Annotated in this window: 92 protein-coding genes and 2 tRNA genes (2 of these 94 running past the window's edge); 51 read left to right on the top strand and 43 right to left on the bottom strand. The window is 46.7% G+C overall.

Annotated features, from left to right (window positions below):
• Positions 1-276, top strand: the 3' portion of a protein-coding gene (locus tag J7623_RS09010) for an arylsulfatase (protein WP_291919492.1). The gene continues 1,341 nt to the left of window position 1, outside the view; the window shows 276 of its 1,617 coding nt (coding positions 1,342-1,617); the start codon falls outside the window, past its left edge; the stop codon is at positions 274-276.
• A 112-nt stretch (positions 277-388) separates the two neighbouring features.
• On the opposite strand, the gene J7623_RS09015 is transcribed toward J7623_RS09010, so the two are convergent.
• Positions 389-1,174, bottom strand: a complete 786-nt coding sequence (locus J7623_RS09015) for a DeoR/GlpR family DNA-binding transcription regulator (protein ID WP_291919493.1) — start codon at positions 1,172-1,174, stop codon at positions 389-391.
• A 313-nt stretch (positions 1,175-1,487) separates the two neighbouring features.
• Between J7623_RS09015 and J7623_RS09020 the strand changes: the two genes are divergently transcribed.
• The 8 genes from J7623_RS09020 (at position 1,488) to J7623_RS09055 (ending at position 13,779) form a co-directional block, all read left to right on the top strand.
• The gene (locus tag J7623_RS09020) at positions 1,488-4,655 is read left to right on the top strand and encodes a SusC/RagA family TonB-linked outer membrane protein (RefSeq protein WP_291919494.1); all 3,168 of its coding nucleotides are present in this window, start codon (positions 1,488-1,490) and stop codon (positions 4,653-4,655) included.
• Between the two features lie 22 nt (positions 4,656-4,677).
• Positions 4,678-6,240 carry a SusD/RagB family nutrient-binding outer membrane lipoprotein gene (locus J7623_RS09025; RefSeq protein WP_291919495.1) on the top strand — a complete coding sequence of 521 codons (1,563 nt, stop codon included), beginning with the start codon at positions 4,678-4,680 and terminating at the stop codon, positions 6,238-6,240.
• Between the two features lie 53 nt (positions 6,241-6,293).
• Complete coding sequence (locus tag J7623_RS09030) at positions 6,294-8,525, top strand: family 20 glycosylhydrolase (RefSeq protein ID WP_291919496.1); 2,232 nt, start codon at positions 6,294-6,296, stop codon at positions 8,523-8,525.
• Between the two features lie 47 nt (positions 8,526-8,572).
• Positions 8,573-9,889, top strand: coding sequence for a gluconate:H+ symporter (locus J7623_RS09035; RefSeq protein ID WP_291919497.1), 1,317 nt, complete (start codon positions 8,573-8,575; stop codon positions 9,887-9,889).
• Positions 9,890-9,959: 70 nt separating this feature from the next.
• Positions 9,960-10,430 (top strand): RidA family protein, encoded by a 471-nt coding sequence (locus tag J7623_RS09040; RefSeq protein ID WP_291919498.1) that lies wholly within the window; start codon positions 9,960-9,962, stop codon positions 10,428-10,430.
• Between the two features lie 99 nt (positions 10,431-10,529).
• Positions 10,530-11,567 carry a sugar kinase gene (locus J7623_RS09045; protein WP_291919499.1) on the top strand — a complete coding sequence of 346 codons (1,038 nt, stop codon included), beginning with the start codon at positions 10,530-10,532 and terminating at the stop codon, positions 11,565-11,567.
• A gap of 14 nt (positions 11,568-11,581) precedes the next feature.
• Positions 11,582-12,655, top strand: a complete 1,074-nt coding sequence (locus J7623_RS09050; RefSeq protein ID WP_291919500.1) for a membrane dipeptidase — start codon at positions 11,582-11,584, stop codon at positions 12,653-12,655.
• A 140-nt stretch (positions 12,656-12,795) separates the two neighbouring features.
• On the top strand, positions 12,796-13,779 hold the full coding sequence (locus J7623_RS09055; protein WP_291919501.1) for an ABC transporter ATP-binding protein: 984 nt from the start codon (positions 12,796-12,798) through the stop codon (positions 13,777-13,779).
• Here J7623_RS09055 and J7623_RS09060 read toward each other — a convergent pair.
• Positions 13,776-14,183, bottom strand: coding sequence for a YrdB family protein (locus J7623_RS09060; RefSeq protein ID WP_291919502.1), 408 nt, complete (start codon positions 14,181-14,183; stop codon positions 13,776-13,778). The two genes, J7623_RS09055 and J7623_RS09060, sit on opposite strands and share 4 nt — an antisense overlap.
• 65 nt (positions 14,184-14,248) lie before the next feature.
• Here J7623_RS09060 and J7623_RS09065 point away from each other — a divergent pair, with 65 nt between their 5' ends.
• Positions 14,249-14,914 (top strand): GDSL-type esterase/lipase family protein, encoded by a 666-nt coding sequence (locus J7623_RS09065; protein WP_291919503.1) that lies wholly within the window; start codon positions 14,249-14,251, stop codon positions 14,912-14,914.
• On the opposite strand, the gene J7623_RS09070 is transcribed toward J7623_RS09065, so the two are convergent.
• The 3 genes from J7623_RS09070 to J7623_RS09080 form a co-directional block, all read right to left on the bottom strand.
• The gene (locus J7623_RS09070; RefSeq protein ID WP_291919504.1) at positions 14,915-16,420 is read right to left on the bottom strand and encodes a hypothetical protein; all 1,506 of its coding nucleotides are present in this window, start codon (positions 16,418-16,420) and stop codon (positions 14,915-14,917) included.
• Positions 16,421-16,428: 8 nt separating this feature from the next.
• Positions 16,429-16,962: a sigma-70 family RNA polymerase sigma factor gene (locus J7623_RS09075; RefSeq protein ID WP_291919505.1), complete on the bottom strand. Its 534-nt coding sequence runs from the start codon at positions 16,960-16,962 to the stop codon at positions 16,429-16,431.
• Positions 16,963-17,099: 137 nt separating this feature from the next.
• Complete coding sequence (locus tag J7623_RS09080) at positions 17,100-17,441, bottom strand: hypothetical protein (RefSeq protein ID WP_291919506.1); 342 nt, start codon at positions 17,439-17,441, stop codon at positions 17,100-17,102.
• Between the two features lie 105 nt (positions 17,442-17,546).
• Here J7623_RS09080 and J7623_RS09085 point away from each other — a divergent pair, with 105 nt between their 5' ends.
• The 11 genes from J7623_RS09085 (at position 17,547) to J7623_RS09135 (ending at position 30,558) form a co-directional block, all read left to right on the top strand.
• Complete coding sequence (locus tag J7623_RS09085; protein ID WP_291919507.1) at positions 17,547-18,002, top strand: YhcH/YjgK/YiaL family protein; 456 nt, start codon at positions 17,547-17,549, stop codon at positions 18,000-18,002.
• 79 nt (positions 18,003-18,081) lie between these two features.
• A complete protein-coding gene (locus J7623_RS09090) occupies positions 18,082-18,711 on the top strand; it encodes a sigma-70 family RNA polymerase sigma factor (protein WP_291919508.1) in 630 nt (209 codons plus the stop codon).
• A gap of 78 nt (positions 18,712-18,789) precedes the next feature.
• Positions 18,790-19,986: a FecR family protein gene (locus tag J7623_RS09095; RefSeq protein ID WP_291919509.1), complete on the top strand. Its 1,197-nt coding sequence runs from the start codon at positions 18,790-18,792 to the stop codon at positions 19,984-19,986.
• Positions 19,987-20,213: 227 nt separating this feature from the next.
• Positions 20,214-23,486, top strand: coding sequence for a TonB-dependent receptor (locus J7623_RS09100; RefSeq protein ID WP_291919510.1), 3,273 nt, complete (start codon positions 20,214-20,216; stop codon positions 23,484-23,486).
• A 20-nt stretch (positions 23,487-23,506) separates the two neighbouring features.
• Positions 23,507-25,150: a RagB/SusD family nutrient uptake outer membrane protein gene (locus J7623_RS09105; RefSeq protein ID WP_291919511.1), complete on the top strand. Its 1,644-nt coding sequence runs from the start codon at positions 23,507-23,509 to the stop codon at positions 25,148-25,150.
• 194 nt (positions 25,151-25,344) lie between these two features.
• Positions 25,345-26,478: an aryl-sulfate sulfotransferase gene (locus tag J7623_RS09110; protein WP_291919512.1), complete on the top strand. Its 1,134-nt coding sequence runs from the start codon at positions 25,345-25,347 to the stop codon at positions 26,476-26,478.
• Between the two features lie 31 nt (positions 26,479-26,509).
• Complete coding sequence (locus J7623_RS09115; protein WP_291919513.1) at positions 26,510-27,520, top strand: c-type cytochrome; 1,011 nt, start codon at positions 26,510-26,512, stop codon at positions 27,518-27,520.
• 39 nt (positions 27,521-27,559) lie between these two features.
• A complete protein-coding gene (locus J7623_RS09120) occupies positions 27,560-28,645 on the top strand; it encodes a Gfo/Idh/MocA family oxidoreductase (protein WP_291919514.1) in 1,086 nt (361 codons plus the stop codon).
• A gap of 104 nt (positions 28,646-28,749) precedes the next feature.
• Positions 28,750-28,881: a hypothetical protein gene (locus tag J7623_RS09125; protein ID WP_291919515.1), complete on the top strand. Its 132-nt coding sequence runs from the start codon at positions 28,750-28,752 to the stop codon at positions 28,879-28,881.
• Between the two features lie 146 nt (positions 28,882-29,027).
• On the top strand, positions 29,028-29,804 hold the full coding sequence (locus J7623_RS09130) for a hypothetical protein (protein ID WP_291919516.1): 777 nt from the start codon (positions 29,028-29,030) through the stop codon (positions 29,802-29,804).
• Positions 29,805-30,054: 250 nt separating this feature from the next.
• Positions 30,055-30,558 (top strand): hypothetical protein, encoded by a 504-nt coding sequence (locus J7623_RS09135; protein ID WP_291919517.1) that lies wholly within the window; start codon positions 30,055-30,057, stop codon positions 30,556-30,558.
• Between the two features lie 81 nt (positions 30,559-30,639).
• Here J7623_RS09135 and J7623_RS09140 read toward each other — a convergent pair whose 3' ends face one another.
• On the bottom strand, positions 30,640-31,056 hold the full coding sequence (locus tag J7623_RS09140) for a helix-turn-helix transcriptional regulator (protein ID WP_291919518.1): 417 nt from the start codon (positions 31,054-31,056) through the stop codon (positions 30,640-30,642).
• Between the two features lie 132 nt (positions 31,057-31,188).
• On the opposite strand from J7623_RS09140, the gene J7623_RS09145 reads away from it, so the two are divergent.
• Positions 31,189-32,130 (top strand): DUF4349 domain-containing protein, encoded by a 942-nt coding sequence (locus J7623_RS09145; protein WP_291919519.1) that lies wholly within the window; start codon positions 31,189-31,191, stop codon positions 32,128-32,130.
• Here J7623_RS09145 and J7623_RS09150 read toward each other — a convergent pair.
• The 3 genes from J7623_RS09150 to J7623_RS09160 form a co-directional block, all read right to left on the bottom strand.
• Positions 32,104-32,811, bottom strand: a complete 708-nt coding sequence (locus J7623_RS09150; protein ID WP_291919520.1) for an alpha/beta hydrolase — start codon at positions 32,809-32,811, stop codon at positions 32,104-32,106. The genes J7623_RS09145 and J7623_RS09150 overlap by 27 nt on opposite strands.
• Positions 32,812-32,863: 52 nt before the next feature.
• The gene (locus J7623_RS09155) at positions 32,864-33,472 is read right to left on the bottom strand and encodes a Crp/Fnr family transcriptional regulator (RefSeq protein WP_291919521.1); all 609 of its coding nucleotides are present in this window, start codon (positions 33,470-33,472) and stop codon (positions 32,864-32,866) included.
• 150 nt (positions 33,473-33,622) lie between these two features.
• Positions 33,623-34,084, bottom strand: coding sequence for a PA2169 family four-helix-bundle protein (locus J7623_RS09160; RefSeq protein WP_291919522.1), 462 nt, complete (start codon positions 34,082-34,084; stop codon positions 33,623-33,625).
• 94 nt (positions 34,085-34,178) lie between these two features.
• On the opposite strand from J7623_RS09160, the gene J7623_RS09165 reads away from it, so the two are divergent.
• Positions 34,179-34,748 (top strand): hypothetical protein, encoded by a 570-nt coding sequence (locus J7623_RS09165; protein ID WP_291919523.1) that lies wholly within the window; start codon positions 34,179-34,181, stop codon positions 34,746-34,748.
• Here J7623_RS09165 and J7623_RS09170 read toward each other — a convergent pair.
• Entirely contained in the window at positions 34,669-35,511 is an 843-nt protein-coding gene (locus J7623_RS09170; RefSeq protein ID WP_291919524.1) for an MBL fold metallo-hydrolase, read from the bottom strand. The two genes, J7623_RS09165 and J7623_RS09170, sit on opposite strands and share 80 nt — an antisense overlap.
• A 243-nt stretch (positions 35,512-35,754) precedes the next feature.
• Here J7623_RS09170 and J7623_RS09175 point away from each other — a divergent pair, with 243 nt between their 5' ends.
• Positions 35,755-36,543 carry a DUF4846 domain-containing protein gene (locus J7623_RS09175; protein WP_291919525.1) on the top strand — a complete coding sequence of 263 codons (789 nt, stop codon included), beginning with the start codon at positions 35,755-35,757 and terminating at the stop codon, positions 36,541-36,543.
• Between the two features lie 58 nt (positions 36,544-36,601).
• Here the strand turns inward: J7623_RS09175 and J7623_RS09180 are convergent, their stop codons facing one another.
• From J7623_RS09180 to J7623_RS09200, 5 genes are all read right to left on the bottom strand, one after another.
• Positions 36,602-37,504, bottom strand: coding sequence for a metallophosphoesterase (locus tag J7623_RS09180; RefSeq protein ID WP_291919526.1), 903 nt, complete (start codon positions 37,502-37,504; stop codon positions 36,602-36,604).
• An 8-nt stretch (positions 37,505-37,512) separates the two neighbouring features.
• Positions 37,513-39,309 (bottom strand): RagB/SusD family nutrient uptake outer membrane protein, encoded by a 1,797-nt coding sequence (locus J7623_RS09185; protein WP_291919527.1) that lies wholly within the window; start codon positions 39,307-39,309, stop codon positions 37,513-37,515.
• A 25-nt stretch (positions 39,310-39,334) separates the two neighbouring features.
• Complete coding sequence (locus tag J7623_RS09190; protein WP_291919528.1) at positions 39,335-42,865, bottom strand: SusC/RagA family TonB-linked outer membrane protein; 3,531 nt, start codon at positions 42,863-42,865, stop codon at positions 39,335-39,337.
• Positions 42,866-43,086: 221 nt separating this feature from the next.
• The gene (locus tag J7623_RS09195) at positions 43,087-44,142 is read right to left on the bottom strand and encodes a FecR domain-containing protein (protein ID WP_291919529.1); all 1,056 of its coding nucleotides are present in this window, start codon (positions 44,140-44,142) and stop codon (positions 43,087-43,089) included.
• A gap of 118 nt (positions 44,143-44,260) precedes the next feature.
• On the bottom strand, positions 44,261-44,854 hold the full coding sequence (locus J7623_RS09200; RefSeq protein ID WP_291919530.1) for an RNA polymerase sigma-70 factor: 594 nt from the start codon (positions 44,852-44,854) through the stop codon (positions 44,261-44,263).
• 173 nt (positions 44,855-45,027) lie between these two features.
• Between J7623_RS09200 and xseA the strand changes: the two genes are divergently transcribed.
• The gene (gene xseA, locus J7623_RS09205; protein WP_291919531.1) at positions 45,028-46,467 is read left to right on the top strand and encodes an exodeoxyribonuclease VII large subunit; all 1,440 of its coding nucleotides are present in this window, start codon (positions 45,028-45,030) and stop codon (positions 46,465-46,467) included.
• On the top strand, positions 46,445-46,654 hold the full coding sequence (gene xseB, locus J7623_RS09210; RefSeq protein ID WP_291919532.1) for an exodeoxyribonuclease VII small subunit: 210 nt from the start codon (positions 46,445-46,447) through the stop codon (positions 46,652-46,654). Before xseA ends, xseB begins: the two co-directional genes overlap by 23 nt.
• Before the next feature lie 4 nt (positions 46,655-46,658).
• Here xseB and J7623_RS09215 read toward each other — a convergent pair whose 3' ends face one another.
• The 5 genes from J7623_RS09215 to J7623_RS09235 all read right to left on the bottom strand — a co-directional run bounded on the left by J7623_RS09215 (position 46,659) and on the right by J7623_RS09235 (position 51,477).
• Positions 46,659-47,429: a carboxypeptidase-like regulatory domain-containing protein gene (locus J7623_RS09215; RefSeq protein WP_291919533.1), complete on the bottom strand. Its 771-nt coding sequence runs from the start codon at positions 47,427-47,429 to the stop codon at positions 46,659-46,661.
• Between the two features lie 142 nt (positions 47,430-47,571).
• Complete coding sequence (locus J7623_RS09220) at positions 47,572-48,726, bottom strand: BamA/TamA family outer membrane protein (RefSeq protein WP_291919534.1); 1,155 nt, start codon at positions 48,724-48,726, stop codon at positions 47,572-47,574.
• Positions 48,727-48,856: 130 nt separating this feature from the next.
• Positions 48,857-51,079, bottom strand: coding sequence for a hypothetical protein (locus J7623_RS09225; RefSeq protein WP_291919535.1), 2,223 nt, complete (start codon positions 51,077-51,079; stop codon positions 48,857-48,859).
• 84 nt (positions 51,080-51,163) lie between these two features.
• A tRNA-OTHER gene (locus J7623_RS09230) sits at positions 51,164-51,275 on the bottom strand.
• Positions 51,276-51,360: 85 nt separating this feature from the next.
• Positions 51,361-51,477, bottom strand: a tRNA-OTHER gene (locus tag J7623_RS09235).
• A 244-nt stretch (positions 51,478-51,721) separates the two neighbouring features.
• On the opposite strand from J7623_RS09235, the gene J7623_RS09240 reads away from it, so the two are divergent.
• Entirely contained in the window at positions 51,722-52,744 is a 1,023-nt protein-coding gene (locus J7623_RS09240) for a WYL domain-containing protein (RefSeq protein ID WP_291919536.1), read from the top strand.
• Positions 52,745-52,771: 27 nt separating this feature from the next.
• On the opposite strand, the gene J7623_RS09245 is transcribed toward J7623_RS09240, so the two are convergent.
• The 5 genes from J7623_RS09245 to J7623_RS09265 all read right to left on the bottom strand — a co-directional run bounded on the left by J7623_RS09245 (position 52,772) and on the right by J7623_RS09265 (position 60,346).
• The gene (locus J7623_RS09245; protein ID WP_291919537.1) at positions 52,772-54,217 is read right to left on the bottom strand and encodes a c-type cytochrome domain-containing protein; all 1,446 of its coding nucleotides are present in this window, start codon (positions 54,215-54,217) and stop codon (positions 52,772-52,774) included.
• Positions 54,217-55,143 carry a sugar phosphate isomerase/epimerase gene (locus J7623_RS09250; protein ID WP_291919538.1) on the bottom strand — a complete coding sequence of 309 codons (927 nt, stop codon included), beginning with the start codon at positions 55,141-55,143 and terminating at the stop codon, positions 54,217-54,219. Before J7623_RS09250 ends, J7623_RS09245 begins: the two co-directional genes overlap by 1 nt.
• Before the next feature lie 3 nt (positions 55,144-55,146).
• Complete coding sequence (locus tag J7623_RS09255; RefSeq protein WP_291919539.1) at positions 55,147-56,643, bottom strand: DUF1501 domain-containing protein; 1,497 nt, start codon at positions 56,641-56,643, stop codon at positions 55,147-55,149.
• 5 nt (positions 56,644-56,648) lie between these two features.
• Positions 56,649-59,375 carry a DUF1553 domain-containing protein gene (locus tag J7623_RS09260; RefSeq protein ID WP_291919540.1) on the bottom strand — a complete coding sequence of 909 codons (2,727 nt, stop codon included), beginning with the start codon at positions 59,373-59,375 and terminating at the stop codon, positions 56,649-56,651.
• Positions 59,376-59,464: 89 nt separating this feature from the next.
• Positions 59,465-60,346, bottom strand: a complete 882-nt coding sequence (locus tag J7623_RS09265; RefSeq protein ID WP_291919541.1) for an AraC family transcriptional regulator — start codon at positions 60,344-60,346, stop codon at positions 59,465-59,467.
• A 271-nt stretch (positions 60,347-60,617) separates the two neighbouring features.
• Between J7623_RS09265 and J7623_RS09270 the strand changes: the two genes are divergently transcribed.
• From J7623_RS09270 to J7623_RS09280, 3 genes are all read left to right on the top strand, one after another.
• Positions 60,618-60,971, top strand: a complete 354-nt coding sequence (locus J7623_RS09270; RefSeq protein ID WP_291919542.1) for a hypothetical protein — start codon at positions 60,618-60,620, stop codon at positions 60,969-60,971.
• A gap of 3 nt (positions 60,972-60,974) precedes the next feature.
• Positions 60,975-61,133: a hypothetical protein gene (locus J7623_RS09275; protein ID WP_291919543.1), complete on the top strand. Its 159-nt coding sequence runs from the start codon at positions 60,975-60,977 to the stop codon at positions 61,131-61,133.
• A gap of 431 nt (positions 61,134-61,564) precedes the next feature.
• Positions 61,565-61,804: a hypothetical protein gene (locus J7623_RS09280; protein WP_291919544.1), complete on the top strand. Its 240-nt coding sequence runs from the start codon at positions 61,565-61,567 to the stop codon at positions 61,802-61,804.
• Between the two features lie 11 nt (positions 61,805-61,815).
• Here J7623_RS09280 and J7623_RS09285 read toward each other — a convergent pair whose 3' ends face one another.
• Positions 61,816-62,400 carry a pentapeptide repeat-containing protein gene (locus J7623_RS09285; protein WP_291919545.1) on the bottom strand — a complete coding sequence of 195 codons (585 nt, stop codon included), beginning with the start codon at positions 62,398-62,400 and terminating at the stop codon, positions 61,816-61,818.
• A 32-nt stretch (positions 62,401-62,432) separates the two neighbouring features.
• Between J7623_RS09285 and dinB the strand changes: the two genes are divergently transcribed.
• Positions 62,433-63,617, top strand: coding sequence for a DNA polymerase IV (gene dinB / locus J7623_RS09290; protein WP_291919546.1), 1,185 nt, complete (start codon positions 62,433-62,435; stop codon positions 63,615-63,617).
• Positions 63,618-64,043: 426 nt separating this feature from the next.
• On the opposite strand, the gene J7623_RS09295 is transcribed toward dinB, so the two are convergent.
• The 5 genes from J7623_RS09295 to J7623_RS09315 form a co-directional block, all read right to left on the bottom strand.
• Positions 64,044-64,448, bottom strand: coding sequence for a contact-dependent growth inhibition system immunity protein (locus J7623_RS09295; RefSeq protein ID WP_291919547.1), 405 nt, complete (start codon positions 64,446-64,448; stop codon positions 64,044-64,046).
• Between the two features lie 459 nt (positions 64,449-64,907).
• Positions 64,908-65,219 (bottom strand): hypothetical protein, encoded by a 312-nt coding sequence (locus J7623_RS09300; protein WP_291919548.1) that lies wholly within the window; start codon positions 65,217-65,219, stop codon positions 64,908-64,910.
• A 93-nt stretch (positions 65,220-65,312) separates the two neighbouring features.
• Complete coding sequence (locus tag J7623_RS09305; protein WP_291919549.1) at positions 65,313-66,212, bottom strand: NAD(P)/FAD-dependent oxidoreductase; 900 nt, start codon at positions 66,210-66,212, stop codon at positions 65,313-65,315.
• An 83-nt stretch (positions 66,213-66,295) separates the two neighbouring features.
• A complete protein-coding gene (locus J7623_RS09310; protein WP_291919550.1) occupies positions 66,296-67,132 on the bottom strand; it encodes a hypothetical protein in 837 nt (278 codons plus the stop codon).
• Between the two features lie 327 nt (positions 67,133-67,459).
• Positions 67,460-69,220, bottom strand: a complete 1,761-nt coding sequence (locus J7623_RS09315) for an ABC transporter ATP-binding protein (RefSeq protein ID WP_291919551.1) — start codon at positions 69,218-69,220, stop codon at positions 67,460-67,462.
• Between the two features lie 119 nt (positions 69,221-69,339).
• Here J7623_RS09315 and J7623_RS09320 point away from each other — a divergent pair, with 119 nt between their 5' ends.
• On the top strand, positions 69,340-69,858 hold the full coding sequence (locus J7623_RS09320; RefSeq protein ID WP_291919552.1) for a DUF4251 domain-containing protein: 519 nt from the start codon (positions 69,340-69,342) through the stop codon (positions 69,856-69,858).
• A 116-nt stretch (positions 69,859-69,974) separates the two neighbouring features.
• On the opposite strand, the gene J7623_RS09325 is transcribed toward J7623_RS09320, so the two are convergent.
• Positions 69,975-70,454 (bottom strand): GNAT family N-acetyltransferase, encoded by a 480-nt coding sequence (locus J7623_RS09325; RefSeq protein ID WP_291919553.1) that lies wholly within the window; start codon positions 70,452-70,454, stop codon positions 69,975-69,977.
• Between the two features lie 59 nt (positions 70,455-70,513).
• On the opposite strand from J7623_RS09325, the gene J7623_RS09330 reads away from it, so the two are divergent.
• From J7623_RS09330 to J7623_RS09340, 3 genes are all read left to right on the top strand, one after another.
• A complete protein-coding gene (locus J7623_RS09330) occupies positions 70,514-71,134 on the top strand; it encodes an HAD family hydrolase (RefSeq protein ID WP_291919554.1) in 621 nt (206 codons plus the stop codon).
• 331 nt (positions 71,135-71,465) lie between these two features.
• Complete coding sequence (locus tag J7623_RS09335) at positions 71,466-73,325, top strand: family 16 glycoside hydrolase (RefSeq protein WP_291919555.1); 1,860 nt, start codon at positions 71,466-71,468, stop codon at positions 73,323-73,325.
• Between the two features lie 21 nt (positions 73,326-73,346).
• Positions 73,347-75,290 (top strand): hypothetical protein, encoded by a 1,944-nt coding sequence (locus J7623_RS09340; RefSeq protein WP_291919556.1) that lies wholly within the window; start codon positions 73,347-73,349, stop codon positions 75,288-75,290.
• 124 nt (positions 75,291-75,414) lie between these two features.
• Here J7623_RS09340 and J7623_RS09345 read toward each other — a convergent pair whose 3' ends face one another.
• The 5 genes from J7623_RS09345 to J7623_RS09365 all read right to left on the bottom strand — a co-directional run bounded on the left by J7623_RS09345 (position 75,415) and on the right by J7623_RS09365 (position 80,722).
• Entirely contained in the window at positions 75,415-76,671 is a 1,257-nt protein-coding gene (locus J7623_RS09345) for an aminopeptidase P N-terminal domain-containing protein (protein ID WP_291919557.1), read from the bottom strand.
• Positions 76,672-76,806: 135 nt separating this feature from the next.
• Positions 76,807-77,646, bottom strand: coding sequence for a DUF6597 domain-containing transcriptional factor (locus J7623_RS09350; protein ID WP_291919558.1), 840 nt, complete (start codon positions 77,644-77,646; stop codon positions 76,807-76,809).
• A gap of 267 nt (positions 77,647-77,913) precedes the next feature.
• Positions 77,914-78,606 carry a response regulator transcription factor gene (locus J7623_RS09355; RefSeq protein ID WP_291919559.1) on the bottom strand — a complete coding sequence of 231 codons (693 nt, stop codon included), beginning with the start codon at positions 78,604-78,606 and terminating at the stop codon, positions 77,914-77,916.
• Positions 78,575-80,041 (bottom strand): HAMP domain-containing sensor histidine kinase, encoded by a 1,467-nt coding sequence (locus J7623_RS09360; protein ID WP_291919560.1) that lies wholly within the window; start codon positions 80,039-80,041, stop codon positions 78,575-78,577. Before J7623_RS09360 ends, J7623_RS09355 begins: the two co-directional genes overlap by 32 nt.
• A 207-nt stretch (positions 80,042-80,248) precedes the next feature.
• Entirely contained in the window at positions 80,249-80,722 is a 474-nt protein-coding gene (locus tag J7623_RS09365; RefSeq protein WP_291919561.1) for a hypothetical protein, read from the bottom strand.
• 252 nt (positions 80,723-80,974) lie between these two features.
• On the opposite strand from J7623_RS09365, the gene J7623_RS09370 reads away from it, so the two are divergent.
• From J7623_RS09370 to J7623_RS09390, 5 genes are all read left to right on the top strand, one after another.
• Positions 80,975-81,607: a TetR/AcrR family transcriptional regulator gene (locus J7623_RS09370; protein WP_291919562.1), complete on the top strand. Its 633-nt coding sequence runs from the start codon at positions 80,975-80,977 to the stop codon at positions 81,605-81,607.
• Positions 81,597-82,952: a TolC family protein gene (locus J7623_RS09375; RefSeq protein ID WP_291919563.1), complete on the top strand. Its 1,356-nt coding sequence runs from the start codon at positions 81,597-81,599 to the stop codon at positions 82,950-82,952. Before J7623_RS09370 ends, J7623_RS09375 begins: the two co-directional genes overlap by 11 nt.
• Before the next feature lie 70 nt (positions 82,953-83,022).
• Positions 83,023-84,111, top strand: coding sequence for an HlyD family secretion protein (locus J7623_RS09380; RefSeq protein WP_291919564.1), 1,089 nt, complete (start codon positions 83,023-83,025; stop codon positions 84,109-84,111).
• A 171-nt stretch (positions 84,112-84,282) separates the two neighbouring features.
• The gene (locus J7623_RS09385; protein ID WP_291919565.1) at positions 84,283-85,860 is read left to right on the top strand and encodes a DHA2 family efflux MFS transporter permease subunit; all 1,578 of its coding nucleotides are present in this window, start codon (positions 84,283-84,285) and stop codon (positions 85,858-85,860) included.
• 136 nt (positions 85,861-85,996) lie between these two features.
• Positions 85,997-86,563, top strand: a complete 567-nt coding sequence (locus J7623_RS09390) for a hypothetical protein (RefSeq protein ID WP_291919566.1) — start codon at positions 85,997-85,999, stop codon at positions 86,561-86,563.
• Between the two features lie 57 nt (positions 86,564-86,620).
• Here J7623_RS09390 and J7623_RS09395 read toward each other — a convergent pair whose 3' ends face one another.
• The 3 genes from J7623_RS09395 to J7623_RS09405 all read right to left on the bottom strand — a co-directional run bounded on the left by J7623_RS09395 (position 86,621) and on the right by J7623_RS09405 (position 95,773).
• On the bottom strand, positions 86,621-89,425 hold the full coding sequence (locus J7623_RS09395; RefSeq protein WP_291919567.1) for a TonB-dependent receptor: 2,805 nt from the start codon (positions 89,423-89,425) through the stop codon (positions 86,621-86,623).
• A gap of 94 nt (positions 89,426-89,519) precedes the next feature.
• Entirely contained in the window at positions 89,520-89,981 is a 462-nt protein-coding gene (locus J7623_RS09400; RefSeq protein ID WP_291919568.1) for an Mpo1-like protein, read from the bottom strand.
• 50 nt (positions 89,982-90,031) lie between these two features.
• A complete protein-coding gene (locus J7623_RS09405) occupies positions 90,032-95,773 on the bottom strand; it encodes an alpha-2-macroglobulin family protein (protein ID WP_291919569.1) in 5,742 nt (1,913 codons plus the stop codon).
• 157 nt (positions 95,774-95,930) lie between these two features.
• On the opposite strand from J7623_RS09405, the gene J7623_RS09410 reads away from it, so the two are divergent.
• Positions 95,931-96,818: an NAD(P)-dependent oxidoreductase gene (locus J7623_RS09410; RefSeq protein WP_291919570.1), complete on the top strand. Its 888-nt coding sequence runs from the start codon at positions 95,931-95,933 to the stop codon at positions 96,816-96,818.
• A gap of 4 nt (positions 96,819-96,822) precedes the next feature.
• Here J7623_RS09410 and J7623_RS09415 read toward each other — a convergent pair whose 3' ends face one another.
• Entirely contained in the window at positions 96,823-97,227 is a 405-nt protein-coding gene (locus J7623_RS09415; protein WP_291919571.1) for a helix-turn-helix domain-containing protein, read from the bottom strand.
• Positions 97,228-97,392: 165 nt separating this feature from the next.
• Between J7623_RS09415 and J7623_RS09420 the strand changes: the two genes are divergently transcribed.
• Positions 97,393-97,782, top strand: a complete 390-nt coding sequence (locus J7623_RS09420; protein ID WP_291919572.1) for a DoxX family protein — start codon at positions 97,393-97,395, stop codon at positions 97,780-97,782.
• A gap of 751 nt (positions 97,783-98,533) precedes the next feature.
• On the opposite strand, the gene J7623_RS09425 is transcribed toward J7623_RS09420, so the two are convergent.
• On the bottom strand, positions 98,534-100,444 hold the full coding sequence (locus tag J7623_RS09425) for an SPFH domain-containing protein (protein WP_291919573.1): 1,911 nt from the start codon (positions 100,442-100,444) through the stop codon (positions 98,534-98,536).
• 48 nt (positions 100,445-100,492) lie between these two features.
• Between J7623_RS09425 and J7623_RS09430 the strand changes: the two genes are divergently transcribed.
• The 8 genes from J7623_RS09430 (at position 100,493) to J7623_RS09465 (ending at position 113,715) form a co-directional block, all read left to right on the top strand.
• Positions 100,493-100,654 (top strand): hypothetical protein, encoded by a 162-nt coding sequence (locus tag J7623_RS09430; RefSeq protein WP_291919574.1) that lies wholly within the window; start codon positions 100,493-100,495, stop codon positions 100,652-100,654.
• Positions 100,655-100,871: 217 nt separating this feature from the next.
• Positions 100,872-101,738 (top strand): ROK family protein, encoded by an 867-nt coding sequence (locus tag J7623_RS09435; protein ID WP_291919575.1) that lies wholly within the window; start codon positions 100,872-100,874, stop codon positions 101,736-101,738.
• Positions 101,739-102,054: 316 nt separating this feature from the next.
• Positions 102,055-102,663 carry an RNA polymerase sigma factor gene (locus J7623_RS09440; RefSeq protein ID WP_291919589.1) on the top strand — a complete coding sequence of 203 codons (609 nt, stop codon included), beginning with the start codon at positions 102,055-102,057 and terminating at the stop codon, positions 102,661-102,663.
• Positions 102,664-102,727: 64 nt separating this feature from the next.
• A complete protein-coding gene (locus tag J7623_RS09445; protein WP_291919576.1) occupies positions 102,728-103,846 on the top strand; it encodes a FecR domain-containing protein in 1,119 nt (372 codons plus the stop codon).
• 121 nt (positions 103,847-103,967) lie between these two features.
• Positions 103,968-107,240 (top strand): TonB-dependent receptor, encoded by a 3,273-nt coding sequence (locus J7623_RS09450; RefSeq protein ID WP_291919577.1) that lies wholly within the window; start codon positions 103,968-103,970, stop codon positions 107,238-107,240.
• Between the two features lie 17 nt (positions 107,241-107,257).
• Positions 107,258-108,853 (top strand): RagB/SusD family nutrient uptake outer membrane protein, encoded by a 1,596-nt coding sequence (locus J7623_RS09455; protein WP_291919578.1) that lies wholly within the window; start codon positions 107,258-107,260, stop codon positions 108,851-108,853.
• A gap of 186 nt (positions 108,854-109,039) precedes the next feature.
• The gene (locus J7623_RS09460; RefSeq protein ID WP_291919579.1) at positions 109,040-110,317 is read left to right on the top strand and encodes a Gfo/Idh/MocA family oxidoreductase; all 1,278 of its coding nucleotides are present in this window, start codon (positions 109,040-109,042) and stop codon (positions 110,315-110,317) included.
• 35 nt (positions 110,318-110,352) lie between these two features.
• On the top strand, positions 110,353-113,715 hold the full coding sequence (locus J7623_RS09465; protein ID WP_291919580.1) for a DUF1080 domain-containing protein: 3,363 nt from the start codon (positions 110,353-110,355) through the stop codon (positions 113,713-113,715).
• A gap of 57 nt (positions 113,716-113,772) precedes the next feature.
• On the opposite strand, the gene J7623_RS09470 is transcribed toward J7623_RS09465, so the two are convergent.
• Positions 113,773-114,117, bottom strand: a complete 345-nt coding sequence (locus tag J7623_RS09470) for a glyoxalase/bleomycin resistance/extradiol dioxygenase family protein (protein WP_291919581.1) — start codon at positions 114,115-114,117, stop codon at positions 113,773-113,775.
• A 283-nt stretch (positions 114,118-114,400) separates the two neighbouring features.
• Between J7623_RS09470 and J7623_RS09475 the strand changes: the two genes are divergently transcribed.
• A protein-coding gene (locus J7623_RS09475) for a hypothetical protein (protein WP_291919582.1) crosses the window boundary here: on the top strand, positions 114,401-115,343 show its 5' portion. The gene runs 119 nt beyond the window's last position; the window shows 943 of its 1,062 coding nt (coding positions 1-943); the start codon lies at positions 114,401-114,403; its stop codon lies off the right edge, out of view.

Here is a 115,343-nt window from a genome sequence, read left to right on the forward strand (position 1 = left end):
GCATTGAACCGCGAGGTCCCGCTGTTCTGGGAGCGTGCTGGTAACAGAGCGGTAAGAAAAGGCAAATGGAAACTGGTGTCCATTTATCCGCAGTATCGCTGGGAACTGTATGATGTAGAGCAGGATCGTGGGGAGACCAATGATGTGGCAGCTAAAAATACGCAGGTCGTAAATGAGTTGTCTGCTGCTTATTTCGAGTGGGCTAAGCAAACAGGCGTAGTAGAATATGAGAAGATAAAGCCGGCATCGCTGTTTGATAAGAAGCCGGCTAAGTAGAGCATAAAGCCGAAAGCAAAAAGCTATTTTAGCGGATGGATCAAAGCGGATAAGTTATACGCGCTGTTCACTCGCTAAAATAGCTTTTTGCTTTCGGCTTTATGCTTTCTGCTCACAAAAGAATCAGATTTTTCGCTTTGTACGCCTGTAATTCGGGGCTGTCAGCGGGGAGTTCAGTAATGAGGTAATGAATGTCCTGCAGATCGGCAATTTTCATTTTCATGGAAGAGTTCAGCTTCTCAGAAATGGCCAGTATGGCTACTTTTTCGGTTGCCTTGATCATGGCTTTCTTTACCTGTATGGTTTCCCAGTCGGCGTCGGTTAATCCGTTCACCGGATCAATGGCATTGGTACCAATGATACAGAGGTCTGCTTTGATGTTAGACAGGTATTCAAATACTTCGCCGCTCACGGTCATCTGGCTATAGGCAGAAATTTGTCCGCCGATGACAATTGTTTTTATCATAGGCTTATCAAGCAGCTCCACTGCGGAGAGTACGTTTACCGTGATAAACGTGGCGCGCAGGGTAGCGGGTATCTTTTTGATGAACTCCCGGATGGTGGTGCCGCCACCGATTAAAACGATCATATCATCGCGAAGCAGTTGCAGTGTTTTCTCTGCAATCACCAGCTTGTTATTCTGCGCATAGGTCTGTGATTCATGCCCATAATGATAGGCAATAGACATGGCGCCTCCTTTAATCTTCACTACTTCTCCGTCTTCCGCCAGTTCATTTACATCTCTCCGGATGGTGTCTTCTGATACATTGATCAGCCCCACCAGTTCGGAATAGGTGATGCGGGTATGAATATTTACCTGCTGTATAATTAACTGCTTCCTCGCTTTTTTTGTGAGGGAAGCAAAAGGAAGCTGCTCCTGCGTGTTCGGACTATCCATAGCGTTGCGACAATTCAGAGGGTGATGATAGTTAAAAATCCCAGCATTTGCAAAGTTTCGGACTGCCGGGTAAAATAATATTAGCGCAAAAATATGGGTTCAATATCGATTTTGCACTTTTGACAATAAAAATAATTTTTCTGCAAAAGTTGTAAATAATTAAAATATTAATAATCAATATATTATTGTGATGTATCCGTCTTTGTTGCGATTTATTTGCAATAATTATTTGCAAATAATTTGCAGAAATGAACGAAATACCTATTTTAGAGCAGTATTTCCGCATTATTTGAAGACTATCAACCAAACCACAATGATGAAAAATGTCATAAAGCTGGCAACTTTCACGAAACTGATGCTACCTGTACTGAGCCTCTTGTTTTGTTTCGGGAGTTATGCCCAGACACCTGCCAACAAATCCATTTCCGGTACTGTAAAGGGGCCTGATGGACAACAAATTATTGGCGCTACCATCTCCCTGCTATCCGCAAAAGGAGTGGGCGCTGTTACCGACGCCAACGGAAAATTTACTTTAAACATCCCTGCCAGTCATGCTGCCGACATCACTCTCGCTGTTAGTTATATCGGATATGAAAGGAAGGAAGTGAACGTAGCACCTGGTCAAACACAGGTGAACATCCAGCTGGAACAGGCTTCCAAAGCACTGGGAGAGCTGGTGGTAACCGCATTAGGCATCAAAAAAGACAAGAAAGCACTGGCTTACGCGGTGACAGAAGTAAAAGGCAGTGAATTTACACAAGCCCGCGAGATCAACGTGGCAGACGCGTTGACGGGTAAAATTGCCGGCGTAAATGCTTCCGGTCTCGCTGCAGGTCCTGGTAGTTCCAGCCGCGTAATCATCCGTGGCACCGGTTCATTGAATGGTGATAACCAGCCACTGTATGTAATTAACGGTATGCCCATAGATAACACCACGCAAAGCGTTCCTGCCAGCGGCAACGGTGCTATTGGTCTCAATAGCGACCGCGGTGATGGTATCGGCGGTATTAACCCGGATGATATTGAAAGCATCACCGTATTGAAAGGAGGTCCTGCTGCTGCGTTGTATGGCGCACGTGCAGCCAACGGTGTCATCCTGATCACTACCAAAAAAGGAGTAAAGCAAAAAGGAATCGGCGTGGATTATAACTCCACCCTCACTGCAGAAACACCGGCTATTATCCCGGATTGGCAGTATGAATATGGCTCCGGTGTGAATGGCGCGAAACCAACTACCCAAAGCGCCGCTATCAGCGCAGGCCGCCTCTCCTGGGGCCCAAAAATGGATGGCAGCAATGTGATACAATTTGATGGGGTAAGTCGTCCGTATTCCGCACAAAGAAATAATATCAAAAATTTTTACAGAACAGGTACCACTTTTACCAACACCGTATCTTTTGCAGGTGGAAATGATAACACCACTTATCGCGCCTCCCTGTCAGATATGAACAACCATGGCCTGGTGCCCAATCAGCACCTGAATAAGAAAATATTTTCAGCCAGCGTGAATTCCAATCTGAGCAAGAGATTGTCGGTAGAAGCTTATGCGCAGTATAATATCGAAAAAGCGCAAAACAGAAGCGGTGTATCTGATGCACCCGGCAACCTGAACTGGAGTACTTATATGCTGGCCAATACAGTGGATATCCGCAATATGAATCCAGGCTATGATAAAGATGGAAATGAAGTGAAATGGAATCCTTCTGACTTTGCAGGTAACCCTTACTTCATTCTTAACAAGTTTAAAAATGATGATAACCGTAACCGCTTTATTGGTAACGTCAGCATTAAGTATAATATCCTTGAAAACCTGTTTATCCGTGGTCGCGTAAACCACGACTATATGAACGCAGGTTATGTAGGTATTGTACCTTCCGGTACTGCCTATGCGTCTGATGGCTTCTACGCCCAGTCATCTACCGCCAGCGCTGAAACCAACGCGGAACTGACATTGAACTACCAGGCGAAATTGGGTAAAGACTTTGGCCTAACAGCAATGGCCGGCGGTAATAAGCGCAAATCAACATCCGATGCCATCGTTTTTGATGGTAAAGGATTTTTTGAGCCAGGTTTTTATGATCAGTCCAATGTAAAGAACCTGAGCATTAAAAATATTAACCAGCGCCAGGCAACCAATTCTGTATTCGGCTCACTGGACCTGTCTTTCAGAGACCTGTTATTTATCACCGCTACGGGTCGTAACGACTGGTTCTCTACTTTGTCTCCTAAAAAGAATAATATCTTTTATCCTTCCGTAGGAGCGAGCTTCCTGCTGTCAGAAGCACTCAGCATGCCATCATGGATAGACTATGCCAAAGTGAGATCTTCATGGGCTAAAGTAGGTGGTGGTGCACCACTGGCATATGCACTGAACCAAACCTATAGCATGGTTCCGGGCGGCGGTCACTTAGGACAACCATTGCAAACACCAACGCAAACCAATGGTGTAGGCTCCGGCTTACTGATTGCGCCTAACCAGGATCTGAAACCGTTTACCTCTACTACTATTGAAGCAGGTATCGAAGGCCGTTTTCTGCATAACAGGTTGTCTGCAGACATTACTGTTTACAATCGTAAAACTACCGATGATATCATGCAGGCGGCCATCTCTCCAGGATCCGGTTACAACTTCGCTTACCTGAACGTAGGTGAAATGAACAACAAAGGAGTGGAGCTGATGCTGTCCGGTACACCGGTTAAACAGAAAAATTTCTCCTGGGAGGTAAGTGTAAATGCTGCTTACAATAAAAATGAAGTACTGAAACTCAACGAAGGACTTAACAACCTGCAGTTAGATGCTGCTGTAAACAGCTATGCTTTCCTCTTCGCTGAAGTAGGTAAACCTTATAGCATCATCAAAGGATTTGCTGCGAAGAAAAATGCACAGGGACAAACCATCTACAATAAGGCAAACGGCTACGAAGTAACCGAACAGAAAGATCTGGGAACAGGGATTTCTCCATGGACCGGTGGTATTACCAATAACTTCCGTTACAAACAGTTTAACCTGAGCTTCCTCATCGATGGTAAATTTGGAGGGCATATTTATTCCGGTACCAACCTCTATGCTACCCGCTTTGGTTTGAATAAAATAACGTTGCCAGGCAGGGAAGAGGGGTTAACCGTAACCGGCGTTGACACAGATGATAAGCCTTTCACTAAAACGTTTACTTATACAAGCGGCCTGCAACAGTACTATGATAACTTCAAGAATATCTCTGAAAAGTTTGTATATGATGCGAGCTTCATCAAATTAAGACAGGTAGTATTCACCTATACCATTCCAACAAAAGCTATCGCTTTCGCAAAAGTACAGGCAGCTTCTGTTTCCTTCGTGGCCAGGAACCTGCTGATACTTTATAAAAACGCCCCCAATATTGATCCGGAGTCTACTTTCAGCAACGCCAACGCGCAAGGCTTTGAAATGTTTGGAGTGCCACGTACCAGAAGTTATGGTATAAACCTGATGGTAAAACTGTAGTTCACGTTTAAAAAAGTTTATTATGAAACGATTGGCCAGATATAAATATATATTTCTCCTGGGTACAGTACTTGGACTGTCAGCCTGTGACAAAGGATTTGAAGAACTGAATACAAATCCTAATGCTTCTACCACGCCGAATGTCAACTTTCTTTTCACCCAGAGTTTGTTGAAAGGTAACCTGGTGTATGACAGAACCTACTTTTATACGTCTTATCTCCATTGCGGTACTTATATTCAGCATTTCTCCATCGCAAAAGAAATTGGTGGTTCCGGTGCAGGCGACAAGTATGCGATGAATGATTTTTATCAAAGCTTTTATTTCCGTTACATCTATACTAACGCCATCCTTACGCTGCAGGAGATTATTACTACATTGAAAACACCTGCAAGGGCTGCAGATGTAAATAAACTATCGGCTGCACGTATCTGGAAAGTATTATTGATGCAGCGTATCACCGATCTATACGGAGATGTGCCTTATTCTGAAGCTACCCAGGGCAGAAACAGTGTATTCCTGCCTAAATATGATGCACAGGCGGATATTTATGCAGACATGCTAAAGGAGCTGGATGAAGCGATCAAAGCATTTAATCCCGATCCCAACGCTTCTTCTTTCAAAGACGCAGACCTGCTGTACAAAGGAGACGTAGCCATGTGGAAAAAGTTTGGCTACTCCCTGATGTTAAGAGTAGCCATGCGTGCTACCAAAGTAACAGATGGGAAAGTAGTGGCGAAAGATTGGGTACAAAAGGCGTTTGCCGGTGGCGTTATTCTCAAAGGTGAGGAAAGCGCGGTATTACATTATAGCAACGGTCCTCAGACATATAACAATAATCCCGTTGCTTTTGAACTTGTAGGGCAGGATTATAGTCTGAATTCCCACGGCGCCGATAACATCGAGTGGGGTAAATACAGTAAAACCTGGATCGACTTCCTGAAAAATAATAATGATCCACGTTTGGGGGTAGTATCGGTAGTATGGAATAACAATACGCCGGATACTTCCGCGGCTATTCAAAAAGGTATGCCTAATGGCTCCGATAAGAAAACAGCAGATTTTGTTACTTACTCAGAACCTAATCCTGCTACTGTTTTAAATAATGCTGCACCATTGCTGTTATTAAGCAATGCCGAAACTAACTTGTTACTTGCCGAAGCCGCTTTGCGTGGTTGGGTATCCGGTGATAAAACACAATACTATAATGATGGGGTTACTGCTGCGTTGAAGAACTGGTCGCTGTTCGGCCCTGCTGGCGTAATTGCCGGTGATAAGATCAACCAGTATGTAACGGCGCATCCATTGAATGCTGCTGGTACTTTTGATGCACAAATGAACCAGATTCATACACAGTTCTGGGCCGCCTTATTCCTGGATGAACAGGAGGCCTATGCTAACTGGAGGCGTACCGGCTATCCTGTACTGGTACCTGTAAATTATGTGGGTAATGCTACCGGTGGCACTATTCCCCGCCGTTTGCCTTATGCTATTGCAGAACAAGGTATCAATGGTGCACATTACCGCGAGGCAGTAAACAGGCAGGGACCGGATTTATTAACAACCAGAATTTGGTGGGATAAATAACCATGAAAAGAATATTGCTTTTATCAATATTAGCAGGGGTTTGTAACACAACTATGTCACAGGGGAATAAGGCTGCCGCAAAGGCAGCCTTGGTTCCTTTGCCGGTGAGCGCTACCTATAATTCAGATCACTTTCAGCTAACCCCTAACACCTTGCTGCTGGCCGATCCGAGCAATGAAGGCGCCGCATCGCTGCTACAGGAATACATTCAACAGCAAACTAAGAAAACCTTACGGCTGACTACACAACCCGGCAGCAACCGTATCATATTGCATACCGACACCATCCTCGTAAAGCAGCCTGAAGAATACCTGCTGCACATCAACAAAGAACAAGTGACTATCACTGCGTACAATGCTACCGGCATCGTACGCGGTATTGCCACACTGCAACAACTATGGCAGCAGCAAAACGCTACCACGCTGGTATTACCGGGAGCTGTGATACACGACTACCCCCGCTTCGGCTACCGGGGCATGCACCTGGATGTAAGCCGCCATTTCTTTTCGGTAGACTTTATCAAACAGTTTATTGATCAGCTGGCACGCTATAAGATCAACAACTTTCACTGGCATCTTACCGACGACCAGGCCTGGCGTATTGAAATAAAGAAGTATCCTAAGCTGCAGTCTGTTGCCGCATGGCGTGACCAGACACTGATCGGACACAAGAAAGAATTACCACATGTATTTGACGGAAAGAAATATGGCGGGTATTATACTACGGAAGAAGTAAAAGCAGTGATAGCCTATGCCACTGCCAGGCATATCACCGTGATCCCGGAAATTGAAATGCCCGGTCACGCACTGGCAGCGCTCAACGCTTATCCTGAGCTGGGCTGCACAAAGGGACCGTATAAAACTGCGCAGTTCTGGGGCGTATTTGATGATGTGTTCTGCGCGGGAAACGATAGTACCTTCACCTTCCTGCAGGATGTACTGGATGAGGTAATACAATTGTTCCCTTCTACGTATATCCATATTGGTGGGGATGAATGCCCGAAAGTAAGATGGGCGCATTGCCCTGCCTGCCAGTTGCGCATGAAACAGGAACACCTGGCAGATGAGCATGCACTGCAGAGTTATTTTATCAAAAGGATCAGTGAATATGTGCACAGCAAAGGCCGGAAAATCATCGGCTGGGATGAAATACTGGAAGGCGGACTGGCACCCGGCGCCACTGTGATGAGCTGGAGAGGCGTGGACGGTGCCATCGCTGCAGCGAAGCAACAACATCATGTGATCATGACACCGGAAGATGAATTATATTTCGATCACTACCAGTCTTTATATCCCGAAGAAAAAATAGCCGCCGGCGGATATACGCCTTTGGAAGAAGTATATCACTACGATCCGCTACATGCCGCAGGGGATACCGCATTGCTTCCTTATATTTCCGGCATGCAGGGAGAAGTCTGGAGTGAGTACCTGGATACGGAACAACAGGCGCAATACATGATATATCCACGTTTGCTGGCCGTAGCAGAAAGGGCGTGGTCGCCGCAAACCGTGAGAGACTACGCTGATTTCCGTTCCCGCCTGAAAGCACAACAGCCATTGCTGCGGGCACAGCATATCGCTGCCGCCTATAATTTTGACGAAATAAATTATAGTATAGACAGCCTCGCAAAAGGGCAGTTGTACATTGCACTGCACAGCACAGATACAACAGCTGTTATCCGCTACACTACCAACGGCAGCATGCCCGGTGCACACAGCGCGGTATATAAGCACCCGGTACGGCTCACCAAAAGCAGCACGCTCAAAGCGGCGTTGTATCAACAGCAACAACCTGTACAACGATTATTTCATCAGTCGTTTTCCATCAATAAAGCAACGGGAGCCACTATTACTTTAAAAGAGGCGCCTAACACCAAATGTAACGGCGATGCCAGTTTGCTGGTAAATGGTATTGCAGGATCTAAACGCTATAATGATCAACAGTGGCTGGGTTTCAGCAAACGGGACCTGGAGGCGGTGATTGATTTGGGCAGTGAACAATCTATTCAGCAGGTAGGGGCCAATTGCCTGAATTATCATTGGCAGAAAATGTGGCCGCCTACCTCCCTGGAGTTTTGGATCTCTGTTGATGGGGTTCACTTTACATCACTTGCTACGGCTACCGATTTCCCCGTAAATGGGATTAATGTTATACGCTTGCCGGTAAAGCCGGTGAAGGCCCGGTATGTAAAAGTGGTGGCCCGCAACAAAGGCGTGATACCTGAAGGCGAATATGGCGCAGGTGGTAACAGCCAGTTACTGATAGATGAAATTATAATTGATTAAGCAATTAGCTGTTAGCAGCTAACAGCTAATTGCTAAAAGCTACTGCTATGTCTTTTCTGATAGTAATATTTTGCATGTTGGTATTCGTTGTTTTGCTCACGTGGTGCAAACTGAATCCCTTTATTGCGTTTCTCCTGGTATCGGTGCTGGCGGCGTTACTATTGGGAATACCCCCGGATAAAATTTCCGCTTCCCTGCAAAAAGGTATAGGCGACACCATTGGCGGGTTGCTGAGCGTTATTGTACTGGGAGCCATGCTGGGCAAATTGGTGGCGGAAAGTGGTGCCGCCCGCCAAATTGCCAACACGCTGATGCAGTTGTTTGGTGAAAAATACCTGCAGTGGGCATTGATGGTAGCAGGATTTATTATCGGCATCCCACTGTTTTATACAGTAGGCTTTGTGTTGATGGTGCCGTTGATTTTCTCGGTGATATACCAGTATAAATTACCAGCGGTATATATAGGATTGCCGGCATTGGCTGCATTGTCGATTACACATGGGTTTCTGCCGCCGCATCCATCGCCGGCTGCATTGGTGGCACAGTTTAATGCCAATATGGGATTGACATTGTTGTATGGATTGGTAGTGGCCATTCCAGCCCTGATACTGGCCGGCCCCGTTTTTTCCAGGTACCTGAAGCATATACCGGCAGCGCCATCAGCTTTGTTTCAGCAACAGGAAGTAAATGATGCGCCTTTACCAGGAAAAATGAATAGTTTTATCACTGCTTTATTGCCGGTATTACTGTTGATCTTTACAACGCTGTTAGCGCACTTTTTTAACCAGGAAAACACCGGGATCCATCGTTGGATATTGTTTGCAGGAGATGCCCCTACCGTGATGTTGTTTGCTTTGCTGGTAGCTACCTTTTCATTGGGCATTTGCCAGCAAAGACCCGTAAAGGAAATCATGACGATCTATGCAGATGCGATCCGCGACATTACCATGATCATATTAATTGTTGCAGGCGCCGGCGGATTGAAACAGGTACTCGCAGATAGCGGGGTGAGTTTACAGATTGCGAATGCAATGCAATCCTGGCATATTCCCGTACTGGTATTGGGTTGGTTAACCGCTGCAATTATCAGGGCTTGTGTAGGCTCTGCCACCATTGCCGGCCTCACGGCTGCCGGCATGATAGCACCGCTGATGTTGCAGGGACATGTTAATCCCAACCTGATGGTATTATCAATAGGTGCAGGAAGCCTCATGTTTTCGCACGTGAATGACGCGGGCTTCTGGTTATTTAAGGAATATTTTAACCTGAGCATTAAGCACACCTTGTATTCCTGGTCAGTTATGGAAACCATTGTAGGTACCGTGGGCCTGGTAGGAGTGTTGATATTAGATAAGTTCGTGTAGGTATTTATCTTTCAAAAAATAATAGTACAACATCATCAAATCATATTTTTAGAAAACTAAAACAGCAACTATGGAAAACAATCATGCAGAAGAGAAATTAGCAGCGCTGGGACTGTCATTGCCTCCGGCGCCGACGCCGCTGGGAGTGTATAAACCATTTCTGATAGATGGTAAATACCTGTATCTCTCTGGTCATGGTCCGGTACAGGATGATAAATCATTGATCATTGGCCGTATAGGTGATGCACTGGATATAGAACAAGGTAAGCTGGCAGCACGCCAGGTGGGTTTAACCATGCTGTCAACCATTAAAACACATGTAGGCAGCCTGGCAAAGGTAAAGCGCGTGATCAAAGTGTTGGGTATGGTGAACTGTACACCCGACTTTGAACGCCATCCTTACGTGATCAATGGTTGCAGTGAACTGTTTGCAGCTGTATGGGGGGAAGAAAACGGAGTAGGCGTGAGAAGCGCTGTAGGCTTTGGCTCATTACCTGATAATATCCCCGTGGAAATAGAAGCACTGTTTGAATTATACTAGACAGCGGTTGATTTGTATATTTGGATATTTAGCGGAGTTTGCTTCAAAAAGAGTACTTTGAAAAATAGTTCGATATCCAGGTAACAAAATAATTTAATAATGCAGAAACCGGGTGGTAACAAGGGTCTTCGGGTAACAGCCTTCGGGGAGTTTTTGCTGCGGCTGCACAGTAGCGGTGGCAGGCGATTTCAGCAAACAGACGGATATACCGCTTATTATGCAGGGGCCGAGGCCAATGTATGTGTGCTGCTGGCCAGGTTGGGGATACCCGCCAATTATGTGAGCCGGATGCCGGATAACGACCTGGCATGGGCAGGTATTCAACAACTGAGGAGTCATGGGGTGAACACCGATCATGTATTATTCGGTGGTGATAAACTGGGCCTGTATTTTACAGAACCCGGCAACAGCATCCGGCCTACCCGCGTCATTTATGATAGAACGGGAACCTCTTATGCGGACCTGGAACCCGGGCAACTTAACTGGAAAGAGATATTGGCGCATAGCCATTGTTTTCACTGGTCCGGCGTAGCAGCTGCAGTATCTGAAAGTGCCGCTGCTGTTTGCCGGGAGGCGCTGGAAGCAGCAGTAGCGGCAGGGATTACCATCTCATCGGATTTTAACTATCGTTCCAAACTTTGGAAATATGGCCAACATCCGTCCGCTGTGATGCCGGAACTGCTGCAGCATAGCGAAGTAACAGTAGCCGACCTCGATGCGGTGAAAGTATATTTTGATATCGACACTGACACCACATTATCATTGGAGCAAAGGTTTGAACAATGCTATACCGCATTGTTGCCAAAAATGCCCCGGCTTAAAACACTGGGTATGAGCTTCCGCCGGCAAATAGATCAGCAGCTCTGGTACACCGGCGCCCTGGCACATGAAGGACGGTTTTACTATGCCAAAGGGTTTCCGCTGACAGATATCACCGACCAGATCGGCACAGGCGATGCCTTTACTGCCGGCATGCTGTATAGCCTGATGAAGGGCGAGGCACCACAACAGGTTATCGATTTTGCTACCGCCTGCGGTACCATCAAACAAAGCATTCCTGGCGACTGGGCCATTGTGAGTTACGCCGAAATAGTAGAACTGATGAAAAACGGTATGTCCGGAAGAATTGTACGCTAATTAATGAAATAACTATGTTTACGATAGATGCACACCTGGATCTCAGCATGAACGCGCTGGAATGGAACAGGGACCTGAAACAGCCTGTTGCCGCCATCCGCGCCAGAGAAGCCGGATTAACCGATAAGCCGGATCGCGCCAAAGGAGTAGTGGCGTTCCCTGAATTGAGAAAAGGAAATATTGGACTGGTAGTAGCCACACAGATAGGCCGTTATGTAGCACCGGATAATCCGTTGCCAGGCTGGCATTCACCGGAACAGGCCTGGGCCCAGACACAGGGACAACTGGCCTGGTACAAAGCCATGGAAGACGAAGGGGAGATGGTGATGATCAAAGACCGCAAAGGCCTGGAACAACACCTGGCACTGTGGAACAACGGTACGCCCAACGATCAGAAACCAATCGGCTATATACTGAGCCTTGAAGGCGCCGACTCCATCATTGACCTGAAATACCTGGAACGTGCCTATAACAAAGGATTACGTGCCATTGGCCCAGCGCACTATGGGCCCGGACGATATGCAAATGGGACAGATGCTACCGGTCATCTGAATGAAAAAGGTAAACAGCTGATCAAAGAAATGGAAAAGCTAAACATGATCCTTGATGCTACCCATCTTTGCGATGATGCTTTCTGGGATGCCATGGACCTGTTTAACGGCGCCGTTTGGGCCAGTCATAATAACTGCCGCGCCCTGGTAGATCACAACCGCCAGTTCAGCGATGACATGATCAAAGTCCTCATCCGGAAAGGCGCCGTAATAGGTGGCGCCCTCGATGCCTGGATGATGGTACCGGGCTGGGTACGCGGAAAATCCACCCCCGAAGCGATGGGATGCAACCTCGAAAAAATGATCGACCACATGGATCATATTTGCCAGATCGCTGGTAATGCCCTGCACGTGGGTATCGGTACGGACCTGGATGGCGCATTCGGTAAAGAACAATGCCCATACGACCTGGAAACTATTGCCGACATGCAAAAACTGCCGGACCTGCTGGCAAAAAGAGGCTACAGCAAAGCAGATATCGAAAATGTGATGCATGGCAACTGGCTGCGCATCCTGCGCAATGCGTGGAAAGACTAACGCTCGTAAAGGAGCAAAGCAGTAAAGAAGCGAAGATATAAGTGAATAGCCCATTAATCAGCTTATCAGTAAAAAACAATCTTTATTCCTTTGCTGCTTTGCTCCTTTGCCCCTTTGCGAGAAAAACTTAACTTGCGCGCATGAATTTTCTTGAGGTTTCCAATATCAGCAAACAACAGCACGGCGCTTATATTTTAAAGGATGTCAGCTTTACACAACAGCAATTTCAGAAAATTGTGATCGCAGGCGAAACCGGTTCCGGCAAAAGCTCCCTGATGAAAATTGTGGGTGGCATGGGACAGGCGGATTCCGGCACCGTGATGTTTGAAGGAAAAAGAGTGAAGGGTGCGCTGGAAGTATTGATACCAGGACATCCCGGCACCGCTTACTTGTCGCAGCATTTCGAACTGAGAAATAACTACCGCGTAGAAGAGATTCTCTCTTATGCCAATAAACTCACCGACGAGGAAGCCGCAGAAATCTACGATATCTGCCGCATCTCCCACCTCCTGAAAAGAAAAACAGACCAGTTATCCGGCGGGGAAAAACAGCGCATCGCCATGGCGAGGTTGCTGATATCCTCTCCCAGGCTGTTTTTGCTGGACGAACCGTACTCCAACCTGGATATGATTCATAAAAGCATCCTCAAGCAGGTGATCAGTGATATCGGAGAGCGATTAGGTATCACCTGTATGCTGATCTCGCACGACCCACAGGATATTCTTCCCTGGGCTGATGAAATCATTGTGATGAAAGATGGAGAAATTGTACAACAAGGCACTCCACAACAAATTTATAACCAGCCGGTGAATGAATATGTAGCCGGGCTATTTGGTAAATACAACCTGCTCTCTCCTGCTAAAGCAGCCATACTGGACGGATTGCCGGGTATCACCCTCAACGGTAAAAATATTTTTGTGCGCCCGGAAGATTTTAAATTGGTGCGGACAAAGAAAGATGCCGTAGGTGGTAAAATCCAGGATCTCAGTTTTTACGGCAGCTACCTTGAGGCAACCGTGGCGATAGGCACTGAATTATTGACCATCAAAACCACGGATACCCGTTTGAAAAAAGGCGCCAGCGTAAACGTAGGCGTTACACCGGAAATGGTATGGTATTTCTAAGGCTTTTGTCCCATAATGGTTTTGCCCACAAATCCGTTATAGGGCTTATTTTGCAGCATCACCCAGGTTCTGTCGTAAGAAACGGCGTAGTGGATAATCACAATGATGGCCATTCCTATGCTCAGTTGCGGGTGCCCCAGCACCTGTAAGCCATATACCGCTAACCCGAATAATACCCATTCGAGGAGGAGTCTTACTGGCCCGGGAATAGCAATGGGCGCCGGCTTGGGGTCGTTCTGGATTCGAAACTGTCCCCAGAGCAGTGCCGCTACCAGCGGGAACCCTGCTGCCAGCACATACCGCAGCCAATCAGTACCCAGGTGCCAGCCCCAGCAGCCTAATACAATCAGCATAACAATTTCAAGCAGAAAACGAACGGCAAGATTCACAGGATGGGTGTTCATCGTATTGTCTGTTTTAATTAGTTTTTTTTCGACTAATTTAACGGTTCTGCAATCATTAAATTGTTATGAAAAAATCTTTGTTACTCTTAGCATGTGCATTGTTGCATGTCGGCGGCTATTTATTGGCACAGTCGCCGGTGCGGTTTGCCAATGATATTCATACTATCCGGGAATACGATAAAATTTATGCGCCACCACCACATCCTGTTTTATTTGTGGGTAGCTCTTCTATTCGGAAATGGGACGACCTGGAGCGGAATTTTAGTCGCTATGTGGTACTGAACCGGGGCTTTGGTGGCGCAGAAACCAATGATGTCACCTTTTTTGCCAATAGCATCATTTTCCCTTATGCACCCAGGCAGATTGTAATATATGTGGGGGAAAACGATTTGCCCGCTGCTAACGTCAACGCAGATACGCTGTTACAACGGTTTACCAGGTTGTACACCCGGATCAGAGCGGAGCTACCAGGCATTCCCCTTATTTATATCTCCATAAAACCCAGTCCCTCCAGGGCTGCTTATTTCGATAAGGCCCAGCAAAGTAATGCGCTGATCAAACAATTTCTGGCCGGGGAGAAGAATACCGTATTCGTTGATATCTACTCAAAAATGCTGGATAAAAAAGGGCAGCCCCGCAAGGAATTATTCCTGGACGATATGTTGCATATGAACAAACAGGGATATGCCATATGGGAGAAAGCCATACAGCCGTACCTGTTACCTAACTGATTATTTATGCCGCCGGGGCAGCAGTTTATATCGAAGCATCAACTGTACCTGTACCGGTGTTTTGATTTTCGACGCAAGACTGTCGCTGCGGCTACTCATAACGGGTAACTCCACCCGTACTCCTGCCTGCCAGCGACGTGCATCATAGTAAACTTCCAGTGGTATTTTCAACTCCGGCCGGTGGATGCTTTCCTTTACCACGGTGATACTGGAATCTCTCGCACTGCCTATCCACGGTGGATAATAGCTGGATGCCTGATGAATGGATTGTTGCGTCCAGTAATTAAACTGGATCCCAGCAGCTATTTGCCAGTGTGATAAAATACGCCGGTGATAGAGTATGGTGGCGCCAACACCAAATTCCTTATGCAGGGTATCTGCCAGCCGGTTAACAGAACTATCCGCGTTCTTCGTTTCAGCATACCTGATCATCGGGTTGTTATAGGTTTGTGCGGTATATGGTACCAGGTCCAGTGAAATACTTTGGGCATTCCATTTCCTCACACCACGAATACCAGGTATAAGCAAGCGATAAAACTGGTTGTTACCATCCGGACCGGTTAAGTAATAAGTGCTGCCGGCAAGTGGAAACGGTAGCTGCCATTGCAGGAACAGTTGCCATTCCGGAAGTTCTTTTACCCGTGGAGCATGCCATGCGGTAGTAATAGCGCGAGGTGGTTGTTTGCTCAATAACTGCGGGCTTCCCAGTGGCAAGGACAGCAGCGTTATGTTTGAGTGGGTCGTCGTGTTTGCGGGGCGATTAATACCTGCATCAGCATATATAAGCGTATTTGTTCCGGGAGAAGTGCTATGTTGGCTGTTTGTGACGCCCGGATCATTATCGGCGGTTGTTAGATCCGTTGCCGGGTGTTTCCAGCGAAGGGACGGTGATGAAACAGTTGCCTGAGCAGTCGTATATCCGGCACCGTTAGGCGCGCTATGGAAGGCCTTACTCCCGGCAGGTTTTTGGGTATAATGGGATATTGCAGGGCCGGTATTGGAAGAGTGGCCTATGGTATTGATGCTGGTGGCAGATGTATGGCCGCCGGCATTACCGGCGATGCTATCGGCAGCATGATGGCCATTTACGCCGGTACCCTGCGTAGATGCAGCCAGCGGCTCGTTTGTAGCCGGGGAGGCGGAAGCTGGTGGCAGGCCATTGTTTTGGGAGAAGGAAGATCGCTGCAGGGTATCTGTTGTTGACATATTTTCCGTGGATGCGCTGTGGGTCGTTTGTCGCCTGTTGTCAGGTGCTATGATTTCAGGTACGGATGAATTTTTTTGCTGGGCACGGAAGATGAAATGGTAAGCAATGGCCAATGTCAGGCCGGCAATGGCAATGGTGCCGGTTATTACAGCCGCCTTGAAAAGGAGCCGGCTATGTTTTTTGGGAGGTGTAGCATTTAACCTGCGTTCCATATCCGCCCATGCGTCCTGAACGGGTGGAATTGGAATCGGTAGATGATCCTGGTTAAAAAAATCGTTGTCTATATTGTTTGCACTCACAGCTATAATTATTTATTCAGATAGTATGCTAAAAATACCGGCTTAAGCCTGGTTCTTGTTTCGCTCAGATGCCATTTTATAGTACCTGTACTGAGTTGCAGCTGTTCGCTGATTTCCTTGATGGATAAATCTTCCAGGTAATATAAAGAGCAAATGGTTCGGGTGGCAGGAGGGAGGTGGTCCAATAGTTTATAAATATCTTTCCATTCCAGCTTGCCCGGCAGGATGTCTTTTTTTTCTGGCAGATAATTATCCAGTTCCTGGTGTTCCGGCCATTTATTTTGTTTTAGCTTATCCAGTGCCGCATTTCTGACAATGGTGTAAGCCCAGTTAAAAAAAGCTCCTTTAGCCGAATCATATTTTTTGATGTGTCTGAAAACTAAAAGCATCCCATCATTCAGTGCTTCCAATGCATCATTGTTATCACTGAAAAATTTGCGACATAATAAAAAGAGAGCCGGATAAAGCTTGTGGTAGAGCTTTTCCTGGCTTAAACGATTATTGTCAGCACATGCTGCTATCAGTTGCGAAATATCTTCCAATTGATGGTTTCCTGGATGGTAAGAAATAGCAACGTTGCCTTCGCAGCTATGCGAAGGCAACGTTTGTTTAGTTAATGCTGTGAGTATAATAATTTAATGTCATGGGACCATTCTCCCGCAGGCGGAAGGAGAGTGGTTTACCGGCGACGCCAGGTAGAATCCGGGTTATGCGGAATGGTATCCCCCGGATGGTGTGGAATGGTGTCTCCGGGATGATGTGGAATGGTATCACCGGGGTGGTGTGGAATGGTATCCCCCGGATGGTGCGGAATCGTATCACCAGGGTGATGTGGAATGGTATCCCCCGGATGATGGATGGTATCATGCGGAATGGTATCTCCCGGATGGGTGGAATCCTTTTTCGCAACACTGGCGTTTAGCGATTTATCCAGCGGTTCCAGTTGCATTTGTTTCCGGCAACCGAACACAATAAAGGTCAACAGGACGAAACCCATTAAATAGAGTGGCGTATGTTTCATATAATTCAGGTTATTTAATAAAGTAAACGGGGGCTTAACAGCAAAAGGTTGGGTAAATGGAAAAAAAAGTATCTTGCTACTGGATTAATACATTTTTTACTACGCATGATACTGGACACACTGCAGAATGCACCTCTTTATTATCGCCTCGGCGTTAAATTTATAAAGGCCTTTGAATACCTGGCACAAACGGATCTGGCCTCCCTGGAGAAAGGTAAATACGAGATCGACGGCACCAACATCTTCGCGATTGTCAATGAATATGACACCGTAGACGCTTCCACAGAACAGATGGAGTCGCATAAGAAATACATCGATGTACAATATATTGTATCCGGTTCGGAGCTGATAGGACATGATTTTCTGCAAGACCAGACGCCGTCAAAAGCTTACGATGAAACGGCCGACTACCAGTTGTTTGCAGAAAACCCGGTGTTCTTTTCCCGGTTGGAGAAAGGCATGTTTGCCATCTTTTTTCCTACTGACCTGCATATGCCGAATATTAAGGTGAGCACGCCAATGCCGGTAAAAAAAGTAGTGATAAAGATAGCGGTGAACTGATAGTTGCGGCATTCGCTGTAACAGGCGCTGTTATAGCCAATGCCCCGTCCATTCCACTTTATGAAATAGCGTATGACAGATGAACAGTGAGCAACCAACACCATTTCGGGAACAATCCGCCGCCTCCCCGGTCAATGAGGCAGGCGTACACGTTAGTTTATGGAATCAGGTCCGGAATAATGAACAAAATGCACTGGTGGCCCTGTACGAACATCTGTATTTTAATCTTGTTGGTTATGGTATCCGCAGTTGTGGGGATATAGAAATTACGAAAGATGCCATTAACGACATGTTCCTCGAAATATGGGATCAGCGCCACAAGCTGCCGGACGTGAATAATGTAAAGTCCTACCTGTTTACTTACCTGCGCCGCAAAATTTTTGCCGGCATCCGCCAGTCAAAAAAGTCCAGCGAAGCTGCAGACGCCTTTGCCGATACCAACAGTCCCCATGAGCTTTCCTATGAAGAATGTATTGTAGCGATGCAAACATCAGAAGAAGTAAAACAGAAAGTAAAACGTGCATTAGCCACGCTGACACCCCGACAAAAAGAATTGGTACAACTTCGTTTTTTTGATGGCCTGAGCATGGAAGAAGTAAGCAAAAGGATAGGCATTACTACCAAAACGGCCTACAATACCCTGGGCAGTGCCCTCAAAAGCTTGTCAATAGCGTTAATGGTCCTGATCCTGGTGTGGTTATACCGCTAAAAAACTTTTTTTAAAAAAAGTTGCCATTTTCTTGGGAATAAATCCTGTTTTCTTACACTACTTATTATCAACGTAACAATGGACCAAAATTTTAACGTCGCCGAAGACTTCCTGTTAGACGATTCTTTCCTGAGTTATTGTATGGGCACCAATGAGCAGCACATGCAGTACTGGGAGAAATGGATCGCTGAAAATCCGGACAAGCGCACTGCTTTTGACCGGGCCAGGTATACATTTGAGGTGATCAATGGCCAGCAGGGCCGGTTAGACGTGGAAGTAGGCAAGTTCAAAACCCTGTTACAAGAACATATTGATCAGTCAAATACGACGAAAAATAAAGTACGCCCGTTGTATCGCTGGCGTGCAGCCGCCGCAGCGGTACTGCTGATAGGCGGTGGCGCCCTCTGGTACCAATTAGGCCAACGGCATACACCACCTGCTGCTACCACAGCGCTGGCCCAGCAGGACGTAGCGCCAGGTGCACCCAAAGCCAGGTTGCAGTTGGGGGATGGAACGGAGGTATCGCTTGATGCTATCCAGGACAATGGCCTGAAAGAAAAAGATGGTACCCGTATCAATAAAGACAATGGTAAGCTGGTGTACCACGATGCGGGCAACACCGGCAGCCAGGTAGTATTCAATACCTTATCTACCCCCAGGGGAGGAGAGTACCAGCTGGTACTGCCGGATGGCACCAAAGTATGGCTGAATGCCGCTTCCTCCCTGCGCTTCCCCACTAAGTTTGTAGAAAAAGACAGGACCGTATATCTCAGCGGAGAAGCTTATTTTGAAGTAGCAGAAAATGCTGCACACCCCTTCCAGGTACAAGTGAACAATGGACCGAAAGTGGCTGTACTGGGCACCGCTTTCAATATCATGGCCTACGACGATGAGCTGGCCGTAAACACCACCCTGGTAACAGGAAAAATTAAAGTAGCCACACCAACCGGCAACAGCGTTGTGCTGGCACCTTCCCAACAGGCCACACTGCCCAAAGGCAGTCAGCAACTGACGGTAGGCGAAGCAGACGTTGATAAAACCATCGCCTGGAAATCAGGAATGTTCGAATTTGATGACGATGATATCACCACAGTTATGAGACAGCTGGCACGCTGGTACGATGTCAAAGTAAAATTTAACGGACCAGTACCGGATAAACATTACACCGGTTCTATCCGGAAACAATCCACGTTATCCCAGGCGTTACACATTTTAAAAACAGCCGGGATACAATACACAATAGCAGGAAAAGAAATCATCGTTGAAGTAAAATAAACACACCAATTTATAAGGATGTAACAACCAGGATCTTCGTATAATAATGTTTCGGGCAAAAAAAACCGGGAACGCGGCAACGTCCCCGGCTGAAATGTCTGGTAGCATGTTATGCGCTTATTTGACCTAAACAGCTTAACGCTCACCAAAAACTTAACAAATCTATGCTATTTAGACATGCTGGCAAATACCCTACGACCAGGGTATGGGCTCAAATGCTGAAAGTTATGAAACTAGCTGCTTTTTTGCTATTTGTACTGGCAATGCAGGTAAGTGCAACCGGGTACTCGCAAAAACTAACCCTTAACATGCACAACGTGGCATTGTCGAAGGTGTTCAGGGAAATCCGGAAACAAACCGGGTATACCTTTTTCTACAATACGGAGATGCTGGAACAGGCAGACAAAGTATCTGTAGCAGTCGTACAAGCCGATCTGGAGTACGTACTGAGTAAGTGTTTAGTCAATAAAAAACTCAACTACAGCATTGTAGACAATACTATTATCCTTTCTGCCAGGCCAAACGCGCAGGCAGATGAAGCGCCGCAACCAGTGGCCAATATTTCCGTATTCGGTAAAATAACCGATGCCAATACCGGCGAGCCCCTCATCGGTGCTTCCATTAAACTGAAAGGCACCACCAAAGGAGCCAGCTCAGACGCAAAAGGTAGCTATACCCTGCAACTGCCCGACAACGGCGGCGTACTGGTGATCTCTTTCGTAGGTTATGAAACCATTGAAAGAGCGGTATCCCAGGCCGGCGCACTCGATTTTGCCCTGAAACCTAAAGCAGTGCAAACAGAAGAGCTGGTAGTAGTAGGTTATGGTACACAGAAAAGAAAAGACGTTACCGGCGCCGTTTCTTCCGTAAGAGTAGGAGCCATTAGTGCCAATGTATCTAAAAATATCAGCGCTGCTATCCAGGGCCGTGTACCTGGCGTAGCCATAGAATCTTCCAATGGTGCACCCGGTGCCGGTATGAAAATTACCATCCGCGGTATGAGTACGCTCGGTAACAACACCCCACTGTTCATTGTGGATGGCGTGTTTGTAAGCAACATCGACGGTGTAAGCCCTAACGATGTGGAATCTATCGAAGTGCTGAAAGATGCGGCTACAGCCAGCATCTACGGTGCCCGCGCTGCTAATGGTGTGGTAATCGTGACCACCAAAGGAGGCCGCAAAGAATCTGTACCAAGACTGGAAGTAGATACCTGGTTCGGCGTACAGAAAGTACAGAAAAAACTGAGCGTACTCAATAGCGAACAATGGACCAAACTGATGAGTACCAACATCTCCGGCATTCCGGCATACGATCCGAAAACAACTGCCAACTCCAACTGGCAGGATGCCATTTTCAGAAGCGCTCTGCTCACCCGTACTAACGTAAACTTCAGCGGTGGATCCCAACACTTTACCTATAACTTATCTGGTGGCTACCTGAAAGAAGATGGTACCATCAAAAATACCAGCTACAACGCCGCTAACTTCAGGATTAAATCCGAATATGAAAAAGGAAGAATACGTATAGGCGAAACCGTAATGGTGAAAAGAGGATCTAATCGCCTCAACCCAGGCGGTGGCGATGCGGTGCATGCCCTCATTGGTAGCGCTCTCATGATGCCTTCCACTGTTCCGGTATACGACGCCTCCAACCCGTTGGGTGGATACGGCAGAAGACCAACGTTCATGAAGAACCTGTCTAACCCCGTAGCCCGCCTCGATAATATCGACAACACCGACAGAGAAACCTCCCTGCTGGCTAACGCTTTCGCAGAAGTAAAACTGATAGATGGACTGAAATATAAATTAAACATAGGTCTCACAGAATTACAAGGTACCAACCGCACCTTCACCGGCTCATTCGATGATGGTAACTCTGCCAACACCTTACCAGACTTATCACAGAGCTACAGAACTGCGAACAGCTGGTTAGTGGAAAATACCCTGAACTACGACAAAAAACTGGGCAAACACAGCATCAACGCATTATTGGGTTATACTGCGCAGAAAAATACCAGCTCCGGCTTCTCTGCTTCCCGCGATAACCTGCTGGTAGGAACGTCTGTATTATCTACCGGTGCCGCCGGTTCTCAGAAAAATGACGGTAGCGCTACCGCCAGCAGCATCGTTTCCAAATTTGCGAGAGTGATGTACTCTTATGACTCCCGTTACCTGTTTTCTGCTTCCGTAAGACGCGATGGTTCTTCCCGTTTTGCAACAGATTATCAATATGGTTCATTCCCTTCCTTCTCTGCAGGATGGAATGTACACAATGAACACTTCTTCTCCGGTATCAGCCGCGTGGTAAATACCCTGAAATTCCGTGGTAGCTGGGGTAAGCTCGGTAACCAGGAAATTGGCGATTACTTAACACAAAGCACTATCATCAGTGGGCTTAACTATGTACAGGGCGGCCAGTTATGGCCAGGCGCTACCGCCAGCGGATATGCGTCTCCGTTAGACCTGTCATGGGAAGAGACCAAAATTACCAACGTGGGTATGGATGCGGGCTTCCTGGATAATAAGTTCTTCGTGATCTTTGATGTGTTCAATAAGAAAACTACCGGCGTATTGCTGAACGTGCCTTTCCCGCTTTCTGTGGGTAAAACAGGTTCTCCAACCCTGAATGCCGGTGTTATCCAGAATAAAGGATATGAAATATCTCTCGAATACACAGATAGAAAAGGAGATTTAAATTACCGCTTCGGATTCAGCCTCGGACACACTGCCAATGAAATGATGGGTATCTCCGTAGGTTCAGGCAGACAAGAGTTTGGTGGTATCTCCAGGGCAAAAGTTGGTTATCCGATCGGTGCCTTCTTCCTGGTGAAAACAGACGGTATCTTCAACTCTAAAGAAGAAGTACTGGCACATAACAAAAATGGTAAACTCATTCAGCCAAATGCGCAGCCAGGTGATGTACGTTACGTAGATTATAACAACGACGGTATCATCGATAGCCAGGACGAGCAATTCATGGGTAGTCCTTTCCCTAAATTCAACATGGGCTTATCTGCCAATCTCTCCTGGAAAAGCTTCGACATGGGCCTCTTCCTGGAAGCAGTAACCGGCAATAAAATTTATAACGGCAGAAGGATCTGGATGGATAAAATGAACGAGGTAACCAATTTCTCTACAGACGTATTGAATGCATGGACACCGGAAAATCACTCCAACTTCCCCCGCTTTGCACTGGATGATCCTAACAACAACAACATGGCTAACTCCGACAGATGGTTGGAAAATGGCTCCTACCTGCGGTTCAAACGCCTGGAATTAGGTTACAGCATGCCAAAATCCCTGACTACCAAATGGGGTATTGAAAAAGTGAGAGTATTTGCTTCCGGCGAAAACCTGTTCACCATCACCAAATACAAAGGTTATAACCCGGATTTGGGCGGTGATAATAGCAATGTGTTAAACAGAGGTATGGACAACTTATGGGATGCATATCCTTTGTCCCGCACTTTCCTCGTTGGTCTGAATCTTACATTTTAATTGATTAACCGCATTACAACATGAAAAAAGCATATAAATATATAGGGGCACTTGCGTTGGTACTGGCAACAGCAGCCGGCTGTAACGAAAAAGATTTCCTGAAACAAAAAGATCCGGGGCACGTTACTGATGATAACTTCTGGAAAACAGAATCTGATGTGAGTGCTGCACTGGGTGCCAGTTACAGTCCTATCCGCTCTTCTCTCTATGGCTACTGGGGCCCTTTCCAGGGGATAGGAGATATCAATGGTCTGGGAGATGATGTATTTACTATTCCTGGTGAAGAACCACCTACCTGGCAGGTAGTTACCTTTACCAATGATGAAAATAACGGTGACCTGAGCAGTATTTTTGGCGCTTCCTACAAATGTATTCACCGCGTGAACCTGCTGCTGCAAAAAATCGATGCCGTTAATATTGAGCAAAGCAAGAAAGCGGTATACATCGCAGAAGCTAAATTCCTGCGCGGACTGTCGTACTATATCCTGGCTTCCAACTGGGGTGGTGTTCCTATCAGGACTAAACCGATGGAAACAACCGATGATTATGCTACTCCCTGCAGCACCAAAGAAGAAGTATGGGCACAGGTAGTGAAAGACCTGAGCGATGCTGCCGCAGGCCTTCCTGCAAAACGTGATCCTAAAGAACTGGGCAGAGCCACCAGCGGCGCTGCGGTAGGTTACCTGGGTAAAGCGTATATGTTCATGGAAGACTATGCTAAAGCACAGAGCACTTTCGAACTGCTGTATAAAGCTCCTTATGCATATGACCTGGTAGATAATTATGAAGATAATTTCACGGATAAGAACGAAAATAATATTGAATCAGTTTTCGAGTGGACATTTGCACCGCTGGGTAACCAATATGGCGCGTGGAGTACAGAAGATGCCAACTCACCGATGTACAACTATGAGCCGCAATTTATTGGTACTCCTGCGGGCGGCGGATGGTTTAAATACCTGCCTTCCAACTACCTGGTAGCACAGTTTGTAAAAGAACAACGTCCGGCCGGATCTGATACCAAATTTGATAAAAGAATGTATGCTTCACTCACCTGGAGGTATAGCAGATTGGGAGAAAAAGATACCACCTTTTATAATGGATTAACAGCTGACAGCTTGTGGAATTCTGCCGCATCTAAAATAGACCGCTTAACCAAAACCACCACCAAACTGGATACCACCACCTACGGTCGCTTCCTGATCAAGAAAGGTACCAGTGCATGGCGTAATGTAGCATCAGCAGATAACTACTGGGGAGCAACTCCATCTACTGCCAATAACCGCGTATTCCGCTTTGCCGAAGTATTATTGCTGCACGCAGAAGCTGCCGCACAAAATGGCAACCTTCCTGCTGCTATCGCTGACCTGGCCCGCATCAGGCAGAGAGCCGGCCTGAAAGTGAAAACAGCGGCTGATCTTCCTGCTAAAGCAGACGTGATGGCGGAAATTGATCACCAGAAATTACTGGAATTATTCTTCGAACAAAACCGCATTTACGATCTGAAGAGATGGAATAAAGACGCAGCGCAGATGGTAACTACTTTGAAAGCGCACGAGAAACAAGGCGCAGATTTGTTTATGCCTAAACATTATTTCTTCCCGATACCGGGAGCTGAACTGAAATCAAATCCAAAAGCAACACAAAATCCACTTTGGAAATAATGCTGCGGATATTGTCTTAGTACAGGATTAAACTGAGTTTGATGATTTTCATACCTGAATCATTTACTATCCTTTTTCGGAAACCCTATTTTGATATTCGTCCTAACACCATAAAAAAGGAATAAAATCATCAAATCAGTTTAATCCTGTAAAAGACAATCACCGAAGGCGATGCCCTTCGTTATATGACAAATATGAAGAAATACTATCTCGTTTTATTCGCATTACTGATTACCTGCCTTGCCTGTCATCAACAGCGGGCAAAAGCGCCACTTCCTTACTGGGTGCAGGATGCTTTTGACCTGGACAGCCTGCAGCCGGAGAAAGTACCTACCCGCTTTAAAGAAGGGTATGTATTATTAAGTCAGCGCGATGAACCGGGCGTATTATACCTGCTGAATACCAAAGGAAAAGTAGTATGGTATCACCAGGTAAAAGGCACAGGTTTTAAAACGGCACATTTCACTGCACATCAAACACTCCTCTGCATTTTAGGCAGCAAGGAATACGCCACCAGCTACGGCAACCAGATCCTGGAGATCTCCCTGAACGGAGATACCCTACTCCACCTCCAAAAAGGACAAGGCGATTTTATCGCTAACGCGCACCATGAAGTGCTACTTACCCCAGAGAATAATATTGTATTGTTAAACACCTCCGAACGTATTTGTGACCTCAGCTCCAAAGGCGGCACTACACATGATACCGTGAGAAGCGACGGTATCCTGGTATTGGATCGCAAAGGCCACAAACAATGGGAGTGGACCGTATTTGACGCCCTGGATCCATTAACTGATAAAGATATTATGACCAGCCGCATGGACTGGATGCATGCCAACAGTCTCAGTTATGATAAAGACGGCAACTACCTCATCTCTTTCTATAACAACGGACAAATCTGGAAACTGGATGCCCACACGGGTAAAGTGATCTGGAAATTTGGCCGCAATGGCGATTTCCACATCCCCGATTCAGCGGCCTTTGATATGGGCCATTCGGTACATATCAATGCAGAAAATGACCTGATGCTGTTTGATAATGGCGTATCCCGGCAGCAGTCGCAAACATTGGCCTTTCATCTGGACGAAGGCGCTAAAACCGCCACCGTTACATTGCGTACCCCCATTCCAGGTTACCTGTTCAACGACCGGATGGGCAGCGCCTACCTGGTAGATCATCAAACCTTGCTGCAATGCTGCTCTAAAAGAAACACGATATTACTAACCACCCGCGAAGGAACACCCTTGTGGCGCCTGCGTTGCGGTTTTATCCCTTATCGCGCGGAATTTATTCCCAAAGAGCAGTTGCCTGATTTTATAGTGAATTAATTTTTTAGGAAGATAAATACCTCTGCCCGTTATGAAGCATTTACAGCAATTTATTACCGGTGCCTTCGTGATGGCCACGGCTGCTATTGTTTTTTATTCCTGCCAGTCCAATGTAAAGGCAGCGGAAGAAAAGAAGGTAGCATCCACACCCGTTGCAGCAACCTTATTGCCCACCGTGGATTCCGCTGCCATCCCGCACGATAAATATGGAGATGCCGTAAGATACGGACAGGAGCTCATGTACAATACCGCTTATTACATTGGGCCTGAAGGTATCAACGGCAAATATCTCGGTAACAAAATGAACTGTACCAATTGCCATCAGCAGGGAGGTACCAAGCCATTTTCCTTCAACCTCATGTTATCGCATGAACATTACCCGCAATACCGCGCCCGGGAAGGACATGTGCTCACGTTGGCCGAAAGGGTAAACAACTGTGTAACCCGTCCGCATAACGGCCGCCCGCTGCCCCTGGACAGCAAAGAAATGGTGGCTTTCCTGTCGTATTTCAGATGGATCAACAGCTTTGTGCCGAAAGATAAACCCTCCAAAGGAGTGAAGAACCTGGAAGTCACGTTACCGGATGTCGCCGCCAGCCCCGAACGTGGCGAAAAATTATACGTGCAGCATTGCACCCGTTGCCACGGCGCTGAAGGAGCCGGACAGCTGCGTGCGGACAACATCACCTACACTTATCCGCCTTTATGGGGCCCGTATGGTTATCAGCCTGGTTCCAGTATGCACCGCGTCATTAAACAGGCACAATGGTTAAAAGCCAATATGCCTTATGATAAAGCTACCTGGAACAAACCTTTCCTCTCTGATGCGGAGGCTATGGACATTGCCGCGTTTGTAAATGACGACAGCCGCCATCGTCGCCCGGATGTAAAGAACTTCGATTATCCGCATATCAATGAAAAAGCGATCGATTACGACAAAGGTCCTTTTGCGGATACTTTTTCTGCGGCACAACATAAGTACGGCCCCTATCTGCCAGTGATCGGTTATTGGGAAGCCAAAGGGTGGAAGCCATCTTACTAAAACACTATTAGAAACAAAACATATTTCCTAGATTTAGGAATGCGTGTTGTTTTATTTACCATCCTGCTGATGCATGCCATGGGAAGCCTCCTGGCACAGCCATTACGTGTAGCCGTAGCCGGTGTTTCTCATGGTCATGCGGCCTTCATTCTCGGTCGCCCCAACAAAGGCGACATCCTCATTGCAGGCATCTATGAGCCGGATACGGCGCTCGCGAAACTGCGTGCCCGGCAATATCATCTCCCGGAAAATATATTTTATACCCGCCTCGATCAAATGCTGGACGCCGTAAAACCTGCTGCTGTACTGGCATTTGGCTCTATTAAAGCACACCGGGACGTTGTGGCCGCTGCCGCACCCCGCCATATTCATGTGATGGTGGAGAAACCGCTGGCCACCACCGTGGCAGACGCACAATGGATGGACTCAGTCGCACGCCGCTATCAAATACACCTGCTCACCGATTATGAAACCAGTTGGTATCCCTCCGTTGCGAAAACATTCCAATTGCTGGAAGACAGCAGCTTCGCCGGGCAGGTCAGGAAAGTCACCATCAACGACGGGCACCAGGGACCAAAGGAGATAGGCTGCGGGCCTGAATTCCTGCAATGGCTCACCGATCCCGTGCTGAATGGCGGCGGCGCCCTGATGGATTTTGGCTGCTACGGCGCCAACCTCATGACCCGCCTGATGAAAAACCATATGCCCGTATCCGTTACTGCGGCAGCACGACATTACAAACCGCTGGTTTATCCCAAAGTAGAAGATGATGCCACCATCCTGGTAGATTACGGCGACGCCCAGTGCACCATTCAGGCATCGTGGAACTGGACATTCAGCCGTAAGGATATGGAGGTATACGGCGACAAAGGATACCTCATTGCCGCCGATAAAAATACACTTATACAACGGAACAACGAACGTACACCTGCTGCCACCCGGCATATCACCGCAGCAGATGTACCCGTGTATGAAGATCCTTTCCGTTACCTCATAGATGTATTGAACGGTACAGTTAAAATGCCGGATGATGGCTTATACGCGCCTGCTAACAACGTAATAGTAGTGCGTATCCTGTCGGCTGCGCGCGAGTCTGTTCGTACAGGCAAAACCGTTAGATTTTAATACATACCCATCGCCTTTTAGCAACGGGGGAGCTTTTTTTTATACCGTATCATCAGGATCAGGGGCACTGCCAGCAGCATTACCATGCCTACCGTGAGGAAACCATGATTGTAGCTGATCAACAGGGTTTATTTGGTCAGGGTACTATTGGTCAGTTGCCATGCGGGTTGCATCGATTCATCCGGGCCATAGCCCTGGCCCGCCATGCTTTGCTGAATGCTGCCAAATTAATTTAAAATGAACTGGATAAGCATTGGAATACTACTTTGCCAGTAGTGGTTTATGGGCGAAGAAAGTATATCTGACCGGAGAATGTCAACCTTTGAGACCGTTGTAAACAGGCGGTTTTACATTATCTTGTGTCCCAAAAAATTCTGTACTGATGAAATCCGTTGTTGAGTATTTTAACCTTGCCGGGCAATTTACCAATCCTGCAACCTTTATCTGGGGCGCCCTGGTAAGTGCTTTCCTGGCCTTTGTCGTGGCCGTCATTTTAGTGATTCTATTACGTAAACGGATACTCGTAGATCGTTCCCACAAGTGGCTGCGTTATATCGCTTACACTTATTTCTTCCTGTTGCCGGTATTAGCGGGCTTCTTTGCCTTCAAATGGGGCTTCTTTAACAGCGTACGTAAGGATATTCAGGCACACCGTAAGGTGTATGCGAAACATGTTCCTGCTATATTTGACGAGCAGGCAACGGCAGCTATCAATGCCCTGTTCAGTGCTAAAGAAGGGGGAGTATCCCGGCTTAGCTCCAACCAGTTGATAGACACCGTGGGCGTAGCCATCTATAACGTATACGGGCAAACGCTGACACAACAGGCTGCTGCCGCCGGTGTAAAAGGTCAGCTGGCCTCATTCATGCTGCGTACCACTAAAGGCGCCGGGCTGTCTTTTATCATCAAAAAGTATATCCGGCAACTGCTGACAGAAAAAATCGGTTTGCAGGAAGAAGTCAGTGCCGAAGTGATGCAAACAGAAATCGCTACGCTGCTGAAAGGAGGTTTGTTTGTGAATATTGCCATCATGCAGGTAGACCACTTTCTTAAAGGCTTACAGAAAAGCATATTAATCACCTTCCTGCTCATACTGGCTATTCCATGTATAGAAGTAGCCATTGCGCATTATTTGTTGAGCAGAAAGCTGAAAGCATAAAGCAAAAAGCTATTTTAGCGAATGACCAGTGCGAATTACATTATACGCTTTAATCATTCGCTAAAATAGCTTTTTGCTTTATGCTTTCAGCTTTCTGCTCAAATAATATTTACCTGCCATATACAATGAGATGCCATTCAGCCTGATCTGTTTTAACTGCGTTTTTTTAGCCGGCTGCAATCTTTTTGCCCCTAAGAAATCGTATCTTAATTAGGTAAATAGGATAGGCGTTAACGTTATTTCATGTTGTATGAAAACAGGTACTAAGAGGTTTAGCTGTTTGACCGGCTATATCGTCCCCATTCTCATTGTTTGGTTGGGTGCAGGTGCCCAGGCACAGCAGCCCACCGCTTTCAACAACACCTATCAGCAGATAAGCCGGTTCATTGATACGGCGTTGATTCCCTTGAAATCAGGCACTACCAGCCTGGCATTTTCCCTGAAAGCAGAAATAGATCACGGAGAAATCACTAAACTGGATTGTTCCACCAATGTGGCCAGCGACCTGAAACCACGCTTCTTTCGCATGCAGGAACTGGATATCCGCTGGAATAAATTTACCGGTAAAAGCGGTAAGTATTACGTGATTATTCCCGTGTATTTTATAGTAGAACATAGCACCGGGAAAATACAACTGAACTCCAAAACAGAATTTACTAACGGATTTTATTTTGATGATGGAGATTTGTTTGATAACAAACCACTGAACAATTATTTCTTTCTGAAACCAATTTATTTACAGCGTTATATATGAAAGGAGCAGAAAGCATAAAGCTATTTTCGCGAATGACCTAAGCGCATGATCTATCCGCATTCATCATTCGCGAAAATAGCTTTATGCTTTCTGCTTTACGCTTTCTGCTCCTTCCGCAAATATCGTTGTACGCTGCTGCCGGTATTGGGACGGTGTTACCCCTTCAAACCGTTTGAAAAATTTCGTGAAATTGGAATTGTCGAATGTGAGCCTCGCTGCAATGTCGGTGATGGTGAGCTGTGGGTTTTGCAACATCTTTCGGGCTTCCTCCATTAACCGCATCTCAAAAAAATAACAGGGTGCATGATTGGTATGCAGCTTAATAGTATTGCTCAGATGCACCGGGTGAATGAATAACAGACCGGCAATGTCTTTAATGTGATACATCCGGTCAACGCTGCCATCCAGTATCTGGTCTATGTGTTGATTCACCGCTTCAATAAAACTGGCGGTAATTTCTGCTTTCCTCGATTGGTATTTTTTCGGAAGTGCGGGCATGATAGTTTTGATAGATAATAAAGATACACAAATTATATAGTTGCCCATTCGCTTAAAATGTGTTAACTGATTTTAACAATTTCCACAGGTTACCTTTTGCGGCGCAAGCGTATAAAGTTTAAATTTCCTGTTATGCGCCCTTCACTGTACTATTTGCTCATCCCCGTATTGGGCTTCTGCGCCTGCAGTAGCCATTTATCAAAAGAAGAACAAGCCATGGTAGCTACTGCCGACTCTACTTCTTTCTCTAATGACATCACCAGTATTAATTCCCCATCCCGGAAAAGAGTAAAGTCGGCCGACACGCGATGCCGCGTCCCCAGCGTGTTTAAAGCCACCGCTCAGTTAGAACACCTGGTCACCAGTTTAGGTGGCGTGGTAGTGGAAAGCAGCTTATCGAACGAAAGTGTACAGCAGTACCAGTTGCCGTATAGTTCGGACTCCATCAAGCGAATGCTGATATACACACCCACCGCCAATCTTACGCTGAAAGTACCGGCAGAACGACTGGATTCCGTGGACCAGTCATTGACTGCCATTGCCAGTTATATTGAACATCGCACAATCAAAGCCGAGGACATGACGTTCAAATATCTGGCGAATGCGCTGAAGAATGAACAACATGAAAAGAAAGCGGCCAAAGAAGATGCTGCTGCCACCCGGCGCGAGAAACAAGGCAAGCCACCGGTAGAGAAAGTAGTCACCGGTGATAATGCCATAGTGGTAGCCGGTGATAACGCTGCCGCATTGAATGCAGCCACCTATAAGGATCAGAAAGATGAAGCGGTAATTGATCGCCAGATGAGTAACCTGGCCATTTTAGATGATGTAAATTATTCTACATTAACCGTGCAGCTCTATCAGCCGGAAGTTACCGATGTACAGATTGTGCTGAACCCCGCTGCCGTGAGCCGCGCAGGATTCGGCACAGAACTGCTCACTGCCCTGAAAGATGGGACAGTAGTATTGCGTAACATCTTTTTATTTTTCGTGCAGATATGGCCTTTCCTGATCGCCGCTGTACTGGCCTGGATGGGATATCGCAAATTACAGCTCCGTAGAACGCAGGAATGATGCCAGCGCTGCATTAAATGCTGCCGGACGTTCCATCATTGGTGCATGACCGCAAGCGGAAAGCATGACCAATGATACGTTCGGCAGCAAACTTTTAAAATGCAAAGCCACGTCCGGAGGAGTAACTCGATCATCTTCTCCCCAAATTAATAAAACCGGTGTAACAATAGCTGGTAGCAGATTCGCCACATAATTACGGTTGGCAGATTTTGCCATTTTGACGATATGATAACATTTGCGTGCATTGGTAGTAGTAGCAAATACTTCTGCTACCAATGTGTCTGTAGCAGTGGCAGGATCATAGAAAATATTGGCAACCCGCCCCTTGATATAATCGTAGTTGCTTCGCTTAGGATAGCTACCCATACTGGTATTTTCATACAAGCCGGAACTGCCCGTAAGAATTAAACGACTCACCTTTTCCGGATGTTGATGTGTGTACAGGATGGCTACATGGCCGCCCAGTGAATTGCCCACCAGGATTACATTTTCCAGTTGAGCCGTTTCGATGTAGCCGGCGAGATATTTCACCAGGTAAGCAAGATTATCTTCACTGTGCTGATCATAAATGGGAAGTGGCGGAATATGAATATCGTAATCTGCTTTAAAATGAGCTATTACTTCCGTCCAGTTACTCAACCCTCCAAAAAGACCGTGCAGTAAAATCATGCTTTGTTTCATCGTATATTTTTTGATACAAAGCTATTATACTGTCAACAGGGAGGTTGTGATCTCAATCACAAAAGTTCCGGTGCTTGTCCAGCAGGAACAAACGCGCTCTGCTAAGGGCTTCCCGGCTGGTATACAGGTAGCGGGCAATATTAGTGAGCGATATTTTCTGGATAATAAATGGGCGGCGTTCCAATAAAAATTTGTAACGCTGCAAAGGGCTTTTTAACGAAAGAATATATTGATGTTCGGATTGTTGTTCCAGTATTTCCTGGTAAAGCTGCAAATTTACATGCAGTAAATTCATGTGCAGGTCGTATAACGGCTGCAATTTTTTGATATTGATTCTCAGCACAACAGCGTCTTCCACGGCGATAATACTCACTGCAGAAGGCGCCTTTTTATTATAGCTTTCACAATTGGCGAGGAAGTCGTCAATGAAACTGAATTTTACAATTTTTTCGCTGCCCTCTTCGTCCAGGATGGAGAATTTAAACATGCCGGATATCACGAAGGCCGCATACCTGGCTACTTTTCCATAGCGCAGAAAGGGTTCTCCTTTCCTGATATGCTTTACGGTAGCAATGGTATCCAGCAGCTGCCATTCTTCCTCGGTTACTACCGGGTATTTCTTCCTGAGGCGATGGTAGAAGGCTGGCAATTCATATGTCATGCTTGGCAGCTTTCTATGCAAGATAGATTTTTTGAGGCAAAAAGCAGAAAGCTGAAAGCAAAAAGCTATTGTAGCGAAAGACCATTGCGGGTTTAAATATGCATTGATCGTTCGCTACAATAGCTTTTTGCTTTCAGCTTTCTGCTCTCCTTATCTTGCCTGGTCTCTCAGTGCTTTGATCTTATCATGCGAACGTTTCAGTATTTCTTTCTGTTGCATCAATAGTTCACTGATATAGGCAGGCAGGCTTTCGTGGTCTAGTGCGTCCTTATAGGCCCTTTGTGCAGCATCTTCGCCGGCTTCACAGTTGGCGAGTACGGTGTGGCGGTCATGACCGGTAAAAACAGCTTTTACATCCATCCAGGCGCGATATATTTTACCGCTGGCAGTAGTCCCGCTCGCCATGGTACCACCGCCGGCCTGTACTTCATTGCCGAGGGCGTTGCGGAGCTGGTGGCTTTCTGCGATCATATCGGTAAAAAGTCCTTTCAGGTCGCTGTCTTCTGCAGTCACTTCTTTCAATGCTCTTTCATATCCTTCAATACGATCGTTGTTAATAGCGATCAGGTCGTTCAATACTTCGTTGGTAGCAGCAGTGGTGATAGTTTCCATGGTTATAGTTTTTTTGGTGTAACAGGTAACCGCCATAAAACATGCCAACAGATTTGTCTATTTTCACGCCCGGTTTAATCACCCGGTTCTAAATATGCGTTTTTTATTCGCCCTGATAAGTTGTTTAATATGGCAATCCGCTGATGGCAGCGGTCTTTCTTCCTGGGTAAAGCCAACGCCGGGCGGCAACCAGATGGAATACGACGGCACCAGCGCCTACCGGGCGGAGGTACGATGGCTAAACCGCCCGGACGCGGTATCAGACAGTATTTATTTTCATGTATGGTATTTTTACCGGAATCATATTATTGGAGAAAGGGATAACGGGGTATACCTGGTTGCAGACGAAACTACCTGTACGGCGATTACCTTCCATAGTGTGGAAGCGTTTAATCAGTATGTGGAAGAACATCATCTTCGCCCGCGCCTCTGGAAACGGAGTTATGACCCTATTCATCCGGGTGAACAATGGGATAACCTCTTATTTGCAGCTTTTATGCTGAGTCCTGTGGTAGTACCCCTGCTGATTTTCTATTTATTTATATTGGCCGGCGTGCTCTTTTTTAAGAAAAAGCGCACCCGGGCTAAAATAATTTTCCTGGTGGCACTTCCGCTGTGGCCGTTGATAGCGGCATGGCTGCAGGCATTTCCCCAGAGTTGGTAGCAGTAATGCGGTATACCGCCGTTTCCCGGTGACGGGAAGCTACCACGATCCCGGTGCCATTGGCATGTTCATCAAACAACGCCTGTACCAGGTCCGGGTTATTGTTATCCTGGGAAAGATGGGATAACAATAAAAGGCTCATGAAAGCGGGACGATGCTGATTGAATATTTCCAGGGCCTGTGTGTTGGATAAGTGTCCTTTACCGCCTCGGATACGATTCTTCAGGTAATAAGGATACCGGCCTTTGTCCAGCATTTCTTCGTCGTAGTTAGCCTCCAGGAAGGCAGCATGACATTGCTGAAAATGCCGGATTACATGTTCGCAAGGTGCCCCGATATCTGTAAATACCCCGATGGTAACGGCATTGCCGGCCACAATAAAACTATGAGGTTCCGAGGCATCATGAAATTTTGGGAAAGCAGTGACGGTCAGCGTACCTATCGTCACCGGTTCATAAGGGTTAAAGGACATCACCAGCAGCGGATCCAGCGCCAGGCCGCCATGCGTCATGGTAGCTTGTGTAATGTATACCGGTAGCTGGTATTTCTTTGCCAATACCGTTACGCCACGGATATGATCAATGTGTTCATGCGATATAAAGATGGCTTTTACCTTTTTCATTGAAAGCCCCAGGCGGGTCATTCGCTTCTCCGTTTCCCGGCAGGAAATGCCCGCATCTACCAATACTGCTTCCTGGTCGTTGCCAATGTAATAACAATTCCCGTTGCTTCCCGAATTCAATGATGTAATAAATAGCGACATGCAGACAAAGGTAAAATATCAGATCGGGATTTGAATAAACCGGGAAGATGAATACCTTGATATTTTATATAATTTCTATGTGTTTCAGGACGTATGCTCCGGGATATCCACGGGTAGCAGCATGCACCCGGAGGTATCCATCTCCCAAAAATATTTTTATGGAATTGCCCACGACCCGCATCTACTGAAAAACGCCTGGAGATGACGATAATCTGGAAACCTTTTATGATAATTATTTCGGGTTTGTTGACAATATTCACCTGTCCGTCCCTGCCCGTTCATCCGAAGATCAATAATACCGTACATGCGGTATCCGTAGCCGATATTCCACTGCCGGCAGGATATAAACGGTTGCCGCAGCCGGCCGGCTCTTTTGGCGCCTGGCTGCGTGCGATGCAGTTGAATGCCGACAACAAAGTACATCTCTATAACGGACAATTAAAACGTAACCAGGAGGCGCAATATGCCGTGCTGAATATTTCTGTGGGCAACAAAGACCTGCAGCAATGTGCAGATGCCGTGATGCGCTTATATGCAGAATATCTGTACGCCAACGGAGCCTATGGGAAAATCAGTTTCAATGCAACGGATGGTACCAAAATGAGTTACAGCGACTGGATGAAGGGAGATCGTTTTGTGTTGCAAAAGAATCGTTTGTTGAAGGTAAGGCAGGCAGCTGCCGCCAGCGGGCCTGCCTGTTTTGCCCAGTATCTCGAAACGGTGTTTTCCTGGGCAGGTACCATGTCGCTCAGCAAAACATTACTACCGGTGAAGGATACACGCAGTATATTGCCAGGCGATGTTTTTATTAAAGGAGGGGCACCAGGTCATGCTGTGATTGTGATGGACGTGGCAGAAAACGCGAGGGGAGAGCGGGTGTTCCTGTTGGCGCAAAGTTATATGCCGGCGCAACAGGTACATGTATTGAAAAATCCGGGCAGCGATGCTCCGTGGTACCCGGCAGCTTTTTCGGGGAAGCTACTAACGCCGGAATGGGTATTTGACAGCAGCGAATTATCAAGGTTTCCGTAGTACATGGAGCAGGGTTTATATATACAACAACAGCGCACAGGTAGTGCGCTGTTTGTTTTTATTCGGCGTGGGCGATGTATTCATTTTCCACGGTTCCATCGGCATACAATTTCAAAATAGCATACCCGGGAGGTGTTTCCAGGTAATAACCTTTTCCGGCAGATTCCTTATCTCCTTCACCCCACCAGAAGCCGCTCATAGCGCCATTGCAGCAATACTGTACGCCATTGTACAGCGCATTGTCTGCAAGGTGATTATGACCGCTGAGGCATATCTTCACTTTGTCGCGGTGCTGAAAGAATAATGTTTTCAGCCGCTGGTGATCAGAGTGGCCGCCCCCCACCAATATAGGCGTAACACCCAATATCGGGTAGTGCGACATCACCAGGGTAGGGGTGCCGGCGGGCAATTGTTGCAGGTCTTTTTCCAGCCACTGGTATTGTTCTTCATCCAGTGATACTTTATCATTGTTACCGTCCAGGATAATAAAATGCCAGCCTTTGCGGGTGACGCTGTAATAACGATGTGGTATGTTGAGCCGCTTTACTACATAGTCTTTGCCATACATGCTATCTTCCTTGTTGGGCGCTTTCCACCAGATATCGTGGTTGCCGATGCAGCTGAAAACCTCATAATTTTTCAGGCTGCTGATACAGTCATCCCAGATGTTCCATAGCTGTGTAACCCTTTCTCTTTTTACATTATCATAGGAGGCGTCAAAGATGGCATCGCCGCCATTCAGGAAGAAATCAACCTTCCTGCTTTTTACCTGTTCCAGGCATTTTTTAAACCGGGCAGGCGCGTTGAGATCTTCGCGTATATGCACGTCCGTTATATGCGCTACCGTGAGCACAGGTTTTCGTTTTCCGTCTTTATAGCTTTCTGCCTTCAAGGCGGCCGGACCCAGGAGGGTGCCGGCTGCCATCAGGCCAGTATGTTTAAGGATATCTCTTCTGTTCATTCCGTTTTTTATTGCCAGCCAAAGATTTGTTTCAGATTAGGATTCAGCGCTACCTGTGTGTAGGGGATAGGACGGTAATAGAACATAGGATCCTGGAAAGTACGTGCCTGGGTTTCAGTAACGATGGTACCGCCGGCGGTGCCATTTTTCAGGTATACGGTTACTTCTTCCCCGAAAGATCCTGCCTTATAGTAGATCAGCGGTACGCCCAAAGAGTTCTTTTCTTTAGCGCCTTCTGCGGGGATATCCTGACTTTTGCTGATGAGGATGATATCTTCCACGCCATCACCGGTCAGGTCATATTTGCCAAGTCCGGGGAAATACATGCCTTCCGGAATTTTCTCCAGTTGTTTGCCGGCATGCCATCTCATGATGTCGTCGTAACGATAGCCTTCCATGGCCAGCTCCACTCTTCTTTCGCGGCGTATTTCCAGCAACACGCCTTTCATTGAGCCGGTAACATCCGGATATTTGGCTGCCTGTACAGGATCAGGAGTAGCATTGCTGATAGCAAGGTTTATCCCGGGTAAGCCTGCACGTGCACGCAGCAGGTTTACAGATTGATCCAGGTCGCTTTGTGCGATGTTGCCCTGTTCTGCTTTAGCTTCCGCATAAACCAGCAAAGCTTCGGCATAGCGGTATACCGGGAAATCCATGCTGCCTGCGATGGTGTTATCGGTAGTATTGAAGTAGCCTTTTACCTGGTGGTAACCGGTAAAGTTTTTATTGAGCCGCTGGATGTATGGTGCATTATCGGTGGCGCGTTTAAATCCCGGAGCAGCCAGCGTTTGTGCCATACGTGGATCCCTGTTTTGAAACTCCTGTGTGAACTGGAATTTATCATAACCAGGGATGTCTGTAAAGCGGGTGCCATCTTTCATCAGGTAGGTCTGTACCAGGTCACGGGAGGGCGACTGCTCATAATCATTGAATATATAGCCGTTGATGTTGCCATCTTTTCCTTTTACGTAATCGTTAGGATTGGCCAATATGACTTCTTTGTTGGAAAGCAGGTCCTGGCTGGCAAATAACGTAGCGTAATCGCTGCCGGGGTTGCCGGTATTATAGATGTTGAACTTACCGGATTGGATGATGGACAGAGCCTGTGCGCGGGCGGTGTCCAGGAAACGGTCGGCCGTAGATTCCAGCTTCAGTTCAGGGTGATACCTGCGATAAGTGCCTTCATAGAGCGCGATGCGTGCATACAGCATTTTGGCGGCCCATAGGTTGGGCGTACCGCTGGGTACTTTTTCGCGAATGTGGCTGGCTGCAAATGCCAGATCAGCCATCATACTGTCTACTACCAGGGAGCGCGGATCACGGGGCTTATTCAGCTCAGGACTTTCCGGCAGTAGGGTTTTTCCATACCACGGAACATCGGAGTAGCGGCTTATTTTACCGAAGTAGAACATAGCCCGGTAGTACCTGGCCAGCCCGGCATAATGATCTTTTGCCTCCTGGGGCGCATCGGCACCGTGGTAGTTGTCGAGGAAGAAATTGAGATTGCGCAGGGTACTCCAATCCCAGCCTCCGGTAATGCTTTGGGAGCTTGGGGTACCGGTCATCATATTCTTTATTTCTACGAGACCGGTAGTAGCCGCATTATCTGTATTCTGATCACTTATATACTGCCAGGTATCCGCCAGGCTAAGTTGTCCGTTCATATACAGCTTAAGATCTGTTTCTGATTTGAAAAACAGGTCTGCGGCTATTTGGTCCTGCGGATATCGGTTCAGAAAATCTTTTTTACAGGAAGCGCCTAACAACAGCGTTCCAAACATTATATAACTGGTAATTTTTTTCATGTGGTAATGTTTAAAGTATCCGGAATTACAGGTCAAGATTTAATCCTACAGCATATTTGCGTTGATAAGGATAAGCCCATCCGTAGCCATCTATAATAGATTCCGGATCTACGTATTTCTTAATGGAAGAAAACTCAAAGATGTTTTCCCCGGTAACATATACACGTAAGCGGTTAAGATGATAACGCTTCGTCAGGGATGCCGGTAAGGTGTATCCAATCGTCAGGTTTTTAATGCGCAGGTACGCTGCATTCAGCATGTACTTGGTTTGCGGAATATCCAATCCTTTACCATTGTTGTTATCAGCGAGCCAGGATTGTAATACCGGGTAGTAAGAATTGGTATTGGCATCTGCCAGTCCTGCTTTAATATAAGATTCACTGTGCTGTGCGCGGGTGGCGTCATTATCAGCAGTGGCGCGATAAAAATCAAGGTTCCATGGATAGATATTGGCATAGGGCTGCTGGAATGGACCCCAGAACAGGTAGTGGTGAGGATAATAATCCATTTTAGCAATGCCCTGCATAAATACTGACAGGTCGAAGCCATTCCAGTTCATATCCAGGTTGATACCGTAACGGTAACGTGGACTGGTGTTACCAATCACTTTCAGGTCTTTAGGATCTTTGGCTGAAATGCCCTGCTCAATTTTACCATTGCCATCGAGGTCTTTGTATTTAGGCCATCCTTCTACTATTTCCAGTGCTCCCCATGGAACGATGGCAGATTCATTCAGGCTCTTTGCATCATCTTTGCTTTTGAAATAACCATCGTTAGTCAGGCCCCATATTTCACCAAAGTTTTGGCCGGCATAGTATTTACCACTAAACAGCTGCTGATCATTTTTATAGCGGGTGATTTTAGTTCTATCATCTGACAGGGTCACCTTTATTCCAACATTAAATGGTTTGGAGGCAACGTTAAAATCATTGCGATAGCCCAGTGTGAGCTCCCATCCCCGGGTAGATAAATCGGCGGCATTTTTCAATGGTGCTTTGGTACCTAACACGCCTGGTAGTTCCTGACCTGGAGCCAGCATACCGGTTGTATTACGCACGAAGTAGTCGAACGATGCCTGGAATTTATTCTCCAGGATACCGATATCTGTACCTACGTTAGTAGTGGTTACCATTTCCCAGGTATAGGTAGATGGATCTACTTTGAGGGCAGGTGCGCCGGTAACGATTGTTTGACCAATGTTGTTATCTATCAGGTAAGAAGATTTGCCGGTAGGCAGGTTAAATTGATAACCGAAGTTGTTCACATTCTGATTACCCAGGCTACCATAGGATCCTCTGAATTTCAGCACAGAGATCAGCGGGATGGATTTGATGAATTTTTCTTCACTGGCTATCCACGCCGCAGATACGGAAGGGAACATGCCTACACGGTTGGTGGAAGGGAAACGTGAAGAGGCGTCGTACCGGCCATTGGCTTCTATGATATAGCGGTCTTTGAAAGTATAATTTATTCTTCCGAAAAGACTTCTGATCGCATAGGAATCATAGTAGCCACTTACAGAGGCAGTACCACTTGTCAGTGATATATAGGGCAGTGACGGTGTAATGATATCTTTTTGACTGGCGTTGATCAGTTGCGCCTCAAAGTTCTCCTGGTTATAGCCAGCTAATACCGTAATGCTATGGTTTTTTGCGATGGTTTTATGGTAGTTGGCATAGAGATCAAAAACATCCTGTTTAATAAAAGTATTATTTTCACTTACGTAGCTGTTTCCTTCCTGCCGGATGTCTTTAGGACCATAACCAATTTTATAATAGTTCTGATCTGTATGATATTTCCATAATTCTCTTTTGAAACTGGCATCGCCGGTAACCTGCAGATCGTTATTGAGGAAAGAAGCCACACCCCTGATAACATCCTGGAACCCGAAGCGGGTAGTGATATTGCGGCCTCCGTCTACCAGTTGGGCTGCCAGGCGGCCGGCGCCTGTATTAGCCCAGGTTCCGTCAGGATTTACCGCCACCTGGGTAGGAGCCAGGTAATACACGTTCGTAATATTATTAGTAGGCGCATCTGCTTTTGTCTGGTAAATGCTCAGGTTATTATCCACCTGCAGCCAGCTGATAGGCTTCACATTGATCTTGGCGCGCATGCCGGTACGGCTCCAGTCATCTTTCGCCAGTTTATTCAAACCATTTTCTTTGGTGTAGTCGGCAGACAACAGGTAGCTGATAGGTACTTTCTTCGCTGTTTCAGCGCTACCACTCAACGTGATGCTATGATTCTGGGAAAAATTATTTTTACTGAAGAAGTAATTATTCCAGTTATTGCTACCCATGTAAGCCCATTTGGTAGGGTCGCTGGGATCAATCCTGGTATCAGGCAAAGAAGGATTATCAGATCTTTCTTTTGCCCATTTATAATATTCATCGGAGAAGTTCACATAATCCCATGGGGTATTATTCGTAGAAGTTTCAAGTACACGGGAATAGATGTAAGGATCTGTTACAGGTTCCGGCATTACGGTCCGGCGCGACATGGCAAAGTAATTACTGTAGCTCACAGACTGTTTGCCTCCGGCGCTGCCTTGTTTGGTTGTGATGAGGATCACCCCGAAAGATGCCCTGGCGCCGTAAATGGCAGCAGAAGCGGCATCCCGTAAAACAGAAATAGAAGCGATGTCTGTTGGATTGAGCCGTATCATATCATCCGTGGTAGAGGTAATACCATCAATAATAATCAGGGGCTGTACCATCCCATTGCCACTGGCTATAGTAGCCACGCCGCGGATATTGATATTAGGAATTTGCCCGGGCCGGCCTCCGGCATAACTGATATTCAACCCGGGACTTAATCCCTGTAAACCCTGCATCACATTGGCAATAGGCCGTGCTGCCAGCTGCTTACCGGAAATTTGATCAATGGCCCCGGTAACGTTGATTTTCTTCTGTGTTCCATAACCAACCACAATCACTTCTTCCATAGAATTTTTAGATGGCTCCATGGTGATGGTCAGGGTCTCCCTGCCATTCAGCGCTACTTCCTGCTGGTCAAAGCCGATGTAAGTCAACACAAGAACTGCATTTTCCGGCACCTTCAGTTCAAAGTTTCCTTTATCATTGGTCGTAGCACCAATGCTGGTGTTTTTCAGGCGAACAGTTACCCCGGGTAGTGGATCTCCGGTAGTATTAACTACACGGCCTTTTACGGTGATATCCTTACTCACCACGGCTTCCGGCGCAATCACAATCAGGTTGTCCGACATCTTCCTGAAGCGGAGTGCCGTATTATCCAGTATTTTATTTAATACCATATCAATGCTGCCATCCGTCACGTCGAGCGATACTTTGTGATTCGGTGGCAGATTATCATCATTATAAACAAACCGGTAATGGCTGTTTTTTTCCAGCAACGTCAGGGCTTTTTCCAGCTGTACCTGGTTGAGCTTCATCGTGATGGTAGACTGTGAATGTACCGATGCGCTAACATGTAGGCAGGCAACGGTGAGCAGCAGCATAGAAAGCTTCATAAAAATCAACAGTTTATACAACTTCCGCTTAGGCGGAAGCCAATTGTCCACTGTACTTTTTTTCATACATTTGTTTTGTTGGTTAATAATTGTTGATGGAAAGTTTACCCAATACAATGCTGTTAACCGATATTTGGACGGGGAATGGTGCGAACATTTCCCGTTTTTTTTCGGTTAAAAGCTTACAGTTAAAGCTGTTTGTTTACGTTGTTACTATTATGTTTTTGATGTTAAATGAACCTGTCTTTATTTTATTTTGCGCGTCTGGTGTTTAAGTGAATATTTGTTTATTGAATCCATATTTTCCCGGCGGCATCTTTATGCCAGGTAAATGATAACGTGGTTTCCAGCGCATTGAGTACCTGTTCCAGGCTTTCCGACTCAAATACGCCACTGAAGTATAATTGCTTTTTACGATTGTCTTTAAATCCGATTTCTACCCCATACCATTCTTCCAGCATTACCGCTACTTTTTCCAGCTCCAGGTGTTTAAAAGCCAGTTTATTCTGTACCCACGCGGTTTCTGTTAACACGCTGTCCTGTACCGGGCTGAGTTTACTTTTATAAATCACCATCGGTGCCGGCGCCGCTACAGTATGGGTTTCGGCGGCTACCTGCAACACCGGTACGGTCAGCTTCTCATTTGGTTTGAGCGATACTACCTGGTTGTCTGCATTTTTCAATACTACCTCCACGGCGCCCTGTACTAACGAGGTAACGGCGCTGTCTTCCTGCGGATAAGCTCTTATATTAAAAGAAGTGCCTAATACCCTTACCTGGAAAGTTTTGGTGTGTACCCGGAAAGGGCGCTCTGCATCTGCAGTAACAACAAAAAAGGCTTCTCCTTCCAGCGTTACTTCTCTCGGGGTATGGGCCGCAAATTGTTTGGGGTAGTCGAGCTTACTGCCGGCATTGAGCCATACCCGCGTGCCGTCAGGCAGCAGCACTTGTGATCGCATCCTTTTTTCCGTGACCATTTGTGCCAGTGGCGCCGGCTTTTCGGATGGCGATGAATGCCACCACCACGCGCCAACGGCGAGCAGCACCAGCACACTGGCAGCGATGCCTGCATACCATCCCCAGATCCGGCGTTTCGCCGGTACTTCTATGACAGGCGCCTCTGTTAAGGTTTCCATTCTTAATTGATGCTTCTCCAACAGTTGCTGTACCTGTGAACCAGTATATTGTTTACCGGCAGGTACCCAGTTTTGTGCAAATACCTCACGGATATAGCTGGCATCAGGATATTGCTGCAGCAACTGCTGCAAGTCCACTGCTTCGTCTTCCGTTAATAGACCGGCCATTTCGCGGGCCAGTAATGTGTACAGTTTTTCCTGATCCATAGTTTCAGTTAAGGACAAGTAACGACCTCATTTGATGGGTAAATAGTAACTTTTGTCCTTCCCATTATTAGAAGGACAAATAAACCAATGAAAATTCCCTAAAGGAAAATAAAAAAAGTTAAGAATCAATCCGGAGGTAGGTTTGCGCCGTTTCATCGGAGAGGTCAAAGCGGATGGCCTGGGATATTTTTTTTACGGCAATGGTCAGCTGGGCATCTACTGTTTTGGTAGAAATATTGAGTAGCTCAGCCACTTCCCGGTAGCTTAAACGGTCTTGTTTGATTAAACGGAAAATCAGCTGGCAGCGGGCCGGCAAACAACGTATCGCTCTTTCAATTTTTTGAGATACTTCTGCAGACACCATCCCGTTTTCCGCATCCGGTGCAATAGCCAATATATCTGTGTTGATATCATCCAGCGAATGATGCTGATGCCTTTTCTGTTGCTGCAGGGTGTTAAGCGAAAGATTCTTCGTGCTTACATACAGGTACACCACCGGGTTTTGTACATGTAATAAGTCGTTCCTTTTTTGCCATAAGGTGAGAAATACATCTGACACAATTTCTTCTGCCAGGTGAAATGAAGATACAATAGAGGCAGAGAAATGAATCAGGCGCGCGCACAGGCTCACATATAATTCATTATACGCCTGTATATTGTTTTCATAGCAGATCCCGTGAAAAAGCAATTTTATCTGCTCATTTTCTCTCATGGCGCAAAAGTATATAAAAGAGAATAAGTCTTTTATTAAGTGATTGTTACGTATTTTGGTTGACTGGCGATCTTTTTCATTATTCAACTGAAAGCAATATATACATTTTTTAGATTCCCCGCATATTCCCTTCTTCTCCGGAAATAAACGTTTTACTTATCTTTACCGGGCTAATGAACGACTCACCCGCTATAAAGCTTTCCGCACTCACCAGTAAAATTCAGCAGGCGCTCCACAACGTGTTTGCTGAGCAATCGTATTGGGTAGTAGCCGATGTTACCAACCACTCTTTTTACCAGCAAAAAGGATATCATTATTTCGACCTGGTGGAGAAAGATACCCAGGCTGGAGGCATCGTGGCAAAAGTGGCGGCAGTAGCCTGGGGCAACGGCGCTACACGGATTAAGGAATTTGAAATTGTTACAGGACAACCTTTCAAAAATGATATTCATGTATTAATCCGTGTATCGGTGAGCTATCACCAGGTACACGGACTACAGATTTCTTTACTGGATATAGATACGAGTTTTACTATCGGCCTGCTGGAACAGCAGAAGCAGCAAACGTTGCTGCGACTCACCAGCGAATGCGCGGATTTTATCCGTAAAGTGGGCGATCGCTATGTGACAAAGAATAACCAGTTGCCCCTGCGGGCAGTGATACAGCGACTGGCCGTCATCACTTCCGGTAACTCCGCCGGGTACCAGGATTTCCGGCATACCCTGGAGCATAATCATTTCGGCTATACTTTTATCATCGATAATTATTTTACGGTGGTGCAGGGGGAAGCTAAAGCGGAATTGGTACAACAACGACTGATCGATATTTACAACAGCCAGGTACCTTACGATGCGGTGGTTATTATCCGCGGCGGCGGGGCACAAACCGACTTCCTGATTTTCGATACGTTCATATTAGGCCGCGCAGTGGCTAAATTTCCCATCCCGGTGATCACAGGAATCGGGCATCAGAAAAATGAAACCATTACGGACATGATGGCGCATACCGCCACCAAAACGCCTACCAAGGCGGCAGAGCTGATTATAGCGCACAACCGGGGCTTTGAAGAAGCGCTGATATCGATGCAGCAAAATATAGTGATCCGTTCCCAGCAGCTTTTCTCCGGGCATTTCCAGGAGCTGGCATCGCTGAACAGCAGCATTATCAATCAAAGCAGAACATTGCTGGCCAATCATAAAGAAGAGTTACATCATATTAAAAATACGGTATTACAGCATGCAGCAGCGGCTACGCTGAACCGTCACCGCGAGCTGATCGCCACGTCTAATGCGGTGCTGCAGCGGCCGCGGATCATGGTATCCAACCGCCTGAATGATTTAGACAATATGGTGGACAAGTTCCGCTCATTCAGCCGGATGTATATACAGAGTAAACGGGGACAGGTCGCCCATTACGATACTTTATTCAAACTGATGAGCCCTGCCAACATCCTGAAACGCGGTTTTGCTATGATTTACCAGGATGGACAGGTACTCAGCAACGCCAGTACGCTTCAACCGGGCAGCCACATCACGGTAGTGTTGCCGGATGCCTCGCTGGACGCCACTATTACATCAAAAACAACTACACATGAACCAGGAACTGACATATGAAACGGCCTATAATGAATTGCAGGAAATAGCGGCTGAAATTGAAAATGAAGCAGTATCGGTAGACCTGCTGGCAGAAAAAGTAAAACGCGCTGCGGTATTGATAGAGTTCTGCCAACAGAAATTACGTGCTACTGAAGCAGAGGTGAATAATATTATTAAGCAGATGGAAGGCAAAGGGGAGAAGTAACCCATCAGGGCACGGCCGTTGCCGTCTCTATACTATCTTTATATTGCTGATATAACTGTTTGATATACGCTGATAAATCATAACTATTGTTACCGGCCAGGAGCGCGGGCGAAGGCCGGTAGTGCGCCATAAAATAATCCAGGCTATCGCCTTGTAGTCCCGTAATTCTTTGCACCATGGCCGGGTCATACCTGCGCTGCACATAATCTTCGCTTTCTTTTTCCAGTAGTTGCCTGCGGAATGCCGCCCGTCGTTTGTTACGGCGAAAGGATAGGTTGGTATATAGTTGATTGATGCTGATATGCTGGCGTACTGTATGGAGCTGATCACGCAGGTCCTGTTTGTTAACCGGGGGTAACAGCAAATTGAAATCCCAGTTCTGCTGCTTTTTGAAGTATGCCGCATATTCTTCACGTAACCGCAGGGAATCGCTGGCATAGTTCCGGCCGCGTACCAGCTGCTGTTGCAGGGTAATCACCCCTTGTTGCATATAAATAGGGAGAGATGGTAAACTGAATAGTTCTTTCGTAATCGCCACTTGCTGGGGCATATACCCAATCATGGAGAATCGCAATGTATCTCCGGGGCGGCTCATCATTTGAAATGCACCTTTATCATCTGTAATCACTGTTTTGCCGGTTGTGATGTTGATCAGGCTTACGCCGGGCAGCACCGCTGCTGTGGCGCCATCTTTCACGACACCGGAAAGCGGTTGTTGTGCCATCAGGGCCACCGGGAACAAAAATAACAGGGTACTGGAAATGGACAGTTTCATAGGTGCCAAGTTATCAGAAATGAATACCGGGCGTATGAAAAGAAGGGCTAAAGTTTTGTTATAAACGCAGGGAACTTATCTTCATGGAGAAGCCATCGGAAGCAGCATGAGGAAGGGTGGGCGCTATGCGTTATCCATCTCCCTAAAATACTTCATTAATCCCGAAATAAAACCCGGATTGGTCTTTTCCTCTGCCATAGTCCAGGCGGATATTGACTCTTTTTTTGAACTCCCAGCGATAGCCAATACCGTAGCTGATGAGAGACTGGCGGAATTCGAAGGCATTGAACTGTGGAAATACGTTGCCACCGCCTACCCAGGCTACCAGGCCGCTGCGGTTATAGATCCGTTGCCGGAGTTCTATTTGTGCAGCCACGTAATTTTTATCGCGGAAGCGGCCTTCGTAATAGCCGCGTAAACGATTGGAACCACCGGCTTCTGCGAGCAGGCTCCAGGGCACATCGCCACTGCGTTCTTCTCCATACAGGTCGGTGGCCAGTACGGCGCCTTTCCATAGTTTTTTGTACCAGTCGAACTGCAGGTCAAACTGCGAGAAAACTGCCTTGTTGCCGAAGATCGAAGGGAAGAAGCGATAACCCAGGCGCACATATACGCCTTTGTAAGCGTTGGGGATGAAGTCGCGGGTATCGTATACGATGAAGGGACCGGCGCCTATGCCCAATATTTTCTCCGGCAGCATAAATGGTTTACCGCCGGTGGTATCTAATTTTTTTGTTTGTACATTATGAATTTGAGCGCATAGGCCAGCAAATAATTTACCGTTTAAATTCACGGAGAAGTCGGCCTGCATTTTTTCGGTCAGCTGTACAAATTCGCTGTAGTTGTCTTTATGCTCGCCGGCATCATAACCAATACCCCAATATTTGTTAGGGCGGGAGCTGAAAGAGGCTTTGAGGGCCAGGCGGAAGCGGTCGTGCGGAAAGATGGTGGTATTGCTGATACCGATGCCATAGAATCCGGTGGCTGCCACGGAAGCGTAAATAGCGGCGTTGGAAACGGGTAGCAGCGAATCGCTTCGGTCAGTTTTGTATTGGGCGGCCATCATCACGGCAATGCCTACACTGGTTTCCGGTGTATATACAGGCCCTCCAATGAAGCTGAGATCTACTTTTTTCTTTTTCTTTTCCACGTTGGTGTGCTTCAGATAATACATGATATTATCGAAAAAACCTCTGGGCACAGAAACGGTGGCCGTGCTATCGGCCTTTTCCTTAAGCTGAGCGTTCAATACAGCTGGGGCGACAATAAGGAGAAACAGTAATCGGTATCTATTCATGTATGACAATGATATGAATATAACACCATTTTTAGAAAATTGATGAAAGAAGGAATAAAAAGTGCGGACATGGCAATAGCAGCGCAGGCAAATGCCCGGCTGCTATTGTTGTTGAATATAGGTTAACAAATTAATCAATGAATAACTGTGTCACGGCGGCGGTATTCATGGCCCATTGTGGGGTGTATACCTCATCGGCTGGCAGTTGATCGGTGATCGTTAACTGTTGTGCCGCTGCTTTTATTTGCAGTAACTGCCCGATGCTCAATTTGGAATCCAGTTTTCTCAGGATGGCTTTTACATTGGCAAGATTCAGGTTTTGTACAATCTGTCCATCGAAAGGCATTTCCAGCCAGATGATTTCTCTTGCTTTTACATCCAGTACGCCAAATACCAGTCCTTTGGTTAATCCGCGGGTGATACGCACCATATGTTGTACACAGGACGGATCATAGGCAACACCTGTTTTTTCGGATACCTTTATCGGATGCTTGTTATCCATCCATCCAACTTCCAGGTTAGGCGTAAGTTCCCCTTTCACAAATGCGTTGCAGGTAAAGGAAACATACCGGGCGTTGACGCGTTCCAATTCAGGTACATCTATTTCAATATATTCCGCGGTACCTGTTTTGTTTGGAATCCAGCGGATATCACCGCTATGTTTACAACCGGGAGCATGTAGCCTTGAAAAGGAACAGATGTCAACGGTGGTATCGTAAGCAATAGAGCAGCTAAGGTCCATATCCAGGTGCTGGGCACGTAATCCTTTCCCCCATTGCATGAACAGGATGATTTTATCTCCCGATATTTTATAACGGGTACCCATCAACGCAGCAGGTAAATCCTGTATTTGTTCACCACGGTCGCCGATCGACAATGGTATTTTGAACAGCTCCGGCGCGATATACATGCTTTTGGCAGTAGTGGCCTGTGCTTCAAAACGTTTGGTCATGGCTTGCAGGCACAGAGAGGTAACTGCATTTCGCATATCCTCCAGTTGCTGATCGTCGTACATTGCCAACAGGCGGTTAGCCGGTATTTTTTTGCTCACTCCTCCCAGTGGTTTTACCGCGCGGGTAGCCGTTCTATCGAAATAGTAGTCCGCATACATCTGCAAAGTGAACAGCAAACGGGCAGGCACTTTATCTACAATGTTGCTGAAAGCCGCTGCAACCGGATCTGGTCCAAACCACAGCATATTGGCAAACAGGGAGCGGGCAAATAATCCCGGACGCTGTTGCAACAGGTCCATTGTGCTGTTGACATCATAACGCAGGCGGTAATGGTTCAATGATCCCTGCCATACGGTATAATCTTCGCGATAAAATTTATCGATTACAGTATGTAAATGCTCAAAGCCCGCCCGCTGGCTGAATTCCGCCAGGCGTAATGCCCGGATGAAGCGTACCCACATTCCACGTTTAGGGTGCATGTTTTCACACATCGTTTCGGCATCCATAGCCATGTTATTTAACCATCCGGCTACCATGATTCCATCCCGGCGACTGTATTTCAGCTTCAGGGATTGCGCTATAAAAGCAGGAGCGGTGGTATATGCCACATACATGGTGGTATTGTTTTTCTTTTTCCGCTGTAGGATGGTTTTAGGTGCAATCAGTTGATGAAACCCGGTATGCTTGAACCACAGGTAACGGAGTATATCCGTAGGCGTAGTAAACAGCGCTGTTGCTTTGGCACCTTCGTTCCGTTCAATTAAAACATCCACTACAGTCACCAGTGTTTCTTTCATACCAATCTTTACTTCCGGTAAAGGAAGCTGTGCCAGCAACGTTTTCAGGCTATCCATCTGGGTGTCATCCAGTGCTGTTTTGGAGCTTAATAGGTCCCGCAGGTAAGCAGCAGGAGAGGCGCTGGTCCACAGATCCAGTACACGAAGTTGCTTATTTTGTCCATAGTTTTCGATGACACCACTTTCGAAGGGTGTACCGCAAAAAGGGCATCCGTTATAGCGCTCCAGTGGGAATGTATTAACCGGAATAATATGTCCGCAGGCGAGCTGAGTGCCTTTACCCTGGAACACCGTATTGAACCAGGTCATGATATAATCAGACACCCGCACCTCTGATGGAGTCATCCAGTTTTTTATCAGTGGTAACCAACTTTTATTCACGCCCATTACATCGCGGAAATTCTCCAGTATATTGGCCTGGTAAGCAGGAGTGGTTTTATTCAATGCCTGTAATAACGATTCAGATACGCCAAATCCCAGCTTTGCCAGGTTGGCAATCAATAAGCTCGTGGTAGGGGTCAGGTAGGTGTCATTGGCATGCATGGCATTTTCAGGAATGTAAACTGACTGCTGACGTAAACCTACGCGTAATAAAGTGTTCATGATAATTGTTATTAAAGAATCAGATAATTTTGTTGCTCTTTATCAAAAAAAGAAGAAGTAAGCAACAATTGACCTCGATTGTAGTAAAGCAGGTTGGACTCGAACCAACGTTGCCGCCTATGAGAACATTTTAATTGACCTGGCGGTAGTATTAAAATCGCTCACGATGGTGTTTTTCCTATTCAACTACTGCTTTTCCGGTTTATTGTTATAAGTTACCAGGTAATGTTGTGGCTATTTCCCAAATGAATGAAGTAAGCGACAATTGACCTCGGTATTTGTAAAGCAGGTTGGATTCGAACCAACATACTCCGCATCCCATAGAGAAGTAAGTTTTAATTGACCTGCCGGTAATTTCAAAACTACTAATGCGGTGCTTGCCATTAAGCTACTGCTTTCCCATCTTCGGCGGTAATGATGAATGTTCATTAACAGTGAGTTGAAGTAACATTTACTTGACCGCTTCCGATGACACAAAGATGCAAGTACATGTGCGCAGTCCATCTGCGCACATAAAAAATATGTAGAAAAATATTTTAAATATATGATAATCAACATGTTGTGAGGTAATTATTTTTTTAAAAGAGATAACTACGCAGATAGATTGCGCAGAATTTTATTTTCTTTGCATAAAACCCGTGTATGTCCATTAATAAACTGGCCCTGATCCGGTATAAAGCCATCGATGATTGTTTGCGTAACCGCTACCGTAAATGGACCCTCGAAGACCTGATAGAGAAAGTAGCGGATGTATTATATAATGCAGAAGGCATCAGCTCAGGTGTGAGCAAACGCACCATCCAGGCGGATATTCAATTGATGCGCAGCGATAAGCTGGGATATAATGCACCTATTGTGGTGAAAGACCGTAAATACTATAGCTACAGCGACTCCGCCTACAGCATCACCAACGCACCCATTAATGATGCCGATGTAGATAAGATGAAGGAAATAGTATCCGTACTGAAACAATTCAATGGCTTCAGCTACTTTGATGACATGAGCGAGATGATTGCACGTCTCGAAAATAATCTCTATAAATCTACGGATACACACCTCAACTGCATCCAGTTTGAGAATAACCACCAACTACAGGGACTAGCTCATATCAATCCACTGTACCAGGCCACCCTGCACCGCAAAGCGTTGCTGATAGAATATAAATCTTTTAAAGCCGCCAACGCACAACAACATATCTGCTATCCTTACCTGCTTAAAGAATACCGCAACCGCTGGTTTCTCATTACCCGCACCAAACAATCCCCGCAGCTCACTACCATGGCGTTGGACAGGATTATATCATTACAGGAGCTACCAAAAGAAAAGTTTATTCACTATAACGGGATACCATTTGAAGAATACTTCGGTGACCTCATCGGTGTCACCAAATCAGAGAAAGATGTGGCCCATAAAGTAGTGCTGGAAATAGATAACAAACATGCCCCTTATGTGATCACCAAACCCCTGCATCATTCTCAGCAAGTGCTGAAAGAAGGACCTGATAGCACGATTATCAGTATTGAAGTAGTCAGGAACTTTGAACTGGAGAGAGAAATTATGGGATTTGGGGAACATATGAAAGTGTTGTCCCCCAAATCCCTGGCCCTGCAAATCGCTAAGCGACTAGGTATGGCCACCCGGAGATATACCGCTGCTAATGAATAACGTATACGCTTACACGTGTTAGCATGATCATCCCGCTACTTTGTGATACACCGTCGTATCTGAAGCCAGCAGCGGTAAATGATAACCGCCGGTATCAATGGTCAGCTTTGGCATATATTTACGTAGCTCCGCCACTGCTGCCGGGCTAACCCCCGATTGGTACAGGAATACCTGTTGCAGTTTTTTGTTTTTCTGGAGAGATGTTAAAGATTCCCCTGCCACCGCGGTTCCCGCCAGGTTGAGATAACGCAACTCTGTACAGGCATTTAACGATGACAACTCCTTGCCCTTTACGCCCGTATTCCGGAGATCCAGCCGTACCAGGTGCGTGAGCTTGCCTATCACGCCAAACGAGCTGTCTGTTACCCGGGTACCGGCCAGATTCAGCCATACCAGTTGCGCTTTCAGCGGCAACAATAGCTGCATATCTTCATTGGTGAAATTAGATGCGTTGATGCCATCTACATTGATGTAGTTGCTGCCGGCAGCTACCGGCAATACTTTCATGCCTTTTGCTTCCAGCTTCGCCAGATGTTCTGCACTAACCGCATTTACCTTTTCTTCCGGGATAAACTCCTGCTTATCCCACGGGGTAGCCGGTTGCATGCCTTCCAATACTGCCAGCATCAACGGTGTTTTGGTAAGTTCTTTGACCGTTTTACCGGTAGGAGCGCCCTGTGAAATCCACCAGTGCAGCAGTTCCAGCTCCTGCGGTGTTACGCCCGGTTTACCTTTGGGCGGCATGCGGTGCTCATCTTCCTCAGGTAAAATCAGTCGCTTGAATAATTCACTTTCTTCCGGTACACTATCTTTTAACACCGGTCCATGCTCGCCACCTTTACGGATTAATTCCACTGACTCCAGCCGCAGGCCACCTTTCAGCTTTTGCTCATTATGACAACCATAACAACGGTTCGTTAACACCGGCATCACCAGGTCTTCATATACCCGCGCATCCCCAATATTCGTATAGGCTGCCACGTGTGCTTTTGCGGCGCCCACGCCGGTCAGCTTCCGTAAGCCATCCGGCATGGCCTGCGTGAGATAGTCATCACCATGCGTCAGGCTGCCGCCGTAGTGGCCTGCTGCACTCAGCAGCAATACCATCACTACCGAAGCAGGCACCTGCCATTTGCGCAACTGTCCCTTATGCTTATTCTTCTCCAGGATATACAGGCCGGTGCTGACAACGGCCACGCCTATACCGAGATATTTGTGCGTGAGCAATAAATTTTCTTCGTAGCCTCCATCAAGCGATAGCATATACCCGGTGATACAACTGGCGATGGCAGACAATGCCGCAATCAACAGCGTAGCCGGTAAAGCGCCCTGTAAGTGCCGCCATTTTTCCCGGCGGGCCAGCAGGGTCAGGATGCAGGCAATCAATAATATGCCAATTGGCAGGTGGACCAGCAAAGGATGCGAACGCCCTATAAACATGCTCCAGCTGCCGGTATTTATCAGTAGTCTCATTATTTACTATAGCGTTGTTTAAGCTGCTTCATCATATATACATTGATATCCCATTGATCGGCCAGCGGCTGACGGGTATACGGCAGGGTAGGCAGGTAATCAGCCGGACCAAACTCCGTAAGGAAGGTCAGCGGCTTACCGGCTGTACGGTGATACTGTACTACCTGGTCCCACCACGCGAAGTGCGCTTTTACCGCACCTTCCCATTCCGGCGCCCGTGGATCGTTTACCTGTGGGCCTTCCGGGTGACCAATACGCGCGTGTATATGTGACGCGCGTTCCAGCGCTTTGGCAACGGTGGCAGATTGATCCTGTAACAGCGACTCATGTACATTGCACCAGTGTGAAATATCGAGGGTGAGCCGCAGGTCTGGCTTAGCTTCGATAAACTGCCGTGCCACATGTGCTGCAAACAGCATCCGTGAACGATGCGTTTCATGATACACCGGTACGCCGGATTGTTTGGAGATGCGAACGGTCATGTCGATCAGGGCGCAGTTTTGCGCAAAAGTGAAATAGTCTTTCCCGGAATGGCAGTTGATATACAACGGTTTTACTTTGCTGCTGGTAGCGGCTTTCAGCATGGTTTCAAACTGCTGTGCGTGTTTCGTATAGTCGCTGTCGTAGCCTGCGGCTAAGAAACCCACCTGCATATCATGCTTCGCCAGTGCGGCAAACAATTCCTGTTGTGCGCCGGCCTCTCCGGGCCACCAGACTTCCAGTCCGTCGTAGCCGGCCTGTTTCGCCTGTTGGCAAAAGGCATCTATACTACCGTTGTATCCCCAATTGGTAGCCAATACAATTAACCGGAATCCTTCTTTTGCAGGAGCCATACCGGCGGCAGCAAAAGAGGGGAGAGATGGTAAACATAACGCAGAAGCCATGATGGCAGATTGTTTCAGAAAATTTCTTTTTGTTTGATCCATGTTTTAGCTAAGTATGGGTGTAATAACTCTTCCTCCGGTATCTGTTAAGCGGAAAGGACGTCCCTGGAACTGATAAGTGAGTTTTTCATGATCTAATCCCAGTTGTTGCAGGATGGTAGCATGAATATCGTTGATGGCTACTTTACCTTTTACAGCGGCATAGCCTATTTCATCGGTTTCACCGAAGGAGCAGCCTCTCTTGATACCAGCGCCGGCCATCCACATGGTGAAAGCTTCTACGTGGTGGTCACGGCCCAGGAAAGGCATGTCTTTCCCATCCCTGTTTTCCTGCATAGGGGTACGGCCAAATTCGCCGCCCCATACTACCAGGGTTTCATCCAGCAAGCCACGTTGCTTGAGATCCTGCAGCAGCGCGGTAATGGGGCGGTCTATCTCGCGGCATTTGTTGCGTAAGCCGTAGTCGATAGAACCTCCTTCATCGGTGCCGTGTGTATCCCAGCCCCAGTCGTACAGCTGTACGAAACGTACCCCCTTTTCTACCAGCTTGCGGGCCAGCAGGCAGTTGTTGGCAAAGGATTCCTTGCCTGGCTGCGTGCCATACATTTCATGGATATAATCCGGTTCGTTGTTGATGTTCATCACATCCGGAACAGAGATCTGCATTTTATACGCCAGTTCATACTGGGAAATGCGCGCCAGTGTTTCCGGATCACCGAAGGCGGTGTATTCTTCTTTATTGATTTCGTTAATCGCGTTAATAGATTCCTTGCGCAGATCTCTGCTCATCCCATCGGGATCGGTAAGATACAGTACCGGCTCACCTTTGGTTCTGCATTGTACGCCCTGGTATACAGAGGGCAGGAAACCGCTGCCCCATACGCTTTTACCGGCATCAGGTGTTTTACCACCGGAGGTCAGCACCACAAACCCGGGCAGGTTGCTGTTTTCAGATCCCAGGCCGTAAGTCACCCAGGAACCGGTGCTGGGGCGACCCAGGCGCGCGCTACCCGTTTGCATCAGCAATTGGGCGGGACCGTGGTTGAACTGGTCTGTTTGTACCGCTTTCAGGAAGCTCACATCATCGGCCATGGAGGTGAAGTGTGGCAGGTGATCTGAAATCCAGGCCCTGGATTCTCCATGTTGCTTAAATACCGCCTGTGGCCCCAGCATTTTAGGAACGCCCCTGATGAACGCAAACTTTTTACCTTCCAGGAGGGACTGTGGACACAATTGGTTATGTAGTTTTGCCAGTTCAGGTTTATAGTCGAATAATTCCAGTTGAGAAGGAGCGCCGGCCATATGCAGGTAAATTACTGCTTTGGCTTTGCCGGGGAAGTGCGGTGGTTTAGGTGCCATGGGGTTGCCCGCGGCATCTACCAATGTTTTGTTGCTGCTGCTACTGCTGCCGCAACTGGCCAGGAAAGAGCCTAATGCAGCTGCTCCGAGGCCTGTAACACAATCCTTCAGAAAGTGACGCCGGGTAAAAAAGCGCAGGGTAGTATCATTTGCTTCCTTGATCAGTTTTGCATGTTTGGTCATACTGCTTAGGATTTAGTCAGGAATTCATCCAGGTTCATAATTGCATTGGCCACTACTGCCAGGGCAGCCAGTTCGGCCTGTTGCGGTTCACTGTTTTGGCTTTTCAGCATTTTTTTAGCGGCATCAGGATCTTTCCGGAATTCCTTCAGCGCCTGGGTATAAAGTGTTTTTAACACATTCAGCTTATTATCCGGGATGGTTTTATACAAGGCTGTCTGATAACCCCAACGGATACACGCTGCTACATCCTTGCCACCGTTTTGCTGCATATGTTTTGCCAGCACAGCAGCAGTTTCCAGGTACACGGGATCATTCAGTGTAGTGAGCGCCTGTAAGGGTGTGTTAGTGCGGATACGGCGTTGCAGGCATACTTCGCGGCTGCTGCCATCAAAGGTAATCATAGATGGATAAGGGCTGGTACGTTTCTGATAAACGTATACGGCTCTCCTGTATTGATTGCCATCTGTGGCGGTCACCCAACTGGCGCCGTTATATACCGTTTGCCAGATATTGTCGGGTTGATACGGCATTACGCTGGGGCCATGCATTTGTGGATTGAGTAAGCCGCTTACGGTTAACGCCTGGTCGCGTACTTCTTCTGAAGTAAGACGGAAGCGGGAGCCTCTTGCCAGCAGGCGGTTAGCGGGATCTTTCTCCAGCATTTCCGGTGTGGCATTCGACGTTTGTTTATACGCGTTAGACATTACTATTTCTTTGAGCAATGGCTTCATGTGCCATTTGTATTCGTGCATAAACCGGTAGGCCAGGTAATCCAGCATTTCCGGGTGGGAGGGCAGGAAGCCCTGTGTGCCAAAGTCCTCCAGTGTTTCCACGATACCGGTACCGAAAATTTGTTCCCAGTAGCGGTTAACCATTACGCGGGCGGTAAGTGGATTCTGAGTAGACGTCATCCATTCTGCTAAACCGAGGCGGTTGCGCGGCGCATTTTTAGGGAAAGGATTGAGTACGGCCGGTACATCCGGGGTAACTACGCGACCTTTCACCAGCCAGTTGCCGCGTTCAAATACGTGGGTGGTGCGGGCCATGTAGGCGGGGTTTTCTATCATCACGGGTACATCGTCGGGATTCTGATTGATCAGCGCCATCATTTCTGCGTTGATCTTATCATATCCGGGTTTTCCTTTGCCGGGCATATCGCCGCGGAAGGCAAACCATTCGATGGCACATACCGCATCATTCGGGTTAATAGCCGGGTTGCGGAATACCAGGTAGAGATCATGGGTGCCGGTGATAGCAGGTAAAGGCATGGCGATGGCAAGCCGTCCGTTAGTAGTGGCTAACTGGTGGGTGAGGATCGTTTTACCTTTCAGGCTATCGAGCCGGATTTCCATGGTGCCACCGGGATTGCCGGTCCAGTAGTTCATGAAGAGCTGTGTTTTTCCATCCAGTTGCTGGCGAGGAAGACGGCAGCTACCGTTATGTCTTACGCCCATGTACTTGGTATCGAGCAGGGCGCCGTTGATATATTGATCTGCATCGTGGGCATGTACTTTTGGCTCCAGTACTTTCAGGAATTCCTGTACGTCCTGCAGTTGACTTTTGTTGCCATTTTGTGCAACCCAGTTACTGATTTCACCTACCTGCGCAAGACTAACGCTGTCGTATAAACGCAATTTAGGATGCTCCATATGGGTGTCTTCATCGCGGGTATTATTCAGGAAAGCGAGTAGTTTATAGTAGTCTTCGAAGCGGAAGGGATCGTAAGGGTGGCTATGGCATTGTACGCAGGCGATGGTTACGCCCTGGAATACATCCATGGTAGTGGCCACGCGGTCCATCACAGCGGCGGTGCGGAATTCTTCGTCCTGTGTACCTCCTTCATCATTGCACATGGTGTTGCGGTTAAACGCAGTAGCGATGAGCTGTGCATTGGTAGGGTTGGGCAGAAGATCTCCGGCCAGCTGGTTGATGGTGAAGCTGTCGTAAGGCATATCGCTGTTAAAGGCGTCAATCACCCAGTCGCGGTACCGCCATATTCTGCGGCCTTCATCTCTTTCATAGCCTTTGGTATCGGAATAGCGGGCGAGGTCCAGCCACATGGCAGCCCAGTGTTCGCCGTAGTGGGGCGATTGCAGCAGTTCGTCTACTATTTTTTCGTAGGCTTTGGGATCTTTGCTTTCGGCAAAGCGTTTAGCCATTTCCGGTGTAGGTGGCAGGCCGGTGATATCCATGCTGACGCGGCGCAGTAATGTCATTTTATCGGCTTCAGGTGAAGGTTTGAGGCCTTCTGCTTTCAGCCTGGCTTGTATGAAACGGTCAATGTTGTTGCCATTGGCTACGTCTATATCAGGTACGGTTACTTGTTTGGGTGGTACATAAGCCCAGTGTTCGCCCCATTCGGCGCCTTCTTTCACCCAGCGGGTGAGAATATCGATTTCTGATTCGGTGAGAGGTGCGCCTTTTTGCGGCATCCGCTCTTTAGGATCTTTGCAGGTAAGGCGGCGGATGAATTCACTCTTTTCGGGGTGACCTGGAATAATAGCGGGTTTACCGGATTTGGTGTTACCCAGGGCTTCTTCCCGGAACAGCACACTAAATCCGCCGCTTTGTTTCACGCCTCCGTGGCAGCTGATACAATGCTTGTTCAGCACAGGTTTTACCTCGGTGCTGTAATCTACCTTTTTCTTGGAATGACAGGCGGCCAGCGTGATGCCTGCGCCCGCAGCAATAGTGAGGACAACCGTTATCCTCAACGTGGAAAAATAGTGCATTGGCAATTAATTGTTCACGTTGTAAAAATAGGTGGACCCCGACAGAATGCTGCTAGATGATCTGCTGTTTTTGATGGATTATATTACGGTTACACTTTCTTTTCGCGGTACTGGTTGGGAGATACGCCCATTACTTTGGTAAACATCCGGGAGAAATAATAAGGGTCTTCCATACCCAGTTGCATGGCTACTTCTTTAATGCGTAAAGGAGTGAAGAGCAGGTATTGGCAAGCCTTCTGCACTTTCAGGTGATTGAAGTATTCAATGGGAGAGAAGCCGGTATTGTTTTTAAAAAGAAAGGAAAAGTGCGACTGCGACAGGTTTACAGACTTGGCCATTTGTTGCAGGGTTAGCATTTTATCGAGGTGATTATTCATGTAATCAATGGCCATGTCTACGGCATCATGCTGCTGTGTTGATTTTCCGGGTTTGTTGACGCCAGGATATATGCAGGACGCCAGAAAGGACCAGAAGTTCATATTCGAATACACGAGGTTTTCCTGGCGATAGCCGCGCGCAAGTGGTTGATAAATAGTCTCAAATTGTTCCAGCCGCTCCGGTGAATGCGGCAAAAAAGTTTTATGTCCATTCCATTCCCGGATAGCGGTATCTACAAGCCCATTGGCGCTGCTGCCTAAAAAATGTACCCAGTAAATAGTCCATGGATCGGTAGCATCGGCGCTGTATTCGTGTGCCAGCTTGCGTGGCAGCAGGAAGCACTCGCCGGGTTGAACAGTAAATGTTTCTTTTTTAATGGTGACAGTTCCTTTGCCGTCTACGCAGTAAATAAGAATGTGCTGATCGGCTCCCTGCGTTCTTTTCCGGTGATGGAAAAGCGCTTTGGGATAATAGCCGATGTCTGTAATGTAAAGTGGCGTTAGTACAGGTTCTTTTGCACAGTTTTTATTCAGGATGTTGCGGGGAATCACAATCATGCGTTGCCCCTGGAAACCTTCCTTTTTCCTGATCATCACGTTGGTTTTATTAGCTGTCAGCAGTTAGCTTTTAGCGTTTAGTTATTGCATGATCTTGACAAGTCCCTAACAGCTAATAGCTGACAGCTAGTAGCTGCTCCGGCGCAAAGTCAATAGCAGACCGGATTATAGTAGCATTGTTCGTTAATGTCTCTCCCAATATATTAAAATGAAAACGGCAATCAATATTTTTTAATTTGGAAACTTTCAGAATATTTTGAAAATTCAATAAGTTAAAATAACTTTGAAGGCAGAAAGCAACCGATGTATGATGAATACCATTGCGTACCTGGTTTACATGGCACTTACCTACCTGATCACCGTAAAAGTGGGATGGATATTTTACCGTAACGGCAGGGTGTTTATCCTCGGGCTACTGCAGGGAAATGTTGCACTCACCGACGCCATTAATAATATTTTACTGGCAGGATATTATCTCGTGAACATAGGCTATGCCACGGCGATGATCAGCAACTGGCCACCCATTCCGCACCTGTTAGTTATGCTAACAGTGATCGTCACCATGACCGGCCAGATCCTGCTGTCACTGGGCGTTATGCACTGCTTTAACATGCTCGTTATCTATTTTATCAGCAAACGGAATATTTACCTAAAATCCTAGTATATGGTACAATCCCTTAATTTCATTGCCTACACGATCTACCTGCCCATTGTAATGTTAGTTACCTGGTTGGTAGCACACACACTTTTTAAAAACAGCCGGGTGTTTATGCTGGATATTTTCCATGGCAAAGACGACCTGGCAAATGCTACCAACACCTAATTTGAAACAGGATTTTACTTACTCAACCTGGGCTTTGCTTTCCTGATCATGGAAATAGCGCAAAAGATTAATACCCCCGGCGCTTTAATGGAAATTTTGAGTGTTAAAATAGGAGGCTTCCTGATTTACCTGGGCATTATGTTGTTCCTTAACCTGTATTTGTTTTTCAGAGGAAGAAGTATTTCAAAAGAGAAACGAAGTGTAGTAACACTATAGCTGGCCTTTCATCCAACCCAAATTGCGGGCGCGGGAATTAATTTCCGCGCCTTTTTATTTTGAAGTCGTTTGAGAGTAGCCGGATTTTTTTGTCGATAAGCCTGCAAATGAATTGAGTATTTGTATATTTGCTTCAGATAATAAGCCTGCCTGCGGTGTCTATTTCCCCTTTTTCGTATTGCGTGGCTAATGAACTGTGCACTTAAATAACCGTCATGAAAAAATCATCTACTGTAGGAAAAGTTGAATTGAAAATAGAAGAAGAGAAATCCGAACATGGCAAAGATGAAGCTGCCAACTGTTCGCCACCTGATAAGAGCCTTGATTCCGAAGAAGAAATTACAGATATGAAATCAGATAATCTGGATATTGAAGCACTACAAAGTAGATACTGGGCTGGGTTGGGATTAGATTCCATACCAGGTGAAGAAGATGTAACGGATCGTTCTGAATAGACTTCCTGTGTTTATTGCACAATCTCCACGCCCAATCCATCCAACAACGCTAATGCATCAGGCAGGCTAAACTTCGCTTTTCTTATTTTATTCTCCTGCACGTTTATGGCATAGCGATGTGCCCCCACAAAATTAGCCTGGGTTAAATCAGTGCCCACAAATCTGGCCCCGGCAAGATCTGTACCGGTGAAGTTGGCCTGTGTTAAGTTACAATCGGTAAAGTCAACTTCATCTGCCTGGCAATGAATAAACACGCCTTTCTTCAGGTTTTTGCCGGCAAACGTTCCGTAGCTGAGGCGGCAATGCTGAAAGTCTGCCGTAAGTGGATCGCGGGCATTCGTCCAGGCCACACCGATGGCTTTGGAATGTTGTAATACGATCCGGCTGAAAGTTGTTTTTTTGAACTGGATCAGCGATAAATCGCAATCTTCAAACGTACAATTTTCAAAAGAGCAGTCAATGAAAATGCATTCCTTCAGGCTGCACTTGTGGAATTGGCATTCATAGAATTCCTTGCCGGAAATAGTGTTGCCATCCCATATGATATTTTCGAATTTTTGGTGTTCGTAAGCGTATTCCTGATCGTTGTTATTCACAATAAAGAAATTAGGGTTTAAAGATAGCGTATTTGCTGCTTTGGCTGCATGGCCGCATTTCTTTTCGTTGTATCTTTGAGGGGCTTCCTGGTGTAGACATGGAGAAAGACGTTCACAGCATACAACGAAAAATTATTCATATTGATATGGACGCATTTTATGCGTCTGTAGAGCAACGCGATAACCCGCTTTATCGCGGCAAAGCGATTGCAGTGGGAGGCTCTCCGGAAGGACGGGGAGGAGTAGTAGCTACCGCCAGTTATGAAGCCCGTAAATTTGGTGTACGTTCTGCCATGCCTTCCAAGCGGGCATTACAGCTTTGCCCGGAGTTGATATTTGTTCGCCCCCGTTTCGATGCCTACAAAGAAGTATCCCGTCATATCCGCGAAATATTTGCGCGCTATACAGATTTGATTGAACCGTTGTCGCTGGATGAAGCCTACCTGGATGTAACCAGCGATAAACAAAATATTGGCTCTGCCATTGAAATTGCCAAACAGATCAAACAGGCCATCCGTGAGGAGCTGCAGCTCACCGCATCCGCCGGTATATCCGTCAATAAGTTTGTTGCTAAAATTGCGTCAGATTTGAATAAGCCGGATGGACTTACCTTCATTGGGCCCTCTTCCATAGAAGCATTTATGGAAAAGCTGGCGGTAGAGAAATTTCACGGAGTCGGAAAGGTCACTGCCGATAAAATGAAGCGGATGGGGCTTTTTACCGGGGCCGATCTTAAAAAGTTATCAGAGCAGGACCTGAAAAATCATTTCGGTAAAGTAGGTAGTTTTTATTATCGTATAGTACGCGGGCAGGACGACCGGGAAGTGCAGCCTCACCGGGAAACCAAATCACTGGGTGCAGAAGATACGTTCCCATATGACCTTACTACTATTGAAGAGATGGAAGCAGAGCTGATCAAAATCGGTAAAACGGTATACGACCGGCTGCAGCGATATCAACTGAAAGGGCGTACTATTACACTGAAGATAAAGTACAGTGATTTTAAGCAGATCACCCGCAACCAATCTTTTTCATCTCCGGTAGGTGATTTTGATACCATTGTTGAAACAGCCAAACAGTTATTGGCCGCCTCTGAGCACGAAAACAAGCGTATACGACTGCTCGGTATTACGTTGTCGAATTTTCATGAAATAGCGGCACCCGAAGAGAAACCACTTACTGCTACGCAATTGTCGTTGTTTGATTTCGAAGACTAGCTGTTAGCCGTTAGGTTTTAGCTTTTAGCTTTTAGCAAAATGCAGCGAAGATGATTATATATTGATCTCCGCTGCATTTTGCTAAAAGCTAAAAGCTAGTATCTGACAGCTAATAAGCGTTAGTCAATGTCACGAATGATCAGCGCGGATTTTGTCTTTGTGCCTCATTAGCAGGATTATCCTAATTTCTCATTTTGAGTTTTAAGTGTAAAAATGACAATAAATAGCGGTTACATCCGCTCTTTTTCATCTTCCCAAACCTAAAAATAAAAAATCAGTATAATCCCGCTAATAGGGTACAAAGACAAGTTCCCGCTGATCATTCGTGGCAATAGCTTTCCGCGGCATTTTTGCTAAAATGCTACCACAAATAAAAAGTAAATTGGAATGAAGCAGTTCGCCTAAACGGCGTTACCTGTAACGTTATTACGCTTCTGCCTTCTTACGCCAGAATTCAGGTAAGTCGATTTCAGTTTCTATTTCTTCACTTCTCTCCTGCATCATATTGATGAGGCTTTGATGAAGATCAGGGTGTTCTCCCCAATAGGTAGAAGGTACGTCCAGTACATTCTTCAGCAGGTCTCCAGGATACATACCGGCAGTTACCAGTACATCATTTTTTAATATCTCTAAGGCCAAAGGTACCAGGTAGGTAGGATTGAATGATTGTCCGATTAATGTCCGCAATTCACTGGCGGATAATTTTGCTACAGGTACCTTTACTAATGCAAGAGATTTCTGAGTTATTCCTGAATCTTCTGTGGTGGTTCCCCATGTCTTATTCTCCAACTGCTCCAAAGATTTATATCTCCAGATATCTTTCTTATTCATAAAAATGTGTCTCTCTTTTCGTGCTAATAAAATAGTTATTTATGAAAGTGATTTCAACGCGCAATCTTTCTTTTGATGGTGATCATCTGCAGAGCCCTGCGGAGTTTGTGCAGGTGTTGCGGTAGCCGGTCAGCGCCGGCGGTTATAAGAAACCAGGATCAACAGCTATAAATATAATAAATATTGTTGACGCAGAAATATTATTTTCTGCCTTTAACATTTTTTATAGTCTTTCTATGGAAGTGGAGTGCTGCAAAAATGGCCATGGTATTGTGTTATATCAGTGTAACAGGAGTGCTTGAATTTTTTTTTAACGTTTTATTTTATGCTGATGACTACCCATCACAAGGTAAGAAGGGAAGTAAGACGAATCACTTGTCGCCATAACCACGTGGGTGGGCAGCAATAAAAAGAGGTGTAACAGTCCACTGCTACACCTCTTTCGTATAATCATCTTAGTTAGGCTGTTTTCTGGTATTTAGGCAGCACTAGTAATTTTACGATGCTATGTGCTGCACCGGAAAGTGCAAACGCAATCAGCAACAGTAAGGCAGCCTTTCCTGGTGTATCGAATACATCAAGAACACCGGATACCGATTTCCCGGCATACATAATAGCAATCAGGGTTGCCAGTGCGCCGGTGATCCACAGGGTAATGTGCGACCATAGGTATTTCTGTTTCTGAAAGCCAGCCTTTCCAAAGGAAGTGAATAGGAGGAAAACGTGGGCCAGGAAAAATACAGCGGCCAGGGCAGTTAGGGTAGTGAGCATTCTGGTTAATTTTGGTGATGGCAATATAGTCAGTATAACTAAAATATCAAAACCTTTTCACATATACAAGCGTAATCACTGTATTTCCCCGAATTAAAAATCAGCCAGTATCAGTTCCCGGTTCATGGCAGCTCCGGCCATATTGCCCGCAGCTACTGCTGCCGCTACCGAACGCATGGGAGAGGTGGCATCTCCGGCCGCATACACGCCCGGAATATTGGTGGCCTGAAAATGATCTACAGACAGATGCCCCATTTCTGTTAAGTTACAACCCAGGGCTTCCGGAATAGCACAGTGCTGCCGGAAGGGTGGGCGACTATACAATGCCGCTACCGGATGTGTGCTACCATCTTTCAATAAAAGATGCGTTACTTGTCCGTTGACCGCAACGATTTCTTCCACCAGCTGCTCATTTACCGTAATCCCGTGCCCGGCTAATTTTGCAGTTTGTTCTGCCGACAACTGTGAGGTACCATGGGTAAATACAGTCAACTGTTGGGTCCAGTTGTGAATCAACCGGGCGAAGTCAAATGCAATGTCGCCATTGGCCAGGATGCCGGTCGGCGCCTGTTTTACTTCATAGCCGTGGCAATACGGGCAATGCAATACAGAGATCCCCCAGGATTCCGCAAACCCTTTGATGGCAGGCATTTCATCTTTCACACCCGTGGCAAAAAGCAGGAGACGGGCCTGGAACGTATTGCCGGCAGCGGTGCGGAGCAGGAAGCCCGTCGCATTTTTTTCTGCGCTGACAGCCAGCTCATTCCTGAAATGTACCTCCGGATATTGGGCTACCTGTTCTTTTGCTTTGGCAGCAATATCTGCAGGCCTGGCGCCATCCTGGGTAAGAAAGTTATGTGAGTGTGGTGTTTGCTGATTGCAGGGAGCGCCACTGTCCAATACCAGCACTTTTCTGAGTGAGCGGCCTAATGCCATGGCTGCAGAAAGCCCGGCATAGCTGCCCCCGGTAATAATGACGTCGTATGATTGCATATGCTTTTGTATAAGTCAGCTGCAAATATACACAAATGCAACTTTGTTGCATTTATTTTTTGGCAAAAAAAATTCGCATATGGTTATCCGTTATCGTCTGTACCCGCGCGGATGTTGGAAATATGTTCGGCGATCAGGTGAAGCCGGTAATAATACTTCTCAAAAATATCATCATACATCCGGTGCCTGTTTTCCAGGAAGGCATTCATGGCCTCATGAATAAATTCCTCAAAGGTATGGTGTTCACTCACTTTGATCACACATTCAAACACAGGCTCCATACTGGTGGCAAATTTGGGTTTAACCTGTATATCAGCCATGCAGGTGATCATATCTTTATACAGGTTGGGCGCTTTGGCAAAAGGTACATAATGGATGGCGGTAAATCCATCTTCATCATACACATATTTATCTACTTCCTCAGACAACAGGTATTGTACCACCTCGCGGTTGTTATTATGCCTGGTAGCCAGTAGCAAGGGTGTATCCAGGCTGGCCAGTACAAAATTAAAATGAATGTTATGCTCAATCAGCAGCAACAACATATCTGTTATAGCAACAAGGCGATTGTGTTTAAAAATATAAGCGATGGCAAAAAGATAATCCGGGTTATCTACCACCAGCCGGGCGCCTTTTTTCAAGGCGTATTGCACGGCCTGCGGCTTATTGGCACCAACCGCACAAAAGATAATGGGAATTATGCCTTCTCTCTTATAATGTATATCTGCTCCTCCTTCTTCAATTAATAATTCTGCTGCTTCAAAAAATATTTCCTGGTTTTCGAGTAAATCGCAAAGTAATTCGGAACGCTCATCCCGTGTAAGAGAAGAGAGATTGTATCCAAGCCCGGTGATAATTTCATCTGGCTCCTGGCTGATTTTCACTTTGCGCTTCAGGTCGTACAGTGAAATTTTTTGCATATGGTAGTCATAGTGTCTGATAGCTACTGGGAGAGAACCTTGGCATAGGATGAAATGAAGCCATTAGCTTTTAGCAAAATGCAGCAAACGATAATGTAATAGCATCTCCGCTACATTTGCTAATAGCTAAAAGCTAACAGCCAACAGCTTCTGATAATATTTATCCTTTAAAAATCAATTCGTCTGATAATGGTCTGCGATCAAAGGTAATAATTTTTAATATATGAGTGGCCATTCTTCCCCAACACGATACTTTAACTGCAAAAAGTGCCGTGAAAGAAAGTATGGTCTAACGTATACGGAGGTACGTAAATACCACTATGGCGCTTACGCACTTTCCTGGTGCCGCCACAATTCCTGGAAAGCAGGACTGTGTTGGCGGAGATAAGCAAAGTTACCTTCCGCTATAATGTTACCCTGGTGTAGTACATAGATATAGTCGAACTGGGGCAGCAGGTGCAACCGGTGCATCGCAGAAATGATGGCCTTATCTTCAAAAGCCTGGAACATTTTGTCGTAGATCATCGCTTCCGTTTTAGGATCTACACTGCTGGTGGGTTCATCGAGGAGTATTACCTGGCTGTCGCGGGCTGCCAGGATACCACGTGCCAGCGCCAGCCGCTGTTTTTGTCCGCCGGAAAGGTTCACCCCTTTTTCCCGGATATCGGCAGCCAGTCCTTCTGGTAATTGGGCTACCACTTCCGAAAAATGCGCACTTTCACATACGGACATTACTTCATCGGAGGAGAAGGGGAGGCCCAAAGTAATGTTGTATTCAATGGTGTTCTCAAAAATTTCCGGTTCCTGTGGAAACAAGGTCACGCTTTCGTTCAGGGAAGCTAACGGTAACGGTACTCCGTCCACCTGCAAGGAGGTGGTGGCCGACGGTTCATACAATCCTCTCAGAATCGCCAGCAAAGTGCTTTTCCCGCTACCGCTGGCGCCTATCAGTGCAATCTTCTTTCCTTTTTCGATCAGTAGTTGCAGGTGATGTAAACTGTGAGGACCTTCCACCGCCTCATCTTCGGCTACATGGGAAAAGCTCAGTTCGCGGATGCTGATTTGCTGCCAGTGTGCCGGCAGTTCCGGCGCGGTGTCAGGACGGTGATGCGCCTTATAAGCGTCACTGATATTGGAGGCGGTTTCTACAGCCGTATTGAATTGCACCACATCGGTATATTGCCATGCGGCATCCTGGAACACGCTGGTGAACTGGTTTACATAGCCCAGTAACATCACCAGGCCTGCTACCTGGAACATTTCTCCCGGCACCCAATGCTGGAAAATATATCCCAGGGCAATTACACAGTAGATCAGCGCAATCACCATTTCCGCTGCAAACCATTTCCATTCATTGATCAGCGTATTTTTCCGAAAGGGAGGCCATATGCGCTGTACTTTCGCCAGCAGCCCGTTTTCCATACTCTTCTCCAGGCGTAGCGTGATCACCGTCATGATGTTGGAAAGGCTGTCGAACAACGTGGCAGATACCACGTGTTCCTGCTCATTCACTTCATCCAGTGTTTTGATAAACGGACCGTCGAAATATAGCAACAGCCACATACACAATACACCCATCGCAATACCAATGCTACCGTACAACGGAGAAAAGTATAACATGGCGGTCACGGAAAATAGCAGCTTACAAAGGGCGTGCATGTACATAAATCCATGCTCAAAAAAATCTTTCAGCGACTCATGCGCTTTCCGGATCCGGTTAATCACTGCACCGCTATGGTTATCCTGGTGCCATTTTACAGGTAAATGAAGTGCCTGGTGATATCGCTCCTGGAGGAAGTTGCGGCTAAGATTAAAGGCCAGTTGACGCTCCATGATCCTGGCCGGACCATGAAGGCACCATTCTCCGAATTTGATGGCCAGGTATCCGCCCACGTATAGCAGTGCATAACGGGGGAGGTTAGCAGTATCCTGTTGTACTTTGCCAATAAACCAGCCAAACAGCATGGGGGCCAGCGAGAAAACGATATTCGCCAGGAAAAATAAAGTATAGATCAGCAGGTACTTTTTACGCTGATGCCTGGCGTACCTCCAGGCTGTTTTTAGTAGAGAAATATATGGGTTAGACATGATTCCGTTTTAATCATCTCTTAAAATTAAGTTATTTAACAGGAAGCCCGGCAAACAAAAAATGACGAACGGCTGTTATGGTACGATATTGGCATATGCTCATCGTTAAATCTTACCATATGAAAAGGTTCTTAGTTTTAAAAACATGCCTGCTTTTTGCAATGGCCCTTACCGTTACCACCAGTCTTTTTGCGCAGCAAACCAAGGCGCAGAAAAAAGCCGAAAAAATAGCGCAGATTAAATCATTGATTGACGCGCAAAACTATGTATTCGTGGCGCAGAATGCCTTCCCAATGGGTGGCCGCATGCGAAATATCACACCCGATTACAATTTGACAGTTGCTACCGACTCCGTTGTTAGCTACCTGCCGTTTTTTGGTCGCGCTTACACTGCAGATTTCGGTGCTACCAAATCGCCGCTGGATTTCAAAACCAAATCCTTCGATTATACCGCGAAGCCAGGTAAAAAAGATGGCTGGATAATTACTATTAAGCCTAAAGACAACAAAGGGGTGCAGTCCATGAATTTAACCGTTTCCAGTGAAGGCTATGCGTCTTTGCAGGTAACCAGCAATGATAGATCTGCGATGAGTTTTAATGGATATGTGACAGAGCGGAAAGTGAAGAAAAGTAAATGATAAAGCAGAAAGCTGAAAGCATAAAGCACAAAGCTATTGGAGCGATTGATATAAGCGGGTATTAAATTACTCATACGCTTATATCAATCGCTCCAATAGCTTTGTGCTTTATGCTTTCAGCTTTCTGCTTTATCCAGCTCCTTTACCATTTCATAGTTCACCAGCCCCACTTCTCCCAACTGTACCTCCTGCATTTTTACCACACGGAATCCTTGCTTTTCGAAAAAAGGTTTTGCGGTAATACTCACATAAGCGGTGAGAGAGGATAGTCCTAATGCCGCGGCCTTATTATAAATCTGTTGTATAAGCAGGGTAGCAATGCCTTGTCCCTGGAAGTCTTTGTGTACAAACATCATATCCAGTTCCCCGTCCGCTTCCACGGAGGCAAAGCCGGTAATGGTGTCGTTTGCGGTAACTGCCACATAAAAATATTGTTCTTTAATTTTTTTTTCGAGAGAAGTGGTTCTTTCTCCTGTGGCCGCCCAGGCGCTGACTTGTGCGGGATTATAATGTTGGCTGTTAACATTCATAATGGTGCCCTGGTACAGGTTTTTCAGTGCGGGGATATCCTGCAGGGTTGCTTTCCGTATTTGCATCAATGATGTTTTAATGCAAGGATAACGTTAATTTAGTGACCTGTTAAATTTTTTTCCAAATGGATAACCATACAAAAATTACCACCTTATTCCTGGACATCGGGGGAGTATTACTGACGAATGGCTGGGACAGGGCTGCCCGCAAACTGGCGATTCAAACTTATGGTCTGGATGCCGTGGAGATGGAAGAACGGCACCACCTTACTTTTGATACCTATGAAGAAGGTAAGCTGACCCTGGATGAATACCTGAACCGGGTGGTATTTTATGAAGACCGCTCCTTTACGCGCCAGGAGTTCCGCGACTTTATGTTTGCGCAAACGGCGCCCTACCCGGAAATGCTGGAACTGGTAGCAAAGCTGAAAGCAAAGTACAAATTAAAAATTGCGATCGTTAATAATGAGGGCCGGGAACTGAATGAGCACCGGATCAGGCATTTTAATATCAGCAGCTTTGTTGACTTTTATATTTCTTCCTGCTTTGTACATTTCCGCAAGCCTGACGCAGATATTTATAGGATAGCGCTGGATATTGCGCAGGTAAGGCCGGAAGAGGTGGTGTACCTGGAAGACCGGTCTATGTTTGTAGACGTGGCAAATGGCCTGGGCATTAATGGCGTTTGCCATACCGATTATGAAAGCACCGTAAAACAACTGGCTGCTTTCGGGCTTGTACTGTAATAGATAAAATAGAAGAGAAATGTAAAAACGACGTTTAATCGTTCAATACATTTCTCTTCTTTTTAAATAAAATTAAAAATAACTTCTTCTTCTTTCCGTCCCACTTATTTACCGTTGGTGTAATTTTTTGACCCCTGCTACCAACTTTGTTATAATTAATTTCTATTTTGTCGGCTCGTTTGAAAATTAGCATAGTTCCACGTTTTAGCGTAGTTGATAATTTAAATTTCATTAACATTTGGGATAACAGATATAAAGAAACAGATGCAGATGGCCGTTAAGCTAAATGCATTTAGCAATCAATGTAAACTTTTTAAAAAAATCCAGATCTATGCTTAGATGGAACAAGTTCCGTCCAAAGTTGAAACAGTTAAGTGTGTACGACCGGAGAACTTTGGTATTGATTTTAAGTATTGGCAGTTGTCAGCAGATGATGGCCCAAAACAAACTGCCATTAACAGATTTATCTGCATTCGCACAACCCGGCGCTAATTGGCGTATAGCCGGTGGCGTTAAAGCAGACCTGCAACAGAACAATGTACTGCAAACCACTGCAGGCATCGGTATCCTGGTAAATTTACCAGAGAAAAATACCCACGGCAAAGACCTTTTCAGCTCATTACAGCATGGTGACCTGGACCTGGAACTCGACTACCTCATGGCCAAAGGTTCCAATTCCGGTATATACCTGCAGGGAAGATATGAAATCCAGTTGCTCGATAGCTGGGGCACCACCAGCCCAAGCGCCTCCGACAACGGTGGTATCTATCAACGTTGGGACGACAGCAAACCATCCGGCCAGCAAGGCTATGATGGCCATGCGCCCCGCCAGAATGTAAGTCGCGCTCCCGGCTTATGGCAACACATGAAAATCGCTTTCCAGGCACCCCGCTTTGATGCTGCCGGCAACAAAATTGCCGATGCCGTTATCTTAAAGCTGGAACTGAATGGTGTCACCATCCAGGAAAATGTAGTACTGTCGGGCCCCACCCGCGGCGCCATAGAGAATAATGAAGTTGCTTCCGGACCGCTCCGCATACAAGGTGATCACGGCACCGTGGCCTTCAGAAACATCGTTATCAATAACTACAGTGCACCGAAGCCAACGTTGCACGACGTGAAATACAGCGTATATAAAGGCCAGTTCGATAAGCAACCCGACTTTGCTACGCTGAAACCTGTTGCCACCGGCACCGCCACGCAATTAACGCCTAACATCACCGGTCTGCCGGACAATGAGTTCCTGGTGCGTTATACTGCTACACTCTCTGTAAAAGCAGCTGGTAACTACCATTTCAACCTGCATACTTCCGGTGGTCCGGGTATGCTGAAAATAAACAACCAGGCGGTGATCAATCCACGTGGCTGGGATGGTAACGGCAACATAGAACTGGCCGCCGGCGATTACCCGGTAGAAGTGCTGTATGCCAAAAACACTGATTGGGCTAAAGCTTCGCTCACCTTATCCGTGAAAGAAGCCAATATCCGTGAATTTGTGATCAGCGACCTGAATGTGCCGGCAGATGATCCTACCGACCCAATCCTGGTGACTGCAAACGAAAACACCGTATTGCGCAGCTTTATGGATGTTCGTGGCGGCAAACGGGTGGTACACGCCATTTCTGTAGGTAGCCCTGCCAAGGTGCATTACACCTATGACATGGACAACGGTTTACCAATGCAGGTATGGCGCGGCGAATTCCTGAATACCACTCCCATGTGGCACGATCGTGGCGATGGTTCTTCCCGCCCAATGGGTACCGTACAGGTGCTGACTAATCAGCCGGCACTGGCTATTGCAAAGCTGGCCAACAAAGATGCTGCCTGGAGTACAGATACGGCCGGCACCAGCTTCCGTCCAACCGGTTATGCACTGGATGAAAGCGGAAAGCCCACTTTCCACTATAACGTATACGGTACTGCCGTTACTGATGATATCAGCGTGCTGCCGGAAAACCAGGGTATTCATCGTACTGTTACAGTGCAACAACCTGCCGCAGATCTCTATCTCCGTATAGCCGTTGGAGATAGCATAGAGCAGTTGTCTCCCGGCCTGTATGTGATCGGTGATAAATCTTATTATGTGAAGATGGACGATGCCAAAGCAACTCCTATCATCCGCAACCAGAACGGACGCGCAGAACTGATTGTGCCGGTACAGGCGAAAACAGGCTATGCGGTTATCTTCTAAGCAGCAATACTCATGACTATTATGAAACTGAATTATAAAAGAATTACAGCAGGAATAGCCGCCGGTATGTTCCTGATGACCACCACCATCACCGCCGTAAAGGCACAGGAATCTCCCAAGGAAGAGGACTTTTTCCGCATTGCGCGCATCAGTTCACCCGAAGGAACCCTGCTGGAAGTAGGTGGCTTATGCACCCTCCCGAACGGCGACCTGGGCGTAGCTACCCGCCGCGGTGATATCTTTATTGTAGAGAATCCTGCCAGCAGCAAACCTTACTTCAGAAAAGTTGCTTCAGGGCTGCATGAAGTACTGGGACTGGCGTATAAAAACGGTTCTCTTTATTGCGCTCAGCGCGGTGAACTCACCAAAATGACCGATACCAACATGGACGGTAAAATGGACCTGTTCGAAACCGTATATTCATGGCCGTTATCCGGTCACTATCATGAATATAGCTTTGGCCCCGTATTGGGCACCGATGGTTCTTTCTTCGTATCCGGTAACGTTGCTTTCGGTGATGAAGAATGGTGGCGTGGTGAAAGCCGTGTTCCCTGGAGAGGCTGGATGATGCACATCACAGAAGATGGTAAAATGGAACCATGGGCTACCGGTTTCCGCTCTCCCTGCGGCCTCGGTATGATCGATGGAGAATTGTTTTATACTGAAAACCAGGGCGACTGGATGGGATCCGGCGGACTCACCCACGTGAAGAAAGGTAGCTTCGTAGGTCACCCTGCAGGCTTACGCTGGACAGGGCTGCCCAATTCCCCGGTAAAACTTACTACCGAAGAACTGTATAGCAAAGTAGATCCCCGCTTCCGCAGAGATGCCAATGGCAATGCCATCAAACCGGAAAACGTGGAAAACGAAAAGTTTGTGACGCTGTTCGACATGAAGAAATACTTCCCTGAAGTACAGCTTCCTGCAGTATGGTTGCCCCACGGCGTATTAGGTATTTCCAACTCACAGATCACTACTATTCCGGAAGGAGCCTTTGGTCCGTTCACCAAACAAATACTGATCGGCGACCAGGGACAAAGTAAAATTATGCGCGTATTCCTGGAGAAAGTGAAAGGCGAATACCAGGGCGCTGCCTGGGATTTCAGAAGTGGCTTCCAGTCGGGCGTACTGCGCCTGGCATGGGGAAAGGATGGTTCCCTCTTTGTAGGTGAAACCAACCGCGGATGGGGTTCTGCCGGTGATGCCAACCAGGGCCTGCAACGCCTCGTTTGGAACAACCGTGTGCCTTTCGAAATGAGAACTGTAAGTGCAATGCCCGACGGCTTTGAAATTACTTTCACACAGCCGGTAGATAAAAAATATGCAGAAGATATTGCTTCTTACAATGTAGAAAGCTTCATCTATAAATATCATCCGGTATATGGCAGTCCTACAGTAAACACCGAGAAACTCAACATCAAAGGTGTACAGGTATCTCCTGATGGGATGAAAGTTCGCCTCGTAATTGATGGCCTGCGCCAGTACTACATCCACAAACTGAGCCTGAATGGCATCCGCACTACGGAGCATGCTTATTCACTGGTTCACCCGGACGTATACTATACGCTGAACAACATTCCCGACGGCGACAAGCTCCCGGTTGCTGCACTGAGCACTAAAAACTCTGCTGCAAAACCTGCTACCACTGCTACCAAAGTAGCAGATGCCAAAGCTGCATCTACGGCACCGGTACCAGCCGCTGCTAAGCCGCTGACCTACGAACAGGTAAAACCTTTACTGAACAAATACACCTGTTCTTCCTGCCACAATCCTGATAAAAAGCAGGTAGGTCCTGGCTTCAAAGATGTAGCTAAAAGAAATTATTCCGTAGCAAAAATATTATCGCTGATCAAAAATCCTAAGCCGGAAAACTGGCCTGGCTATGCAACGCCAATGCCGCCTTTCCCGCAGGTACCACAAGCTGATGCGGTGAAGATTGCAACGTGGATTAATTCATTGAAGTAAGCAGAAAGCAGAAAGCTTAAAGCAAAAAGCTATTGAAGCGAATGATAAACGCAAATGAGTAATTACGATACTCGCGTTTATCATTCGCTTCAATAGCTTTTTGCTTTAAGCTTTCTGCTTTCTGCTAGTTCATCAACTCCTCTATTTCCTCCGCTTCCTTCGGAATATCTTCCATCAGATCTTCACAGCCGTTGATGGTAACCAGCAGGTTGTTTTCTATCCTGATACCAATCCCTTCTTCTGCATTGTAAATACCAGGTTCGTTGGTGATGACGGCGCCCACCGGCAGCGGTTCATGGAACCAGGCGGGGTCATGAACATCGAGGCCAATGAAATGGGATACGTTGTGATAGCTGTATTTCTGCAGGTAGAAGGCCTCACCGTTGCGACGGATATCATTGGGCGTACATAAGCCCAGCTGGCAGAGTGCTTCCAGTATCAGTTCATTTGATGCCTGCCATACCTCTTTCATGGCGATGCCGGCGCGTACCTGTTGCCGCACCTGGTGATGTACATGTAATACAGCATCGTAGTACGCGCGTTGGCGCGCAGTATAACGACCATTCACGGGAATGGTGCGGGTTAGGTCTGCATTGTAAAGATCCTGGCTGGCAGCGGCATCTATGAGTACCAGGTCACCGTCTTTTCCCGCAGTTTCATTGGCCCGGTAATGAAGAATACAGGTATCTGCCCCAAAAGCTACAATGGGTTCATAACCGGCCCAGGTAGTATGGTGTTGCATATATTCATGGATCATTTCGGCGGCTACCTGGTAGCCGGTTTTCCCAGGCTTTATAAATTTTAATAAGCGACGGAAGCCAGCGCCGCTTACTTTACAAGCCTGGCGCATCAGGGCAATTTCTTCCGGCGTTTTGGACATGCGCTGCCTGCCCAGCAAGGGATATAAGCGGTCGTATTCATGCAGGGGAAATTTACGCCTGCAGTCCAGCAGGAGCCGGTCTTCGCGTGTTTGCGTTTCATTTTCAGAACGGGCATGTTCGTTGGAATAAAGGAAAATACGGCGACAAAGCGGGATCACTTTTTTCATGATCACGTCGTATTCATCCGTGAAGAATACAGTATCGATACCGGATATTTTGGTAGCAGCGGCTTTGTCGAGGCGGTGTCCCAGCCATTTCACATATAACTGATCCGTGCGCCGGATAAACAATATTTCCCGCAGGGAAGGCTCCGGGTGCTGCGGACAAAGTACCAGCATGGCATCATCTTCTTTGATGCCAGTGAGATAGTAGAGATTTGAATTTGGAACGTACCGCATGGTGCCATCTTCATTGGTAGGCATAATATCGTTGGCCGTCAGGATGGCTACGGCATCTGGCGGAAGCTGGCTAACCAGTCTTTGGCGCTGGGTGGAAAACATAGACGATGTGCTTTTGTTGCACAACAAACTTAAGAGGAGTGGAGAAGGAAGTTGGTGTAAAAACGCGACAGAATTTAGGAGAGCAGAAAGCAGAAAGCAAAAAGCTATTTTAGCGAATGACTAATGCGGTTACTTCTATATGCTTTGTTCATTCGCTAAAATAGCTTTCTGCTTTCTGCTTTCTGCTCTCCTCCGCCAGTCTTTCCGGAAGTGCGAGAAGTCGTGATATCCCAATGCTTCCCAATCTGCTTTGTAGCCGTGTTGTACATATTGCATCACCGCTTCCCGGAAGCGTAAAATAGACAGGCAATGCTTGGGTTGCACGCCCAGCGAAGCCGTAAAATATCTTTCCAGCGTGCGGGGGGAAAGGTATAACAGGGCAGCCAGTTTCTTGAGCTGGTAGCCGGATTGCAACAGGGCCGGGCTGTTGAGTGATTGCTGTACATAATGAAAATGCCTGCTGTCGGCCGGCAAGGGCGACTGTGCCCGCAGGAACTCATCCAGCAATGTTTTGATCTGATCAGGATTGACCGCCTCATAAACAGCAGCTTCCAGCCTGGAGATATTGGGTACAGCATCGCCGGCGGGAAGTGTTTTTCCATTGATCTCGGCTCCTTTGATATGAAACAGGTAGTTCAATGAGGCCGGTTTAAATTTGATGCCTACCAGGTAGTTATTAAAGAGATGGCGATACGCTACAGCAGTGGGCCTGTAACCAAGTAATTCACTGTGCGTGCTGGTATGCAGGAACTTGTTTTGCGCATCATATATTTCAAACGGAGCGCCCAGGTTAAGCACCAGCGAAGAGCAGAGATTAGCCAGCAGTAATTCGCGGAACTCCTGTTGTTGCAGTTGAGGCTGACGAAGATCCAGCAGCCAGTAATACACCACGTGCGCTGAAAGATCCTGCGCGGGCGCCATGAAGCGGTACTGCCTGGAAAAATATTGCTGGTCTATGAGCTCAATGGCTTGCATGGCGGAGCATTGATTGTATCCGCAATTTACAAATAAGCCGTTATTATTTTTTCCAGGTGGCCGGATGAACTTTTTTAAAAAAAGCCTGTTAACTATGTATTACTATGAAAAACACTATTGCAGCAGCTAACTCCTCCTGTATTAGGTTTTCCCCGTTTACCTTTTAAAATCATCAAGATACGGTTGATAAACAGGCACAGCATCCTGTAATGGTTAAGGATGTGCAGGGGCGGGCCCTTGAGCGATGTAGCGCCCGCCCTTTTTTTATTACGAAAGATTAAACATAAACCCAATACCGTACACATTCCGGATACTGATATGCTCATTCCCCTGGAAGTATTTGCGGAAGCGGGATACAAATACATCCAGACTTCTTCCTACAAAATAATCACTGGTACCCCATACATGATGAAGGATATCTTCACGGCGGATGACTTTATTGCTGTTGTGATAAAAGTGCAGCAGCAAATCACTTTCCAACGGCGTGAGAATAGTTTCTTTGCCATTGATATCAGTGAGTTTCAGGGAATCTTTATTAAAGCGCATGCCGCCTAAGTCGATGGTATTAGGCGCCTGGTGGCCAATTCCCTGGTTTCTCTTCAGGATATTTTTTATACGCAATACCAGTTCATCTACATCAAAAGGTTTCACGATATAGTCGTCTGCGCCAATCTTTAATCCATGCAGGCGGTCTTTTTTTTCTCCGCGGGCGGTGAGAAAAAGAAAGGGCACCTGGGGTTGCAATTTGGTCATGCGCTGTGCGAAATCAAATCCATCCATTTCAGGAAGGTTAATATCGATAAGCAGGATATGCCACGCCTGTGGTGTAGCAATAAAAGCTTCGAGGGCAGCCTGGCCATTTTGGTGCCAGTCCACTTCAAAGTCCATTAGTTCCAGGTATTGCTTTACTACATTACCCAGATCGGTTTCATCTTCCAGCAGCAGAATGCGATGTTTCATGGGTGTTTGTTTTTGTGGGTATGCAAATGGTAAAGGTGCTGCCAACGCCCGGCACACTGTCCACGTGAATGGTCCAGCCATGCGTATCCACGCACTGCTTTACATAGTAGAGGCCAAGTCCCAAACCTTTGGTAGGCTTGGAAAGCCGGGGTTGGTGGCGGTAGAATTTTTCAAAAATATGGCGTTGGGTATAGGCATCCATGCCGATACCATTATCTTTTATCACGAGATGTAAAGCTTCTTTTTGTGGTACCACCTGGAGTATCACTTCTTTTTGCAGATGATCATTGTACTTCACCGCGTTGTCCAGGATATTTTGCAGTAACGTGGTAAAATGAAACGTATCTGTTTCGATGAAAGCTGGTAATGGTTGTGGATCAAACACGAAATGAATGCCTTTGTTGCTGGTATTCATGCGGTAGATGGCCAGTATTTCGGTGATGAGTTCCTGCAGGTCGTAGCGACTTAGTTTGAGTTGCAGTTGATCGGTGGCGGCTACGTTGATCACTTTTTCCACGAGTAGTTTCAGTCGCTCTGCCTGCCGGTGAATGATCGCGGATAAAGCCACCAGGCTTTGTTTATTGTCCAGTGTTTTTTCGTTCTGTATATTTTTATTGGCCACCATGATGGCGGTGATGGGCGTATTGAATTCGTGTGAGATGTTATTGATAAAGTCGGATTTCATATCCGACAAATGTTTTTGGTGTATCCATTTGCGCAACGTAATACCGAATAGCGTAATAACGGCGAGCAGTGTGAGTATGCCGGGCAGAATGGTATATCTCATCTGCCGCAGTACCAGTGTGCGGCGATTGTATGGATCTGCGTAAAAGGAAAACGACAGCGAATAGGAATAGGGCAGGGGAGAATTGGCTACCAGCGAAGACGCGGCGTTGTTTTGTGTGAGTTGGTGAAGGTTTCCGCAAATATATAATCCCTTTTCATGTTGCTGATCGGCGGGGATCAGGGGATATTTTTTAAAGCGGTTATAGAGGTTGATGTATTGGTTTTCTTTGAATTTGATATCCAGGCGGTGAATGCATACTGCGTACAGGAGGGAGTCTTTAACCCCGTTGGCAGCTTTGATGGCTTTCAGTGTACTGTCGGCGTTTTCATGTTGCTGCAACACCTGTATAATGTGGTTTACCAGTTGCTGGGCAACGGTATCGAAGCGGCGTGGATTGGTTTTATAGATGTTTTCGAGATAGGGATATTGTGGAATGATGAGGCTGTCGAGCAGTGGTTGTCCGCCGGGAAATAATTTATCATCCGCGATGGCCAGGTTATATGCTTCGCCGATGCGGCCTTTTTCCTGGTAGTTGAAGCGGCTGTCGAGTAACTGGTAAGTATTATATAGCAGCAGAAATTGTACAATAGCCAGGGCTACTATACAAATGACGGCTGTCAGGACATAGAGCTTGATAGAGTGCTTCATTCCCTGCTCGGTTAATTTTGGTTGCTGCGTTGATACATGGTGCTCGATACTCTCCGGATGATGCTGGCAATGCGCGACGCTGTTTGTTGGCTGTTGCTCCCCTAAGATACATTTTTTTCTGATTTAGAAAATCGATTTAGCATTTTTTATTCCCAGGATGTTTTCCGGAGATGGGATATGCATGGTGATACCGTTGTCTACGGGCATTTAGCGCGGGGTAGCGTAATACCGGCGGCTGATCAGGGAAAGGGGGATACCAATCATTACCATGAGAATGGCCATGTTGATCAGTGCGCCGGGGAGGCGTAATGGTCCGTGTGGCACGTGGCTGAGTGGTAATACGATGAACTGCATGAAAGCCCAGATGATGGCGCCATATACAAGCCCGGCGGCAATAGGGTATTGGCGTAACGCGGTGATTTTTGGGTAGACCATCAGGAAGAGAAACGACCAGGAGAAGGCGATGAAATAGTGAAACAGCAAGCCCCAGGCGGTCATGGCCGGATCGCCGTTGAAAGCCGCTTTGCCGAATACACCGCTGCTGATATACGCAAACAGCCGGGTGAGTGGTTGTCCGTGGCTTACGATGGTAAAATATACCGACGCGGAGAGGATATCGAGCGTGCCGGTGAGGAGGCCGGCCATCAGGAGGATGCCGGGAAAAGAGCTGGGAAACCGCATGAAAGGTGGTGTTTATGGTCTTATTAAATTATAAAATTCTATTATAAAAACGGTCGGAAAAAGGTCAAATTTTAACGTTCTGTGTGAACCAATTATTAAGAAATATTAAAAATTGCTTAAAATTTTGACAGATAATGTTGGTAATCATATTTATATAAGTTAGTAAAAAGAAAATTTAAACAGTCGATTAAATAAACGCTTGTTTAAATTAAACGTTTGTTTAGTTTTGTGATGTCAAATCAAAAAAGGAACATGGAAGAGTATAGTGAAAAACAGCTCTCGATTTTAAAAGTTGCAGAGCGGCTATTTGCCGATCAGGGCTTTCATGGCACTTCGGTAAGAGATATAGCACAGGAAGCGGATGTAAACATTGCCATGATCTCCTATTATTTCGGATCAAAGGACAAGTTGCTGGAAACGATCTTTACTTATAGACTGGAGGCATCGCGTAAGTTCATCAACGAATTGTTGGAGAATGACACCCTGGAGCCGCTGGACAAAATAAATAGTTTAATTGACCGGTTTATCAACAAAATGCTGGGCGAGCAATACTTCCAGTGTATTATGAGCCGGGAGCAACTGAACAGTCAGCAAAGCCCTGTAAGGGATTTGATCTGGCAACTGAAAGGAGAGATGCTGGGATTGATGCAGCCGATTGTTACCAACGCCCAGGAAGCGGGCATCTTTGATAAAGATGTAGACGTGGAGATGTTGATGACTACTTTATTCGGGACTATTCACCAGGTAATACCTGCCCAACATATACTTAAAAAAAACGCGCCGGCCGACGTTACTACAGACGAAGAGTTCAGCGTGTATATCAAGAACAGAGTAAGTATACATTTAAAAAAATTGTTCAAAGCAATCCTAACACATGAATTCTAGAAGCATATACACACGATTATATGCGCTTACATCGGGACTCCTGCTGACTTTTTTCTTTCAGACAGCAACCGCACAACAGAGCGTAAAACCGCTTTCGTTAAATGAAGCCATATCGCTGAGTATACAAAACAGCAAACAATTAAAAGTGAGTAATGCAAAAGTAGCACAGGCTACTGCCTCACTGAAAGAAGCAAACGAACGCCAGTTACCAGATGCCAGTATTTCAGGTTCATATATGCGTCTCACGCAACCGAACATAGATATGAAAATGAAACTGGGCAGCGGTAGCGGTGGTTCTTCAGAAAGCCCAAAAGTAAACGAGGCTGCTTACGGATCAGCCAATGTATCTCTCCCGATTTTTGCAGGTGGTAAGATACAAGCCGGTAAAGAATCGGCACGTTACCTGGAAACAGCTGCCAAACTGGACGTAGATAAGAACCGGGAAGATGTGATCGCGAACACCATTGCAGCCTACAGTAACCTTTTTAAGGCGAAGGAAGCAGTAACACTGGTACAGGAAAACATCCGCCAGTCAGACGAGAGAGTGAAAGAGTTTTCCAATAAAGAAAAGAATGGGCTGCTGGCACGTAACGACCTTCTGAAAGCAGAACTGCAACAATCGAACTACCAGGTAGCTTTAATGGACGCAGAAAACAACCTGAAAATCGCTAACCTGAATATGGATATCATGCTCGGCCTGCCCGAAAACACCGATATCCAGGTAGATACCACCACTTTTAAAGTAGATAACAGTGTAGACGGACGTGGTGTGGCAGAGTTTGAACAACTGGCGTATCAGAACCGTAAAGATGCCGCTGCCCTCAGCTACCGTGAAAAAGCTGCTGCTGCAGGTATCAAAGGAGCGAAAGCCGACTACTATCCTTCGCTGGCACTCACCGGTGGATACATTGCCGCTTACATTCCTAATATTATCACCATTACCAATGCAGTTACTGCAGGCGTAGGTGTCAAGTATAACTTAGCTTCTCTCTGGAAAACAGGATCAAAAGTAGCCGGTGCCAAAGCCCAAATGGCAGAAGTACAGGCCAACGAAGAGATGATCGCAGAACGTATACACCTGGACGTGTATCAATCTTACGAAAACTATCTCCTGAGCCATAAGAAGATGGACACATATATTAAGGCAATAGAACAGGCAGAAGAAAATTACCGGATCACGAAGAACAAGCACGACAACAACCTGGCTACCACCACAGACCTGCTCGACGCAGATGTAGCTAAGCTGCAGTCGCACCTGAACTACGCTTATGCAAAAGCAGATGCCCTCGTAGCTTACAATAAACTGTTGCAGGCAGCCGGTATACTGGAATCAAAGAACAAATAATACGCACAAACCAATAAATATCAAAGCCGTGGAAACGCAAACTCAAACAAAACCTACTAACAATATAAACATGCAGGAAACAACCGCGCCTAAAAAGAAAAGCAAAGGGTTCGTCATAGTGCTGGCAGCGCTGGTACTGGGTGGCGGTGCATTTGGTATCTCCAAATATATCCATGGTCAACACCATGAAGAAACTGATAATGCGCAGATCGATGCTAACGTGAGCCCGGTAATACCACGTGTATCCGGCTACGTAAAAGAAGTGAGAGTGAAAGATAACCAGTTTGTGAAGAAAGGCGATACCCTGGTAGTGCTGGACGACCGCGACCTGGCCATTAAAGTACAACAGGCAGAAAATGCCCTCTATGCTGCACAGGCTAACCTGGGCGCTGCCGAGGCCACTACCGCTGCTGCACAAACCAATATTGGCACTGCACAGGCACAAATCGCTACCATCGATGCACAAATTGAGGCAGCGAAAGTAAACCTCTGGAGAGCTACCCAGGATTATCAACGTTATGCGAACCTGATCAAAGATCACTCTATTACCCAACAGGAATTTGAACAGGCTTCTGCCGCCAAACAAACCGCTGAACGTCAGCTGGATGTACTGGCCAGACAAAAAGCAGCAGCTGCCCGTCAAACCAACGTGGTAACGTCTCAGAGTGGTGCTACTTCCAAGCAAATCAACATCGCCAACGCAGGTATCAAGCAACGTCAGACAGATGTAGAAGATGCAAAACTGAACCAGTCATATGCAGTGATCACTGCACCGGAAGATGGTGTGCTGTCAAAAATCTACGTACAGCCAGGACAGTTTGTGCCGGCAGGTCAGTCGTTATTCACCGTAGTATTGAATACTACTCCATGGGTAGTGGCAAACTTTAAAGAAACACAGCTCGACAAAATGAAACTGGGTCAGAAAGTAACCGTTCATGTTGACGCGTATCCCGGAAAAGCCATTGAGGGAAAAATTACTTCCTTTTCACCTGCCACCGGTTCTAAATTCGCCCTGTTACCTCCGGATAATGCGTCTGGTAACTTCGTGAAAGTGGTACAACGTTTACCTGTTAAAATCGAGTTCGATAATCCGAACGACGAAGTGGTAAAACAGCTGCGCCCGGGTATGAACGTGTTGGTAGATGTGCATCTCAACTAATCATATACATGAATAACAACTTATCCGGAGTTAATAATTAATGGAAACCATGCTAATAATTAACAGACAGGCGTAATCGATAGATCAAAGGAAACCTAACAGAAAGGATCATGTCCGTCATTAATTATTAACTCCGGGTAAAATTGTACTCATTCAAAATACAAGTGCTGCATGCAACAAGAATCCTTGATAGAATACGGCTCGCGCAGGGTGATTATCACCATCACCGCTATATTTTGCGCGTTGCTGGAGATAGTGGACACCACTATCGTAAATGTGGCGTTGAATGACATGCGGGGTAACATGGGCGCCACGCTCAGTGAAATCGGTTGGGTGGTTACGGCTTATGCCATTGGTAACGTAATCATTGTACCGATGACCAGTTGGTTATCACAACAATTCGGTCGCCGTAACTACTTTGCGGCTTCCATCATCATATTCACCGTTTCATCCTTCCTTTGTGGTAACGCCACCAGTATGTGGGAGTTAATTATCTTCCGTTTCATACAAGGTTTGGGAGGAGGTGCATTGCTGGTAACCTCACAAACAATTATCACCGAAAGTTACCCGCCCGAAAAACGCGGTATTGCCCAGGCCATCTATGGTTTAGGGGTGATCATTGGTCCAACGTTAGGACCTCCTTTAGGTGGTTTCATTACCGATAACTACTCCTGGCCTTATATTTTCTATATTAATATACCCATCGGCGTTATTGCTACCCTGCTTACCCTGCAGTTTGTACGTAGCCCGAAATATGGAGAAAAACGTAGCGTGAGTGAAATCGACTTCCTCGGAATCGGGCTGCTGGCCGTGATGGTAGGCTCCCTGCAGTTTGTGCTGGAACGCGGACAGGAAGACGATTGGTTCAATGATCCCACTATTACGGCATTGACCGTCACCAGCGCACTGGCATTGTTCTTTTTCATCTGGCGTGAGCTGACGTACAAAAATCCCATCGTGGAACTTCGGGTACTTAAAAACGGGAATCTCCGGGTAGGTACGCTCCTGTCCTTTATCATGGGTTTTGGATTATACGGCTCTACGTTTATTATTCCTTTATACACGCAAGGTTCATTGGGATGGACGGCTACGCAGTCTGGTATGCTCATGATTCCTGCCGCCCTGACTACGGCTTTCATGATGCCGGTGATTGGTACGTTGCTGGGTAAAGGCTTCCCGCAACAATACATGGTAGCCAGCGGGATGTTCCTGTTCTTTGTGTTCTGTTTCTGGGGTTATAAAATCATTACACCGGCAGATACCGGCTCAGATGCTTTCTTCTGGATGCTGATTGTGCGTGGGGTAGGTATGGGATTACTCTTCATTCCGATTACCACCTTATCATTGTCTGGTTTGAAAGGCCAGGAAATCGGCCAGGGCGCCGCCTTTACAGGGATGATGCGCCAGTTGGGAGGTTCCTTTGGAGTGGCATTGATCACCACTTTTATGGCCCGCCGCAATATGATGCACCGCAGTGACCTGGTGGCAAAACTGGATGTGAATGATCCGGATGTAATTAACCGGGTAAATGGTTTACAGCACAGTTTCATCGCGAAAGGGATGGATCCGCACAAAGCGCTGAACAGCGGATACCAGTTACTGGATTATACCATTAGCAAGCAAGCCGCTACGTTGTCGTACATGGATGTATTCCTGTACCTGGGTATGCTCTTCCTGATCTGTGTACCATTTGTATTAATGGTAAAAGCAAAGAAAGCACCGAAACTGGATCCGTCTGCTATGCACTAACGGAACCGTTTTCAACATAAAGATATTGTTGCAATAACAGTGTAACAGTTGTAGGTTTAGGTAAATAAGCTCCGATTTTAATCGGGGCTTTGCTTTTTTTTGGGGGTAATACATTAAATTCATACAAAGCCCCGCTATGGAAACATTTGGTCACATAAGAATGGTGATAGGATTTATCCTAAGCCTTAGTATTGCCCACCTGCTGAAAGGCACCGCCAGGTTCATACAGCATCCTGGCAGGGAAAAGCCTTACTGGATACATCTTTCCTGGGTATTTTATATTTTCATCCTGCTGATCCATTTCTGGTGGTGGGAAATGCCACTGCACACCCTTAAACGATGGACCTTCCCGGAATACCTCTTTGTAATATGCTTTATTACTACCTTTTTTCTGTTGTGTGCTTTGTTGTATCCTGATGACCTGAAAGATTATAACGGCTACCAGGATTACTTTTATTCGAGACGAAAGTGGTTCTTTGGTGTACTTGCTTTTTCTTTTATGGCCGACGTAATAGACACTTTGTTAAAAGGAGAAATCTACTATCATCATTTCGGGATGGAATACCCGATACGTAATGTAATGCATATTGTATTATGCCTGCTGGCCATCCGGATCAGCAGCAGGACTTTTCACGGCGCGCTGGTAGTCCTGCTTATTTTATACGAAATGTCTTATATATTGCGGCTATATCTGTCTGCCTGAAAAAGCAAAAGGCGGTTACATCACCTGTAACCGCCTTTTACTTTTTATATTAGCCTGTTAAAAGTTCAACGCTACTTTTGTAAACAACCGGATGCCATTAAAGCCCATCTGTACAGCATCCCAGGGGCCACCGGTTTCACCGTCATATGCAGATAGTTTGGCGCCGGGTACATAGCCCAGGTCCGGATGTACATTGAAGATATTATCCGCCCCCAGGAACCAGGCGATATGGGAAGAGAAACGATAACTGGCATATACATCTGTAGTTACTTTCCCGTTGTAATTGAATTGTTCCTTTACCAGTTTGCCATCAGCATCCAATGCTACCTGTGGGTCAATACCAGTACCTCCAAGATCACCCTCATAACCATAGCCCAGCAATACAATTTTGCCGTAATAATCCAGTCGCGTACCCACGCTGAATTTTTTGATGCCATATTCAAGATTCAATCCCAGCTTGGCTGGTGGCGCAGAGGCTAACACAAAGTGTTGTTCTCTTTCACTAAAAAATTCATTGCGATGCAGGTAGCTGTCGTTTAATTTATCGGGAACATTGATGTTATCAATATTCATGTGCTGGATATTTCCGGTGAACAATGCGCGGAAATGTTGGGAACCCCATTTTGTGTGATAGTCGATCACCAGATCCAGCCCGGTATTGGTGGTGTTTACAGCATTGGCAAAGAACTGTGCGTTATCGATTCTCAAATCCGTCAATGCTTTTAAGAAAACAGGATCCAGGGTGCTATCGGACTTGTTAAACTGTCCGGATAATACAACCCTGTCTTTCACTTTTACCATGTAACCATCCAGTGTGATGGTCAGGTCAGAGATGGGCTTCCAGGAGAAGCCCAGGCTGGCATTCACCGATTTTTCCTGTTTCAGTGCCGGGATGCCGGCAGCCTGGGTAATAGGATTGGTGTTTGGTGCAATTTTTACTTCAGAGATACGGCCACCCTGGACGTTGGTGAACTGGGAGCTGTAATTGATTTGTTGCAGGGAAGGCGCCCGGTAGCCGGTACTAACGGAGCCGCGTATATTAAAATGCGGCGCTACTTTGTAACGAGCTGCCAGCTTATAGTTGCTGGTAAAGCCGAAGTCGTTGTAGTTTTCTGCACGGATAGCTGCTCCGAGTAAAAACTTAGTGGTGATATCCCATTCAGCATCCACAAATCCGGCGATGTTTGAGCGGGTGGCGGTTACTTCATCTGTTGGGCGATATCCGGGGAAACCCTGAGCTCCAGTGGCTTTGATGAAGTTAGGGTCATAGTTTTTCCAGGAATTTTCGTCACCGGCGTAGATGTTATAGCGTTCATAACGATATTCCGCACCCAATGCCAGGTTAAATCCGGCGCCGATATGTGGTATATCTTTCGTGAACGTGAGGTTGGTGGTATTCTGTAAAAAGGAATAGCCGCCATCGTTGAAATGAGTGGGGGTAGTACTTCCCAGGGAGGCGTTGAAGGTTTTATCGCCGTAGAAATGAAAATCATTTCTGCCCAGGGTATTGCTAAGATCCCATTTCCAGTTGTTATGTGTGCTGCCTTTTACGCCGGCAGCCAGTGATAAATCCTGGATATGCGTCTGGATATGTGGATTGAAGATGGTGTCTGGCACACTACCTGGTGTTGGGATACTTTCCATAATGTCCGGGTAGAAAATCAACTGGCCGGCAGCATTGGTAGGGAAGCGTTCCGGGTGACCCGCAAACGATCTCGTATAGGCGTAGGCGTCAGACGATTTGTAGTTGTAGCCACCAAAGGCGTAGATAGTGGTGGAACTGGTGCTTACGGGTACTTCCAGGTTGAACATACCGCCGCCGGAAGTAACGGAGCCATCGCCATGAGCGCGCCTGCCGCTATTGATAGGGAGTGAATTGGCATGGGTCAGATCCGTATCACCAACCTGCCGGAATGTTTTACCCTGTTTCAGGAAGTTACCGGAGAAGTTAATAAACCCACCGTGCTTCCCCAATGGAAGTCCGTAATTGGCGCCAACGGTGACGGCGTTACCGTCAATAGGGTTGGCGTATTCATACTGCTTTAAATCGCGGCTAAAATAAGTATTGTATTTATGGTCGTAGTAGCCGGCATAACCGGTAGTGATATTCAGGTGATTGACATCCTTCTTCAGAATAATATTGATAACTCCCGCAATGGCATCAGAGCCATATTGGGCGGAAGCGCCATCGCGCAGTATTTCCACCCGGTCAATGGAAGCTTCGGGAATAGCGTTTAAGTCGGTACCGGAATTACCACGGCCCCGGGTACCAAATACGGCAACAAAAGCGGTCTGGTGGCGGCGTTTGCCATTTACCAGTACCAGTGTTTGATCGGGTCCCAGTCCTCTTAAGGTGGCGAGATCAATCTGGTCGGCGCCATCGCTACCACTTTGTTTGTTGTAATTAAAGGAAGGCGCGGACGCATTCAGCAACGAGGTGAGCTCCATATTAGCGGTAGGTAAGCCAGCCTGGTTCACGCTGATGACATCCACGGGGACGGCCGTTTCTGTTTTGGCCCGGCCACCGCTGCGGGTACCTACGGAAACGATAGGTCCTAATTCAGCAATGAGGGAAACCATTTTTACGTCGAGCTGTGTTTGCCCGTTTACATTTACCTGCTGAGGAGCGTAACCGATGGAACTGAATTCCAGCACATCGCTGGCAGCAGCATCCAGGCTGAACAGGCCGGCAGCATTGGTTTGTGTGCCTTTGGGGGCGGATTTTACATGTACGGTAACACCTTCCAGGGGTTGCCCCGTGGTGGCATCTGTGACTTTACCGTTGATTTTTTGAGACTGTGCGATGGTTGAAAGCGCACATAGTAACAGGCTTGTGAAGCAGGGTAGAAGTTTGAAACTCATATGCAGGCAGTTTTCTGAATTTAACAAAAAAACCGGAGATTTGATGTAATCCCCGGCCATATATTTTACTGCCAACATTCCAGTTCGTTGTGTATTATAGTTTTATGCCTGCCTTCTTATAAATGAAACTCATCAGCCATGCGGGGCCAATCAATAAAAACTGCAAATCTTTGAAGAAGGAAGGCTTGGCCCCTTCTATTTTATGCCCGATAAATTGCCCGATCCAGGCCAGTACAAAAATGCCCAGCGCCACCTGCCAGATGGCCCACCCGGTGCCTGCAATCATTCGCCACAGCCAGAGACAGATAATGCCAATGACCAGCATGCCCGCCGCCAGGGACGGAGAGAGGCGTACGTAGTAAATAAGTACCAGCAGCAGTACCACATGCGCCAGGGTGATCAGGCCGTTCATGCCCGGGATAGGCAAGGGCACCGCATATAAAAAGCCTACTATGCTGAAGAAGATCGCCGGCACACAAATCCAGTGAATCAGTTTGTTGGTATGGTTACGGTGACTGGTACCGTAATCATCCAGCCATTGTTGAATTGTTTTCATCGTGGAAGCAGTTTATTCGTTGTACTATTAAAATACGTTAAATAATGCAGTTATTTCCCACTGATGATCACCTTTTTCATAGATTCCCGCCCATAGAACACAGGGAAGTACATCATTTCTGCTTTTGCCGGATTGAGGTGGTAATAACCTGTATAGCGTGGCATCAGTGAAATGGTAAAGGTATGTATGCCTTTAGTGAGATAATTACTGAAGATGCTTACCTTGTTTTTGAAGTACTCGCGGTGGATTTCCTGGTTGGCCCAGGCGCTGTTTTTATTATCGTAGGAGCAACCGGCAGGAATAGGTATTTCCACCATCACATAATCTGCATCCGCTTTTACGTCTACTTTCACTTCCATCACTACGGCGCGTCCGGCGGTAAGGTAGGATACGCTGCTATCCCGTTGCAGGAAACGGCTGCTGACGGCGAATTGATTGGTGACTTTTCCTGGCGCAGGATTCCAGTGTTGCTGCCAGGCAGTGAAGTATATATTAGCGCCGCCCTGCTTACTGATCTGCACCGGTTTGCCGGTTGGAATTGAGCTGCTGTAAGGAAAGTTGTCAACACGTTGTCCGTTGATATGGAAAACGGGTGGTGTTTGCTCTCCGGCCTGCAATACATCTGGCATAATGGTGGCCAGGATACCGGCAGATTCGTAGGTATTGCGCCAGTTACCACTGCGCCTGTTTTCCATGAACCAGTTGCGAATGCTACGCAGTTGTGCTGCCTGGCCGCTTTGTGTACGCAATATTTTGTAAGCAAGCAGCGTGAGTTGTACGCTGTTATTGAAAAGATGATAGCTGTCGGTTCCCCAGTAATGATTCCCTAATATAGTAGCCTGTTGTTTGGCCATCAGGGAATCTATATTCACCTTCATGCCTGCACGTTGTTTCAGGTATAAGAGGCGGAATTGGTCGTAATCATTGTTGCGGCTGGCTTTCAGTGTGTCGAGGTAACTGGCGTAATCTACCTTTGCCTCCAGCGACTGCAACATTTCCAATAAAGATATTTTATCAGGATTGTTGGCGGAGTTGAGTTCAAATATGTAGTAGTTTATCAGCTGTTTTTTGTCCATACCAATAGCGAAGCCTTCTTTTTCTGCCATCAGCAGCGCAGTGGTCACGTGTTGCGTTACCCAGTAAACAGTGGCGTTTTTGTTCCACCAGCCCCAGCCACCTTCCGGGTTTTTGTTTTTTCCCAGGTCGTAAATCAGGTCTGTTATTTTCTTTTCATGTTTGAAGGGCTGATCCATGAATTTCCGGGCTTGTTTTTCCAGCAGGAGACCGATTAGCTTAGAGGCCATTTGTTCGTTACAATTGTATTCATAACCTTGCAGGTAATCTATTTCATCGAGTAGTACGGGTAACAGGCCGGTGCTGGCGTACAGATGCAGCGTGCCGGTATCTGCAAAAGCCGGCAGCGTGAAGCTGGTATCAGTACCCAGTGAAAGAAACAGTCCTTTGGTTTCTTTTACGCCTTGTTCAAATACCGGAATGGCGCGGTATTCTCCATCGAAATAATTGTTACTGCCGCTGATAGTATATTGTAGCGGTACGCTGTCGCGCGCCTGCACCCGGATCGGGAAGGTATCAATATGACTGTTCAATACCTGCACGATATTGTTTTGTACCGGCAGATGATAAGCGTAAAAGCTGCGGTTCACGGTGGCGCTGTCTTTCCGGTAGTTCATTATTTTCCCGATGATATTGATGCTGTCGCCGGCTACCGCAAAGGCAGGCAGCGACAGGTTGGCACTGAGCGGCAGGTAAGATTTGATTTGTGCTGTGGTGGCGCCGTTTTGTCCTTTATCTGTATAAGCAATGGCGAATGTTTTCCAGTTGGTAATATCATCCGGGAAGGTGACCTTAAAAGAAGCTTCGCCTTTTTCGTTGGTACGTAACCGTGGTTGCCAGAAAGCATCGTCCCGGAAGTGGCTGCGTAGGGAATTGTTGCCTGCGGGCATGTCGGTAGTTTCTGTGGCCGGTTTGGTGCTGGTAATAATGACCACTCCATTGGCAGCCCTGGAGCCGTAAATCGCGACGGCGGCGTTGCCAGGCAGCACCGTCATATCTTTAATACTTTTGGGATCAATGCCATTCAGATCCCCATCAAACGGAATACCATCGATCAGGATGAGCACTCTGGTGGTATCCGATGAGGAGACGCCTCTGACTACGATACCAGCTGCTCTGCCTTGTAAAGCATTAGCGGATATATTGGAAAAAGCATAGGATAGATTTGCTTTGGTATGATTAACACTATAGCCTGTTACCACCACTTCCTGGAGGGCTTTGGCGCTGGCACGCAGTTTAATCTCTATATAATCCTGGTGATTCACGCGTATCGTCTGGCCGTCGAAGCCTACGTACTCAAAGACAAGAGAACCTGCCGGGGGGGTAAATATGTGAAAACGCCCATCGGCATTGGTAGCGGTGCCATAGTTGGTACCTTTCAGCCTCACTGTTACACCTGGTAGCGGAATACCTTTTTCATCCACTACCCGTCCTGATACCTGGTGGGTAAAGATAGTCGTGTCCATGTACCGGTTATTGAATGGCAATGTGAAATCGTTGGCAGCCGAAGGTTCCAGGGTAGTTGTCCGGCGGTCTTTCCAGTCGAGAATGGCTTTTGCCAGGGCCAGGCTGGTGGTATCGCCTGTTATGATTTTATTGGCAGTTAGCTGGTAGAAAGTACTACCATTTTCTCTGATGAAAATGCTATCCTTTACATAATATTGGTTGTCGCGTAGTAACACCAGCAGCCGGTAATAGCCGGGGGCCAGGTGGTTTATCCGGGTGGTTGTTTTGGTGTAAATATTAATGAAAGAAGGATCATCGTAGCGATACAGGAATAGCTGGCGGATTTTTTTTGCCTGTAGTGCTGTATCGTGAGCAATTACCAGTTTACCTGTTATAGTGCCATCGGTGTTGGTAGTAAGCATATCCTGACTGATAGATTGTTCATTTAGCCATTCTTGCCATAAACGACTCATCGTTTTTTCCGTTAGTATATGATCATATAATCGGGAAGACGTCCCATCTGAACCAATATACAGCCCACTCATGAATTTGACTTCTTTTTGTTTGATCAGCCCCTGGTGAATATTAAAAGTATAGCCAGGCTCGGGTAGGAAGGTTTGTGCAAAGCCTCCTTTTATGATATAATCAGCATTGGTATTTAACAGCGGCCCTGCCAGCAGTATCGGCTCGTTATAGCCGTTTTGATGCGTGAACTGGAATATTTTTTCGTCCTGGTTGATGTAGGTGAACTCATTTCCGGGATCTACCTGGAAAGGAATTACATACCTGCGCCGCAGCTGTATCTCTCCGGGCGTTAATTGCGATTTCATTTTGGTTACCTGTATATGTTGGCCGGTAGCATTGCTGGCAATACTGATATAGTTTTTCATGCCTTTTTTAACATCGATACTGTCTATGACAATGCTGCTTTTGGAAGTGCGTAACTCCATTTTATGTTTACCGGGATTTACCTCGAAGCAGTAATTGGGAGTAAGATCCGTGTTATCAAAGTAAACAGGGCGTTCGTCTACTTTAATATAGGCAATATGCTGAATGGCGCCGTCGGTTACTACAAAGGGAGCCAGTTCTGTGAAGCCGGTGGTTGTTGGTTCCTGGTTGTAGTAAATACCATCCGGATGAAGGAACTGGTAATAAGCGATGCTATCCAGCGACATTTCTTTCTTCCATCTTTCCCAGGTCATCATTAGCTCATCTGAGGGAATATCCCGGTATTGCAGTCTGTAGCGGTTGTAAGCTTTGCGCATGCGAAACCGCTGCCCGGGATAGGGTAAATCCGGAAGTTTCGTGTTTTCAAATTTTGCAGTCATGGCATATGCCGTAACGTCTGCATCTTTTACGGGGCGGCCATCTCCATCAACAACAGTGATGCCTATACGTGATGTTTGCCCTGGATATACTGCCACCGGATTGTTGATGATCACCTGTAGTTGTTTGTCGAGGTAAGGTACCATGAACTGATCATTTACCACCACATCGTTCCATACATACTGCACAGAAACAAAATAGCATTGGGTAGAGCGGGAGGCAGCCTTCCAGGAGAGCTGCCGGCTATAGCCCTGTGTAACTAATTGGTTGCCGTTAAAAATGCTATACCAGTAGTATAAGTTTTCCGGGTTGTTGATGTTTATAAGTACGGAGTCCCGGGTGCGGGAGGCGTTACATTGTAAATTGCTTTTTCGCTGCGTAATTTCAAAAGTTTGACGAATGCTATCTGTAATGATTTCATACCTTGTTACAAAGGGGAGCACCGGGAGGATAGCGGGTAATTGGATGGGGGCAGCAGATACGGTATCAGCCAGGCTGTTTTTTAAAATCAGCCGGGCTGCTTTGGCAACAGGTTTTCCGGCCAGGTTATAGGTAATGGTAAGGCTGTCGTTGTGCTGGGTAAAGTTGATCTGTGCCGGGTTGTATTTGTATTCTACGGTGTTGCTGCTTTGTCGGCTTTCATTGTTGCTGTTCAGGAAATGCGATTCGATGGTATAATCAAAGGATGCTGCCGGGAAAATACTGTCCGGGATAACTACTTTGGTTTCACCGGAAGTTTCTAACGCGGTTTCATACTGCCAGAGAGTATCTGGCATAAATACGGTGCCAGCGTGGTACTGACTGATGTTCTCTGGTGTAACCGTGATGATTACACGGCCATCCATTACGGGCAGGTCATTTTCATCTGTAGCTTTCAGGTAAAGGGAGAGAGGCATACCTCGCGTATGTTCGGTATAATCGGTGCGGGAGGTAAAGTGAGTGGATTTCAGTTCATATTCTTCATATTCGAAGTTCCCCCGCATTAATACCGGGCGTTTCGCTGCAAATTCCTGATCGTCCAGGTCGTCGCTATTATCTTTCAACATATATTTTCTGCCGGATAAGGTCTCCAGTGTGAGCAGGTATCGCTCGTCCAGCTCAAGATCCAGGTTGTCACCCAGTACCACTGCGGTGTCATAGCCACCTGGCCGGTAGGGCCGGACGGTAGCAAGAATGGTATCTACGTCTCCGTGATAATCAGATAAGCGCAACAGCAGCGGTTCATTTACCGGTTTATTTCCGGCGGTGGTAATAAATGCTTTGAGTCGCAGCGTATCATCGGGTTTGTATTTCGCTTTGTTGAAGGTCATAAAACCCCTGTAGTTGTCTTCTGAAGGAGTACGATCATAAAAGTTACCGCGGGCTTTGTACTTGTAGCGATGCGAAAATATCCTCTTCCACCAGGGTTTTCGGTGCCAGATTTTTTCTGCCGGGATATCAAAAATGTTCATGACATTTTGGTAGTTCACCACCACAATTCCTCCTTTTTTATAGCGGTGTATGCGATAGCTTTGCGTGGCTTCATCCCAGGGCACCACACGTTTGTTGATGGTAACCTTAGCGCCGGATAAAGGTTTCCCGTTGATGTCATGCACTAAAAGGGCCAGGTCATAGTTATTGGTAATCACTTTGAGCAGTACATTGTGCACCGGGTGAAAATTGTAACTGAGTTTATTATCAAGGGCATGTACTTCCAGGTAGTTGCCTGGGGGCAAATTAGACGGAAAGGCACGATCATAAGGGAAAGTAGCTACCAGTGAATGCAGATAAGCTTCTTTGGGCCAAAGGTCCTCCTTTTTTGCCTGTTGATATATTTTCAGTGTTTCTGTAGCGGTCAGTTTATAAACATAGCGTAAGGCACTATGTTTCGTACTCGCTGAAAGCGGTTGCTGGGCCTGGGTAACAATGCTGTGCAGGCAGAACAGGAATACAAGAATTCTTTTCAAGATATAGGAGTTGTATAGGAAAATTACAGAAAAGCAGCCATACTTAACCGATCACATGATAAGTATATAGTAGTTTTGGATATCGTAATTTGGGTATAAATGCGTTATTATAACTCGTATTAAAATGAATAGCTTTGAATAATTAATTGCATGTAACATGGAAACCATAGGATTTATTGGTACCGGGCATCTCGGTTACCCGATCGCAGAGAACCTGCTGAGAGCAGGATACAGTGTAAGAATATATAACCGCACACGTGAGAAGGCATTGCCTTTGGAAGACCTGGGAGCGGTGTTGGTCAACAGCCCGGAGGAAACAGCGGTACAAGGCGGCATCGTATTAAGTTTAGTAGCAGATGATGCGGCAGTGAGAGCAATAGCTACTGATGCGTTGGTGGCAGCGCTGGGTACCAATGGCATTCATGTGTCTATGAGTACCGTGTCGCCGGACATTTCCCGGGAGTTAGCTGCGCATTTTCAGCAACAGGAAGTGGCCTGGGTAACGGCGCCGGTATTTGCACGTCCGGAGGCTGCTGCGGCAAAAGTAGGTAATGCGGTCATTTCAGGAGAGGCAAGCGCAAAAGAACGTATCAAGCCATTGTTACAGGCAGGATTCGCCAAAAATATTTTTGATCTCGGCACAGATGCCGGCAGTGCCAATGTATTAAAGCTGATGGGCAATTTTATGATTGCGGGGGCTATTGAATTGATGGCAGAATCTTTTGCGTTGGCAGAGAAGAATAATGTAGATCCACGGGTGGCGTATGATATGCTGACTAGCACCCTGTTTTCCGGTCCTATCTTCAAAAGTTACGGGGCTATGATACTGGACCGGAAGTTTACCGGTAACCCTGCTTTTAGTGCAGCTTTGGGTTTGAAAGACATGGACCTCGTATTGCAAACAGCCCGAAAATCATATACCCCGATGCCGATAGCTAACCTGGTGCAGTCGCGGTTAACTACTGTGCTTGCGAAAGATACGCATGATGCCGACTGGTTATCCCTGGCAATGGGTGCGTTGGAAGATGCCGGTATTACGAAATAGTTATTTAACCTTTATCAGCTATGGCCATCGTTGCTTTTTTATTAACAGCAGTGCGGGCCATGGCTTTTTCCCGGTGTGTTACACCCCAGTCGGAAATATGCTGTAGCATACTTTCCATGCTTAAACCCAGTGGAGTCAACTCGTATTCTACCCTTGGCGGTACTTCCGGGTATACGATCCTTTTAATCAGCTGATCATTTTCCAGTTCCCTCAACTGTAATACCAGCACCCGCTCAGAAATACCGGAGATCGACTTCTTCAATTCGTTATAACGCAGTTTACCATCGAGTAAGCGCCACAATATGCTGGGTTTCCAGCGGCCGCCAATCAACGACAGGGTATAGGCGGTACCGCAGTCGCCGCGCAGGTTCCTTTCATTGATTGCATTAGAGGAATTTTCTTTTCGCATATTTTTTCGTTCTGAGGCAAAGATAAGCAGAAAGCAGAAATGCGCTGTATTTCTGCTAACCCGGAGGAAAGCGCTAACCGGCAGGAAAGCGCTTTCCTCCGGGTAACTCTGCTTCCTGCCCGCTTAATTAGCACTAGGTTTGTCTCCTTACTCAAATTTATAACTATGAAAATTGTTCCACTGTTGGGCCGGGTTTTATTCGGCCTTATTTTCCTGATGTCTGGTCTTACTCATATTACAGGCGCCGGCGCGGACCATGCCGCTGCGGCGGGTGTACCTGTGGCAGGCATTTTAGTGCCATTTGCAGGCCTTTTGTCGTTGCTGGGTGCCCTGAGCATATTGCTGGGATATAAAGTGAAATATGGCGCCTGGTTGATCGTTATCTTCCTTGTGCCGGTAACCATTGCTCTCCACAATTTCTGGGCGGTTAAAGATCCCATGCAGTTGCAAATGCAAATGGCCATGTTTATGAAGAATGTAGCTATTCTGGGAGGCGCCTTACTGTTCGCTTACTTTGGAACCGGGCCTTATAGCCTCGATAACAGGAAGGCCTGATACGATTGCTGCCATAAAAAATACCGGATGCCGGAAAGCGGTAATGAATCGTCATTACCGCGTTTCCGGGTTCGGCATGTCTCCGTTGCTGTTATGAGCGGGGAGACGGAGGTATAGGGATCATACAATGGACAAAAGGGTATGGCAAGGGATAAATAGTAATTGGGGCAACAACATGCATGAAAATTAGAACGGCGAAAAGGGATAAATAGTAATTGGGATAACAACATGGATGAATTTTATATAGGTTAAATGATAATTGGGGTAACAACATGCATGAAAATTAGAACGGCGAAAAAGGGATAAATAGTAATTGGGATAACATCATGGATGAATTTTGTATAGGTTAAATGATAATTGGGGTAACAACATGCATGAAAATTAGAATGGCGAAAAAGGGATAAATAGTAATTGAGGTAACAACATGGATGAATTTTATATAGGTTAAATGATAATTGGGGTAACAACATGCATGAAAATTAGAATGGCGAAAAAGGGATAAATAGTAATTGAGGTAACAACATGGATGAATTTTATATAGGTTAAATGATAATTGGGGTAACAACATGCATGAAAATTAGAATGGCGAAAAAGGGATAAATAGTAATTGAGGTAACAACATGGATGAATTTTATATAGGTTAAATGATAATTGGGGTAACAACATGCATGAAAATTAGAATGGCGAAAGGAATAAATAGCATCCTTGAGTAAACCAGGATCAGGCGGGCGAGGCCTAATCCCGGTGTTTATTATTCCGGTTGTTTATCGGCGGCTTGTTTCTTTGCTACATCTTCGAGTAATTTCAGTCCGAGCAGTCCACTGATAGGACCGTTGGCTCCATCGCCGCCACCGATCAGTACATCCGGCATAATGCGGATATTTTGTGCACCGATAGCTTCCATCACTTTCAGTTGTGTAAAGTTGTTGCCACCCATTGCTTCCACGGCCAGTTTGTACGATTCCGCGCTGGACTGACCAATGGCCAGGATTTTTTCCGCTTCTGCTTTACCGGTGAGGGCAATTTTTTCTGCGTCTGCTTTTGCGATCCACTCGGTGCGTTCTGCTTCTGCTTTGGCCAGAAGTCTCACTTTTTCCGCTTCACCCGCTGCGAGTAATTTCATCCGGTCACTTTCCGCATTTGCCTGCAGACGTACGCTGTTGGCGTCACCGGTGGCTTTTTTCACAGAGGCATCTGCATGTCTTTCTGCAATCCAAACACCCTGGTCGGCTTTTACGATTTCTTTCTGCATTTCCGCAATAGCTGTTTCTTTTTCAAGCGACTGCCGTGTTTCCTGTGCCAGTCTTTCTGTATCGTAAGTAATCTTTTGTTCTTCCGCTATTTTACGATCGGTCAATGTTTTCATCAGTGTTTCCGGTGGTACGATGTCACCAATCAGCGTGTCTACACCGAATACGTTATACTGATCCAGTACATGGCCGATATGTTCTTTCGCGGAGTTTTGTCTTTCCTTGCGACTGGTCAGGAAGCTGATTACATCAGAGCCCTGGGCCGAGTTACGGAAGTAGTTACCGATGGTAGGTTCCAGTACCTGTGTAACGAGGTTGCTCATATTTCCGAAGCGCGCAATTACCTTGGGGGCTTCGTTGGTAGGGATATGAATGATCTGCGATACATCGAGGTTGAACGTAAAACCGTCGCGGCTCCTCACGGTGATGGTAGAGAGGTTTTTATCCAGCTGGTGCGCTTCGCTTCTGGCGGAGGCCCAGTTGAGTACCAGGTTGGTGGTAGGTACCAGTTCTACTTTCATGATATAAGGATTCACGGGATATTTACCTGGGCCTAAAGGCTCTGCCCATACACCTTTGGTGCCTTTGGCAACGATGTTACCATGTTTAAATTCTGCGCCGCTGATATCCACGCCGTCGTTACCTACGAAAGAGATGACCACTCCTACATGCCCGATGGCGATTTCGGTCATCTTTACGAGTTCCAGTTTGGCAAACCAGGGGTTGATAAAGTAGGAACCGGCAAGAATGACTTGTTCCTGTAACCCTTTATAACCGCCATTTTCAAGGAATGCATCCACATCCTGGAAGTTGTTATGGTTTTCGATGGTTTTACCCGCGATAGAACCGGTTTCAATGGCTTTACCTTCGAGGGTGGTAATGATACCTACGGCGTTGTCAGGGATAGACAGCATATCGGCCATTTCCACTTCAAAGAGAAAGGTATTGATACGATACGATCCGGGTGTGATGATAGCGGTTTGCCGTCCTTTGCGGCCGCCGTTCTGCAGGAATGCCACTGCATCCTGGAAGGAGTCGCAGGCTACTTTGCGGGCGAGGATAGCACCTGTTTCCAGTTCCATACCATCTTTAGCGAGTACCAGTCCGATTTTGCCGGTAGGGATAATGGTAAAGGGCTGGAAGGCTACGCTATACTGCCAGATCCATTTCCAGAAGTATACGCCGGGAGCCAGGGTTTGTGCCTGGAAGCCGGCTTCCCCGTTGGTGGCCAGGATGCGGCCTTCGGGAAGTTCCTGTTTGCCAAGGAGTACGAATTTCTTTGTTACCAGGCCGATACGGTCTTCCGGTACAATAACTACGCCGAAGCATATACGAAGAATTACCTTGTACAATAACAGGCATAGCAGGGGCACGCCAATGAGCAGCGCCCAATTGAGAACAGTGTTTTGCATTGTGGGTTGTTGTTAAGAAATGTTTAGATAAAATCCTGGGTATGGCATATGACTATGCTGCTGACGATGTTGTCAGAACATAACAAAGGCCGGGCAGTAATATTTTATAAACTTGGGGGAGAAGTGTTGAAGTTCGTAAGAATATATGCAGTCAGAAAAATGTTGCCGGAGCAATTATCAGATTCCATTGTAGGATTAATTATGATGTAAAAGTGTATAATATTTTTCATCTGTCAAAATATTTTCGACAACTTTTCTTTTGAAAAGAGTCGCCTGTTTTTTTGATTTTTCGAAAAACAGCCTATATTGGGTTTAGTTTAACCATTTTTCACGTTGCTAAAACGATTTTTCTGAGCAAATCAACCAAAATATGTTTTACATTTGTTTAGGTTAAACGATTTAGCAAACATTATAGCTTAAGTTTTATATGAAGAATTCCACGGCGTTAGGAATCGATATTGGCGGCTCTCATATTACCGCAGCCTTAGTTGATCTGGGTACAAGATCTATTATAGAAGGTTCCTGGAACCGTACCCGCATTGACTCTCACGGGGAAGCCACAGATATCATTGCCTCCTGGGCAGCCGTTATCCGCGAAGTATTTAACAATGCGCCGGCAGGCGTTCAACATATCGGCATCGGTATGCCGGGTCCGTTCGACTATGAACAGGGGATCAGTCTTATGAAAGGGCAACATAAATACGATGCCCTCTATCAGCTGAACGTGAAAAATCTCCTGGCAGAAAAATTAGGCATTACGCCTGCACAAATCCGCTTCATTAACGATGCCGGTTGTTTTCTGCAGGGAGAAGTATTCAGTGGCGCCGGCAGAAACTATGAGCGCGTCATCGGCCTTACACTGGGCACCGGCCTCGGCTCCGCCGTGTACCGCGATGGCAAATCCAAAGACGCCGACCGCTGGTGCACTCCCTTTAAAGATGGCATGGCGGAAGATTATCTCTCCACCCGCTGGTTTGTGAAACGTTACCAGGAAGTAAGCGGTCAATCCGTTCCGGATGTACGCGCTTTAGTTGCTCGTATAGGCGTTGACGATAGTATTCAGGGATTGTTCGATGAGTTTGCCGTCAACCTCGCTACCTTGCTGGCGGATTTTGTACAGGCAGAACAACCGGAAGTAATTGTAATTGGCGGTAATATAGCCAACGCGGCTGACCTTTTCTTTCCATTATTAATTACTACCCTGCAACAACACAATATCCATATCCCGGTGGTTACCGCTACCCTGGGAGAAGCCGCTGCATTGATCGGCGCCGCTAGCTTGTGGCACGAGTAGGAGAGCGGAAAGCATAAAGCAGAAAGCAAAAAGCTATTTTAGCGGATGATCGAAGCGGATTTTGTCTGTAGGCAGTATACTGATTCTATTTTTATTTAAGAAGATGGGCGAAGACCGTGGTATATATACTACAGTCTTCGCCCATCTTCTTAAATCTATTAAATCAATAAAATATTTAATCAGTCTAATCCTGTCTACAGACAAAATCCGCTTTGATCATCCGCTAAAATACCTTTTTGCTTTCTGCTTTATGCTTTCCGCTTTTTGACTTATCTTGGAGCATCAACCACTTCTAAATATTTACTGTTTGAACGACGTGTCAACTGCCGCCAATAATATCTTGTGGGAAAGCATCATCAATGGTGATCAGGAAGCCTACAGGGAGTTATATGAGTTGTTTGCGGAGATGCTTTACCGCTACGGACTTCGTTATATTCAGGATACTGCTACCATCAAGGATTGCATACAGGATTTGTTTACAGACCTGTACCATTACCGGCGAAATCTGTCTCCTAAAGTAAATATCCGCTACTACCTGCTCCGCTCTTTCCGCCGGAAAATACATACTGCTGTTAAGAAAACAGTGACCTTAAACCGCGCAATGGAAGTGGAAGATTTTTTTTCCATCACCTATGAGCCGGATAAGGAAACACAAATTATTGCTGCAGAACAGCAGCAACAAATGTTACGTATACTGGCAGAGGAATTAAATGCGTTGCCCGCCCGGCAAAAAGAACTGCTGTTCCTGAAATTCAATTGCAGCCTGTCGTATGAAGAAGTTGCGGGCATTATGAAAATAAGTGTGCCTACCTGCCGTACTCTCGCCTATAGGGCTTTCCGGCAGCTACGCACCAATATGGAAAAAATACCTGTGCTACCACTCCTGGTTTTATTGATGCACTGGCTCTCGCAAAAAAATAATTAAAAAATATTTTCGTTTTGGAGTCTATGCCGGAACCATTTGCTACTCTTTATTGGAAATACCTTGCATGAAGCCTGGAGATGAACAACCGAAACTGGAAGACTTATTGAGCAATGACGGGCCCTCGTCCGCACAACCGGCCGACCCGGCACAGCAGGAACTGGCCGCAGCCGTACAGCGCATGATTGTAAATGCCGGGCAGGAATCATGGGATCCATCCGACAAAGCCTCGCTATGGAACAACATTGCAGGGCAACTGGTACCACAACATTTCCGCTACCGCTACCTGTTTGTAAAAGTGGCCGCTGCCATATTAGTATTACTGGCAATAGGCGCCTGGTGGCTATGGCCACGCCAACATTCCGCACTGGTACAATTTGCACAACAGCACCGACCGGCAGAAAATACCACAGATACCCGCCTCATATTGGGCCAAAACAAATCGGTGGTGGTACAGGGTAAAAATTCATCGCTGGTATATGCCGGCAGCGGCGTTACCATCAACGCCAACAATACGCCAATTCCGGCAGAAGAGTATAATACCCTGATTGTACCCTATGGCCGCCGCTCCCGTGTACAGCTGGAAGATGGTACCGTGGTATTTCTCAATGCAGGCTCCCGCCTGGTATACCCGGCCACTTTTAAACAACATAAAAGAGAAGTATACCTGGAAGGAGAGGGCTTCTTCGACATTGCTCCCAATGCCGCGGCTCCCTTTTACGTATATGCGTACGGGGTAGCTACGGAAGTATTGGGCACCACCTTTAATGTATCCGCTTACCCCGATGATGCCCGTCAAAGTGTAGTACTGGTATCCGGAAGCGTACGCCTGCACCTGCAACACGGCTTGTTTGGTAAGCAAACCCGGGAACTACAACCCGCTGAAATGGGCCTCCTGGAAGACGACGCACTGGAAGTGAGCCACGTGAATGTAAATGCCTACACTGCCTGGAAAGAAGGCCGCCTGTTGAATCTACACACACCACTGAAAGACATCCTGAAGAAATTAACGCGATACTATAATATAAAGCTGGACCTCGATTCCTTACAGCCCGGACTAGAAACCTTTTCCGGTGACCTTGATCTTGACGAAAACCTTGAAAACGTACTTGATATTATCTGCGCTGCCAACTCCCTGCGCTATGAACGCCAGGGAAAAGGCTTTGTATTGAAAGAGAAAGATTAATAACCATACATATCACCAAAAAAAACCGGAAGATGGTGGAACATCTTCCGGTGGCACTACCCCCGCTGAACACGGGGACAGGCTTGTCTTTTTGTTTAACGAAAAAAAACATCGTGAAGTTATGAAAAAATTCTATGCACAATGGCGCATTCCGCCAGGCAATACTTTTGCCGCTAAATTAGGGAGAACAATGAAGCTAACTGTAATTTTGCTATTTGCCGGTATACTGGGCATCTCCGCTAAAGGCCGGTCGCAGGACAATCATCTCTCGGTGAAATTGCACCAGGGAACTTTACCTCAGCTGTTTACTCAAATCCAGCTGCAAAGCACCTGGCGCATCTTTTATAAAGATGAACTGGTGAACCGGGAGCAACCTATTACCCTGGACCTGCAGGACAAAAAAATCAATGAAGTACTGGACAAAGCATTACTCAACACCAACCTCAGCTATCGCATTGTACGCAACCAGGTAGCCATTATTCCTAAAGAGAAAATTAAAGGTGAGCATCCCACCGCGCCTCCATCCGTACTGGAAGATAGCGCCTATGTGATACGGGGACGTATATACGATACACATGAACCACCACAGGCATTGCCCGGCGTTACCATCCGCGTAAAAGACAATAACAACATCGGTACTACCTCTGATGCCGATGGATATTTTACCCTGAAAACGAGGAAGAATGCCGTTCTTGTTTTTTCACAAATGGGATACCTGCCCCAGGAATATACCGTTATCCGTAGTTTGAATGCCCTCAATATATCCCTGAAGGAAAATGTATCCGCCCTTGACGAAGTAGTGGTAGTAGGGTTATCGGAACAACAGAAGAAGCACATCGCCAGTTCTATTGCTACCGTGAACATTGCACAACAAACCAATGGTAAGCCTATTACCGCTTTATCGCAGGCATTGCAAGGAGGTGTAACAGGCATACAGGTTACCCAGAGCTCCGGTTTACCCGGTGGCGATGCAGCAGTGATCAAAATCCGTGGTATCAGCACCACCAATTTTTCCAATCCATTGGTGCTGGTAGACGGTGTACCTATGGACATGGATTATATTGATCCTGTTACTGTAGAAAGTGTGACTATCCTGAAAGACGCCGCCGCTGCAGCAGTATACGGCGCCCGGGCCGCCAACGGCGTTATCCTTGTTACAACGAAACGTGGCGTAGCCGGAAGGGTAGCTGTCACCTACGATGGTTATTACGGGGTACAGTCACCGTCAACCATGCCGAAACTGGTGGAAGCGCCGCAATATATGCGCATGTACAATGAAGCGCAGGTGAATGCAGGCAACCAGCCTTTTTATTCTGAGGAGGATATCAGGCATACGGAAGCAGGGGATGATCCTGTTAAGTATCCTAACACCAACTGGCAAAAACAAATTCTCAATCGTGCTGCACCTATTACCAGTCATTCGCTGGGAGTAAGCGGTGGTAACAGCCTGGCGCGTTTCGCATTAACCGCTAATTATCAGAATCAACAAGGCATGATTCCTTTGAATCATTCCAATAAATATAATATCCGCGCCAACACGTCTATTACCCTGAATAAAAAATTCCTGGTGTACATGGATATGCTGGCTATCAAAAGAAATACATTTTATCCTAACCGCCCTAATGGCAATGATGGTAACCGGATACTGGAAGACATCTTCCGTGTACCGCCTACTATCCTGCCCAAGTATCCACAGAAAGATGGTGCGCCTCTTATTTATGGCCGTTACGTAGATATTGTGAACCCTGTAGCTTATGCGGAACATGGCGGACGTTCCGCCAATGAATACGGACAATCAAGTATCAACCTGCAGCCAAAGTGGGAAGTGTTACCAGGGCTTAACCTGCGCGGCCAGTTTAGTTTCCGCCTGAACAGTGATGTAACCCGCACTACCCGTGATAACTATTACTTCTTCGACTATTACACCGGTAAACTGGTACAAACCTGGGGTGTACAACGCAGCGCCAGCATGGCCAGAACGACTTACTATTATGCCGGTGTTACTGCAGATTATACCTACGATCTGAAAGACCATCATTTCTATGTGATGGGCGGCTATTCACAGGAAGAAAATAACGGCGACTATTGGGAGGTAAGATCGTTGTTGTCGTTTTATGGAAAGGTGAATTATTCCTATAAAGATAAATACTTACTGGAAGGAGCTATACGTACAGATGGTTCTTCCCGTTTCGGGCCAGGTCATAAGTATGGTACCTTCCCTTCTGTAGCTTTAGGATGGAATGTGCATAAGGAAAACTTTATGCAATCTATGCCCGCCATCAACAACCTGAAACTGCGTGCTTCCTATGGCCGCCTGGGTAATGAAAATATCGACTTGTACCAGTATCAGAATATGATCAACCCGGGAGATGGTACTGAAAGTATATTTGGTAACCCGGACATCACCTGGGAAACAGTAGACATGCTGGATCTGGGTGTGGACCTGAGTTTGTTTCAAAGTAAACTGGAGCTCACGTTTGATTACTATAATAAGGCAACCAATGGCATTATCCTGAATCCACCGGTATCTTATGTAGGCGGTATGGGTAAACCACCAATCAATGCCGGTAAGCTGCGTAACAAAGGCCTGGAGTTGTCATTGAACTATAATAGCCGTATTGGAAAAGATATCACGCTATCTGTACGTCCGGGTATTTCTTATAATAACAACACACTGCTTTCTTTATTGGGTGGCCCTTACATAGATGGTAACCACATTAACAAAGAAGGATACGCGTTGAATAGTTTATACGGCTACAAAACCAACGGGTTATTGCAGGCCGCCGACTTCAAAGCTGATGGTACCCCACTGGTACCTGTCATTGCGAACGAGAAGCCCGGCGATATCCGTTACGTAGATCAGAATGGTGATAACATTATTGATGGCAACGATCAAACAGTGATGGGTAACCCCACTCCTAAAGTGGATTTCTTCGCAAATTTCCGCATCACCTATAAAAAATGGGAACTGGAAATGCTGCTGCAGGGCGTAAGCGCCAACGACGCGGTGCTCGGTGGGATGTTGGCTTATCCATTGGATATGTCGTTCGACGGTGGTGTGCCAACGCAATATTATGCCAACAACTACTGGACACCGGAACGTACCAATGCCCGCTTTCCGCGCCTGACTACTTCACCCAGCATCAACAAATTATCTTCTGATTTCTGGATACAGAACGGAGCGTATGTGCGCATGAAGTATATCCAGCTAGGCTACAATTTCAGCAGTACCCGTTTAAAACGTATAGGCGTTAACGGTGCCCGCGTGTATGTGAATGCACAAAATCCATTTGTGTTTACTTCTATGAAGCTGGTGGATCCGGAAAGCCAGGGGAACCAGTGGACGTACGGTATTATGAAAGTATACACGGCAGGGGTGAGCATACAATTATAACCATTAAACTTTTCGTTATGAAGAAATATAGTAAGATGATCCTGCTGGCCCTGAGCTTATTATCATTGCCGGCATGCAAAAAATTTCTTACCCATGATAATCCATCCGGTGTAACCGATGCAGAGTGGTGGAAAACAGAAGCGCATGCATATGGTGCGCTCGGCTCTATTTACGCCGGCATCCCCGCCGGTTCAACAGGCCGTAATGTGATGTTCTGGTCGGGCCTCAGTGACGAAGCCGTGTGCCGGGGCGACTTCCGCGGTAACTATGATATCTATACCCGCGGTTTACAAAACCCTACCTGGGACGTAGCAGAGTGGATCTGGAGAGATGATTATATCGATATCCGCCGGGCTTGTCGTTTCCTGGAAAACGTAGACAAATGTTATATGGACGATGACCTTCGTAGCCGCATGAAATATGAAGCCCGTGCGCTTAGGGCATTTTATCACATGGAAATAATGTTGTTTTTTGGCGATATACCTATTGTTACTGCTTCACTGACACCTGTGAATAATCACCTGAAAAGAGACCCTGCGCAGAAAGTATATGACTTTATCATCAGTGAACTGAAAGATTGCGCGGAACATTTGCCGCAGGAATATGCCAGCGATGAAACCTGGCGTATCTCTGCCGGTACCTGCAATGCGCTGATTGCGCGGCTGGCGTTATTTTATCATCACTATGATGTAGCGCGTGATGCGGCTGCTAAAGTTATCAGCTCCGGTGTATATAAATTATATCGCAGCGAAAAGCAGGGTGTAAATAACTATGCTGAGTTATTTAGTTATGTGGGTGAGCTGAACAAAGAGCGGATCTTTTTTAAAGCGGATGGTTGTAACAATGCATGGACCACTTTTGCTCCTTATGGTATTGGCGGTGAAACCTATGTATCACCTACGGCGGCAGTAGTAGATAACTTTGAAACCAAACAAGGGAAAACGCTCGTGGAACTGGGGCCAGATTCGGTAGCTATCTACCATAAAAATCCTAATTACAACAACAATCGTGATCCCCGGCTGCTGGCGTCTATCCTGTATCCCGGAGAGCAGTACCTGGATGCGAATTATATTTTATCACCTTTTGATAACGCTACCGGTAACACGGATAAAATAGGCGTGCAGAAATCAACTGCTACCGGATACTGGATCCGTAAATACCTGGATCCGCGCGACCGGCAGGGCAGGGGCGGTTCGCTCGACTTTATGATTATCCGTTACAGTGAGGTATTATTAATTTATGTAGAGTCGCTCATAGAACTGGACGACTGGAAAAATCCGGCGATCGTGCAGCATTTAAATGATATCCGTACGCGTGCAGGCATGCCCGTAGTAGACGTGCAACGTTACAACAGTGCAGCGATGCTGCGTCAGTTGATACGCCGGGAAAGACAGTCGGAGCTGGCATTTGAGGGGCAGCGCTACTTTGATATCCGCAGATGGGGTATCGTAAAACAGGTGATGAACGGCGAAGTATTGGGTGCTACCAACCCGCAAACAGGAGTGGCAGTGAAAGTACAGGACCGCGCTTATATGGATCGGGATTACCTGTGGCCGATACCAGAAAAAGAAACCTTGTCGAACCCGGAGATGAAACAAAATCCCGGATACTAACAGGTATTCACTATTTACCGCTTATCAAAAATTCTGTACCGCTACTTGCAATTCCTGATGTTAGATTATATCTTACCATTCGAAGAGCCAGAATCAAATAAGACGGTGAATTTATTATTATACAGTGAACGAATACTATCAGACCAAAACGCATTTAACAATCCGGCATTCTAATTAAACTGAAATATGGCGAAACAAAACAGCGATTCAAGGCGGGCATTTCTCAAAAATTCCCTGGGAGCGCTTGCTGCATTTACTATTGTGCCCAGGCATGTGCTGGGCCGCGGTTACCTGGCACCGAGTGACCAGCTGACCAAAGCCGTGATAGGCACCGGTGGCATGGGACGTGGCCACTTTGGCTATGCGGGCACCAGGGTAGTAGCACTTTGCGATGTAGATCGCAGTCACCTGAAACTGGCCATGGACCAGTTGGGTGAAAAAAGCAAAGGCGTTAAAACCTTTGCTGACTACCGTGAGGTGATTACCTTACCCGAAGTAGATATTGTACACATTGCTACACCTCCGCACTGGCATGGTATCATTGCTGCTGATGCAGCCCGTGCCGGTAAAGACATCTGGTGTGAAAAACCAATGACCGCCACCATCGGTGAAGGTAAACGCCTGGTGGAAGCCGTACAACAGCATGGCAGAATTTTCCGCCTGAATACCTGGTTCCGCTTTGAAGACAGGTTTTATGGAATGGGCACTACGGTGAAGCCTATCAAAAAACTGGTAGACAGCGGTCTGCTGGGATGGCCACTGAAAGTGACCGTGAGCAAGCATACCGGCTTTGACTGGAAATTTTACTGGGTGGGTAAAACCAACCTGGAAGAGATGCCGGTACCTAAAGAACTGGACTATGATATGTGGTTAGGGCCTGCGCCTTATCGCCCGTATAATCCGCATCGTGTACACCAGACCTTCCGTGGTTACTGGGATTATGATGGTGGTGGTTTGGGAGATATGGGACAACATTATCTTGATCCTATCCAGTATTTCCTTGGTAAAGATGATACCAGCCCGGTAAGTGTAGAAGTAGATGCACCACAACAACATCCTGATGCAGTAGGTACCTGGAGAAGAATTACCTATACCTACGCAGATGGTTGCCAGATTATCCTGGATGGTGAAGGTGCAGATGAAAAAGCTGCTTACATAGAAGGACCCAAAGGAAAGCTGTATCCTGGCTTCCGCTCTGATATACCTGACCTGGAAAAGAAACTGGCTGCCTTCCCTGATCCGGCGCCACAGCAAACAGATTTCGTAGACGCTGTGAAGAACCGTCGCAAATTTGCGCTGAATGAAGAAAATGGTCACCGCTCTGCTACCCTCGTAAACATGGGCAAGATTGCGCTGCGTTTGAACCGCTCCCTGAAATTTGATCCCGTAAAACAGGAGTTCATAGATGATGCCGGCGCCAACGCTCTCATCTATCAGCCGATGCGTGGACCATGGACTATCTAAAACAGCCGGAATCAGAACAAACAAGTAACTGAATTATGAAAAAGATACTACACTTACTCATTGCACTACTGGTTGGCGGGAGTAGCCTGGTGTCCGCACAGGGCCCAACAGATCAGCGTGCTTTCCATACCAAAGTGGCCGACGTGCTGGCATTGATGCCGTCTCCTCACCAGTCGCAATTTAACGCCAATATGCAGGCAATAGAAGCACTGGGAGAAGAAGGCTTAACTGCCATTGCCGGTATGCTGGCAGCGCCCGGAAAAGGCGATAACACGCAATTACAATATGCCATTGCCGGATATGCTTTCTATGTAACACAACCCGGTAAAGAAGCAGCCCGCAAACAAGCGGTAGCTGCGCTTTGCAAATCGCTGCCTAAAGCAAACGATCCGGAAAATAAAGTATTCCTGATCACCCAACTGGAAACCGTTGGAGATGATGCAGCGGTAAGCACCCTGCAGTCCTGCTTAACAGATAACCGCTTGTGTGATCCTGCTGCGCGTGCACTGGTGAAAATTAACACCCCTGCTGCACAACAGGCCTTATTACAGGCATTGCCTGCTGCTACCGGTTTCAACCGCATCACCCTCACCGAAGCGTTGGGAGATGCCCGTTATACCGCCGCTGCTGCCGCCATTGCACCGCTCGCCACTGATGCCGACAAAAAGCTCGCAAAAGTAGCGCTCTATGCCCTGGCACAGATTGGCGCACCTGCTTCTGCACCGGTACTCGCTGCTGCTGCCGCCAAAAGCGGTTATGCATACGATGTAACCGATGCTACCTCCTCGTATCTTTATTACGCGGGTCACCTGGCAGACAAAGCGGCTGCAGAGAAAATTGCAGACAACATCCTGAAACAGGCTAAAACAGATGGACAGGTATATACCCGTACCGCTGCGTTGCAACTGCTCACGGCTATCCGTGGTGAAAAGAACATGCCGCTGCTGTTAGCCGCTGCGGATGATAAAAACCGCGAGTACCGTGATGCGGCATTGAAGTTTGCCGGTCAGAACGGTCTTGCTGGTAACGCCGGCTGGTTGAAGAAACTGATAGGTCCTGATAACGCCAATAAAGCCGCTGTTATTGGTATGTTGGGAGATAATAAAGTAGCCGCTGCTTTACCTGCTATCCAGAAACTACTGGGTAGCAAAGATGCGGGCGTAAAGCTCGCTGCTATTAAAGCTGCTGGTCAAACTGGCGCCGCCGCTGCATTGCCTGCTTTGCTGCAAACCATGAAAACCGGCGATGCTGCTACCGTAGAAGCCGTAAAAAATGCCCTGCTGATTATGCCAGGGGAAGAAGTAGCTGCGCAATCCGGCGCTGCACTGGCAACTATGCCTGCTGCCGCACAAACTGCGTTACTCACGGTACTGGCTGCACGTAAGGCAGACAACCGCGTAGGCGATGTATTGCCGCTCACTGCCAGCAACGACGCTGCCACCCGCAGCGCCGCCATCAGTGCATTGAAAGATGTGGCTACCAAAAACAATCTTGCGGCACTGGTTGCCTTACTGAACAGCAGCAGCAATGCAACTGATATCAGTAACCTCCAGGAAGCGCTCATCAACGCGGGCGCCAACAGCGCGGACGTACTGGCGCAAATGAAACAGGCAGGTGGAGACAAACAAGCCCGCTACCTGCCCGTACTGGCCGGTATCGGTGAAACATCTGCACTGGCACCGGTATTATCCGCCTTCGCTAACGGCGACGCCGCTACGAAAAAAGCTGCTGTTGCGGCTTTGTCGGCCTGGAAAACACCTGCTGCTGCTCCCGCTCTGTTACAAATCGCCAGAGATAATAACAACAGCACTTACCGCGAAGAAGCACTGGCAGGCTATGTAGCCCTGACCCGCAGATCCGCTTTCCCGGCAGATCAGCAATTGCTCATGCTGCGCAGCGCCATGGAATTAGCCGGCACGCCTGCTTTGCAGCAGAAAATCCTGCAAGGTGTGGAACAATGCAAAACCATCTCCGCACTGCTGTTTGCCGGTAACTACCTCGACAACGCTCCTGTACAACAGGCTGCCGCCAACGCCGTGATGAACATCGCCCTGGCTGATAAAAGCTACAACGGCGCTACCGTTCGTGCACTGCTGGAAAAAACAGCCACCGTACTGAAAAATCCGGACGCAGATTATCAACGCCAGTCGATCCGCAAATACCTCGCGGAAATGCCTGCCGGCGATGGCTTCGTGTCTATCTTCAATGGTAAAGATCTCAGCGGCTGGAAAGGACTCGTTGAAAATCCTGTTGCCCGCGGAAAAATGGATGCGAAAACCCTCGCAAAAGCACAGCAGAAAGCCGACGACAACATGCGTAAAGGCTGGTCTGTGAAAGATGGTTTATTAGTATTCAATGGCAGTGGCGACAACCTGTGCACCGAAAAAAAATACGCCGACTTCGAAATGCTGGTAGACTGGAAAATTACCCCACAGGGTGATGCCGGTATCTATCTCCGCGGTTCTCCCCAGGTACAGATCTGGGATACTTCACGCACCGATGTAGGCGCTCAGGTGGGCTCCGGAGGTTTATACAACAACCAGAAAAACGAAAGCAAACCACTGAAACTGGCAGACAACGCTATCGGTGAATGGAACCACTTCCGCATCATCATGAAAGGCGATCGTGTAACCGTATACCTCAATGGTGAACTGGTAACCGATAACACCATCCTTGAAAACTACTGGGATCGCGGATTGCCGATCTTCCCGGAAGAGCAGATAGAATTGCAGGCGCATGGCACCTATGTAGCGTACCGCGACCTGTACGTAAAAGAGCTGCCTCGTCCCAAGCCTTATGTGCTGAGCGACGAAGAGAAGAAAGCAGGCTATAAGCTGTTGTTTGATGGTACCAACATGCACGAATGGATCGGCAACACCAAAGATTATGTTATCGACAATGGTGACATTATCATCGATCCATCCAATGGTGGTCACGGTAACCTCTACACGAAAGATGAGTACAAAAACTTCTCCTTCCGTTTTGAATTCCAGCTCACCCCCGGAGCTAACAACGGCCTGGGTGTACGCGCGCCACTGGAAGGTGATGCCGCCTACATGGGTATGGAATTACAGATCCTGGATAACGAAGCAGACGTATACAAGAACCTGCACGAATATCAATACCATGGCTCTGTATACGGTGTGATCCCTGCCAAACGTGGTTTCCTGAAACCAGTAGGAGAGTGGAATGTAGAAGAAGCTATTGTAAATGGCAATCGTGTAAAAGTGATCCTGAATGGTACAGTAATTCTCGATGGCGACATCGCAGAGGCCAGCAAAAATGGCACTATTGATCATAAAGAGCATCCGGGGCTGAAGAATGAAATCGGTCATATTGGTTTCCTTGGCCACGGTTCAAAAGTACGTTTCAGACATATGAGAGTGAAAGTACTGTAGTCGTTTTGTGAGATATTTTTTAGGGGCCGTTCTTACCATTTGGTAAGAACGGTTTTTTTATGCCTGTGTCAATTCGATTTTTCGTCCATCCAGATCTTGTATCAGTGCGGTATAGCCCCATTCCGTGGTGGCGGCTCCGTTAATAATACAGGCGGGCGGCAGTTCCAGCAGAAGTGTATCCAAATTATCTACTGAGAAGCCAAGCCGGGTGGTTTTGTCGGCCTCCGTTACGTCCTTGGGCAGCGGGTAAATTTCCAGCACGGTATTGCTGTTCGTACTCGCATAATGAAAAGGGCCTTTGCCATGACGGTGATAATGGAATTCGAAGCCGAGGCGGGTATAGAATTCCGCGAGTTGATCCGGGGCAGGTGTTTTGATGACGAGGAGTTGGAGGGTAGGCATAGGGCGAAAGTACTGTTATTAATGGATAAAGTTTGTTTGTTTTGCCTCCGGGTGGGAGTGGGTCTGCAATTCCCATTTAATTATGCGAAAATACCGGATACTACAACTAAAGTTGTAGTCGCTGTTTTGAAATAAATTATTTCCTTTGTGGCAGTGTTAACCTTTTTATTTATAAAGAGATAACTGTAGTTTTTTATCCCATTAGTAGTGAGCTAAGATTTGATGTTCGTGCTATTGCAAGTAAGTATTGGTAACCCTGGTAAAATTTAACAGTAACCTATATATGAAATACACATTTTTATTTTCCCTTTTATTCCTGGGATGTTTAAGCGTTAGTGCGCAGAGAACCAATAAGCTTGATTCTACTGGAAACGTTGGTATTGGTACGTTAACACCAACAGAGAAGCTCGAAATATCCTCGGGCGGATTATCCAAAATAAAACTTACACATTCTTCAGATGTTTTAGGGACAGTTGGCGCTCTTAAGTTTAATATGGCTGGTTCAGATCTTGGATCGTTGGAGGTAGAGCGATATATCGCCTCAGGAAGAAGGTCTAACATGAAATTTTTTGTCAAGGGTGATAGTTTAGCAGAAGCAATGAGAATAATAGAGACTGGTGCTATCGGAATTGGAGAAACTTCACCTGTTGCCAGATTGCATGTAAATGGTAAAGAGAAAACAATATTTAGCACTTTTACGCAAGAAGGAGTTGCTGCAAGTGATGCTGCATTAAGCATTAAGAGTGCTACAGGCACTTCAGGTGTGTATATTCCTGCGCTTGTTGGCCGGACGTATTATCCCGGTCGTTCATTTGGGTTGTATATTATAGGTGAAGCAGAGGATGTGCTTACTACTCCGGACATAGCTATGGGAGCCATTATATTGGATGGCAGGAATAAGAATAGTAGCCGGCTAAATACTAATAATGTACTGGCTGTCAATAGTGGTGGTGTGAATCTGATGCAGGTAAAAGCGAATGGTAGTGTAGGTATTGGTACTACCGATCCAGGCCCTTACAAGCTCGCTGTAGAAGGAACTATTGGTGCCAGAAGAGTAAAAGTAACACAGGCAACTCCATGGGCAGATTTTGTGTTTGCAGATGATTATAAACTTCCATCTTTACAGGAAGTGGAGTCTTTCATTAACGTAAATAAGCATCTTCCGGAAATTCCATCAGCCGCAGAAGTAGCCAAAGAAGGCATCGATCTGGCAGAAATCAACCAAA

Origin of the sequence: Chitinophaga sp. (assembly GCF_017745275.1) — a bacterium.
Taxonomy (GTDB): Bacteria; Bacteroidota; Bacteroidia; order Chitinophagales; family Chitinophagaceae; genus Chitinophaga.

Coding starts and splice junctions, on each gene's coding strand:
- J7623_RS09015 (WP_291919493.1), bottom strand. CDS start 1,174: ATGGATAGTCCGAACACGCAGGAGCAGCTTCCTTTTGCTTCCCTCACA.
- J7623_RS09020 (WP_291919494.1), top strand. CDS start 1,488: ATGATGAAAAATGTCATAAAGCTGGCAACTTTCACGAAACTGATGCTA.
- J7623_RS09025 (WP_291919495.1), top strand. CDS start 4,678: ATGAAACGATTGGCCAGATATAAATATATATTTCTCCTGGGTACAGTA.
- J7623_RS09030 (WP_291919496.1), top strand. CDS start 6,294: ATGTCACAGGGGAATAAGGCTGCCGCAAAGGCAGCCTTGGTTCCTTTG.
- J7623_RS09035 (WP_291919497.1), top strand. CDS start 8,573: ATGTCTTTTCTGATAGTAATATTTTGCATGTTGGTATTCGTTGTTTTG.
- J7623_RS09040 (WP_291919498.1), top strand. CDS start 9,960: ATGGAAAACAATCATGCAGAAGAGAAATTAGCAGCGCTGGGACTGTCA.
- J7623_RS09045 (WP_291919499.1), top strand. CDS start 10,530: ATGCAGAAACCGGGTGGTAACAAGGGTCTTCGGGTAACAGCCTTCGGG.
- J7623_RS09050 (WP_291919500.1), top strand. CDS start 11,582: ATGTTTACGATAGATGCACACCTGGATCTCAGCATGAACGCGCTGGAA.
- J7623_RS09055 (WP_291919501.1), top strand. CDS start 12,796: ATGAATTTTCTTGAGGTTTCCAATATCAGCAAACAACAGCACGGCGCT.
- J7623_RS09060 (WP_291919502.1), bottom strand. CDS start 14,183: ATGAACACCCATCCTGTGAATCTTGCCGTTCGTTTTCTGCTTGAAATT.
- J7623_RS09065 (WP_291919503.1), top strand. CDS start 14,249: ATGAAAAAATCTTTGTTACTCTTAGCATGTGCATTGTTGCATGTCGGC.
- J7623_RS09080 (WP_291919506.1), bottom strand. CDS start 17,441: ATGAAACATACGCCACTCTATTTAATGGGTTTCGTCCTGTTGACCTTT.
- J7623_RS09085 (WP_291919507.1), top strand. CDS start 17,547: ATGATACTGGACACACTGCAGAATGCACCTCTTTATTATCGCCTCGGC.
- J7623_RS09090 (WP_291919508.1), top strand. CDS start 18,082: ATGAACAGTGAGCAACCAACACCATTTCGGGAACAATCCGCCGCCTCC.
- J7623_RS09095 (WP_291919509.1), top strand. CDS start 18,790: ATGGACCAAAATTTTAACGTCGCCGAAGACTTCCTGTTAGACGATTCT.
- J7623_RS09100 (WP_291919510.1), top strand. CDS start 20,214: ATGAAACTAGCTGCTTTTTTGCTATTTGTACTGGCAATGCAGGTAAGT.
- J7623_RS09105 (WP_291919511.1), top strand. CDS start 23,507: ATGAAAAAAGCATATAAATATATAGGGGCACTTGCGTTGGTACTGGCA.
- J7623_RS09110 (WP_291919512.1), top strand. CDS start 25,345: ATGAAGAAATACTATCTCGTTTTATTCGCATTACTGATTACCTGCCTT.
- J7623_RS09115 (WP_291919513.1), top strand. CDS start 26,510: ATGAAGCATTTACAGCAATTTATTACCGGTGCCTTCGTGATGGCCACG.
- J7623_RS09120 (WP_291919514.1), top strand. CDS start 27,560: ATGCGTGTTGTTTTATTTACCATCCTGCTGATGCATGCCATGGGAAGC.
- J7623_RS09125 (WP_291919515.1), top strand. CDS start 28,750: ATGATTGTAGCTGATCAACAGGGTTTATTTGGTCAGGGTACTATTGGT.
- J7623_RS09130 (WP_291919516.1), top strand. CDS start 29,028: ATGAAATCCGTTGTTGAGTATTTTAACCTTGCCGGGCAATTTACCAAT.
- J7623_RS09135 (WP_291919517.1), top strand. CDS start 30,055: ATGAAAACAGGTACTAAGAGGTTTAGCTGTTTGACCGGCTATATCGTC.
- J7623_RS09140 (WP_291919518.1), bottom strand. CDS start 31,056: ATGCCCGCACTTCCGAAAAAATACCAATCGAGGAAAGCAGAAATTACC.
- J7623_RS09145 (WP_291919519.1), top strand. CDS start 31,189: ATGCGCCCTTCACTGTACTATTTGCTCATCCCCGTATTGGGCTTCTGC.
- J7623_RS09150 (WP_291919520.1), bottom strand. CDS start 32,811: ATGAAACAAAGCATGATTTTACTGCACGGTCTTTTTGGAGGGTTGAGT.
- J7623_RS09155 (WP_291919521.1), bottom strand. CDS start 33,472: ATGACATATGAATTGCCAGCCTTCTACCATCGCCTCAGGAAGAAATAC.
- J7623_RS09160 (WP_291919522.1), bottom strand. CDS start 34,084: ATGGAAACTATCACCACTGCTGCTACCAACGAAGTATTGAACGACCTG.
- J7623_RS09165 (WP_291919523.1), top strand. CDS start 34,179: ATGCGTTTTTTATTCGCCCTGATAAGTTGTTTAATATGGCAATCCGCT.
- J7623_RS09170 (WP_291919524.1), bottom strand. CDS start 35,511: ATGTCGCTATTTATTACATCATTGAATTCGGGAAGCAACGGGAATTGT.
- J7623_RS09180 (WP_291919526.1), bottom strand. CDS start 37,504: ATGAACAGAAGAGATATCCTTAAACATACTGGCCTGATGGCAGCCGGC.
- J7623_RS09185 (WP_291919527.1), bottom strand. CDS start 39,309: ATGAAAAAAATTACCAGTTATATAATGTTTGGAACGCTGTTGTTAGGC.
- J7623_RS09190 (WP_291919528.1), bottom strand. CDS start 42,865: ATGAAAAAAAGTACAGTGGACAATTGGCTTCCGCCTAAGCGGAAGTTG.
- J7623_RS09195 (WP_291919529.1), bottom strand. CDS start 44,142: ATGGATCAGGAAAAACTGTACACATTACTGGCCCGCGAAATGGCCGGT.
- J7623_RS09200 (WP_291919530.1), bottom strand. CDS start 44,854: ATGAGAGAAAATGAGCAGATAAAATTGCTTTTTCACGGGATCTGCTAT.
- xseA (WP_291919531.1), top strand. CDS start 45,028: ATGAACGACTCACCCGCTATAAAGCTTTCCGCACTCACCAGTAAAATT.
- xseB (WP_291919532.1), top strand. CDS start 46,445: ATGAACCAGGAACTGACATATGAAACGGCCTATAATGAATTGCAGGAA.
- J7623_RS09215 (WP_291919533.1), bottom strand. CDS start 47,429: ATGAAACTGTCCATTTCCAGTACCCTGTTATTTTTGTTCCCGGTGGCC.
- J7623_RS09220 (WP_291919534.1), bottom strand. CDS start 48,726: ATGAATAGATACCGATTACTGTTTCTCCTTATTGTCGCCCCAGCTGTA.
- J7623_RS09225 (WP_291919535.1), bottom strand. CDS start 51,079: ATGAACACTTTATTACGCGTAGGTTTACGTCAGCAGTCAGTTTACATT.
- J7623_RS09240 (WP_291919536.1), top strand. CDS start 51,722: ATGTCCATTAATAAACTGGCCCTGATCCGGTATAAAGCCATCGATGAT.
- J7623_RS09245 (WP_291919537.1), bottom strand. CDS start 54,217: ATGAGACTACTGATAAATACCGGCAGCTGGAGCATGTTTATAGGGCGT.
- J7623_RS09250 (WP_291919538.1), bottom strand. CDS start 55,143: ATGGATCAAACAAAAAGAAATTTTCTGAAACAATCTGCCATCATGGCT.
- J7623_RS09255 (WP_291919539.1), bottom strand. CDS start 56,643: ATGACCAAACATGCAAAACTGATCAAGGAAGCAAATGATACTACCCTG.
- J7623_RS09260 (WP_291919540.1), bottom strand. CDS start 59,375: ATGCACTATTTTTCCACGTTGAGGATAACGGTTGTCCTCACTATTGCT.
- J7623_RS09265 (WP_291919541.1), bottom strand. CDS start 60,346: ATGATCAGGAAAAAGGAAGGTTTCCAGGGGCAACGCATGATTGTGATT.
- J7623_RS09270 (WP_291919542.1), top strand. CDS start 60,618: ATGATGAATACCATTGCGTACCTGGTTTACATGGCACTTACCTACCTG.
- J7623_RS09275 (WP_291919543.1), top strand. CDS start 60,975: ATGGTACAATCCCTTAATTTCATTGCCTACACGATCTACCTGCCCATT.
- J7623_RS09280 (WP_291919544.1), top strand. CDS start 61,565: ATGAAAAAATCATCTACTGTAGGAAAAGTTGAATTGAAAATAGAAGAA.
- J7623_RS09295 (WP_291919547.1), bottom strand. CDS start 64,448: ATGAATAAGAAAGATATCTGGAGATATAAATCTTTGGAGCAGTTGGAG.
- J7623_RS09300 (WP_291919548.1), bottom strand. CDS start 65,219: ATGCTCACTACCCTAACTGCCCTGGCCGCTGTATTTTTCCTGGCCCAC.
- J7623_RS09305 (WP_291919549.1), bottom strand. CDS start 66,212: ATGCAATCATACGACGTCATTATTACCGGGGGCAGCTATGCCGGGCTT.
- J7623_RS09310 (WP_291919550.1), bottom strand. CDS start 67,132: ATGCAAAAAATTTCACTGTACGACCTGAAGCGCAAAGTGAAAATCAGC.
- J7623_RS09315 (WP_291919551.1), bottom strand. CDS start 69,220: ATGTCTAACCCATATATTTCTCTACTAAAAACAGCCTGGAGGTACGCC.
- J7623_RS09320 (WP_291919552.1), top strand. CDS start 69,340: ATGAAAAGGTTCTTAGTTTTAAAAACATGCCTGCTTTTTGCAATGGCC.
- J7623_RS09325 (WP_291919553.1), bottom strand. CDS start 70,454: ATGCAAATACGGAAAGCAACCCTGCAGGATATCCCCGCACTGAAAAAC.
- J7623_RS09330 (WP_291919554.1), top strand. CDS start 70,514: ATGGATAACCATACAAAAATTACCACCTTATTCCTGGACATCGGGGGA.
- J7623_RS09335 (WP_291919555.1), top strand. CDS start 71,466: ATGCTTAGATGGAACAAGTTCCGTCCAAAGTTGAAACAGTTAAGTGTG.
- J7623_RS09340 (WP_291919556.1), top strand. CDS start 73,347: ATGAAACTGAATTATAAAAGAATTACAGCAGGAATAGCCGCCGGTATG.
- J7623_RS09345 (WP_291919557.1), bottom strand. CDS start 76,671: ATGTTTTCCACCCAGCGCCAAAGACTGGTTAGCCAGCTTCCGCCAGAT.
- J7623_RS09350 (WP_291919558.1), bottom strand. CDS start 77,646: ATGCAAGCCATTGAGCTCATAGACCAGCAATATTTTTCCAGGCAGTAC.
- J7623_RS09355 (WP_291919559.1), bottom strand. CDS start 78,606: ATGAAACATCGCATTCTGCTGCTGGAAGATGAAACCGATCTGGGTAAT.
- J7623_RS09360 (WP_291919560.1), bottom strand. CDS start 80,041: ATGAAGCACTCTATCAAGCTCTATGTCCTGACAGCCGTCATTTGTATA.
- J7623_RS09365 (WP_291919561.1), bottom strand. CDS start 80,722: ATGCGGTTTCCCAGCTCTTTTCCCGGCATCCTCCTGATGGCCGGCCTC.
- J7623_RS09370 (WP_291919562.1), top strand. CDS start 80,975: ATGGAAGAGTATAGTGAAAAACAGCTCTCGATTTTAAAAGTTGCAGAG.
- J7623_RS09375 (WP_291919563.1), top strand. CDS start 81,597: ATGAATTCTAGAAGCATATACACACGATTATATGCGCTTACATCGGGA.
- J7623_RS09380 (WP_291919564.1), top strand. CDS start 83,023: ATGCAGGAAACAACCGCGCCTAAAAAGAAAAGCAAAGGGTTCGTCATA.
- J7623_RS09385 (WP_291919565.1), top strand. CDS start 84,283: ATGCAACAAGAATCCTTGATAGAATACGGCTCGCGCAGGGTGATTATC.
- J7623_RS09390 (WP_291919566.1), top strand. CDS start 85,997: ATGGAAACATTTGGTCACATAAGAATGGTGATAGGATTTATCCTAAGC.
- J7623_RS09395 (WP_291919567.1), bottom strand. CDS start 89,425: ATGAGTTTCAAACTTCTACCCTGCTTCACAAGCCTGTTACTATGTGCG.
- J7623_RS09400 (WP_291919568.1), bottom strand. CDS start 89,981: ATGAAAACAATTCAACAATGGCTGGATGATTACGGTACCAGTCACCGT.
- J7623_RS09410 (WP_291919570.1), top strand. CDS start 95,931: ATGGAAACCATAGGATTTATTGGTACCGGGCATCTCGGTTACCCGATC.
- J7623_RS09415 (WP_291919571.1), bottom strand. CDS start 97,227: ATGCGAAAAGAAAATTCCTCTAATGCAATCAATGAAAGGAACCTGCGC.
- J7623_RS09420 (WP_291919572.1), top strand. CDS start 97,393: ATGAAAATTGTTCCACTGTTGGGCCGGGTTTTATTCGGCCTTATTTTC.
- J7623_RS09425 (WP_291919573.1), bottom strand. CDS start 100,444: ATGCAAAACACTGTTCTCAATTGGGCGCTGCTCATTGGCGTGCCCCTG.
- J7623_RS09430 (WP_291919574.1), top strand. CDS start 100,493: ATGACTATGCTGCTGACGATGTTGTCAGAACATAACAAAGGCCGGGCA.
- J7623_RS09435 (WP_291919575.1), top strand. CDS start 100,872: ATGAAGAATTCCACGGCGTTAGGAATCGATATTGGCGGCTCTCATATT.
- J7623_RS09445 (WP_291919576.1), top strand. CDS start 102,728: ATGAAGCCTGGAGATGAACAACCGAAACTGGAAGACTTATTGAGCAAT.
- J7623_RS09450 (WP_291919577.1), top strand. CDS start 103,968: ATGAAAAAATTCTATGCACAATGGCGCATTCCGCCAGGCAATACTTTT.
- J7623_RS09455 (WP_291919578.1), top strand. CDS start 107,258: ATGAAGAAATATAGTAAGATGATCCTGCTGGCCCTGAGCTTATTATCA.
- J7623_RS09460 (WP_291919579.1), top strand. CDS start 109,040: ATGGCGAAACAAAACAGCGATTCAAGGCGGGCATTTCTCAAAAATTCC.
- J7623_RS09465 (WP_291919580.1), top strand. CDS start 110,353: ATGAAAAAGATACTACACTTACTCATTGCACTACTGGTTGGCGGGAGT.
- J7623_RS09470 (WP_291919581.1), bottom strand. CDS start 114,117: ATGCCTACCCTCCAACTCCTCGTCATCAAAACACCTGCCCCGGATCAA.